The organism is Geodermatophilus sp. URMC 60, assembly GCF_053502585.1.
Genome location: NZ_CP199958.1, coordinates 4,845,404 through 4,959,836 on the forward strand (window position 1 = coordinate 4,845,404; position 114,433 = coordinate 4,959,836).

Here is a 114,433-nt window from a genome sequence, read left to right on the forward strand (position 1 = left end):
ATCAGCACCACCTGCTCCGGGGGCATGCTCGTCGCCTCGTCCAGGCTCACCATGAGCCCGGGCGCGACGCGGAGCAGCCCGAGGTCGCGGGCCACGCCCATGTTGCGGACCATCGAGCGGCCGACGAACGAGACCTTGCGGCCGTGCATCTCCGCGGCGTCGAGCACCTGCTGGATGCGGTGCACGTGGCTGGCGAAGCTGGAGACGATCAGCCGCTGGGTGGCCCGCCGGAACACGTCCTCGAGCACCGGGCCGATCGACCGCTCCGGCGTGACGAAGCCGGGGATCTCCGCGTTGGTGGAGTCGGCCAGCAGCAGGTCGATGCCCTCGAGGCCCAGCCGGGCGAAGGCCCCCAGGTCGGTGAGGACGCCGTCCAGCGGGAGCTGGTCCATCTTGAAGTCGCCGGTGTGCACCAGGACCCCCGCCGACGTGTGGACGGCGACGGCCAGCGCGTCGGGGATCGAGTGGTTGACCGAGATGAACTCGCAGTGGAACGGGCCTGCGATGTGGTCGTCGCCGGCCGCCACCTCGACCAGCACCGGGTCCAGGCGGTGCTCCCGCAGCTTGGCCTTGACCAGCGCGAGGGTGAACCGGGAGCCGACCAGCGGGATGTCGCCCCGCATGCGGAGCAGGTAGGGGATCGCGCCGATGTGGTCCTCGTGCCCGTGGGTGAGGACGACGGCGACGACGTCGTCGAGCCGGTGCTCGATGACCCCGAAGTCGGGCAGGATCAGGTCGACGCCGGGCTGCTCGGCCTCGGGGAAGAGCACGCCGCAGTCGATGACCAGCAGCTTGCCGTCGAACTCGAGGACGGCCATGTTGCGGCCGATCTCCCCGAGCCCGCCGAGCGCCATGACGCGCAGGCCGCCGGCCGGCAGCGGCGGGGGTGCCTGCAGGTCCAGGTGGGGCTGGGTGGTCGAGGTGGTCACGGGGTCGCGCTCACAGGTGGATGCCTCCGTCGGCGAGGTCGGCGCGCAGCTGCGCGAGTTGTTCGGGGGTGGCGTCGACCAGCGGCGGGCGCACCGGGCCGGCCGGGAGGCCCAGCTCGCCCAGCGCCGCCTTGGTCAGGATGACGCCCTGGGTGCGGAAGACGCCGGTGTAGAGCGGCAGCAGGCTCTCGTTGACCGCCCGGGCCTTGACCAGGTCGCCGGACTCGACGGCCGTGATCAGCTCGGCCATCCGCGGGCCGGCGAGGTGCCCGACCACGCTCACGACGCCCACGGCGCCGACCGCCAGCAGCGGCAGGTTGAGCATGTCCTCGCCGCTGTAGTAGGCGAGGTCGGTGCGGGCGAGGGTCTGCATCACCGCGCCGAGGTCGCCCTTGGCGTCCTTGACCGCGACGATGCGCGGGTGCTCGGCGAGCCGGGCGAGCGTGTCGACCTCGATGGGTACGACCGAGCGCGGCGGGATGTCGTAGAGCATCACCGGCAGGTCGGTGGCGTCGGCGACGGCGGTGAAGTGCCGCAGCAGACCGGCCTGCGGGGGCTTGTTGTAGTACGGCGTCACGACGAGCAGGCCGTGCGCGCCCAGCCGCTCGGCCCGGCGCGCGTTCTCGATGGTGTGCGCGGTGTCGTTGGTGCCGACGCCCGCGACCACGGTGGCGCGGTCGCCCACGGCGTCGAGCACCGCCTCGAGGACGGCGTGCTGCTCACCGTCGCTCAAGGTGGGCGCCTCACCGGTGGTGCCGAGCACGACCAGGCCGTCGTGCGCCTGTCGGTCGACCAGGTGGGCGGCGAGTTCCTGGGCGCCCGCGAGGTCGATCGAGCCGTCCTCGGCGAAGGGGGTCACCATCGCGGTGAGCACACGCCCGAAGGGCCGGGCGGGGTCACTGGTCATGCCCAGAATCTACCGACCCGTCCTGGGCGACACGTCGGCCTCGGTGGCTGCGCGCGCGTACTCGGACACCGCGTACCGCAGCCCGGTGGTCGACGTCGCCCAGCCGGTCCCCGGGGTGCGCGACACCCGCACCCACTCCTCGCCGAGTGCGGGCGCCCACGTGTCGCCGTCGACGTCGGTGTCGACGTCGGTGACGACCGCCCGGTCGGCGTGCGGGAGGAAGGCGGCGTAGACCCGGCCGCCGCCGATCACCCACAGGTCGCCGGCGTCGTCGCGGGCCAGCACCTGCGCCACGTCGCCGGCCCGCTCGGCGCCGTCGGCGGCCCACGTGGGGTCGGTGGTGAGGACGACGTTGCGCCGTCCGGGCAGGGGGCGGAACCGCTCGGGCAGGGACTCCCAGGTGCGCCGGCCCATGACCACGGCCGAGCCGGTCGTGAGCTGCCGGAACAGGCGGAGGTCCTCGGGCAGGTGCCACGGCAGCCGGCCGTCGGTGCCGATCACCCCGCCCCGGGCCTGGGCCCAGACCAGCCCGACGGCCCCGCCCCCGACCACCCGAGCCTCAGACCGCCACCGCGGCGCGGATCGCCGGGTGGTGCCGGTAGTCGCGCAGGGTGAAGTGCTCGTAGGTGTAGTCGAACAGCGACGGCGCCGGGGCCAGGTCGAGGGTCGGGAAGGGCAGGACCTCGCGGGAGAGCTGCTCGCGGACCTGCTCGACGTGGTTGCTGTAGACGTGGCAGTCGCCGCCGACCCAGATGAAGTCGCCGGGGGCCAGGCCGACCTGGGCGGCGACCATGCGGGTGAGCAGCGCGTAGCTGGCGATGTTGAACGGCACGCCGAGGAACATGTCGGCGCTGCGCTGGTAGAGCTGGCAGGACAGCCGCCCGTCGGCGACGTGGAACTGGAACAGCGCGTGGCAGGGCGCGAGCGCCATCTCCGGCAGCGCGGCGACGTTCCAGGCGGAGACGACCATGCGCCGGGAGTCCGGGTCGGTGCGCAGCGTGTCGAGGACGCCGGCGATCTGGTCGACCTGCTCGCCGCCGGGTGTGGGCCAGGACCGCCACTGCACGCCGTAGACCGGGCCGAGCTCGCCCTCCGGCGAGGCCCACTCGTCCCAGATGCTGACCCTGTTCTCCTGCAACCAGCGCACGTTGCCCTCGCCGCGGAGGAACCACAGCAGCTCGTAGGCGATGGAGCGGAAGTGCACCGACTTGGTGGTGACCAGCGGGAACCGCTCGGAGAGGTCGTAGCGCAGCCGCTCGCCGAACAGGCTCACCGTGCCGGTGCCCGTCCGGTCGGACTTGGGCGTGCCCTCCTCGAGCACCCTGTGCAGCAGGTCCTCGTACTGGGTGTCGATCGGGCCCTCGGTCGCACTCGCCACGACCCGAGCCTACGGGCGGGAGCCGACACCGGAGCGCGACTCCGGTCACCTGCCGGTCGCTCCCGTCCCACCGGTCAGACTCGTCACCGTGGACTGGTGGGGCGTGCCTGCAGCGGCGGTCGGCGGGCTGCTCCTGCTGTGGGGCGTCCTGCTGCTGCTGCTGTGGTGGGCGCGGCCGCCGGACCTCACCGTCCGGGAGGCGCTGCGGCTGCTGCCCGACCTGGTCCGGCTGGTGCGCCGGCTCGCCGCGGACCGCTCCCTGCCGCGCGGCGTGCGGGTGCGGCTGTGGCTGCTGCTGGCCTACCTGCTCTCGCCGGTGGACCTGGTGCCCGACGTCGTCCCGGTCCTCGGCTACGCCGACGACGTCGTCGTGGTGGCACTGGCACTGCGGTCGGTGGTGCGCGCGGCCGGTGCGCCCGCCGTGCAGCGCGCCTGGCCCGGCGGACGCGCGGGTCTCGCCGTCGTGTCGCGGCTGGCCGGCCTGCCCGACTAGGGGACCCCCCGGGCCACGGCCGCGGCCAGCTCCGCGGCCAGGTCGCCGCGCTCCCCCACGACGACCGCGTCGAGCAGCATCCACCCCGCCATGAGCGCCAGCTCCTCCGCGAGTGCGGCGGCCACCTCGGTCCGGTCCACGCCGTCCTCGGCGAACGCCGCCTGGACCCGCAGCACGCCGGCCTGCCGGTCGGCCTTGAGGTCGACCCGGGCGACCAGTCGGTCCCCGAGGAGGAACGGCAGCACGTAGTACCCGTGCACCCGCTGGGCGGCCGGCGTGTAGATCTCCAGCCGGTACCGGAAGCCGAAGAGTCGTTCCACGCGCGGCCGCTCCCAGACCAGCGAGTCGAACGGGCTCAGCAGGGCCCGCGCCCGCACCCAGCGGGGACGGCGCGCCTCCGGGTCCAGCCACGCGGGAGCGCTCCAGCCGGCCACCTCGACGGGGACCAGCTCGCCGGTGTCGACCAGCTCGGCGATCGCCGCCCGCGCCGCCGGGGGACGGAGCCGGAAGTAGTCGCGGAGGTCCCGCTCGGTGGCCACGCCGAGGGCGCGCGCGGCGGTGCGCACGAGCTCGCGGACGGCGTCGGCCGGCTCCGGGGTGGGGACCTGCAGGACGGTGGCCGGCAGCACCCGCTCGGTGAGGTCGTAGACGCGCTCGAAGCCCGCCGTCCGGCCCCGGGTGGTGATCACGCCGGTGTAGAAGAGCCACTCGAGAGCGACCTTGCCGGCGTGCCAGTTCCACATGCTGCCGGGCCGGTCCGGTCGCGGCTCGGCCAGGTCGCTGGCCTTGAGCGGGCCGGCCGCCCGCACCCGCTCGAGCACCTCGCTGACGTAACCCGGCCGCTCCCGCTGGATCCGGACCATCGAGCCCCAGGCGTGCTCCTCCGCGGCGGCCATCCGCCAGCGCAGGTACGGGTGCAACCGGACCGGCAGCAGCGAGGCCTCGTGCGCCCAGTACTCGAACAGCTCCCTCCGGCGCCCGGCGAGGTCGTCGAGCGCCTGGCGCGGGTAGGGCCCCAGCCGGCTGAAGGCGGGCAGGTAGTGGGCGCGGGAGAGCACGTTCACCGAGTCGATCTGGAGCACCGCCAACCGGGACGTCATCCGGCGCAGCTGCCGGCCGTCGACGACACCCTGGGGCCGCGGGTCGGCGAATCCCTGCGCAGCCAGGGCGATGCGACGGGCCAGGGCGGCCGGCAGCCGGTCGGTGACGGGTGCTCCCACGGCCGACGATCCTGCCCGGCGCCGCTGACAGGGCGGAGAGCCACCCCGCCGGGCCTACGCTGCCTGGCGTGCAGCCGACCTCGCCGTTCCCCCGTCGGTCGGGCATCGCCGAGGTGTCGGTCCGCCCGGCCCGCCCCGGCGATGCCCCGGCGGTCGCCCGCGTGCAGGCGGTCACCTGGCGGACGGCGTACCGCGCCGTCCTCCCGGCGGAGGTGCTCGACGGCTGGGACGAGGCAGCGGCCGCGGACGCGTGGCGGGCGGCGATCGCCGCACCGCCCACCCCCGGGCACGGTGTCCTCGTGGCCGTGGAACGGGACCTGGTGGTCGGCTTCGCCGCCCACGGCCCGGCGGAGCTCACCGGGGAGGAGCGCCCCCACCCCGCAGGACCCAGCGGGGAGGTCACCACCCTGCTCGTCGAGCCCCGGTGGGGACGGCGGGGGCACGGCAGCCGGTTGCTGGCCGCGGTCACGGACCTCGCCCGGGGGGGCGGGACGGCGCGGCTGCAGGTGTGGCTGCCGGAACAGGACGCGGTGTCAGCGGACTTCTTCGAGTCCGCGGGCTGGGCCCGCGACGGCTGGGTGCGCACGCTGGACACCGGCGGGACGCCGCTGCGCGAGGTCCGCTGGCACACGTTGCTCGAGGAGGCGGACGGGAGCCGATGACGTTCCAGGGGTTCCCCGACGAGGGACTGGTCTTCTACGAGGGGCTGGAGGCCGACAACAGCAGGACCTACTGGACCCGCAACCGCCACGTCTACGACGCCTGCGTGCGGGCGCCGATGCAGGCGCTGCTCGACGAACTGGCCGACGAGTTCGGCACGCCGAAGCTCTTCCGCCCCTATCGGGACGTGCGCTTCAGCAACGACAAGACGCCCTACAAGACGCACCAGGGCGCGGTCGTGAACCCCGACGGCCGCGGGGCCGGTGCCTGGTACGTGCAGGTGTCCGCCGACGGCCTGATGGTCGCCGGCGGGTGCTGGCTGCTGGAGTCCGACCAGGTGGCCCGCTACCGCCGGGCCGTGGCCGACGACGTCCAGGGACCGCGCCTGCAGGCCGAGGTGGACCGGCTGGCGGCGGGCGGGTGGTCGATCGCCGGTGAGCGACTGGTGCGGGTGCCCTCCGGCTTCGACCGGGACGGTGACCGGGCGGACCTGCTCCGGCACAAGTCGCTGCACGCCGCGAGGCACTGGGAGCCCACCGACTGGTTGCACGAGCGCCGGGCGCTCGAGGAGGTCCGGACGTCGTGGCGGGACGCCAACGCCCTGAACGCGTGGCTGGCGGACAACGTCGGCGCGACGACGAAGGAGCCGCGCGCCCGCCGGTGAGCCGGCGGATCGCGCCGGCCCCGGACACGTGGACCCGCAAATGCCTGACGGGCCCTCACCGTGGTGGTGAGGGCCCGTCAGCGAAATGGTTGTCCGGCGGCGTCCTACTCTCCCACCCCGTCTCCAGGGCAGTACCATCGGCGCTGAGAGGCTTAGCTTCCGGGTTCGGAATGGAACCGGGCGTTTCCCTCTCGCCATGGCCGCCGTAACACTGCGAACTTCCCGACCCCGGGGCGCCCCGCGGATGCGGGGTGGGGTTGGTGCGTTCAGAACCGCACAGTGGACGCGTGACATCTGCTTCTGGGCACGACCGGCCCCCGAACAGCGGTGGGGGGTGGTGTAGTCGTGTGGTCAAGCCCTCGGCCTGTTAGTACCGGTCAGCTCCACACCTTGCGGTGCTTCCACTTCCGGCCTATCAACCCGCTGGTCTGGGCGGGGGCCTTACCCGGTTGATCCGGTGAGAGACCTCATCTTGAAGCGAGCTTCCCGCTTAGATGCTTTCAGCGGTTATCCCTGCCGAACGTAGCCAACCAGCAGTGCACCTGGCGGTACAACTGGCACACCAGAGGTTCGTCCGTCCCGGTCCTCTCGTACTAGGGACAGCTCTTCGCAAGTCTCTTACGCGCACGGCGGATAGGGACCGAACTGTCTCACGACGTTCTAAACCCAGCTCGCGTACCGCTTTAATGGGCGAACAGCCCAACCCTTGGGACCTACTCCAGCCCCAGGATGCGACGAGCCGACATCGAGGTGCCAAACCATCCCGTCGATATGGACTCTTGGGGAAGATCAGCCTGTTATCCCCGGGGTACCTTTTATCCGTTGAGCGACACCGCTTCCACATGCCGGTGCCGGGTCACTAGTCCCAGCTTTCGCTCCTGCTCGACCCGTCGGTCTCACAGTCAAGCTCCCTTGTGCACTTGCACTCGACACCTGATTGCCAACCAGGCTGAGGGAACCTTTGGGCGCCTCCGTTACATTTTGGGAGGCAACCGCCCCAGTTAAACTACCCACCTGACACTGTTCCTGATCCGGATCACGGACCGAGGTTAGACATCCAATTCGACCAGAGTGGTATTTCAACGGCGACTCCATCCACACTGGCGTGCGGACTTCACAGTCTCCCACCTATCCTACACAAGCCGAACCGAACACCAATATCAAGCTGTAGTGAAGGTCCCGGGGTCTTTCCGTCCTGCCGCGCGTAACGAGCATCTTTACTCGTAGTGCAATTTCGCCGAGCCTGTGGTTGAGACAGCTGAGAAGTCGTTACGCCATTCGTGCAGGTCGGAACTTACCCGACAAGGAATTTCGCTACCTTAGGATGGTTATAGTTACCACCGCCGTTTACTGGCGCTTGAGTTCTGAGCTTCGCACACGAACGTGCACTAACCCGTCCCCTTAACGTTCCAGCACCGGGCAGGCGTCAGTCCGTATACATCGTCTTACGACTTCGCACGGACCTGTGTTTTTAGTAAACAGTCGCTTCTCACTGGTCTCTGCGGCCGCCCACCGCTGCCGCACGCTAGGTGCTTGACGGTCAACGGCCCCCCTTCTCCCGAAGTTACGGGGGCATTTTGCCGAGTTCCTTAACCACAGTTCGCTCGATCGCCTCGGTATTCTCTACCTGACCACCTGAGTTGGTTTGGGGTACGGGCCGCTCGGAACTCGCTAGAGGCTTTTCTCGGCAGCATAGGATCATCCCATTCACCGCAATCGGCTATGCGTCAGGCCTCACCCACGTGTGGAACGGATTTACCTGCTCCACGGGCCACACCCTTGCACCGGTACTACCACTCACCGGTAGGACTACCTTCCTGCGTCACCCCATCGCTTGCCTACTACCAGTCCGGGCCCCCAGCTCCACCGCCGGGCCCACAAGTGGGCCCACCGGCTTCGGTGGGTTAGCATCGCTGGGTTCGGCATGGGCGTTCCTTCGCGGGTACGGGAATATCAACCCGTTGTCCATCGACTACGCCTGTCGGCCTCGCCTTAGGTCCCGACTCACCCTGGGCGGATTAGCCTGGCCCAGGAACCCTTGGTCTTCCGGCGGGGGAGGTTCTCACTCCCCTCTCGCTACTCATGCCTGCATTCTCACTCGCGTGGCGTCCACGGCTGGATTCCTCCGCCGCTTCACCCGCCACACGACGCTCCCCTACCCACCCCGCCACCTGGCCGGCACCCGAGGGTGCCGACGGGCGAACGGCGGAGTGCCACGGCTTCGGCGGTGTGCTTGAGCCCCGCTACATTGTCGGCGCGGAACCACTTGACCAGTGAGCTATTACGCACTCTTTCAAGGATGGCTGCTTCTAAGCCAACCTCCTGGTTGTCTCTGCGATCCCACATCCTTTTCCACTTAGCACACGCTTAGGGGCCTTAGCCGATGATCTGGGCTGTTTCCCTCTCGACTACGAACCTTATCGCCCGCAGTCTCACTGCCGCGCTCTCACTTACCGGCATTCGGAGTTTGGTTGACGTCAGTAACCTTGTGGGGCCCATCGGCCATCCAGTGCTCTACCTCCGGCAAGAAACACGCGACGCTGCACCTAAATGCATTTCGGGGAGAACCAGCTATCACCGAGTTTGATTGGCCTTTCACCCCTACCCACAGCTCATCCCCCAGGTTTTCAACCCTGGTGGGTTCGGTCCTCCACGCGGTCTTACCCGCGCTTCAACCTGGCCATGGGTAGATCACTCGGCTTCGGGTCTAGAGCACGCGACTCACACGCCCTGTTCGGACTCGCTTTCGCTACGGCTACCCCTCACGGGTTAACCTCGCCACGTACCACTAACTCGCAGGCTCATTCTTCAAAAGGCACGCAATCACCGCCGCACCCCGAAGGTGCGCTTGCACGGCTCTCACGGCTTGTAGGCACACGGTTTCAGGTACTATTTCACTCCCCTCCCGGGGTACTTTTCACCTTTCCCTCACGGTACTCGTCCGCTATCGGTCACCAGGGAGTATTCAGGCTTAGCGGGTGGTCCCGCCGGATTCACACCGAATTTCACGGGCTCGGTGCTACTTGGGAAACACGTTCGGGAGGTGCAGCGTTTTCGTGTACGGGGCTCTCACCCTCTACGGCGACCCCTTCCAGAGGCCTTCCACTAACGACAGCACTTTCTCACTCCCTCGCCAGCCGGCAGACTGGCGCGAACGGTCCCACGACCCCGCTTCCACAACCCCTGCCGGGTATCACATGGAAACGGTTTAGCCTCATCCGCTTTCGCTCGCCACTACTCACGGAATCACGGTTGTTTTCTCTTCCTGTGGGTACTGAGATGTTTCACTTCCCCACGTTCCCTCCACACGCCCTATGTGTTCAGGCGCGGGTCACACCACATGACTGGTGCGGGGTTCCCCCATTCGGACATCCTCGGATCAACGCTCGGTTGGCAGCTCCCCGAGGCTTATCGCAGCCTCCTACGTCCTTCATCGGCTCCTGGTGCCCAGGCATCCACCGTGTGCCCTTAACAACTTGGCCACACCACTACAACACACCCCACGCACACCCCGACCCCCACCGGCCGCTCCACTCCTCCACGCGGGAAGAACGAAACGACCACGGCAGAAGACCTGCGGATGTCACGCGGGCCTGCAATCAAAGAAGATGCTCGCGTCCACTGTGCAGTTCTCAACGACCAACCGGCCACCACCCGGTGCTGCGCCCCGCCGAACCCCACCCCACCCCCGCGAACAACGCAGGAGCGACGGCGAGTGGTACGAGGACCCGGGCGGCCCCGACCGAGACAACACACCCCCACCCGGCGCACCGCGCCGGCCTCCGGGGGTCCGCTCCCTCAGGACCCAACAGCGTGCCTACGACCCCGCACCCGCCACCGACCCCGTTCCCCGCACACCCCACCAGGAGGCATGCCGTACTAGGAGCCGGCAACAAGCCGGCGGCCGAACTGGTCAGCGTTCCACCCTCGAGCACCACCCCAGCAACCCGCGACCGCTCCGACCGGAGCGACCATCCCGTGCTGAGCGCGGCTCTGCACCACCGGCCCCGATCCGGGACCCGGCGGCGAGATGCTCCTTAGAAAGGAGGTGATCCAGCCGCACCTTCCGGTACGGCTACCTTGTTACGACTTCGTCCCAATCGCCGATCCCGCCTTCGACGGCTCCCTCCCACCAGGGGTTGGGCCACCGGCTTCGGGCGTTACCGACTTTCGTGACGTGACGGGCGGTGTGTACAAGGCCCGGGAACGTATTCACCGCAGCGTTGCTGATCTGCGATTACTAGCGACTCCAACTTCATGGGGTCGAGTTGCAGACCCCAATCCGAACTGAGACCGGCTTTTTGGGATTCGCTCCACCTCGCGGTATCGCAGCCCTTTGTACCGGCCATTGTAGCATGTTTGCAGCCCTAGACATAAGGGGCATGATGATTTGACGTCATCCCCACCTTCCTCCGAGTTGACCCCGGCAGTCTCCCATGAGTCCCCACCACTACGTGCTGGCAACATGGAACGAGGGTTGCGCTCGTTGCGGGACTTAACCCAACATCTCACGACACGAGCTGACGACAACCATGCACCACCTGTGCACGACGCCAAAGGCACCCCGCATCTCTGCGAGATTTCCGTGCATGTCAAGCCTAGGTAAGGTTCTTCGCGTTGCATCGAATTAAGCAACATGCTCCGCCGCTTGTGCGGGCCCCCGTCAATTCCTTTGAGTTTTAGCCTTGCGGCCGTACTCCCCAGGCGGGGCGCTTAATGCGTTAGCTGCGGCACGGAGACCGTGGAATGGCCCCCACACCTAGCGCCCAACGTTTACGGCGTGGACTACCAGGGTATCTAATCCTGTTCGCTCCCCACGCTTTCGCTCCTCAGCGTCAGTTGTTGCCCAGAGACCCGCCTTCGCCACCGGTGTTCCTCCTGATATCTGCGCATTTCACCGCTACACCAGGAATTCCAGTCTCCCCTGCAACACTCAAGTCTGCCCGTATCGACTGCAGGCCCGGAGTTGAGCTCCGGGTTTTCACAGCCGACGCGACAAACCGCCTACGAGCTCTTTACGCCCAATAATTCCGGACAACGCTTGCACCCTACGTATTACCGCGGCTGCTGGCACGTAGTTGGCCGGTGCTTCTTCTGCAGGTACCGTCACCTCACGGCTTCGTCCCTGCTGAAAGAGGTTTACAACCCGAAGGCCGTCATCCCCCACGCGGCGTCGCTGCGTCAGGCTTCCGCCCATTGCGCAATATTCCCCACTGCTGCCTCCCGTAGGAGTCTGGGCCGTGTCTCAGTCCCAGTGTGGCCGGTCACCCTCTCAGGCCGGCTACCCGTCGTCGCCTTGGTAGGCCACTACCCCACCAACAAGCTGATAGGCCGCGGGCCCATCCCCAGCCGGAAACCCTTTCCACCACCAGACCATGCGGTCAGCGGTCATATCCGGTATTAGCCCCAATTTCTTGGAGTTATCCCAGAGCCGGAGGCAGGTTGCCCACGTGTTACTCACCCGTTCGCCACTGATCCCCATCCGAAGACGGTTCACCGTTCGACTTGCATGTGTTAAGCACGCCGCCAGCGTTCGTCCTGAGCCAGGATCAAACTCTCCGTAGATGCTTGACATCCCGGCCTGACAGACCAAGAGCTGACACTCTCGTACATCCATCAACCCAAAGAAACCCACAAAAAAGGGGTTGTTACTTGGCACTGACTTTCGGCACGCTGTTGAGTTCTCAAGGAGCGGACGCGCAGTGACTCGACCCTCTCGGGCTTCGTCTCTGGCGGCTTGTCCTACTGTACGCCGTCTTCGGAGTCCTGCACCCGGGGGTGCTCTCCGCGGCCCTCCCGGGCCCGTCCGGCGCGTAGAGAACCATACACGACGCTCGGCGGGGGTGCGCAAGTCGGCGCAGGGCGTCCCACGTCACAGGTGGCCCCGCACAGCGCTGGCGGAGGGTGCGGAGGACGGGTCCTCGCTCAGAGGCCGAGGAAGGTCTCGATGCCGACGGTCAGGCCGGGGTGCCGGCCCACCTCGCGGACGGCGAGGAGGACGCCGGGCATGAAGGACGCCCGGTCGTAGGAGTCGTGCCGCAGCGTCAGGGTCTCGCCCGAGGCCCCCATGAGCACCTCCTGGTGCGCGACCAGACCGGTCAGCCGGACGGCGTGCACGGGGATGCCCTCGACGTCGGCGCCCCGGGCCCCCGGGAGGGAGTCGGTCGTTGCGTCCGGCGAGGCCGGCATGCGGGCCGCCCGTCGGGCGGCTGCCACCAGGCGGGCGGTCCGCACCGCCGTCCCCGACGGTGCGTCGACCTTGTTGGGGTGGTGCAGCTCGACGATCTCCGTGGACGGGAAGAAGCGCGCCGCCTCCTGGGCGAACCTCATGAGGAGCACGGCGCCGATGCCGAAGTTCGGGGCGATGACCACACCGACGTCGGGCTTGGGCTCGAGCCACCCGGCGACGGTGGCGAGCTTGGCCTCGTCGAAGCCGGTCGTGCCGACGACGCAGTGGATGTTGTTGTCGATGCAGAAGCGGATGTTGTCCATGACGACGTCGGGCCGGGTGAAATCCACGACAACCTGCGCGCCGGCGTTGGCCACGTCGAAGAGCCAGTCCCCCGCGTCGACCATGGCGACGAGCTCGAGGTCCTCGGCAGCGTTGACCGCCTTGACGACCTCGGTGCCCATCCGTCCGCGGGCGCCCAGGACACCGACGGGGACGAGGGGGCTCTCGCCGGCTGGGGCGGTGGAACCGTGCTGGTCGGGGGCGGCGGAGCTCGTGGTCACCGGGTCAGGCTTCCCGTCACCGGCGCACGATGCAAGGCAGCCCCGGTGGTCACTGGCGGGTGCGCCGTCCGGCCCAGGCCCAGGCCAGCAGGCCGACGAGGACGCCGACGACGTCGGCGACCCAGTCGGCCACCGACGCCGACCGTTCCAGCGCCGACATCCCCTGGACGACCTCGCTGATCGCGGCGTACCCCACCAGGAGCGTGCCGAGGACGCCGGCCCGGGCTCCGGCCCACCTGCCGCTGCTCGCCAGGGCGGCGAAGAGCAGCAGGTGCACCAGCTTGTCCACGCCCGGCGGGGACGAGGGGACGTCGTCCGCCGGGGCGAACAGCACGGCGAGCGACACCAGGACGACGACGGCGAACACGCCACGCGACAGTGCGCCGTGGACGGCGAGGGCCGGGTGCGGGCGCGACATCAGAGCCGGTCGAGCTCCGACTCGCGGTAGGGCCCCACCACGGCCAGGCAGGTGTCACGGGTGAGCAGCTCGGCGGCGACGGTGCGGACCTGGTCCTCGTCGACGCCGTCCAGCCGATCGAGCACCTCCCGCACGGGCAGGTACTCCCCGTAGGACAGCTCGCTCTTCCCCAGCCGGCTCATCCGCGAGCCGGTGTCCTCCAGGCCGAGGACCAGTCCGCCCTTGAGCTGACCGCGCCCGCGGACGACCTCCTCGGCGGTCAGCCCGTCGGCCGCCACGCGCGCGAGCTCCTGGCGGACCAGCCGCAGCACCTCGGGCACCCGCTTGGGCGAGCAGCCCGCGTAGACGGAGAACGAGCCGGTGCCGGCGTAGTGCGACAGCGACGAGCCGACGCTGTACACCAGTCCACGCTTCTCCCGGATCTCCTGGAACAGCCGCGAGCTCATGCCCCCGCCGACCGCGGTCTCCATGACCGCCGCCGCGTAGCGCCGCTCGTCGAGCCGGCCCAGGCCGACCGAGCCGAGCAGCAGGTGGGTCTGCTCCGTGCGCCGCCGGACGAGCCCCGTCGGGCGGGCAGGGGTGGTCGCCGCCCCCTCCTCGCCCGACCGCAGCGGTGCCGGACGCGCCGTGCCCGACAGCCGGGAGCCGAAGGCGGCGGTGACCAGGTCCAGCACCTGCTGGTGCTCGACCCTGCCGGCGGCGGTGACCACGATGGAAGGGACGGTGTAGCGCCGGCGGTACCAGCCGTCGACGTCGTCCCGGGTCAAGGCCTCGATGGACTCGACCGTGCCGAGCACCGACCGGCCCAGCGCGGTACCGCCGAACAGGGTCTCGGCGAAGAGGTCGTGCACCAGGTCGGAGGGCTCGTCGTCGCGCATGGCGATCTCCTCGAGCACCACCGTCCGCTCGCTCTCCAGGTCCGCCGCCGTGTTGAGCGCGTCGGTGACCAGGTCGCCGAGCAGGGTGACGGCCAGCGGGAGGTCGCTGGCGAGCACGTTCGCGTAATAGCAGGTGTGCTCCTTGGCGGTGAAGGCGTTCATCTCACCGCCGACGGCGTCCATGGCCGTCGCGATCTCCAGCGCGCTGCGGCTGCCGGTCCCCTTGAACAGCAGGTGCTCGAGGAAGTGCGAGGAGCCGGCGACCGCGTCGGTCTCGTCCCGCGAGCCGACGCCGACCCAGATGCCGACGGTCGCCGACAGCACCCCGGGCATCGTCTCGGTGAGCACCCGCAGGCCACCGGGGAGTTCGGTGCGCTCGACCCGGCCGCCGACCTCGTCGACGTCCAGGACCACGGTCTCCCCGACACCGGCCGGGGCCGGGACGGGCGCGGTGGCGCCCGTCCCGGCCCCGGTCAGAGCCCGCGTCCGGTCCGTGGTCACGTGTCCTCCTCGCCGACGCTCGTCGGACACGTGCCCCGTGGTGCTCTGCCCTCGCACGACCTCGCGAGCTCGGTCATGCCTCCGCGGGCGCGGCGTCGACAGCCGGCGCGGCCTCGGCAGCGCCGTCCTCCTCGGCCGCGACCGGCACGAGGCTGATCTTGCCGCGGGCGTCGATGTCGGTGATCTCGACCTGCAGCTTGTCGCCGACGTTGACGACGTCCTCGACCTTGCCGATCCGCTTGCCGCCGCCGAGCTTGCTGATGTGCACCAGGCCGTCCTTGCCGGGGAGCAGGGAGACGAAGGCGCCGAACGGCGTGGTCTTGACAACGGTGCCGAGGAAGCGCTCGCCGACCTTGGGCATCTGCGGGTTGGCGATGGCGTTGATCCGGTCCACCGCGGCCTGGGCCGAGGGGCCGTCGGAGGCGCCGACGTAGATGGTGCCGTCGTCCTCGATGGTGATGTCCGCGCCGGTCTCGTCCTGGATGGCGTTGATCATCTGGCCCTTGGGGCCGATGACCGCGCCGATCTTGTCGACCGGGATGCGCACCGTGGTGACCCGCGGGGCGTACGGGCTCATCTCGTCGGGGCCGTCGATGGCCTCGTTCATCACGTCGAGGATGTGCAGCCGGGCGGCGCGGGCCTGGGTCAGCGCCTGGGCCAGCACGTCGGACGGGATGCCGTCGAGCTTGGTGTCCAGCTGCAGCGCGGTGACGAAGTCCCGGGTGCCGGCGACCTTGAAGTCCATGTCCCCGAAGGCGTCCTCGGCACCGAGGATGTCGGTCAGGGCGACGTACTCGGTCTTGCCGTCGACCTCGTCGGAGACCAGGCCCATGGCGATGCCGGCGACCGGGGCGCGCAGCGGCACACCGGCGTTCAGCAGCGCCAGGGTCGAGGCGCAGACCGAGCCCATGGACGTCGAGCCGTTGGAGCCCAGCGCCTCGGACACCTGCCGGATCGCGTAGGGGAACTCCTCGCGGTCGGGCAGCACCGGCAGCAGCGCACGCTCGGCGAGCGCGCCGTGGCCGATCTCCCGGCGCTTGGGCGAACCGACCCGGCCGGTCTCACCCGTCGAGTACGGCGGGAAGTTGTAGTTGTGCATGTAGCGCTTGCGGTTCACCGGCGAGAGGGTGTCCAGCTGCTGCTCCATGCGGAGCATGTTCAGCGTGGTGACGCCGAGGATCTGGGTCTCGCCGCGCTCGAACAGCGCCGAGCCGTGCACCCGCGGGATGACCTCGACCTCGGCCGAGAGCGGGCGGATGTCGGTGAGGCCACGGCCGTCGATGCGGACCTTGTCCCGCAGGATGCGCTGGCGGACGACCTTCTTGGTCAGCGCGCGGAAGGCCGCGGAGATCTCCTTCTCCCGGCCCTCGAACTGGCCCGCGAGCGCGGCGACCGTCTCGTCCTTGAGCTCGTCGGTGGCGTCGTTGCGCTCCTGCTTGGCCGCGATCGCCTGGACCTCGGCCAGCCGCGCGCCCGCGTGCGCCTCGACGGCGGCGTAGACGTCGTCCTGGTGGTCGAGGAAGCGCGGGAAGTCCGCGACCGGCTTGGCGGCCTTCTCGGCCAGCGCCGACTGGGCGTCGCACAGCGCCTTGATGAAGGGCTTCGCGGCCTCGAGGCCCTGGGCGACGACCTCCTCGGTCGGCGCGGTGGCGCCACCGGCGACGAGCTCGATGGTCTTCTCGGTCGCCTCCGCCTCGACCATCATGATCGCGACGTCGCCGTCCGGGAGGACGCGGCCGGCCACGACCATGTCGAAGACGGCGTCCTCGAGCTCCGTGTGGGTCGGGAAGCCCACCCACTGGCCGTTGACCAGGGCGACGCGGGTGCCGCCGACCGGGCCGGAGAACGGCAGGCCCGAGAGCTGGGTCGACGCCGAGGCGCCGTTGATGGCCAGCACGTCGTAGAGGTGGCCGGGGTCCAGCGACAGGACGGTGATGACCACCTGGACCTCGTTGCGCAGGCCCTTGGCGAAGGTCGGGCGCAGCGGGCGGTCGATGAGCCGGCAGGTGAGGATCGCGTCCTCGGAGGGACGGCCCTCGCGGCGGAAGAACGAGCCGGGGATGCGCCCGGCGGCGTACATGCGCTCCTCGACGTCCACCGTCAGCGGGAAGAAGTCGAAGTGGTCCTTGGGCTGCTTGCTGGCCGTGGTGGCCGACAGCAGCATCGTGTCGCCCATGCTGACGACGACGGAGCCGGCGGCCTGCTTGGCCAGCCGGCCGGTCTCGAAGGTGATGCTGCGGCTGCCGAAGCTGCCGTTGTCGATGACCGCGGTGGCGGTGGTCACCCCGTCCTCGGGGTCGAACTCCGCAGCGGTGCTGTTCTGGGTGGTGGGTGCGGACACGGTGTCCTCTTCCTACGTCGCATGCGGCGACGTCCTCTTGTGGCGTCTGCGCCGAACTGCGCCCGGGTGACCGGTCTTCGATCGAAGCCCACGGGAGACGTTCCCCCTCACCGGGAGGGGCATGCCCGGGGGCCACTACCGAGGACCGACCAGCGTCGGGTCTCCGGCGCGCGGCCTGGACCCGTGCGGCGGGTGCCGCACGAGAGAGGGGACCGTCCCGGCCGGGACGGTCCCCTCTGGTTCACCGGCGCAGGCCGAGCCGCTCGATGAGCGACCGGTACCGGTTGATGTCGGTCTTGGCCAGGTAGTTCAGCAGCCGGCGACGACGACCGACCAGCAGGAGCAGCCCCCGCCGGCTGTGGTGGTCGTGCTTGTGCTGCTTGAGGTGCTCGGTCAGGTCGCTGATCCGGCGGGTCAGCATCGCGACCTGCACCTCGGGCGAGCCGGTGTCCCTCTCGACCGTGGCGTAGTCGGTCATGATCTGCTGCTTCGTCGCGCTGTCGAGCGCCATGGATCGCCTCCGGAGGCAGGTCACGTGTGGCCCCCGGTCTCTGTCACGAGGGCAGGCTGCACACAGGTCGGGTCGACCGACCACCCACGAAGATACCAGCGCGGGTGTGCCACCCCGCCGCGACGGCTCGACGCCGACGGGACCCGGGACGTTCCACTGCCTCGCCGGGGACGGCACCTGGCCGGGCGTCTCCGTCCCGGGGCCCGCGGGGTCTCCGGGACCGGGACACGGGAAGCGGCTCAGCCCGGCTCGGGGACGGCACCTGGCCGCGGTGCCGGCCGATACGCCGACGACGTGATCTCACGGGTCCGGGCGACGTCGCGGTCCATCTGGGCGATCAACTCCTCGACGCCGGCGAACGCGGTCATCGGGCGCAGCCGCTGCACGAACTCCACGCCGACGTGCTCGCCGTAGAGGTCGCCGTCGAAGTCGAGCAGGTGCGCCTCGACCGTGCGCCGGGTGCCCTGGAACGTGGGGTTCGTGCCGACCGAGATCGCCGCCGGTGAGGTGCTCACGCTGGCCCCGGTGCGTGGGTCGAGGATGACCAGCCCGCCGGCGTAGACGCCGTCGGCGGGGATGGCGGTGAACGGCGGGGACTCCACGTTGGCCGTCGGGTAGCCCAGCTCGCGGCCGCGCCGTTCCCCGCGGACGACGACGCCCTCGATGCGGTGCGGCCGCCCCAGCGCCCGCGCGGCCGACACCATGTCCCCGGCCGCGACGCAGGCCCGGATGTAGGTCGAGGAGATGGTGATCTCACCGTCGGCCGAGGACTCACCGGCCAGCGGCACGGGCTCCACGGTGAAGCCGAACCGCCGTCCCTCCTGGGCGAGGGTGGCGACCGTGCCGGCCGCGCGGTGCCCGTAGGTGAAGTTCTCCCCCACCACCACCGAGGCGGCGTGCAGGTGCTGCACCAGCACGGTGTGGGTGAACGTCTCCGGCGAGAGCCGCATGAACTCGGGGGTGAACGGCAGGACGCACATCTCGTCCACGCCGAGCCCGGCGACGAGCTCGGCCTTGCGGTCCAGCGAGGTGAGGATCGCCGGGTGCGACCCCGGCCGCACCACCTCGGAGGGGTGCGGGTCGAAGGTGAGCAGCAGGCAGGGCCGGCCCAGCGCGCGGGCGCGCGCCACGGCCGTGCCGATCAGCTGCTGGTGGCCGCGGTGGACGCCGTCGTACATGCCGACGGTGACCACCGTGCGTCCCAGGTCCCCGGGCGTGGCCTCCAGCCCCCGCCACTGGCGCACGTCGATGCGTCCGGCCCGCTCAGGCGACCCGGTGCAGCCAGCCGTGGGTGTCGGGCACCCGGCCGTGCTGGATGTCGAGCAGGTGCTCGCGCAGCCGCATGGTCAGCGGCCCGGGCTCGCCGTCGCCGACGGTGAAGTCGCCGGTGCGCGCCTTGACCTCGCCGACCGGGGTGATGACCGCCGCGGTGCCGCAGGCGAAGGTCTCGGTGACCGTGCCGTCGGCGACGCCCGAGCGCCACTCCTCCACGCTGAACCTCCGCTCGGTGACCCGGTGGCCCATCTCGCGGGCGACGGTGATCAGCGAGTCGCGGGTGATGCCGGGCAGCAGGGTGCCGGTGAGCTCGGGGGTGACCAGCTCGGCGTCGTCCCCGGAGCCGAGGACGAAGAACAGGTTCATCCCGCCCATCTCCTCGACGTAACGCTTCTCCACCGCGTCGAGCCACACGACCTGGTCGCAGCCGGCGTCGATCGCCTGCTCCTGGGCCAGCAGGCTGGCGGCGTAGTTGCCGGCGCACTTGACGTCGCCGGTGCCGCCGGGCGCGGCCCGGATGTAGTCCTCCGACAGGTACACCGAGACCGGGTGGACGCCGCGGGGGAAGTAGGCGCCGGCCGGGCTGGCGATCACCAGGAACAGGTACTCGTGCGCCGGGCGGACGCCGAGGAACGGCTCGGTCGCCAGCTGGTAGGGGCGCAGGTACAGCGTCTGGTCGGGGCCGGTGGGCACCCAGTCGCGGTCGGCCTCGACGAGGCTGTCGACGGCGGCGAGGAAGGCCTCCTCGGGCACCGGCGGCATGGCCAGCCGCTTGGCGCCGCGGACGAAGCGGGCGGCGTTGGCCTCGGGGCGGAAGGTGGCGACGCTGCCGTCGGGCTGGGCGTAGGCCTTGAGCCCCTCGAAGATCGACTGCGCGTAGTGCAGCGCGGCGGTGGCCGGGTCGACCTGGAGCGGCGCGTAGGAGGTCAGCCGGGCGTCGTACCAGCCCTCGCCGGCGCGGTACCGCGCGACGAACATCGAGTCGGTGAAGTAGCGGCCGAAGCCGGGGTCGGCGAGCAGGGCGTCGCGCTCCGCGGTGGGACGACGCTGCACGTCCTCCACGACCACCGGCACGCCCTCGGTGAACACCCGGGAAGAGGTACGGCTGTCGGCGAGCGTGTCGGTCATGGCTCCCACCTGCGGCGTGCGCGGATCCGAGGGGCGGTCCGGCGGCTGCCGGACCGCCCGCCCACCCTAGCTCCGCCGCCGACCGCTCCGGCGGCGACCGCCGCGGGCGGTCACGGCCGGTCGGGCGCCGCGCTCTCGATCACCTCGTAGGACCACAGGTGGGAGGAGTTGCTGGCGGCCGGGGCCAGCTCGGACCCACCGCCCTCGTGGGCGCGGGCGAAGTCCTGACCGGACTCCCACGCCCGGTAGGCGTCCTCGCTCTCCCACCGGGTGTAGACGAGGTACTGGTCGGTGCCCTCCAGCGGGCGCAGCAACTCGAACCACTCGAAGCCCGGGGTGCTCTCGACGGCACCGGCGCGGCCCTTGAAGCGCTCCTCGAAGCGCTCCTGCTTGTCCTTGGGCACGGTGATCGCGTTGATCTTGACGACGCTCATGGACGCCCCCTTCCCGGCGGGGCCACCGGTCAATCCCGTGATCCTGCGGGCCACGTGGGCGCGGCGACGATGGCGCGATGACCGCTGCCGCACCGGCACCGCGGCCCGGCGTCCTCCTCGACGTCGACGGCACGCTGCTGGACACCAACTACTTCCAGGTCCTCGCCTGGTGGCGCGCCTTCCGCGACACCGGGCACCCGGAGGTCTCGATGGCCGACTGCCACCGCGCGATCGGCATCGCCAGCGCCGAGCTCGTCCCCCGCCTGCTCGGGGACGACGCTGCAGACACCGCGGACGTCGTCGAGGCGAAGGGCCGGCGCTACGAGCCGCTGCGCGAGCTCGTCGTCGCCTTCCCCCGCGTGGACGAGCTCCTGGAGGCGTGCCGGGAACGGGGGCTGGCCGCAGTGCTGGCGACCAGCGGCGAGGAGTCCGACCTGGAGTGGATGGTGCCGGCTATCGGCGGCGAGGACGTCGTCGACGGCGCCACCACGTCGGGCGACGTCGAGGCGGCCAAGCCCGCGCCCGACCTGCTGCAGACCGCCGTCGCCGACCACGGGCTGGACACCGGGCGCACCGTGGCGGTCGGCGACACGATCCGGGACGTGCAGTCGGCGCGGGACGCCGGGCTGCCCTGCATCGCCCTGACCTGCGGCGGCATCTCCCGGGCCGAGCTCGTGGACGCCGGCGCGGACGAGGTCTACGACGACCCCGCCGACCTGCTGGCCCACCTCGACGACTCGCTCATCGGCCGGGTCGCGCGGCCGGTGACGGCTGCGACGGCCCCGCGTCCGGGGCCGTCCCGAGCCTGCGAGGGACACGGAGGACGCGGGGTCCTCCTCAGGCGGGCGGGAAGCCCACCGCGACACGGGCGGTGGCGCCGGCGTCCTCGACCAGCGCGACCAACCGGTCCGCGCCGTCCACCGCGGCGTGCAGGCCGGGGGCGCCGGTGGCCGGGATCCGCTGCCCGTACCCGAGGGCGCGGGCCTCCTCGTCGGTCAGCGTGCGCACCGGGAAGACCGCACGTGCGGCCTCGGTGAGGCCGAGCACCCCGGCTCCCCCGCCGGCGGCCAGCGCCTGTCCCGCCTCCTCGACCGGCGCGGCCCCGCCCACCGCGAAGGGGCCGGAGGCGGTGCGGCGAAGGGCGGTGAGGTGCCCGCCGACGCCGAGCGCGGCGCCGGCATCCCGCGCGATGGCCCGGATGTAGGTGCCGGCCGTACAGGTGACGGTCGCGTCGACGTCGACCAGGTCCGGCGTGGGCCGGGTGACCCGGTGGACGTCGAGCCGGTGGACGGTGACCGGCCGCGGCTCCAGCACCACCTCCTCGCCGGCGCGCACCCGGTCGTAGGAGCGGCGGCCGGCGACCTTGACCGCGCTCACCGACGAGGGCACCTGCAGCAGCGGGCCGGTCTGCGCTGCGAGGGCGGCGGCGACCGCGTCGTCGTCCAGGTGCGCGGCCGAGGTGGTGGCGACGACGTCGCCCTCGCGGTCGTCGGTCACGGTGGACTGCCCGAGCCGGATCGTCGCCTCGTAGGTCTTGTCGTGGCCGCCGACGTACCCGAGCAGCCTGGTCGCCGTCCCGACGCCGAGGACCAGCAGGCCGGTGGCCATCGGGTCGAGGGTGCCGGCGTGGCCGACCCTGCGGACCGACAGCACCCGCCGGGCGCGCGCCACGACGTCGTGGGAGGTCATCCCGCCGGGCTTGTCGACCAGCAGGAGGCCCGGGGGGACGTCGGCGTCGGGACGGCGTCTACCCATCGGCTCGGCTCCGCCCTCGATCGGCGCGTCGGTCGCCGGCGCTCCCTGCGGTGCTCGCCCGGGCGTCGCCTCCGCGTCTGCTCACGCCGTCACGGTGTCAGGCGCGGCCAGCCACCTCTCACCCGCCACCCGGACGAGGACGGCGACCAGCCGGAGCGCGATGAAGAGGGTCAGGCCGGTCCACACACCGGCCAGCCCCCACCCGAGCGGGACGGCGAGCAGCGACAGCGGGACGAAGCCGACCAGCGCCGCGCCGATGGTCACCGTGCGCAGGTAGCCGACGTCCCCGGCGCCCATCAGCACGCCGTCCAGGGCGAAGACGACGCCGGCCAGCGGCTGCATCCCGGCGAGGAACCACCAGGCGACGGTCGCCTGCGCCACCACCTCGGGGTCGTCGGTGAACAGCGGCAGGGCCACCGGCCGCAGCGCCAGCAGCGCGGCCGCGACCACCACGCCGGTGCCCAGGCCCCAGAGGGTGACCCGGCGGGCGGTGTCGCGGGCGGCGTCCGGGCGGGTCGCACCGAGGGCCTGGCCGACCAGGGTCTGCGCCGCGATGGCGTAGGCGTCGAGCACCAGGGCGAGGAAGAAGAACAGCTGGATGGCGATCTGGTGCGCGCCGAGCTCGGCGGTGCCCGCGCGGGCGGCCACGCCGGTCGCGACGAGGAAGGACACCTGCAGGACGGCGGCCCGCAACAGCAGGTCGCGGCCGATGACCAGCTGGGCGAGCAGCGCGGCGGGTCGGGGCTGCCAGGCGACGTCCTCGCGCAGCAGCGACCGGACGAAGAGCGCGGCGGTGAGCGCCTGCCCGGCGACGTTGGCGATCGCCGAGCCGACCAGGCCGAGCCCGGCCGGGTGCACCAGCAGCGGGCAGAGCACCAGACTCGCCAGGCTCCCCACCAGGACGTAACGCATGGGGCGGCGCAGCTCCTGCACGCCACGCAGCCAGCCGTTGCCGGCCAGGGAGACCAGCAGCAGCGGCGCCCCGAGGGAGGCCACGCGCAGCCAGCCCTCCCCCGCCGCGGCGACCGGGCCGTCGCTGCCGGCGAGCAGCCGGGTGAGCGGGCCGGCGAGCACCTGGAAGAGCACGAGCACGGCCAGACCGAGGGCCAGCGCCAGCCAGGTGGCCTGCACGCCCTCGGCCACCGCGCCCGCCCGGTCGCCGGCACCGGCGCGGCGGGCGGCGCGGGCGGTGGTGCCGTAGGCGAGGAAGTTCAGCAGCGCGGCGGCCCACGCCAGGAGCCCGCCGCCGACGGCGAGCCCGCCCAGCGCGACGGTGCCCAGGTTCCCGACGACCGCGGTGTCCACCAGCAGGTAGAGCGGCTCGGCGGCCAGCACGACCAGGGCCGGCGCCGCCAGTGACAGGACCGAGGGGCTGCGGCTCACTCCGCGGTGAGCTCCGCCCGGATGCTGCGCACGGTGGCCTCGCGGTCGTCGTGCGAGGTGAACCCGGCGGCGGCGCGGTGGCCCCCACCGCCGAGCGCCATGGCGACGCGGGCGACGTCGGTGGCACCGCGGGAGCGCAGCGACACCGACCACGAGCCGTCGTCCTGGCCCTTGAGCACGCAGGCGACGTCGGCCTCCTGGGTGGCGCGGACGACGTCCACCAGCGCCTCGAGCTGCTCGCCGGGCAGGCCGTGCTCGGCGGCCTCGGCCGTGCTCGACCAGGTCCACACCAGGCCCGCGCCGACCTCGGCCTCCAGCACGGCGCGGCCGGCGACGACCGAGAGCAGCCCCAGCCAGGCGAACGGCGCGGTGTCGAACAGCCGCTGGCTGATGGCGGCGTGGTCGATGCCGGTCGCCAGCAGCCGGGCAGCGAGGTCGTGGGTGTCCGGGCGGGTGTTGCCGAACCGGAAGGACCCGGTGTCGGCGGCCAGCCCGGCGTACAGGCAGGTGGCCAGCCGCTCGTCGAGGGCGATGCCGAGCCCGTCGAGCAGGTCGGCGACGAGGACGACGGTCGCCGGCGCGGTCGGGTCGACGACGCGGACGTCGCCGAAGCCCGGGTTGCTCGCGTGGTGGTCGACGACCACGGAGGTGGCCGCGCCGTCCAGCAGCCCGGCCAGCTCCCCGAGCCGACCCGGCGAGGCGGCGTCGAGGCTGACGAACAGCTCGGGGGACGCGGGCACCGCCGACGAGGGCACCATCCCCTCGGCCCCGGGCAGCCACGCCAGCGACGCGGGCAGGGTGAAGGGGTCGGGGAACGTGGTCAGCACCCTGGCGCCGCGGCGCCGCAGGCCCTCGGCGAGGGCCAGCGTGCTGCCGAGGGCGTCGGCGTCGGGCTGCACGTGCCCGGAGAGGACGACGGTGGCCCTGGCCGCGGCCGCCTCGGCGAGCACGGCAGCGGCCCGGCCGGTCAGGTCCGTGCCGCGCGGGAGCGAGATCGTCACGAGTCCGGGCCGGGATCGGCGACCGGGGACGCGTTCTCCTCCTCGGTCACCGACCCGCCGCCGACCGGGTACCCCTCGCCGTCGCTGGGCTCGTCGGAGGCGATGCTCGGCGCGTCGCCGATCTCACCCCGCTTGCCGCCGAGGGTGGGATCGCCGGCGTCGGGCTCGGGGCGGCCGCCCAGCTCCGAGCGGCCCTGCCCCTCGTCGGGCAGGTTCGGGTCGGGGTCGTTCTCGCTCATCAGAGACTCCTGCTCCGGGTGGGCACGTCGCTGCTGTCCTCGGCAGCCCCGTCGTCCGGACGCTCCTCGGCGGAGTCGTCCTCGTCGTCGTCCTCGGCGGGACGGCGGTAGGGGTCGGCGTCACCGGCGTACTGGGCGCCGGCGCGGATGCGGGCCAGCTCGGCGTCGGCGTGCCGGACCCGCTCCAGCGCGGCGTCGAGCTCGCGGGCGGTGTCGGGCACGTGGTCGGCGACGAAGGTGAGCGTCGGCACGAACTTGATGCCCGTCTGCCTGCCGACGGTCGAGCGCAGCACACCGGTGGCCGAGGTCAGCGCCTTGGCGGAGTCCTCGACCTGGGTGGCGTCGCCGTACACGGTGTAGAAGACCGTCGCCTCGCGCAGGTCGCTGGTCACCTTGGCGTCGGTGACGGTCACCATGCCCAGGCGTGGGTCCTTGACCTGGGTCTCGATCGCGGCGGAGACGATCTGGCGGATGCGCACCGCGAGCTTGCGGGCGCGGGCCGGGTCGGCCATCGGACCTCCTGGTGGTGGGCGCCCCTGCGGGCGCGGGTGGTACGGACCCCGGGCGCCCCCGGGTGGCCCCCTGCGGGGTCCCGCCGCGAGCCTGCGAGCGGTGGGGGCAGGGGTCCTCAGTCGGTGTCGCTGAACAGCTGCCGGTGCGTCGAGAGCAGCGTCACCTCCGGCCGCTCGGCCAGCAACCGCTCGCAGGCGTCGAGGACGTCGGCCACCTGGCCGGCGTCCCCGGCCACCGTGGCCACCCCCACCTGCACGCGGCGGTGCAGGTCCTGGTCCCCGACCTCGGCGGCGGCCACGGCGTAGCGGCGCCGCAGCTCGGCCACGATCGGCCGGACGACGGCGCGTTTGCCCTTGAGCGAGTGGACGTCGCCCAGCAGCAGGTCGGCGGTGAGCGTGCCGGTGAACACGCTCACCGCCTCCCTACCTACTGCAACGTGCTGGAACGGCCCCGCTGCAGGGACCCGAGCCGAGCGTGCGAGGCGCGGGGGCAGCGGGGCCCTTTCTCAGGCGCGCGGCTTCTCGCGCATCTCGAAGGTCTCGATGACGTCCTCGACCTTGATGTCGTTGAACGACCCGAGACCGATACCGCACTCGTAGCCCTCGCGGACCTCGGTCACGTCGTCCTTGAAGCGACGCAGCGACTCGACGGTGAGACCGTCGGCCACGACGACGCCGTCGCGGACCAGCCGGGCCCGGGAGTTCCGGGTGATCGTCCCGCTGCGGACGATGGAGCCCGCGACGTTGCCGATCCGCGGCACGCGGAAGACCTCGCGGACCTCCGCCGAACCGAGCCCGACCTCCTCGTACTCCGGCTTGAGCATGCCCTTGAGGGCCGCCTCGATCTCCTCGATCGCCTGGTAGATGACCGAGTAGTACCGGACGTCGACACCCTCGCGGTTGGCGAGCTCGGTGGCCTGCCCCTCGGCCCGGACGTTGAAGCCCAGGACGATGACGTCGTCGGCCAGCGCGAGGTCGATGTCGCTCTTGGTGATGCCACCGACGCCGCGGTGGATGACCCGCAGCGAGATGTCGTCGCTCACCTCGATCTTCATCAGGGCCTCTTCGAGCGCCTCGACGGTGCCCGAGTTGTCGCCCTTGATGATCAGGTTGAGCTGACGGTTCTCCTTGAGCGCCGCGTCGAGGTCCTCGAGGCTGATCCGCTTGCGCATGGAGGCGTTCTGCGCGTTGCGGATGCGGGCCTGGCGGCGGTCGGCGATCTGCCGCGCCACCCGGTCCTCCTCGACGACGAGGAAGGTGTCACCGGCACGGGGCACCGAGGTGAGACCCACGACCTGCACGGGGCGGGCCGGCAGGGCCTCCTTCAGCTTGTTGCCGTGCTCGTCGAGCAGCGACCGGACGCGACCGTAGGCGTCGCCGGCCACGATCGAGTCGCCCTGGCGCAGCGTGCCGCGCTGGACGAGCACCGTGGCGACGGGGCCGCGGCCCTTGTCCAGCTTGCCCTCGATCACCACGCCCTGCGGGTCCTGCTCGGTGTTCGCGCGCAGGTCCAGCGAGGCGTCGGCGGTCAGCAGGATCGCCGTGAGCAACTCGTCGATGCCCTGGCGGGTGGTCGCGGAGACGTCGACGAACATCGTGTCGCCGCCGTACTCCTCGGCCACCAGCCCGTACTCGGTGAGCTGCTGACGGATCTTGGCGGGGTTGGCCCCCTCCTTGTCGATCTTGTTGACCGCGACCACGATCGGCACCTCGGCGGCCTGGGCGTGGTTGAGCGCCTCGACCGTCTGTGGCATGACGCCGTCGTCGGCCGCCACGACCAGGACGACGATGTCGGTGACCTTCGCGCCTCGGGCACGCATGGCGGTGAACGACTCGTGACCCGGGGTGTCGATGAAGGTGATCGGCCGCTCGTCGTCCTCCAGCTCGGTGGTGATCTGGTAGGCGCCGATGTGCTGGGTGATGCCGCCGGCCTCCCGCGCCACCACGTTGGTGTTGCGGATGGCGTCGAGCAGCTTGGTCTTGCCGTGGTCGACGTGACCCATGACGGTCACCACCGGCGGACGGGCTTCCCAGTCCTCCTGGTCACCCTCGTCGCCGAAGGTGAGGTCGAAGGTCTCGAGCAGCTCGCGGTCCTCGTCCTCGGGGCTGACCACCTGGATGTCCCAGTCGATCTCGGCACCGAGCAGCTGCAGCGTCTCGTCGTTGACCGACTGGGTCGCGGTGACCATCTCGCCCAGGTGGAACAGGGCGGTGACCAGCGCGGCCGGCTGGGCGCCGATCTTCTCGGCGAGATCGGTCAGCGAGGCACCGCGCGGCAGCCGGACGGTCTGCCCGTTGCCCCGCGGCAGGCTGACGCCGCCCATGCTGGGCGCCGCCATGGAGTCGAACTCCTGGCGCCGCTGCTTCTTGCTCTTGCGCCCGCGGACCGGGCCACGCCCGCCGGGACGACCGAAGGCACCCGCGGTACCGGCACCGGAGCCACCACGGCCCCGGCCGCGGCCACCGCCGCCGCCACCGGCACGGAAGCCACCGCCGGCGGGTGCACCGCCGCCACCGGGGCCACCACCGCCACCGGGACGGAAGCCGCCGCCACCGCCGGGGCCACCGCCGGGACGACCACGGCCGGCGGGCGCACCGGGACGGCCGGCGCCGGCCGGCCGGGGCGGCATCATGCCGGGCGAGGGACGCTGCGGCATCATCCCCGGGTTCGGGCGCGGACCGCCGGGACCGGCCGCCGGGCGCGGACCGCCCGCACCGGGACCCGGACGCTGGCCACCGGCCGCCGGGCGCGGACCGCCGGCGCCGGGACCCGGACGCGGGCCACCCGGGCCGGCAGGGCCGGGACGCGGACCACCGGCGCCGGGACCCGGGCGCGGGCCACCGGCGGGGCCGGGACGCGGCGCGCCGCCGGCCGGAGCCGGACGGGGAGCGCTGCTGAAGGGGTTGTTGCCCGGACGCGGAGCCGGGCGCGGGCCCGGTCGCGGACCGGCACCCGGAGCGGCCGGGCGCGGACCCGGGGTGGGACCGCCGGCCGGACCGGGGCGCGGGGCACCTCCCGGACGCGGGCCGCTGGGCGCCGCGGGCTGCTGGGTCGGCGCGCTCGCCGCCGGGGCCTGCGGCTCCGGAGCGGTCGGCCGCGGGCCGGGCACGGGCGCGCCGGGACGGGCCGCACCCGGACGCGGGCCCGGAGTGGGCGCGCCGGGGACACCGGTCACCGGCGACTGCGGAGCGGGAGCCGGAGCGGACGGCGCCACGGGCGCGGGCGCCGCAGGGGCGGACGGCGCGGCCGGAGCCGCGGCGGCCGGGGCCTGCGAGGGGCGCGGACCGGGACGCGGAGCGGGCCTCGGGGCGGCCTGACCCCCGCCGTTGCCGCCGCCGTTGGAACCGGACGCGACGAAGGCCTCCCGGAGCCGCCGGGCCACGGGGGCCTCGACGGTGGAGGAGGCGGACTTCACGAACTCGCCCTGCTCCTTGAGCTTGGCGAGCACGGTCTTGCTGTCGACACCGAACTCCTTGGCGAGTTCGTGTACGCGGGCTTTGCCTGGCACGGATCTCCTCTTGTGAGGCCGGCGGCTTGCCCGCGCGACCTCGTCGTCAGTACTGCATGGTCTGGCTTGTCATCGTGGGGACTTCACGGCTTGCTCATCCGACGACGTCCTGCTCTCGACGTGCGGACCCGCCGGGTGCGGGTCCGTCTGTGTTGGTGCGGTTGTCGTTCGTGCGTGCTCGCCCGTCCGGGACCCCGCTGCCCGCGGGCGCCGCAGGCGCGCCGAGGACGTGGTCCCGGAGCGGACCGGCCTCCACCGGGGAGCCGCCGCCTCCGGGGAGGCGCAGCGCCCGGGGGAAGGCCCGGCGTCGCTCCGCTGCGTGCAGGCACTCCGGGGTGGGGTGCAGCGAGGCGCCCCGGCCGGGGAGCCTCCGTCGCGAGTCGGGGACGAGTGCCCCGTCCCGCGCGACGACGCGCAGTAGCTCGGTGACCGGAGCGCGCTTCCGGCAGCCCACACAGGTGCGCACCGGGATCGACGTTTCGGCCACCCTGCACTCTAGCGCGCTGAGGGCCCCGGGTGTTCCGGACTCCGGCCACCGGGCACCCGACCGGGGCGTGCGCCCGCACCCGGACCGCCGGGGCGGCCGGTGCGCGTGGCCGGCGCACCCGACCGCAGCGGGGCGCGCCCCACCCCGGGCGAGGGGGTGGCGTCGTCGGGCTGGGCGTCGCTGCGGATGTCGATCCGGCAGCCGGTCAGCCGGGCGGCCAGGCGGGCGTTCTGCCCCTCCTTGCCGATCGCCAGAGACAGCTGGTAGTCGGGGACGACGACCCGCACCGCCTTGGCCTGGCGGTCGACCAGCTGGGCGCTGGTGACCCGCGCCGGGCTCAGCGCCGAGGCCACGAAGGTCGCCGGGTCGTCGGACCAGTCCACGATGTCGATCTTCTCGCCGTGCAGCTCGCTCATGACGTTGCGCACCCGCTGCCCCATCGGGCCGATGCAGGCGCCCTTGGCGTTGAGCCCCGGCACCGAGGTGCGGACGGCGATCTTCGAGCGGTGACCGGCCTCGCGCGCGACCGCGACGATCTCCACGCTGCCGTCGGCGATCTCGGGCACCTCGAGGGCGAAGAGCTTGCGGACCAGGTTGGGGTGGGTGCGCGAGACGGTGACCTGCGGGCCGCGGAAGGTGCGGGCGACCGACACCACGTAGGCCTTCAGCCGGCTGCCGTGGGGGTAGGTCTCCCCCGGCACCTGCTCGGCCGCGGGCAGCACCGCCTCGACCTTGCCGATGTCGACGAGCACCGTGCCGCTGGCGTTGCGCCGCTGGTCGGCCTGCACGATGCCGCTGACGATGTCGCCCTCCTTGCCCGCGTACTCGCCGAAGGTCTGCTCGTGCTCGGCGTCGCGCAGGCGCTGGACGATGACCTGCTTGGCGGTGCTGGCCGCGATGCGGCCGAAGTCCTGCGGGGTGTCGTCCCACTCGCGGACGACCTCGCCGTCGGGCCCGAGCTCCTGGGCGAGCACCGCGACCTCGCCGGTCTTGCGGTCCACGTGCACCCGCACGTGCTTGCGCGCCCCGTCGGCGTGCCGGTACGCGGTGACCAGGGCCGTCTCGATGGCCTCGATGACCGTGTCGGCCGGGATGCCCTTCTCCCGCTCGACCGCCTTGAGGGCGGTCACGTCGATGTTCACTGTCCTCCTCCGTCGTCGTCCGCGGGATCCGGCTGCTCGTCCGCGTCGGGCTCGTGCCGGCCGAACTCCACCTGCACCCGCCCGGCGCCCAGCTCCTGCCACGGCACCTGCCGCCGGGTGGGCGGCCGCTTCCTCGCCCCGGGCTTGCCCTTCGCCTCCACCGCGAGGGTCACCCCGTCGCCGTCGACCTCCAGCACCCGCGCGGTCACCTGCTCGACCGAGCCCGCGGAGCCCACGGCGACGGTGACCAGCCGCCCGGTGTTGCGCCGCCAGTGCCGCGGCTCGGTGAGCGGCCGGTCGACCCCGGGGCTGGTGACCTCGAGCACGTAGGGGGCGCTGCCGAACTCCCCGTCGTGCTCGTCGAGGGCCGTGGAGACCGCGCGGCTGACCTCGGCGACGTCGTCGAGGGTCACGCCGGCGTCCCGGTCCACCACGACCCGGACGATGCTGCGCCGGCCGGCCGGGGTGACGGCCAACTCCTCGAGGTCGTACCCGGCGGCCTCGACGACCGGGGCGACCAGCCCGGCGAGGCGGGTCGCGACGGGGTCGGTGCGGGGGGCGGCGGACACGGCTCCCTCCCTCTCCTGGCTCGGTCGGCGGCAGGCACGGGTGGTCCGGCGCCCTGTGTCGCGGCCCGGGAGGGGTCGGTGGACACGCCGTCGGCCCGGTACCGGGCGGAGGGTCAGGCTACCGCTACGCCGGCGACCCCGAGACCGGGCGGCCGGGGAGGGACCCGCCCGCAGTGTGCTCCCGGCCGGGCGCGGGCGGGGCTGAGAGGATGGCGGTGATGGTCCCCCTGCCTCCTCCCGCCTCGGCGGGCTGCTCCCGGCGCGCCTTCCTCGTGGCCTCGGCCGGCCTCGCGCTGCTCGCCGCCGGCTGCACCGCGGGCTCCTCGGGTGCCCCGACCGTGAGCACCGAGGAGGCCGACCGGCTGGCCGAGCAGGTGGCCGTCCAGGAGGCGGTGGTCGCGGCCTACGCCGCGGCGACGACCGCCGACCCCGCGCTGGCCCTGAGCGACCTGGCCGCGCAGGCCTCCGAGCAGCTCGACCGGCTGCGCGCTGCGGCGCCGTCCGCGACGGCGTCGCCGGCCGCGTCCTCGTCCGCGGCACCGGCCTCGTCCGCGGCACCGGCCTCGTCCGCGGCACCGGCCTCGTCCGCGGCACCGGCCGTTCCGCCGGGCGGGGACGTGCGCACCTGGCTGCGGGAGCAGGTGGCCGGCGCGGCCGCCGCGCACGCCGCGGCCTGCGCCCGCCAGACGGGCGCGCGGGCGGCGCTGCTCGGGTCGGTCGCCGCGGGGCTGCGCGGGCACGAGGCGGCACTGGCGTGAGCGGAGGGCAGGCACGTGGCTGACGACGGCGTCCTCGACGGGGGCACCGAGACCGCGGCGCTGCGCGAGGTGGTGGCCGCCGAGCACGCCGCCGTGTGGGGGTACGGCGCGCTGGGCGCGGCGCTGCCGGAGGACGCCCGTGGACCGGCGGTCGCCGGTGACGTCGCGCACCGGGACGCCCGCGACCGGCTGGCGGCGCTGCTGGAGTCGCGCGGCGCCGACCCGGTCCCCCGCGCGGCGGGATACACCCTGCCCTTCCCCGTCCTGTCCGCCGTGGACGCCGCGGCCCTGGGCGTCGTCCTCGAGGAGGGCGTGTCCGCGGCCTGGGTGCGGCTGCTCGACCAGGCGACGGAGCCCGACGTGCGCGGGCTGGCCGTCGGGGAGCTCTGCGCCGCCGAGGTCCGCGCCGTCGGGTGGCGCGCCGCCGCCGGCCGGACGCCGGTCACCGACGCGTTCCCGGGCCTGTAGGAGGAGCCCGTCCTCCCCACCCCTCGCACGCTCGGGGCGGGGCCCCGGACGAAGCCGGCGGCACCCGGGACGGGGCCGCCTCAGGCCCGGGGCAGCCCGCCGAGGAAGACGTCGGTCACGTCGACGGCCACGCTGCTGGACTGACCGGTCTCCACCAGGACGGCGAACGCCAGGTCGCCCTGCGGCCCGCCGAGCTGGTAGCCCATGAACCAGCCGTGGGCGTCGGGCGGGGTGTCGGTGCCGAACTCGGCGGTGCCCGTCTTGCCGTAGACCTCGCCGCGGTCGACCAGCGCGTTCGCCGTCCCGGAGCGCACCACCTCGCGCATCATCGGCCGCAGCGCCTCGAGCACGGCGGGGTCGGGGCCGGCGGCCACCTGCCCGGCCGGCTCGGCGCCGACGACCTCGACCGGCACCGCCGGGGTGCCGCCGGCGACGCCGGCGGCCACCAGGGCCAGCTGGGCGGGGCTCATGAGCACCTGGCCCTGACCGATGGCGTTGGCCGCCTTCGTCGTCCCGGTGCTGTCGGCCGGCACCTCGCCGCTGAACACGTCGACCGGCAGCTGCCAGTCGGTGCCCACGCCGTAGGAGGCGGCGGCCGCCGCGAGCGCGTCGTCGGGCAGCTCCAGGCCCTGCTGCATGAAGGTCGTGTTGCAGGACTCGGCGAAGGCCTCGGTGAAGGGGACCGTGCCCAGGTCGAACTGGTCGGCGTTCTCGAACTCGCGCCCGTCGACGACGAAGGTGCCGGGGCAGGCGACCGGTGTCTGCGGGGTCAGCGTGCCGGTGGCCAGCAGCGCGGTGGCGCTGATCGTCTTCATGCTGGAGCCGGGCGGGTACTGGCCGGTGAGGGCGTTGCCCGCCGCGGCGGCCTCGTTGGAGGACACCGCCAGGATCTCCCCCGTGCCGGGCCGGACGACGACCAGGTGGGTCGGCAGCTGCTGGGTGGCGACGGCAGCGTCCGCGGCAGTCTGCACCGCGCGCACCAGCGGCGTCTGCGCCGGCCGGCCCGGGACCGGCTCGACAGCGTCGACCTCCCGGCCGGGATCCCCGGTCGCCTCGTCGGTGCTGACGACGGAGACCGTGAAGCCGGGCGTGCCGGTCAACTGCTCCTGGAGGGCGCGCTGCAGCCCGGAGAGGCCGAGCTGGTCACCGGCGGCGTACGCCGGGACGCCGTCCCCGACGGTCTCCTCGAGCACCTCCGCGGTCGCCGGGCCGACCCGGCCCAGCAGGGCCGAGGCGAAGCGGGGGCTGGGTGCGAGCAGCCTGGTGTCGGTGGGGAAGACGGCGCCGGGCAGGTCGAAGACCTGCGCGCGGACGGCCTCGAAGTCCGGACGGCGCAGCGTGATGACCGGCACGAACTGGCCTGCGGGCGCGGCCTGGACGTCGGCGACGATCTGCTCCGCGGCGATCCCGGTGGCTGACGACAGCGCCGCGGCCAGCGCCGGCAGGTCGGTGACCTGAGCGGGGTCGACCCCGACGTTGACGACCTCGGTCGGGGCGAACAGCGGCTGCCCCGCGGCGTCGGTGATCGCCGCCCGCTCGGGGAGCTCGCGCTCCAGCTGCAGGCGCTGGCCCTCCCCCAGCTCCGGGTGGACGAGGGTGGGCTCGGCGACGACGTCCCAGCCCTCCTCGGCCTCCTGCAGCCGCAGGGTGGCCGGGTAGCTCCACTCGGGGGTGGCGGCGAGGTCCCAGGTGGCGGTCCAGTCGACGGTCGCGGTGCCGTCCTCGACGGTCACCTGCCCGACCTCGGGGGTCAGCGCGGCCCCGGGCAGGTCGGTGGCGGCCTGCTCGAGCAGGGCGGTCGCGACCCCCGGGTCGGTGGTCGCGCCGGCGGCGGCCGCGGTGTCCCCGGCGGCCCAGTCGGCGAGGAAGGCCTCGGCGGCGGACCGGACGTCGGCCTCGGCGTTGCCGGAGCAGGCCGCCAGCACCGGCACCGCGAGCAGTGTGAACGTGGACCCCAGGACCGTCGCCCGACGTGTACGCACGGCGAGACAGCGTTCCAGACGAGGGCGTCGATCCCCGGGAGGCTGGCCCCCTCCCGGGCACTGCCCCCTGCGGGGCCCCGCCGCGAGCCCGGTGACGGGCTGGAACGGCCTCCCTGCAGCGGCCCGTCGCGAGCCCGGTGACGGGCTGGAACGGCCTCCCTGCAGGGGCCCGGCCCGTCGCGAGCCTGCGAGTGACGGGGGCAGGGAGGTCCTTCTTCAGAACAGGACGCTGGCGAACCGCCCGACCTCGCGGAACCCGACCCGGGCGTAGGCGGCCCGGGCCGGGCCGTTGAAGTCGTTGACGTAGAGGCTGACCACCGGCGCGATGGCCGCGCGGGCGTACTCGACGACGGCCGCGGTGCCGGCGGCACCGATGCCCCGGCCGCGGTGGGCGGGGGCGACCCACACGCCCTGCACCTGGCAGGCACTGCGGGAGACCGCGCCGATCTCGGCCTTGAACAGCACCTCGCCGCCCTCGATCCAGGCGAGCGACTGGCCGGCGCGGATCAGGTCGGCGACCCGGGCGCGGTAGCCGGCGCCGCCGTCCACCCGCAGCGGGCTGACCCCGACCTCCTCGGTGAACATCGCCACCGCGGCCGGCAGCAGGACGTCGAGCTCGGTGAGGCGCACGGGGCGCACCCGCGACTCCGGGGCGATGGCCGGTGGACCCTCGATCGCCAGCAGCGGCTGGCGGGGCCGGTGGTCGCGGGCCGGGCCCCAGGAGGGCTCCAGCAGCGCCCACAGCGGGTCCACGGACGCGGCCGGACCGACGATGGTCGAGCAGCGCCGCCCGGCGCGCCGGGCGCGCTCGGCGAAGGCCTCGGCCGCGGGCCGCTCCGCCCCCGGCAGGGCGAACGGGATCAGGTTGGCCCCGGCCAGGCAGACCGCGTCCAGCGAGGGCCCGCGGCCCAGCCCCCACAGCGGGGCGCCGAGGGCCGCGGCGGAGGTGCCTGCGGCCTCGACCCGCCCGGCGATGACGCAGGCCGCCACCGGGTCGCCGGCGAGCAGGGCGCGGACGGCGGGCTCGTCGGTCTCGTCGAGGACCCGCGCCGTCGGGGTGGCGGGGTGGGCGGCAGACACTGGCGTGCGCAGCACCGGACCGGTCAGCCGACGGTGACGACGGGCCGTCCGGGCGGGACGCCGTCGTCGGCCTGCTCGCCGGAGGGGCGCATCTCCCCGGCGAGTCGCAACGCCTCCTCGATGAGCGTCTCGACGATCTGCGACTCGGGGACGGTCTTGACGACCTCGCCCTTGACGAAGATCTGGCCCTTGCCGTTGCCCGAGGCCACCCCGAGGTCGGCCTCGCGGGCCTCGCCCGGGCCGTTGACGACGCAGCCCATGACCGCCACCCGCAGCGGCACCTCGAGCCCGTCGAGGCCGGCGGTGACCTCGTCGGCCAGCGTGTAGACGTCGACCTGGGCGCGCCCGCAGGAGGGGCAGCTGACGATCTCCAGGCCGCGCTGGCGCAGGTTGAGCGACTCGAGGATCTGGGTGCCGACCTTGACCTCCTCGGCCGGCGGGGCCGAGAGGGAGACGCGGATGGTGTCGCCGATGCCCTGGGACAGCAGCGCGCCGAAGGCGACGGCGGACTTGATCGTGCCCTGGAAGGCGGGGCCGGCCTCGGTGACGCCCAGGTGCAGCGGGTAGTCGCACTGCGCGGCCAGCAGCTCGTAGGCGCGCACCATGACCACGGGGTCGTTGTGCTTGACCGAGATCTTGATGTCGCGGAAGTCGTGCTCCTCGAACAGCGAGCACTCCCACAGCGCCGACTCGACCAGCGCCTCGGGCGTGGCCTTGCCGTACTTGGCCAGCAGCCGCTTGTCCAGCGACCCGGCGTTGACGCCGATCCGGATCGGGATGCCGGCGCCCTTGGCCGCCCTGGCGATCTCGCCGACCTTGTCGTCGAACTTCTTGATGTTGCCGGGGTTGACCCGGACGGCGGCGCAGCCGGCGTCGATCGCGGCGAAGACGTAGCGCGGCTGGAAGTGGATGTCGGCGATGACCGGGATCTGCGACTTCTTCGCGATGATCGGCAGCGCCTCGGCGTCGTCGGTGTCCGGGACGGCGACCCGCACGATCTGGCAGCCCGAGGCGGTGAGCTCGGCGATCTGCTGCAGCGTGGCGTTGATGTCGGCGGTCTTGGTCGTCGTCATCGACTGCACGCTGACCGGGTGGTCGCTGCCGACGCCGACGCCGCCGACCATGAGCTGGCGGGTCTTGCGCCGGGGAGCGAGGACGGGCGGGGGCACAGCGGGCATGCCGAGACCGACGGGGATGGCCATGGCAACCAGTATCGCCGGTTCCGGCAGGTCGGTGCCGGTGACGTGGGGTGGAACACCCGGTGCGGACTACTGCAGGGTGATCGGGTTGACGATGTCGGCGATCAGCAGCAGGCCCGAGAGGACGACGAACAGGCCTGCGACGACGTAGGCGACGGGCATCAGCCGGGCGATGTCGAACGGGCCGGGGTCGGGCCGGCCGCTCAGCCGGGCGACGACCGAGCGCGCCTTCTCGTAGAGCGCACCGGCGACGTGGCCGCCGTCGAGCGGGTAGATCGGCAGCAGGTTGAACAGGAACAGCACCAGGTTGATGCTCGCCAGCAGTTGCAGGAACGTGCTGACCTTCTCGAGGGTGGTCAGCTGCGGGATGGAGAAGACCTCACCGGAGATGCGGCCCACGCCGACGACGCCGATCGGGCCGTTGGGGTCGCGCTCCTCGCCCAGGAACGCCGCGCGGAACAGCTGCGGGATGCGCTCGGGGATCTCGACGAGCCGCTCGACGGCGTTGGTGACGACGGTGCCGAAGTAGGCGGGGACGTCCGAGAGGTCCTGCCGGGCGAGCTGGCCGCTGGGCGAGATGCCGAGGTAGCCGGCGGTCGTCGTCCCCTCGGTGGGGTCGGTCGGGTCGGCGTAGACGGTGTTGGCGATCGGCGTGACGGGAACCTGCTGCCGCGCGCCGTCCCGCTCGATGGTGAGGTCCAGCCGCTGCCCGGGGCTGGTGCGGATGGCCTCCTGCACCGTCGTCCAGCTGTCGTACGCGGTGGGGTCCAAGGGCTGCCCGTCGATGGCGACGATCGTGTCGCCGGGGCGCAGCCCGGCGGCCGCCGCGGGGCTCTGCTGGGGCAGCGCGCAGCCCGGCGTCCCCGCCTCGCAGGCCTGCCCCTGCGGCGTGGTCGGCGCCGAGCAGGGGTCCTCCCGGGCCGCCGTGACCGCGCCGGCCGGGAGCACGCACTCCGGGACGTCGCGCACCGTCGTGGTCAGCACGCTGGTGCCGATGACGGTCAGCAGCACGGTGAACAGCAACACGGCGAGCACGAGGTTGTGGAAGGGGCCGGCGAACATGACGATGACCCGCTGCCACCAGGGCTTGGCCCAGAAGACCCGGCCCTCGTCACCGGGGCGGACGTCGTCGAGCGCCGCGCCGCGCACCTCGGCGATGAACGAGCGCATGCGGGTCGCCCGCTTGCTCTCGTTCTCCTCGGCCGGCGGGATCATCCCGATGATGCGGATGTAGCCGCCGAGCGGGACGGCCTTGACGCCGTACTCGGTCTCCCCGCGCGTGCGGGAGAAGATCGTCGGGCCGAAGCCGACCATGAACTGCGGCACCCGCATGCCGAACTTCCGGGCCCAGAAGAAGTGCCCGTACTCGTGGAAGGCGATCGAGAAGAGCAGGCCGGCCGCGAAGGCGACGATCCCGAGGACGGTCAGCAGCAACCCGCTCAGCTCAGCCTCCGGCGATCACGCTCCCGGCGTGCTGCCGGGCCCACCCCTCCGCCGCCAGGACGTCCTCGACGCAGGTGGGGGCGCCGAGGTCCGGCGCGTCGTCGAGGGTACGCGCGACCAGGTCGACGATGCCCCGGAACGGCAGCCGACCCGCCAGGAACGCCGCGACCGCCTCCTCGTTCGCGGCGTTGTAGACGGCCGGGGCCACCCCGCCGGCCTCCCCGGCGGAGCGGGCCAGCGCGACGGCGGGGAACGCCTCGTCGTCCAGCGGGGCGAACTCCCAGCTGCTCGCCGTCGACCAGTCCAGCGCCGGCTGCACGTGCGGCAGTCGGTCGGGCCAGGCCAGGGCCAGGGCGATCGGCAGCCGCATGTCCGGCGGGCTGGCCTGGGCGATGGTCGCGCCGTCGGCGAAGGTCACCATCGAGTGCACGATCGACTGCGGGTGCACCACGACGTCGATGTCGGCGAAGGGGACGTCGAAGAGCAGGTGTGCCTCGATGAGCTCCAGGCCCTTGTTGACCAGGGTCGCGGAGTTGATCGTCACGACCGGGCCCATCGCCCACGTCGGGTGCGCCAGTGCCTGCTCGACGGTGACGTCGGCCAGCTCGGCGGCGCTGCGGCCGCGGAAGGGCCCGCCGCTGGCGGTGAGCACCAGCCGGGCCACCTCGCTCATGCGCCCGCCGCGCAGGCACTGCGCCAGCGCGGAGTGCTCGGAGTCGACCGGCACCAGCTGCCCGGGGGCGGCCGCGGCGGTGACCAGTTCCCCGCCGGCCACCAGCGACTCCTTGTTGGCCAGCGCGACGGTGCGGCCGGCCCGCAGCGCCGAGAGCGTGGGCCGCAGCCCGATCGAGCCGGTGATGCCGTTGAGGACGACGTCGGCCGGGCGGGCGGCGAGCTCCTCGGCCGCCCTCGGGCCGGCGAGGATCTCCGGCAGCGCGAACTCGCCCCTCGACCAGCCGCGCTTGGAGGCGGCGGCGTAGAAGGCCAGCTGGAGGTCCTGGGCGGCGGTCGCCCGCGCCACGGCGACGGTGCGGACGCCGAGGGACAGCGCCTGCTCGGCCAGCCGGGCCACGTCCCCGCCGCCGGCGGCCAGACCGGTGATCCGCAGCCGGTCCGGGTTCTGCTCGGCCACCGTGATCGCCTGCCGGCCGATCGACCCGGTGGAGCCCAGCACCGTCACCTCGCGCACGCCGTCCACGGGCGCATCCTCCCCGACCGCGGCGCGCCGCCGGTCCCTCGGGGAGTGGGGCGGCGGCGGGCCTGGCAGGATGACGGCGTGAGCGAGCAGACCCACCGCGAGCGGATCTCCGTGGACAACCCCGCTACCGGGCGGGTCAACCAGCCCGGGCGTGAGGAGGGCATCGTCCGGGCCGGCGCCCAGCCGGTCGAGCACGAGCGCCCCGAGGACTGGGGCTGGCACGGCGAGACCGGCAGGTGGGGCCGCGTGGGCGGGGTCATCGCGACGCTGTTCATGCTCGCCTACCTCTACGGCAACCACGAGGGCCGCGTCGAGGACCTCTGGGTCGTGGCCATCGCCGCCCTGATGATCCTGGTCCTGGTGCTCGACTGGCGGCGCCGCCGCAACGCCTGGCGCGCCAAGTAGTCGCGAGCCCCCCGAGAGGCCCGTCCCCTGCCGTTGGGGCGGGCCTCTCGTCGTCCGCGCCGGCAACGGTGGATCCCGCCCCGCCGGGCTGCCCTACCGGTGGGGGTCAGCTGACGCCGACGCCGATCGCCAGCCCGATCGCGTAGGTGACCCCGGCGGCGACCGCGCCGAAGAGCAGCTGCCGCAGGGCGGCGTACCACCAGGGCCGCGGCGTGAAGCGGGAGGACAGCGCGCCCGCCGCGGCCAGGCCCACGGCGCCGCAGACCAGGGCGGCGGCGAGCACGGAGAAGCCGAGCAGGTAGGGCACCAGCGGGATCACCGCGCCCGTGGCGAAGGTGAGGAACGAGGAGACCGCCGCGGTCCACGGCGAGGGCTTGTCGGCCGGGTTGAGTCCCAGCTCGGCGACCACGTGCAGCCGGAGCGCGGTGTCGGGGTCGCGGTGCAGCTGGACGGCGACCTGCTGCGCGAGGTCGGCGTCCACGCCGCGGGATCGCAGCAGCTGAACCAGCTCGGCGAGCTCGCCGCGCGGGTTGCGCTCGAGCTCGCGGCGCTCCTTCTCCACCTCGAGGTCGAGCTGCTCGTTCTGCGTCCGTACCGAGGTGTACTCGCCCAGCGCCATGGAGATGGCGCCGGCGACCAGGCTGGCCACGCCGGAGAGCACGATCGCGCGGGAGGACGCTCCCCCGCCGCCGACGCCGGCGACCAGCGCGGTGTTGGTGACCAGCCCGTCCATCGCGCCGAACACCGCGGGCCGCAGCCAGCCGCCGGAGACGTCGGCGTGGCTGTGCTCGTGCGCCTCGGCCGCCGGGGCCTCCGAGGTCACGCGTCGGCCTCAGCGCCCAGCGCGACCGGCGGCTCGAGGGACGGCGTCGGCAGCGCGACGCTGGGGACGCCCAGCAGGACCCCGTCCTCCTCACCCCTCGCGAGCTCGGGGTGAGCCTCGGGACGGGGACTCCGGTCGGCCGCGGCCAGCTGCCCGCAGGCGCCGTCGATGTCCTGGCCGCGGGTGTCGCGGACCGTCGTCGGCACGCCGTGCGCCCGCAGCCGCGCCACGAACTCACGCTGCGCGGGCAGCGGGCTGGCGTCCCAGCGGCTGCCCGGCGTCGGGTTGAGCGGGATGAGGTTGACGTGTGCCCGCCGGTCGGCGAGCAGCCGGCCGAGCAGGTCGGCGCGCTCGGGCTGGTCGTTCACGTCGCGGATCAGCGCGTACTCCACGGAGTACCGGCGGCCGGTGCGCGCGGCGTAGGCGTCGGCCGCGTCGACGACCTCCTGCACCTTCCAGCGCGTGTTGATCGGCACCAGGGTGTCGCGCAGCTCGTCGTCGGGCGCGTGCAGGCTGACCGCGAGGGTGACGTGCAGCCCCTCCTCGGTGAGCCGCCGGATCGCCGGGACGACGCCGACGGTGGAGACGGTGACCGAGCGCTGGGACAGGCCCAGCCCGTGCGGCGCCGGCGTCACCAGCGCGTCGAGGGTCTTGCGGACGCGGGCGTAGTTCGCCAGCGGCTCACCCATGCCCATGAAGACCACGTTCGACAGCCGACCGGGCCCGCCGGGGACCTCGCCGTCGGCCATCACCGCGGCCGCGGCGACCGCCTGGCCGATGATCTCCGCGGCCGAGAGGTTGCGGGTCAGCCCGTTCTGCCCGGTGGCGCAGAAGGGGCAGGCCATGCCGCAGCCGGCCTGGCTGGAGATGCAGACGGTGGCGCGGTCCGGGTAGCGCATGAGCACGCTCTCGACCAGCGCGCCGTCGTGCAGCCGCCACAGCGTCTTGCGGGTGCGGCCGCCGTCGGCGCTCAGCGTCCGCACCGGTGTGAGCAGGCCGGGCAGCAGCGCGCCGGTGAGCTCCTCGCGCACCGCGGCCGGCAGGTCGGTCATCTGCGCCGGGTCGGTGACGCCCCGGTAGAAGTGCCGGGCGAGCTGGTCGGCGCGGAAGGCCGGCTGGCCCAGCTCGGCGACCGCGGCGCGGGCCTCCTCGCGGGTGAGGTCGGCGAGGTGGCGCGGCGGCTTGCCCCGGCGCGGGGCGTCGAACACGAGAGGGAGGGCAGTCATGGCGTCGTCCATGGTCCCACCCCTTCGCGGTGCGTGCGCCGCGCCGCAGGTGAGGTCGCTCGCTCAGACCGCCGGTTCCCCGGGGTCCTGACCGGGGGTCTCGGGCGTCCCGGGGGTCTGCGCGCCCGGTCCGTCGGCGTCCGTCGGCTTCGCCGTCGGGGTCGGCGTGGGCGTCGGGGTGGGCGTCGGGGTGGGCGTCGGGGTGGTGGGCGCCGAGGTGGTGGGCGTCGGCTTCGCCGTCGGGGTCGGCGTGGGCGTCGGGGTGGTGGGGGCCGGCTTCGCCGTCGACGTCCGGGTAGTGGGGGTCGGCTCAGCCGTCGGGGACGGGGACGTCCGCGGACGTCCCGGCTCGTCGCTCCGGACCCGGGCCGCAGCGGACCCGGCAGGCCGGTCCGTCGACGCCGCAGCCGGCGACCCGGGCCGCGCCGGAGGGACGACCACGGACGGAGCCGCCTCCGGGGTCGGGACGGTCGCCGGGGAGGGAGCCGGGGGCCGGGCGGCGCGGACCGGGACAGGAGCCCGGTCCGGAGGCGCCTCCTGCACCGGGGTGGCCGGCACCGTGGCGCTGGCCGTCGGTGCGGCCGGGACGGTGTCCGCGACATCAGGGGGCCGGGTCGTGGGGGCGACCCGGGTGGATGTGGCGACCGGACCCGGTGACGACTGCACGTCCGCGGTCGGGACGGGGCCGGAGGAGGACCCGGCCAGCAGGGTCGCGCCCGCGATGCCGCCGGCGGTGAGCAGGGCGACCACCACGGCGACCGCCGCACGACGCCGGGGGCGCACGCGCGGGCGGACGACGACCCGCGGCCGCACGGTCGCGACCACTGCGGGGTGGAGGACCCCGACGGCCGGGTCCGGCCCGTCGACCCCTGGGACCCCGCCCCGCGCGACGGCGGCCTCCTCGGGCGCGGCACGCCCGGGGCCACCGTCCTCGGGGGCGCCGCACGGACCGCCGTCCCCGTGGTCGCCGCCCCCGGAGGGGTCTGCCACCCGGTCCTCGACGTCCGGCTCCGCTGCGGTCACCCACCCGGGCAGCCAGCCGTGCTCCCAGTCGTCGGTCCGGGGCACGAGGCCCTCCGCCACCGGTTCCTGGTCCACCGGGGGTGCGACGGCGGCCGGCGGGGTGCCGGCCGGCCCGGAGTCACCTGCTCCCCCGTCGTCCTGCCGTGCCGTCATCCCACCTCCAGCCACTCAACGTCATCGATGTCTCACGGAACGGAGTGGAGCCATGCTGCCCGACGGGTCCGGGCGGTTCCCGGAGGCGCGGCCGGGATCCGGCGCGAGGACGCGCACACCGGCCGGGTCGTCCTGCCGTCCGCTGCTGCCGCGGTCCCGAGCCGGAGGGGCCGGCGAGCTAGCGTCGGCCGGGTGACCGAGGCGGAGAGGGACCCCGTCCCGCTGGACACCGTCGGGGTCGGCCCGTGGGAGGGGCCGTGGCCCGAGGACCCCCGTTACGACCCCGAGCTGCTGGCCGCCGGCGACCGCCGCAACGTCGTCGACCGCTACCGCTACTGGACCGTCGAGGCGATCGTCGCCGACCTCGATCCCCGCCGGCACCCCTTCCACGTCGCCATCGAAAACTGGCGGCACGACCTCAACATCGGCACGGTGGTCCGGACCGCCAACGCCTTCCTGGCCGCGGAGGTGCACGTCGTGGGACGGCGTCGCTGGAACCGCCGGGGTGCCATGGTCACCGACCGCTACCAGCACGTGCGCCACCACCCCGACGTCGCGGCGCTGGTGGCGTGGGCGCGGTCCGAGGGGCTGCCGCTGCTGGCCGTCGACAACCTGCCCGGCGCCCGCCCGCTGGAGAGCGAGCCGCTCCCCCGCGCCTGCGTGCTGCTGTTCGGCCAGGAGGGCACCGGCCTCTCGGAGGAGGCGCGCGACGCCGCGGACGGCGTCCTGTCGATCGCCCAGTTCGGCTCCACCCGCTCGATCAACGCCGGGGTGGCGGCAGGCATCGCCATGCACGCGTGGATCCGGCTGCACGCGCGATGACCTCCATGCGCGATGACCTCCATGCGCGATGACCTCATCCGCGATGACGTCGTCCTCCCTGGCGCCACCGCGGGGCACGCGACGTACCCGTCGGGCCGAGCCGCTGCCTCCGTCCTGGCGGGCGGCCTCCAGCCCGCACCGGGCCGCGCTCCGGGTGACAGTGGGGAGGAGGTCCGCCAGGCTCCCGGGCATGAGCCGTCTCGACGACGTCGACCTGTCCGCACGGCTGTCCAAGAAGGAGGCCAAGGAGCAGCTGGCCGCTGTCCAGGAGAGGCTCGTGCACCTGCGCCTGTTCCTCGGCGGCCAGATCGGCCCCGGCGAGCTGGGCCCGCCCCTGTGCGTGCTCTTCGAGGGCTGGGACGCCTCCGGCAAGGGCGGGGCGATCAAGCGGCTGGTCGAGCAGCTCGACCCCCGGCACGTGCGGGTCGCCCAGTTCGCCGCCCCCACGTTCGACGAGAAGCGGCACCACTTCCTCTGGCGGTTCTGGCCGGTCCTGCCCGGCTGGGGCGGCATGGCCGTGCTCGACCGCACCTGGTACGGCCGGGTGCTCGTCGAGCGGGTCGAGGGCTTCGCGACCGAGGAGCAGTGGCAGCGGGCCTACGGCGAGATCGTCGACATGGAGACGACGCTGGCGGCCGAGGGCACGATCCTGGTCAAGTTCTGGCTGCACGTCTCCCCCGAGGAGCAGCTGCGCCGCTTCGAGTCCCGCCGCGACGACCCCTACCGCGCCTGGAAGCTCACCGACGAGGACTGGCGCAACCGCGAGAAGCGGTCCGCCTACGAGGCCGCCGTCGAGGAGATGCTCGTGCGCACCGACACCCCCGCCGGGCGGTGGCACGTCGTGGCCGGCGACGACAAGCGGTCGGCGCGGGTGTCCATCGTGCGGACCGTGTGCGAGACGGTCGAGGAGGCACTGCGCGCCCGTAGCATCGACCCCGACCCGCCGCTGCCCGGCGCCGCCGCGTGACCCTGCTGGTCCACCTGGTCGAGCCCGCGGACTGGCGTGCGGCGCTCGACACCGGGGCGCTGTGCCCGCCCTCCCTGCCCGACCAGGGGTTCGTGCACCTCTCCACGCCGGAGCAGGTGCACCTGCCGGCCGGGCGCCTGTTCCCCGGGCGGCGGGACCTCGTGCTGCTCGTCGTCGACCCCACGCGGCTCACCGACCGGGTGCGCTGGGCCGCCGGCGTGCCCGGCGACCCGCCCGGCATGCGCTTCCCGCACCTGCAGGGCCCGCTGCCCACGAGCGCCGTCGTCGCCGTCGTCCCGTACCGACCGCCCGCCGGACCGGTCCTCCCCCGGCCGGAGGACGCGCTGGGCCGGGCGCTGGCGCTGTCGGTGTCGCTGCGCACCCGGCGGGCCGCCGAGGTGCGCGACGTCCCCGGCGGGATCGCGGTACTGGATCCGCGCTTCCCGTACTCCCGGGACGACAACCGGCTGGTGCTCACCGACCCGGTGGACGCCGGCACGGTCGCGCGGGCGGCGGCCTCGGTCACCAGGGACGCGGGCTGGCCGCACCTCGCCGCCACGCTGACCTGGCCGGGTGCGGGCGACGTGGCGCGCGAGCTCGCCAGCCGCGGCTGGCGGGCGGAGGAGCTGCTGGTGATGGCCCGCCCCGCCACGCCGGCCCTCGCGGGACGTCGCGCCGAGGCGGTCGACCAGTCCGAGGTGCACGACCTCTGGGAGCGCTCGTGGCGGCGCGACCTGCCGCCGTCCGGGGCCGACCTGGACGAGGTGGTGGCCCAGCTCATCGGCCGGGAGCACCGCAACGACCGGGTCGTCGCCGTCGTCGACCTCGCCGTCCGGGAGGAGGGCCGGGTCGTCTCGGCCGGGCAGCTGCGCGTCGACGGTGCCACCGCCGCCTTCGAGTCGATGAACACCGACCCCGCAGCGCGCGGCCGCGGGCACGGGGACGCCGTCCTGGCCGCGGCGCTGGACCGCGCGGCCGACCGCGGCTGTGACCTCGTGGTGCTGGAGGCCGACGCCGCCGACTGGCCGCGGCACTGGTACGCCCGCCGCGGGTTCGTCCCCGTGGGCTCGACCTGGGAGGTCTCCGCTCAGGCGGGCGCGACCACCGAGAGCAGCAGGTAGGCGACCGCGGCCGAGGGCAGCAGCGAGTCGAGGCGGTCCATGATGCCGCCGTGGCCGGGCAGCAGCTGCCCCATGTCCTTGATGCCGAGGTCGCGTTTGATCAGCGACTCCCCGAGGTCGCCGGCCGTCGCGCTGACGGCCAGGGCGACGCCGAACAGCACCCCGCCCCACCACGGCCCGCCGAGGGCGAGGGTGACGATCGGGGTGGCGATCAGCACGCAGGCGACGATCGAGCCGGCCATCCCCTCCCACGACTTCTTGGGGCTGACCGAGGGCGCCATCGGGTGCTTGCCGAAGAGCACGCCCGCGGCGAAGCCGCCGACGTCGTTGCCGACGACGGTGGCGATGAAGGCCAGCACCCGCGCCGCGCCGTCGTCGGGGACGAGCAGCAGGACGGCGAAGCCCGCCAGCAGCGGCACGTACAGCGCCACCAGGACGCCGGCCGAGGCGTCCCGCAGATAGCCGACGGGGCCCTCGCCCAGCCGCCACAGCAGGACGGCGAGGACGGTGAGCAGGAACGCCACCACCAGCCCGGACGCCCCGCGGGTCCAGGCCAGCGCGATCATCGCGACCGTGCCGACGAGGAGGGGCACCAGCGGAGCGCGCGCGTTCCCCGCTCGCAGCGCCCGGGTCAGCTCGACGACGCCGGTGAGGATCGCGGCACCGAGCACGAGCAGGAACGCCGGCCGGTAGACCAGCAGCGAGACCAGGATGACCGCGCCGAGACCCAGGCCGACGCCGATGGCCGCGACCATGTCGCGACCGGCGCGGCCGGGCTTCTTCGTCGGCGTCGGGACCAGGTCGGGGCCGATGGACTCGGTCGTCGACGTGGGGGGCTCGATCGCCGTCGTCCCCGGCTCATGCCCGGACGGCCCGGCGTTCGCCGGCTCGTGCACGGGCAGCGGTGCCGTCCGCAGCTCGGTGACCGCCCGCGGCGGCGGGGGCGGTGCCGGACGCCGGCCACCGATGGGGATCGGCCCGGTGTCGGGGTCGGGGGTCATGGGCGGGGTTCCGGGCGGGTCAGACCTCGAGCAGCTCGGACTCCTTGTTCTTGACCGCGTCGTCGATGCCGTGCACGTGCTTGGCGGTGAGGTCGTCGAGTTCCTTCTCCGCCCGGCGCACCTCGTCCTCGCCGGCCTCGCCGTCCTTGGCGATGCGGTCGAGCTCCTCCTTGGCCCGGCGGCGCACGTTGCGGATGGCGACCTTGGCGTCCTCGCCCTTGGCGCGGGCCTGCTTGACCAGGTCGCGGCGGCGCTCCTCGGTCAGCTGGGGGAACACCACGCGGATGATCTGGCCGTCGTTGGTCGGGTTCACGCCGAGGTCGCTGTCGCGGATGGCCTTCTCGATGGCCGACAGCTGGCCGGTGTCGTAGGGCTTGATCACCGCCATGCGCGCCTCGGGCACGGTGATCGACGACATCTGCGGGACCGGCGTCGGGGCGCCGTAGTAGTCGACCAGGACCTTGTTGAACATCGACGGGGCGGCGCGCCCGGTGCGCACCGAGCCGAGGTCCTCCCGCGCGACCGACAGGGCCTTGTCCATCCGCTCCTCGGCGTCGAGCAGGGTGTCGTCGATCACGGGTCTCTCCTCCTGGTGCGGCGGAGCGGTCCGCCGCGGATACGGGTCTGCGGGCTGCCGGCGGCGGCGCTCAGGCCGGGTCGCTGATCAGCGTCCCGATCCTCTCACCTGCCACGGCCCGGGCGATGTTCCCGGGCTCCAGCAGGTTGAACACGACGATCGGCATGCTGTTGTCCATGCACAGGCTGATGGCGGTCGCGTCGGCGACCTTCAGCTGCTTGGCCAGCACGGTGCCGTAGTCGAGGTCCTCGTACAGAACGGCGTCCGGGTTGTTGCGGGGGTCGTCGTCGTAGACGCCGTCCACCCCGTTCTTGGCCATGAGCAGCACCTGGCAGCCGATCTCCAGGGCGCGCTGGGCGGCCACCGTGTCGGTGGAGAAGTAGGGCATGCCGGCGCCGGCGCCGAAGATGACCAGCCGGCCCTTCTCCAGGTGCCGCACCGCCTTGCGGGGGATGTAGGGCTCGGCGACCTGGCCCATCTCGATCGCCGTCTGCACACGCGTCTGCAGTCCCACCTGCTCGCAGAAGGCCTGCAAGGCCAGGCAGTTCATCACCGTGCCGAGCATGCCCATGTAGTCGGCGTGCCGGCGGTCCATGCCGGCCTGGGACAGCTCGGCGCCGCGGAAGAAGTTGCCCCCGCCGACCACCACTGCCACCTGGGTGCCGCCGCGGACGACGTCGGCCAGCTGGGTGGCGATGTCCTGCACGATGCCGGAGTCGACGCCCACCTTGCCGCCGCCGAAGGCCTCTCCGGAGAGCTTGAGGAGGACCCGCTTGTAGCCCGCGCCGTCGGCGGGTTCGAAGGCGGTGGGTGCGGACAGGGGCGCGGTGTGCTGCGGCGCGGCGGTGTCGGTCAACGGTTCTTCCCTCGCTCGACGTCGTTCCCCTGATCCTGCCGCACGGGGCGTGCGGCAGCTCGCGGGCAGGGGTCTCCCGCATCGCCGCCCGGACACGCCACCGGCCCCGTCCCGGGAAGGGACGGGGCCGGTGAGCAGGAGGACCCTGCTGCCCCCACCGCTCGCACGCTCGCGGCGGGACCCTGCAGCAGGGCCGTCAGTACTAGGCCTGGCCGACCTCGAAGCGGGCGAACCGCTCCACGGTCAGGCCGGCCTCGTCGACGATCTGCTTGACCGTGCGCTTGGGCTCCGTGATCGACGGCTGCTCGAGGAGGACGAAGTCCTTGTAGTAGGCGTTCACCCGACCCTCGACGATCTTGGTGATCGCCTGCTCGGGCTTGCCCTCCTCCTTGGCGGTCTGCTCGGCGACGCGGCGCTCGGTCTCGACCGCCTCGGCCGGGACCTCCTCGCGGGACAGGTAGCGGGGGCGGGCCGCGGCGATGTGCATCGCCAGGCTGCGCGCGGCGTCCTCGCTGCCGCCGCTGTACTGCACCGCGACACCGATCGCCGGGGGCAGGTCGGTGGCCCGCTTGTGCAGGTACGTGGCGGTCTGGCCGTCGAAGACCACGAAACGGCTGAGCACCAGCTTCTCGCCGATGCGGGCCGACTCGCTCTCGACCAGCGCGGCGACGGTCTGGCCGTCGACGTCGGTGGCGAGCAGCGCGTCGACGTCGGCCGGCTTCTGCGCCAGGACGACGTCGAGCAGGCGCTCGGCCAGCTTGACGAAGTCCGCGTTCTTGGCGACGAAGTCGGTCTCGCAGTCGAGCTCGAGCAGCGCGCCGTCCCTGCTGACGACGACGCCGTTGGTCGTCGAGCGCTCGAGGCGCTTGCCGACGTCCTTCGCGCCCTTGATGCGCAGCAGCTCGACGGCCTTGTCGTAGTCGCCCTCGGCCTCGGTGAGCGCCTTCTTGCAGTCCATCATGCCGGCGCCGGTGGCGTCGCGGAGACGCTTGACGTCGGCCGCGGTGAAGTCAGCCATGCCTCTTCCTTTGGATGTCAGTTCGGCCCCGCTGCGGGGTCCCGCCGCGAGCCTGCGAGCGGTGGGGGCAGCGGGGTCCTCTTTCAGCCGTTCTGGGCGCCCTGGGTGCCGGTGGTCGTGTCGCCGGTGGCGGGCACGCCCTCGACGGGGGCGACCTCGGCCGCGGTCACGGCGGGGGGCTCGGCCGGGGTCTCCGGCAGCGGGGTGGCGGCGTCAGCAGCCGCGTCGCCCTGCTGACCGGTGAGCAGCTCGCGCTCCCAGTCGGCCAGCGGCTCGTCGCCACCGATGGCCGGCTGGCCGCCGTCCTCACGGCCGGCGTTGGCCTGCGAGGCCGAGCGGGCCATGAGGCCGTCGGCCACGGCGTCGGCGATCACGCGGGTCAGCAGCGCGGCGCTGCGGATGGCGTCGTCGTTGCCCGGGATCTTGTAGTCGACCTCGTCGGGGTCGCAGTTCGTGTCGAGGATCGCGACGACCGGGATGTTGAGCTTGCGGGCCTCGCCGACGGCGATGTGCTCCTTCTTGGTGTCCACGATCCAGACGGCGCTGGGCACCTTCTGCATGTCGCGGATACCGCCGAGGCTGCGCTCCAGCTTGGCCTTCTCGCGGGTGAGGCCCAGCTGCTCCTTCTTGGACAGGCTGACCAGGACACCGGTCTGCTCCATGTCCTCGAGCTCCTTGAGGCGCTGCAGCCGCTTGTGCACGGTCGAGAAGTTGGTGAGCATGCCGCCCAGCCAGCGCTGGTTGACGTAGGGCATGCCGACGCGCTGCGCCTGCTCGGCGATGACCTCCTGCGCCTGGCGCTTGGTGCCGACGAACAGGATCGTGCCGCCGTGCGCGACCGTCTGCTTGACGAACTCGTAGGCGTTGTCGATGTACCCGAGCGTCTGCTGCAGGTCGATGATGTAGATGCCGTTGCGCTCGGTGAAGATGAAGCGCTTCATCTTCGGGTTCCAGCGACGGGTCTGGTGCCCGAAGTGGACGCCGCTGTCGAGCAGCTGCTTCATGCTGACGACTGCCATGGCCGCAGCCTCTCTGGTCTCTGCGCGCGGCCACGCCGGGCCGCGCTCCTCGGTTGTCGCGGGCACCGGGTGGCGCTCCGCCCTGGCGTCCGGGCCGCCACGACCCCGCGGGCGACCGCGGGGACCGGGGTGGCGACCGTCCCGCTGCTGCCAGCGGGGTCAGGACGCGCGAAGTCGACCCGCCACAGACGGGTCGCGTTCCTCAGCATACGCCCGCCGCCGGCGGCCCTCCCCAGCGGCCGGGGCCGTCCACAGACCGCGGCCGGGCGCCGCGTCCGGCGTCCCGCGGGCGCACGCTGCCACGGTGCGTCGCCCGCTGCTCGCCGCCCTCCTCCTGGTCCCGCTGCTGCTGCCGGCCGGAGGGGCAGCGGTCGCCGCGCCCGCCGCGCCGGACGACGTCCCGGCCGGCCTCTGGGCGCGACCTGTGGACGGCGCGGTGACCCGCCCGTTCGACCCGCCGCCGGACCGGTACGGGGCCGGCCACCGCGGCGCGGACCTCGCCGGAGCGGCGGGGTCGCCCGTGCTCGCCGCGGGGGACGGCGTCGTCGTCTTCGCCGGGATGGTGGCCGGGCGGCCGGTGGTCAGCGTCGACCACGCCGGGGGTCTGCGGACGACGTACGAGCCGGTCGACGCCGTCGTCGGCGCCGGGCAACCGGTCGCCCGCGGCGCGCTGCTCGGCTCGCTGGCCGGAGGTCACGCCGGCTGCCCGGTCGCGGCCTGCCTGCACTGGGGGCTGCGGCGCGGGGAGGTCTACCTCGACCCGCTGTCGCTGCTGGAGCCGCCGGAGGTCCGGCTCCTGCCGATGGGGTGACCGCGGGCCGTCGGGGCTGGACGGCGGTGGCGGTGAGCACCTCCCGGAAGTGCGCGACGGTGGGGAACGGGTCGTCGAACGCGTGCCGCAGCTCGCGCCACCGCTGGAAGCCTTCCTCCGCAGTCGCTCCGCTCCTCGCTCGCTGCGATGCTCACCCCGGTCGGCCGCCGCCCTGCGATGCCCCCCGCAGGAACGCCGTCGTCACGCGATGTCGGCGAGCTTGGTGCGCAGCTGCAGCACCGCCTTGGTGTGCAGCTGGCAGATGCGGCTCTCGGTCACGCCGAGGACGCGGCCGATGTCGGCCAGGGTCAGGCCCTCGAAGTAGTAGAGGCTGACGACGACCTTCTCCCGCTCGGGCAGCTGCTCGACCGCGCGCGCCAGCAGCTGCCGGGCCTCGCTGTGCTCGGCCATGGCCTGCGGGTCCAGCGCGCTGGTGTCCTGCAGGGTGTCGACCAGGCGGGGGGCGCCGCCCTCGTCGTCGGAGAGCAACTCGTCGAGCGCGACGACGTTGACCAGGGAGAGCTGACCGAGGAACTTGCGGACCTCCTCGACGTCCATGTCCATCTCGGCGGCCACCTCCTCCTCGGTGGGGCTGCGCTGGAGCCGGCTCTCGAGGGCGGCCACCGTGCGCTCGAACTGCCGGGCCTTCATCCGCACCGACCGCGGAATCCAGTCGGTGCTGCGCAGCTCGTCGATGATCGCGCCACGTATGCGGGCCATCGCGTAGCTCTCGAACTTGACCTCGCGCGAGGGCTGGTAGCGGGTGATCGCGTCGATGAGGCCGAAGGTGCCGTAGGAGACCAGGTCGGCCTGCTCGACGTGCGCGGGCAGGCCGCTGCCGACGCGGCCGGCGACGAACTTCACCAGCGGCGCGTAGTGCAGGATCAAGCGGTCGCGCAGCTCGGGCGCCCGGTCGGCGACGTAGGCGGCCCACAGCTCGGCCAGCGCGGCGTCGGCGTCGTCCGGGGTCTCGTCGAGCCGGTGGATGGCGGCCTCGGTCACGGTCTGCGCTCCCGACTGTCGGAGGCTCCTGACGGGAGACCTCAGGGTGGGCACGGGGGTGGTACGCGATCCGGTGGCGCGCACGCCAACTGTCTCATCCACGGGCAGCGGTCCTCTCAGGCGCGCGGGTGCGCCTGCGCATGGACGGCGCGCAGCCGCTCGACGGTGACGTGCGTGTAGATCTGGGTGGTGGCGAGGCTGGCGTGGCCGAGCAGTTCCTGCACCGAGCGCAGGTCGGCCCCGCCCTCCAGCACGTGGGTGGCCGCGGAGTGCCGCAGCCCGTGCGGGCCGATGTCGGGGGCGCCCGGCGCGGCGGCCACCGCGGCGTGGACGGTGCGCCGGACCTCGCGGGCGTCGAGCCGGCCACCGCGCAGACCGAGTAGCAGCGCCGGGCCCGAGCGCTCGGTCGCCAGGGCGGGCCGGCCACGGGTGAGCCAGGCGTCGAGGGCCCGCTCGGCGGGTGCGCCGTAGGGGACGCTGCGTTCCTTGCGGCCCTTGCCGAGCACCCGCAGCAGGCGGCGGCCACGGTCGACGTCGTCGACGTCGAGCCCGACCAGCTCGCTGACCCGCACGCCGCTCGCGTACAGCAGCTCGAGCACCACCGCGTCGCGCAGCCCGACCGGCTCCTCGGCGCCGGCGGCGGACTCGACGACCACCCGGGCCTGGTCGGGCGCCAGCACGTCGGGGAGGGTGCGCTGCGCCTTGGGGCTGAGCAGCCGCAGGCCGACGTCCTCGGGGGTGAGGCCGGCCCGGCGCAGCCAGGCGGTGAACGACCGGGCGGCCGCGGCGCGGCGGGCGGTGGTGGCCCGGCCGGCCCCTCGGGTGCGGCCCTGGGCCAGCCAGCTGCGCAGCGTCGCCAGGTCCAGGTCGTCGACGCGCGTGCCGCCGCGACGGACCAGGTGGTCCAGCAGCCAGACGGCGTCGCCGACGTAACCGCGCACGGTGTGCTCGGAGAGGTCGCGCTGCGTGCGCAGGTGCTCCTCGTAGCCGGCCAGCGCCTCCGCCAGCACCGGCGGCAGCGCCGCGCGCGCGTCGGCGGTGCGGGCAGTCACCCGGAAACGGTCGGTCGGCCCCGACCGGGGGTCAAGCCGAAGCGCCGACGACGCGGAGGCTCATGCCGCCTCCTCCCCTGCCGTCACCCCCGTCCCTCCCCGGTTCGCCGCGCCCGGACCAGGCGCCATCCGGCGTCGGTCACCTCGACCAGATCCGCGAGCTCCAGCACGGGCAGCACCCGCAGCACGTCGAGGACGTCGCAGCCGGCGACCCTCGCCAGCCGCTCGGGGCTGACGCCGTTGCGCACGGGGCAGGCGTCGAGCACGCGCACGGCGAGGTCGGAGAGCCCGTCGCGGGGGCCGACGGGGCGCTCCGGCGGGTCGGCGAGGTCCTCCCCCAGCCGGCCGACCTCCTCGACGACCTGGGCGGCGTCCGTGACCAGGACCGCCCCGAGCTCGGCCTCGCGCAGCAGCTCGTGGCAGCCCACGCTCATGGCCGAGGTGACCGGGCCGGGGACGACCATCACCTGCCGGCCCAGCTTGTGCGCCCGCCGCGCGGTGGCCTGCGCACCGGACCGGGCCGCCGCCTCGACGACCACGGTGCCCCGGGTCAGCGCGGCGATCAGCCGGTTGCGGACGAGGAAGCGGTGCCTGTGCGGAGCGGCCCCGGGCGGCCACTCGCTGACCACGAGCCCGGACTCCGCGATGCGGTGGAACAGCGCCCCGTGCGCGGCGGGGTAGGGCCGGTCGACGCCGCAGGCCAGCACCGCCACGGTGGGGGCGTCCGCGGCCAGCGCGCCCCGGTGGGCGGCCGCGTCGATGCCGAAGGCCCCGCCGGAGACGACCGTCCACCCCCGCTCCCCCAGCTGGTGGCCCAGCTCGCCGGCGACGTGCTCGCCGTACGCGGTCGACGCCCGGGCACCGACGATCGCCACCGACCGGTCGGCCAGCTCGTCGAGCCGGGCGGCCCCCCGGACCCACAGCGCCAGCGGCGGCACCGGTGCGGTCGTGCGCGGTGAGTGGTGCCGCGGGTCGTCGGGCTCCCCGCTCGTGGCCAGCGTGAGGCAGTGCAGCAGGTGCGCCGGCCACTCGGCGTCCTCGGGGACCACGAGCCGCGCGCCGCAGCGCTCGGCCTGCAGCAGGTCCTCCGGCGAGGCATCCTGCCCGGCGCGGGCACCGGCCAGCGCCCGGACGCCGTCCGGCGCCCGCCCCGACCGCAGCCGGCGTACCGCCTCCACCGGGCCGACGTCCTCGACGAAGCGCCAGAACGCGACGCTGCCGGGCTCAGCGGCCCGGCTCAGCCAAGCCCGGGCGCGCCGCACCGCGGGGCCGGCGAGCCCGTCGACCGTCGGTACCTCGGTCAGCCCCTGCTCCATGTCCTCGTCGAGGCTGGGCACCGCGGTCATGCCGCGGCCCGCTGCAGCCGCAGCCCGAGGGCCTCGGCGACGTCGTCGGCCCCCGGCACGCTGCGCCCGCCGAGGTCTGCCAGGGTCCAGGCCACCCGCAGCACACGGTCGTAGCCGCGCACCGACAGCGCCCCGCGCTCCAGGGCCCGTTCGACCAGGCGGAGCGCGGACCGCGGCGGCGACCACCGCTCGCGCAGCAGCCTGCCGGGCATCTGGCTGTTCACCCGCAGACCCGTACCGGCCAGCCGCGCCGCCGCGGCCGCCCGGGCCCGGGCGACGCGGCCGGCGACGACGGCGGTCGGCTCGGGCGCTGCCCCGGCCTCCAGCCAGGCGGCCCGGGTGACCGCCGGGAGGTCGACCCTCAGGTCGATGCGGTCGAGCAGCGGCCCGGAGAGCCGGGCCTGGTAGCGCCGCCGCTCCAGCGGGCTGCAGGTGCAGGCGGCGTCGCCGGCGGCACCGGCGCAGGGGCAGGGGTTGGCCGCGAGGACCAGTTGCGCCCGGCACGGGAAGGTGGCCGCGCCGCTGGCCCGGGAGATGGTCACCGAGCCGCGCTCGAGCGGCTGGCGCAGCGTGTCGAGGACCGCCCGCGGGAACTCCGGCGCCTCGTCGAGGAAGAGCACGCCGCGGTGGGCCCGGCACAGCGCGCCGGGGCGGATCAGGCCCGAGCCGCCGCCGACGAGGGCGGCCATCGTGGCCGAGTGGTGCGGCGCCTCGAAGGTCGGGCGGGTCACGAGCGGGGCGTCCGGCGGCAGCGTCCCGGCGACGGAGTGGATGGCGGTGACCTCGAGCGCCTCCTGCTCGTCCAGCGGCGGCAGCAGACCGGGCAGGCGCTCGGCGAGCATCGTCTTGCCCGCACCCGGCGGCCCGCTGAGGAACAGGTGGTGCCCGCCGGCGGCCGCCACCTCCACAGCCCGGCGGCCGATCGGCTGACCTACGACGTCACCCAGGTCGGGCCCGGGCGGTGCCGGCGGCAGGATCCGGCGGGTGTGCCGGGGCAGCGGCGTCCGGCCCTGCAGGTGGGCGGCCACCTCGGCGAGCGTGCCGGCGGCCAGCACCTGGACCCCCTCGACCAGTGCGGCCTCCTCCGCGTTGCCCGTGGGGACCACCACCGTCGGGTGGCCGGCGCGGGCGGCGGCGAGGACGGCCGGCAGCACCCCGCGGACGGCGCGTACCGAGCCGTCGAGCCCGAGCTCCCCGAGGAGCACGAGGCGGCCCACGGACTCGGCCGGGACCGCGCCGTCGGCCGCCAGGACCGCCGTGGCCAGCGCCAGGTCGAAGCCACTGCCCTGCTTGGGCATCGACGCCGGCGACAGCCCGATGGTGATCCGGCGCAGCGGCCACTTCCCCCCGGCGTTGACCACCGCCGCCCGCACCCGGTCGACCGACTGGCGGACGACGGCGTCGGGCAGCCCGACGAGCACCACACCGGGCACCCCGGCCGACAGGTCCACCTCGACGTCGACCATCGCGCCGTGCACCCCGGCCAGGCCGACCGACCAGGTGCGCGCGAGCGTCACGAGAACGCCGCCCGCAGGTGGGTGACCTGCGCCGGCCGGCCCGGCCGCACCAGCACGCCGACGACGTCGAAGCGCAGCTCCGGCGCGTGCTCCTCGTGGGCGGCCAGCCAGCGCTGCGCCAGCGTGCGCAGCCGGCGCTGCTTGACGTGCCCGACCGCCTCGACGGGGTGGCCGAACCCGACCGCACGGCGGGTCTTGACCTCGCAGAAGACCAGCGCGTTCCCGTCGCGGGCGACGATGTCGAGCTCGCCGTCGCGGCAGCGCCAGTTCCGGTCGAGGACGCGCAGGCCGCTGTCGGTCAGGTAGGCGGCGGCGATGCGCTCGCCGTGGGCGCCGAGGTCCGATGTCGTTCGCACCCGGCCGACCGTCGTCCGCCCGCACGGGCCGGGACAGTCGGCGAGCCGATCTGTGGACGGGGACGGCGCCTGTGGACGCGGGGTCCCGGACCGTCGGCGGGCGGGGTCAGCCTCCGGCCCGTGACACGCGGATCAGGTCAGCCGGGGGCCGTCGGGCAGCTCCAGGTCGGGCTTGTCCAGCTCCTCGACGTTGACGTCCTTGAACGTCAGCACCCGGACGTTGCGCACGAAACGGGCCGGCCGGTACATGTCCCAGACCCAGGCGTCGGAGAGCTTGAGCTCGAAGTAGACCTCGCCGCCGGCCTCCCGGACCTGCAGGTCGACGGAGTTCGCCAGGTAGAAGCGCCGCTCGGTCTCCACCACGTAGGTGAACTGCCGGACGATGTCCCGGTACTCGCGATAGAGCTGCAGCTCCATCTCGGTCTCGTACTTCTCCAGGTCCTCGGTGCTCATCGCGGCTCTCCGGACACAGGGCGCATGACCCCATCATCGACCATCGCGCCGGAGCCGGTCAGCTGGACTCCCCGGCCGGCGTGCGCGTCGCGGGCCCGGACCACGTTGACGAAGCGCTTCCGGTGCTCCGGGCAGGGCCCGTACCGCTGCAGGGCGGCATCGTGAGCGGCGGTGCTGTACCCCTTGTGGACGGCGAAGTCGTACTCCGGCCAGCACTCGTGCAGGTCCAGCATGATCCGGTCCCGCGTGACCTTGGCCAGCACCGATGCCGCCGCCACGCACGCCGCCACCCGGTCGCCCTTCCACACCGCGAGGGTCGGGCAGGCCAGCCCCGGGACGGGGAAGCCGTCGGTCAGCACGTAGTCGGCGCCGGGGTCGAGGGCCCACACCGCGCGGCGCAGCGCCTCGATGTTGGTCACGTGCATGCCCCGGGCGTCGAGGTCGGCGACCGGCAGGACGACCACGGACCACGCCTCGGCGCGCTCGACGACCTCCTCGTAGACCCGCTCGCGGGTCGCGGCGGTCAGCAGCTTGGAGTCCGCGAGGCCGGGGACCCTCCCCCGGCGGCCGGCCGGCAGCACGCAGGCGGCGGCGACGAGCGGACCGGCGCAGGCCCCGCGACCGGCCTCGTCGGCGCCGGCGACCGCGGAGAACCCGCGGCGGCGCAGGGAGCGCTCCATGTCCCAGAGGGCGTCGGGCCGGTCGTCGGCGGACGTGGCCGCGCGGCCGGGGTGCCGCGGCCCGGGAGGAGCGGGGGTGGTACGGACAGCCATCGCGGTCCGACACTACGACGCCCGCGGGCGACCGCGGGCGGCCCGTCGCCGGGCAGGGAGGCCAGGGGCCGGCCCCCGGGGTCAGAGGGGGCCGGCCCGTGGACGGTCGGCCGCCGGAGCGGCCGGGGATGCCGGGCGGACCGCCGAGGAGGCGGACGGTCCGCCAGGCCACCCTGCTGGGCCCGGGCCCCGTCCCGGGTCCCGCCCCGAGCACGCGAGGGGTGGGGAGGACGGGGCCCTCTGTCAGGCCTCGGCCGGAGCCAGGGCGTGAGCGCCGCAGGTGCAGGCCGCGGGGGTGCGGGAGGACAGCACCAGGGAGACCGCGTGCGCCCGGTCGCGGGCACCCAGCTTGCGCAGGATGGCCTTGACGTGGGACTTGACGGTGTCCTCGCTGATGAACAGGTTGCGGCCGATCTGCCGGTTCGACTGACCCTGGATCAGCTCGTCGAGGACGTCGGACTCGCGGCGGGTCAGCGGCACCTCGGGGGTGAACGGCTTGGCGGCGGGCGCCGCCGACGGCTCCACCCGGCGGATCTGCGGGTCGACGACGGTGCGGCCGGCGCGGGCGGCCAGGATGGCCCAGCCGAGCAGCGTCGGCGAGGTGTTGATCATCAGGTAGCCGCGGACGCCGGCGGCCAGCGCCTCGTTGACCACAGCGGGGTCCTCGGAGGTGCCCAGGGCCACGATCGTCACCCGGGGGTACCGGCGGCGCAGGTCCCGGCAGGCGTTGAGGGTCGCGGCGCGGCCCGAGCCCAGCTCCACGACCACCGCGTCGGGGCGGGCGGTCTCGACCAGCGTGAGGGCGCGGCGCAGTTCGCCCGGAGTCCCGACCGACTGCATGCCGGCGGTCTCGTTGACCATGCTCACCAGCCCACGGCGCAGGACGGGGGCGTCGGCGAGGATGAGCACGCGGGTGACGCCGCGGGCGGCGCTCGCCATGGGTGCGGACACAATCGGCTCCGTTTCACACGTTCGGGGAACTTCTCACGATCTCCATCGGACGGGTGAGACGAGTGCTTGAACGCTTTTCCAACATTTTCCGGAAGAATTTCGGAACGCCCTCCGGAGTGGTGTCGGGTCACACGGGAAACGCGGAAATGGCGACCCGTCGCATTCATGTCGACATGGCGACGCCATTCCGCGGGAGGGACCCGGGAAAGGACTCGACCCGCACGCCCCGGGGAACCGGGAGGTGCGGGTCGAGGAGGAGCGCCCGTCGGTCAGCCGCTGCGGGACCGGCGTCGGCGCCGTCTCCAGGCGGTGAGCGGCACGGCGCCGACGAGGCCCATGGCGTACGGCGTGGCGACCGCCGCGGCACCGGAGACCGGCACGCCGGCCGCCTCGGTGCCCTGGATGTCCGGTGACCCGAGCGTGCCGAATCGGTCGATCGGCCAGACGATCAGCGCGGCCCTGCCGACGACGTCGTCCACGGCGACCGTGCCCGACCACTCGTCGCCGATGTGCGCCTTGGAGTCGGCCGACGCCGAACGGTGGTCGCCCATGACCCACAGCCGGCCCTCGGGGACGGTGACCGGCCCGAACGCCCGGCTCTCCAGGGGGGTGTTCTCGAAGACGTAGGGCTCGTCGAGCGGTTGGCCGTCCACGGTGACCAGGCCATCGGCGTCGCAGCACTGCACCGTCTGGCCACCGGTGGCGATGACCCGCTTGACGAAGTCGTCCTCGCTCGGCGGTGCCACCCCGATGGCGCGACCGAGCCACAGCAGGCCGCTGGAGAGCCAGTTGCCCGGCTCGGCGACGTCCACCTCGGGCGACCAGCTCTCCGGTCCCTCGAACACGACGATGTCGCCGGGCTCGGGCGCACCGAACCAGTAGGGCACCTTGTTGACCAGGACGCGGTCGCCGGTGCAGCCGGGGCAGCCGTGCAGGGTCCGCTCCATCGAGCCCGACGGGATGAAGAACGCCTGCACGAGGAAGGTCTTGACCAGCAGTGCGAGGACGAAGGCGATCAGCAGGAGCACCGGCAGCTCCCGCAGCAGCGAGCCCTTCTTCGCCTCCGTCTCGCGGCGGCGCTCGCGGCGGCCCGGAGCGGAGCCCAGGGACCCGGTGTCGGCGGTGGACCCGGTCGCCCGGGGGTCCTCCCCCTCCGGAACGACGTCGGCGGGCCTCCCGGGCCGGTCACTGCTCATCGGAGCCAGCGTACGGCCGCGGGGGACCCGCCGCGGTCAGGCCGGAGCGGCCTGCGTCGTGTCAGCGTGCAGCGTCAGCGCGAGACGGTCTCGCGCTTCTCCTTGATCTTGGCGGCCTTGCCGCGCAGCTCGCGCAGGTAGTACAGCTTGGCGCGACGCACGTCACCGCGGGTGAGCACCTCGATCTTCTCGACGACCGGGGTGTGCACCGGGAAGGTGCGCTCGACACCGACGCCGAAGCTGACCTTGCGGACGGTGAAGGTCTCGCGGATGCCCCCGCCCTGACGGCGGATGACCACACCCTGGAAGACCTGGATGCGGGACCGGTTGCCCTCGATGACGCGCACGTGCACCTTCACGGTGTCACCCGGGCGGAACTCGGGGATGTCGTCGCGCAGCGAGTCGGCGTCGAGTACGTCCAGGGTGTTCATCGCGGCAGTCCTGTCCTAGCGGTCGTGTCGTTGCGGTGCGGACAGCAGGCTCCCCCGGCTGTCAGATCCGGGGAGCTGCGCTCCGGGAGGAGCTCGGCGTCGACGGGGCGATGCGTCCGCAGCAGCTCTCTACTGTGCCACATCTTCAGCCGACGAAGCGCGGCGGCCCTGTCCACGGGCCCGCGGACAGCTCCGCCAGCAGGTGGGCGAGCTCGCGCGGCGCGAAGGTCTCGGCGCTGGCGGCGACCTCCTCGGCGCTCCACCACCGGTGCGGCTCGGCGCCGAGCAGCTCCAGCTCCGTGCGTCCGCTCGCGTCCACCTCGTGCACCACGTCCCGCAGCACGAAGAAGGTCTCCCGGGAGTCGATCTGCACGCCGGCGAACGGGCCGACGTGCCGGCGCAACCACACCGGTCCCTCGAGCCGCCCGGGGTCCACGACCAGGCCGATCTCCTCGGCGAGCTCCCGGGCGGCGGCCTCCCGCACGCCCTCCCCCGGCTCCACGCCGCCGCCGGGCGTGTACCAGAACAGCACGTCGCCGGGCGGTACGGCGGGGTCGGTGAGCCGTGCGCCGAGCAGCAGCACCCGCCCGGACGGGTCCAGGACGACGACCCGCGCGGTCGGCCGCACGACCGGTCGCCCGGCCACCCCGTGGGCGGTCACTCGCCGAACAGGGCGCGGTCGGCGTCGGTGAGCGCGCCCTCGGGCAATGCCGCCAGCAGGTCCGGACGCCGGGCCGCCGTCCGCCGCAGGGACTCCGCGCGCCGCCACCGGGCGATCGCGGCGTGGTCGCCGGAGAGCAGCACCGCCGGGACGTCGTGGCCCCGCCAGGACGCCGGGCGGGTGTAGGAGGGTCCCTCGAGCAGGCCGTCGGCGTGCGAGTCGTACTCGACGGACTCCCGGTTGCCCACGACGCCGGGCACCAGCCGGGTCACGGCCTCGACCATGACCAGCACCGCGGACTCGCCGCCGGCCAGCACGTAGTCCCCGATCGAGACCTCCGACACCGGTCCGGCCGCCGCGGCCCAGTCGGCGACCCGCTGGTCGATCCCCTCGTAGCGACCGCAGGCGAACACCAGGCCGGGCTCGGTGGCCCACTCGGCGGCCAGGGCCTGGGTGAAGGGGCGGCCGGCGGGGGTCGGCACGACCAGGCGGGTACCCGGCGGGCGGACGGCCTCGAGTGCCCGGGCCCACGGCTCGGGCTTCATCACCATGCCCGGGCCGCCGCCGTAGGGGGCGTCGTCGACGGTGCGGTGGACGTCGTCGGTCCACTGCCGCAGGTCGTGCACGCCGACGCTGACCAGGCCGCGCTCGGCGGCCTTGCCCAGCAGCGACTGCCGCAGGGGCGCGAGGTACTCGGGGAAGATCGTGACCACGTCCACCCGGAACGGGGTGCTCGGCACTCCCGGTCCGCTCCCGCCCGACGGAGCCGGCTCGGTCACAGAGCCGCTCACAGGTCGAGCAGCCCCTCGGGCGGGTCGATCACGAGGAACCCGCCGGCGAGGTCGACGGTCGGGACGATCGCCGTCACGAAGGGGACGAGCAGCTGTCCGCCCTCGACCCGGCGGACGACGAGCAGGTCGGCGCCCTCATGGCGGACGGCGTCCACCGTGCCCAGCTCGGTGCCGTCGGGCAGGCGGGCGGTCAGGCCCACCAGCTGGTGGTCGTAGAAGACGTCGGGGTCGTCGAGCGCCGGCAGCTCGGCGACGGGCACGTGCAGCTCGGTGTTGCGCAGCGCCTCGGCCGCCTCGCGGCTCTCGACGCCCTCGATCGCCAGCAGGAGGACCTCGCGGTGCCAGCGGAGGCCGGCGATCGTGAGCGGCCCGCGCTCGGCGGGGTCGGTGCGCAGGACCGCGCCGGGGGCGAACCGGAGGTCGGGGTCGTCGGTGCGGACCTCGACGGTCACCTCACCACGGACACCGTGGGGCCGGCCGATGCGGCCGACCACCACGGTGTCGGTGGGGTCGTGCGGTTCTGCGCTCACGGGGTGGTGCTCAGGAGGAGGCGCTCAGCGCCCGTCGGTGTCGACGACGTCGACCCGCAGGCCGCGGCCTCCGACACCGGTCATCACCGTGCGCAGCGCCTTGGCGGTGCGGCCCCCGCGACCGATGACCTTGCCGAGGTCGTCGGGGTGCACCCGGACCTCGAGGGTCTTGCCGCGTCGGTTGGTGAGCAGGTCGACCGTGACGTCGTCGGGGTGGTCGACGATGCCCTTGACCAGGTGCTCGAGCGCCTCTTCCAGCACGTGTCTACTCGGCGGGCGTCTCGGCGGGGGCGTCGCTCGCCGCCGCGTCGTCGGCCTTGGGAGCGGCCTTCTTCCTCGGGGTGGTGGCGCCGGCGGCCGGCTCCTCACCGGAGGCGCGGACGGCCTCCTCGTAGAGGGCCTTCTTGTCCGGCTTCGGGGCGGCGACCTTCATGGGCGGCGGAGCGGCCTCGCCCTTGAACTTCTGCCAGTCACCGGTGACCCGGAAGATGGCCGCGACCGGCTCGGTCGGCTGCGCGCCGACGCCCAGCCAGTACTGCGCCCGCTCGGAGTCGACCTCGATGAAGGAGGGCTCCTCCTTCGGGTGGTACTTGCCGATCGTCTCGATGACGCGGCCCTCGCGCTTGGTGCGGGAGTCGGCGACGACGATGCGGTAGTACGGCGCGCGCATCTTGCCCAGGCGCATGAGCTTGATCTTGGTGGCCACGGTGTGTGGTGTTCTCCTCGAACGCAGGTCGTGTGCCCGCCCGGAGCGACGCGTGGGGGTACGCCGGGGGCGGTGCGGCTGGACACGGCCGGCAACGGTGAGAGGGCCGCCCACCGCCGTGTTCGACCGACCATTGTGCCAGAAGGCGCGTCGGCGCCGTCCGGCCGTCCGGTGGCCCCGGTGAGGACCTCGTCCCTGCCACCGCTCGCACGCTCGGGGTGAGCCTCTGGACGGGGCCGTGGACGGAGGCTTCAGCTGCGGACGGCGGCGAGCACGCGGGCGGCGACCTCGCCGACGGGCACCTCCTCGCGCTCCCCCGTCGCCCGGTCGCGCACCTCGATCACGCCCTCGGCCAGCCCGCGGCCCACGGTGACGATCGTCGGCATCCCGAGCAGCTCGGCGTCCTTGAACTTGACCCCCGGCGAGACCTTGGGCCGGTCGTCGTAGAGCACGGTGAGCCCGGCGGCGACCAGCTCCTGGGCCAGGGACTCGGCGGCCTCGAAGATCGCGGCGTCCTTGCCGGTGGCGACGACGTGCACGTCGGCCGGGGCGACCTCCCGCGGCCAGACCAGGCCCAGCTCGTCGTGGGTGGACTCGGCGATCGCGGCCACGGCCCGGGAGACGCCGATGCCGTAGGAGCCCATGGTCACCGTGACGAGCTTGCCGTTCTCGTCGAGCACCTTGAGGTCGAGCGCCTCGGCGTACTTGCGGCCCAGCTGGAAGATGTGGCCCATCTCCACGCCGCGGGCCAGCTCCAGCGGGCCGGAGCCGTCGGGCGCCGGGTCACCGGGCAGCACCTCGGCGGCCTCGATGACGCCGTCCCAGGTGAAGTCCCGGCCGGCGACCAGGTCGAAGACGTGCTTGCCCGGCTCGTTGGCCCCGGTGATCCAGCGGGTGCCGGGGACCACCCGCGGGTCGACGAGGTAGCGGATGCCCGACCCGCTGTCCGCACCCAGCACCTGCGGGCCGATGTAGCCCTTGACCAGCTCCGGGTGCCGCTCGAAGTCGGTGAACGGCTCCACCTCGGCGGGCGAGACCTGGGCCTCGAGCCGCTTGGTGTCGACCTCGCGGTCGCCGGGGATGCCGACGACCAGCGGCTCGCGGGTGCCGTCGGGGTGGGCCAGCGTGACGACGACGTTCTTCAGCGTCGAGGCGGCCGTGTACCCCTCACCGGGGAACAGCTGCTGCGCGGCCGCGACCAGCGTCTCGATGGTGGGGGTGTCGGGGGTGTCCTCGACGTGGGCCGCTGGCAGCCCCTCGATCGGGACCTCGTCGGGGACGACGGTGGTCACCGCCTCGACGTTCGCCGCGTACCCACCGGCCGAGCGGACGAAGGTGTCCTCGCCGATCGGGGTCGGGTGCAGGAACTCCTCGCTCCTGGACCCGCCCATGGCCCCCGACATCGCCGAGACGATGACGTACTCCAGGCCCAGCCGGTCGAAGATCCGGATGTAGGCGTCGCGGTGGGCGGCGTAGCTCTTGTCCAGCCCGGCGTCGTCGACGTCGAAGGAGTAGCTGTCCTTCATCGTGAACTCGCGGCCGCGGAACAGCCCGGCCCGGGGACGCGCCTCGTCCCGGTACTTGGTCTGGATCTGGTACAGCGAGAGCGGCAGGTCCTTGTAGGAGCCGTAGAGGTCCTTCACCAGGAGCGTGAACATCTCCTCGTGGGTGGGACCGAGCAGGTAGTCACCGCCCCGCCGGTCCTTCAGCCGGAAGAGGTTGTCGCCGTACTCGGTCCAGCGGTTGGTGGCCTCGTAGGGCTCGCGCGGCAGCAACGCCGGGAAGTGCACCTCCTGCGCGCCCATCCGGTCCATCTCCTCGCGGACGACGCGCTCGACGTTGCGGAAGACGCGGTACCCCAGCGGCAGCCAGGTGAAGCCGCCCGGCGCGGCCCGCCGGATGTACCCGGCCCGCACCAGCAGGCGGTGGCTGGGGACCTCGGCGTCGGCCGGGTCGTCGCGCAGGGTGCGCAGGAACAGGGTGGACATCCGCAGGAGCACGGGACTGATCCTCGCAGGCAGTCGGTGTCGGCTGCGCGGGAGTTCCCGGCGTCCTGGCTCACCTCCGCGGCTCCGGGGTCACGCCCGGTGGTGAGCCTGGCCCGGCGATGACCAGCTCAGCTGATCATCGGCGGGCCCTCAACCCACCACCCGGCCGCGCAGGACGACGTGCCGGGGGCTGGCCAGGGTGTCGAGGTCGGCGCGCGGGTCGGCGTCGTAGACGACGACGTCGGCCGGCGCCCCTTCCTCGATGCACGGCAGCCCGAGCCACGAGCGGGCCGACCACGAGGCGGCGGCCAGCGCCGCCTCGGCCGGGACTCCGGCCGCGTGCAGCGCGCGGACCTCGTCGGCGATCCGGCCGTGGTCGATGCCGCCCCCGGCGTCGGTGCCGGCGAACACCGGCACCCCGGCCTCGAACGCCGCCCGGACGACGGCGCCCGAGGACGCGTGCAGCCGCCGCATGGTGCTCGCGTAGGAGGGGAACTTCTTCTCCCCCGCGGCCGCGAAACCGGGGAAGTTCTCCACGTTCACCAGGGTCGGGACGACGGCGGTGCCCCGGCCGGCCATCTGCCCGATGAGCTCCTCGGTCAGGCCGGTGCCGTGCTCGATGCAGTCGATGCCCGCGCCGATGAGGTCGGGCAGCGCGTCGGTGCCGAAGGTGTGGGCGGTGACCCGGGCGCCCTCCTCGTGGGCGGCGGTGATCGCGGCGGCGACGACGTCGGCCGGCCACTCGGGCGCGAGGTCGCCCACGCCGCGGTCGATCCAGTCCCCCACCAGCTTCACCCAGCCGTCGCCGCGGCGGGCCTGCGCGCGCACCTCCGCGACGAGGGCGTCCGGCTCGATCTCGGTGGCCAGGCCGGGGATGTAGCGGCGGGGGCGGGCGATGTGCCGGCCGGCGCGGACGATCGTCGGCAGGTCCGGCTCGTCGTCCAGGGCGCGGGTGTCGACCGGTGAACCGCAGTCGCGCAGCGCCAGGACACCCGCGTCGCGCTCGGCGAGGGCCTGCGAGCGCAGGCCCTCGAGGTCCTCGACGTGCACGCCGCCGCGGCCGATGCCCACGTGGCAGTGCGCGTCGACCAGGCCGGGCACCAGCCAGCCGCCGCGGCTGACCGTCTCGGCGCCGGGCACCGGCTCGAACGTGACGCGGCCGTCCCGGACCCACAGGTCGCGGTGCTCCCCCTCCGGCAGCACGACACCGGAGAGGTGCAGGGACGGCCCGCTCACCGGGAGCCGCGAGCCGACGCCGTCGGGAGCACTGCGGTGAGCACCGCCGACCGAGGAGCGGACCGAGGGCGGCGGCGAGCCCGTGTCACCGCCGCTCGTCCCCGGGCCGGTTGAAGTCCAGCTTGGTGAGGTCGGGGAGCCCCTGCCCCGGCGGCAGCCCGGGCATGCCCCCGGGCAGTCCGCCGCCCGGGAACCCGGCGCCGCCGAAGGGGTTGCCCGCCCCCGGCGGCAGGGCCGGTGCGCCCATGGGCCGGCGGGCGGGGCCGCCGCCCTTCTTGGCGGCGCCGCCCTTCCCCTTGCCCTTCCCCTTCCCCTTCTTTGACTGGGCCTGCATCTGCCGCCCGCGGGCCTTCTTCGACATGGGACCCATGCCGGGCAGACCCATGCTGCCGGCCATCTGCCCCATCATCTTCTGCGCCTGGGCGAAGCGCTCCAGCAGCTGGTTGACCTCGGTGACGGTGACGCCCGAGCCGTTCGCGATGCGCACCCGCCGCGACGAGTTGATGATCTTGGAGTTGACCCGCTCCTCGGGCGTCATCGAGCGGATGATCGCCGCGGTGCGGTCCAGGTCGCGGTCGTCGACCTGCTTGAGCTGCTCCTTCATCGCCCCGGCGCCGGGCAGCATCCCGAGCAGGTTGGCGATCGGGCCCATCTTGCGGATGGCCATCATCTGCTCGAGGAAGTCCTCGAGCGTGAAGCCCTCGCGGCTGACGAGCTTGCCGGCCATCTTCTCGGCCTGGTCGGCGTCGAAGGCCTGCTCGGCCTGCTCGATGAGGGTGAGCACGTCGCCCATCCCGAGGATGCGCGAGGCCATGCGCTCGGGGTGGAAGACGTCGAAGTCGGTGAGCTTCTCGCCGGTGGAGGCGAACATGATCGGCTGCCCGGTCACGTAGCGGACCGAGAGCGCCGCACCACCGCGCGCGTCACCGTCGAGCTTGGTGAGGACGACGCCGGTGAAGCCCACGCCGTCGCGGAAGGCCTCGGCGGTCGTGACGGCGTCCTGACCGATCATCGCGTCGACGACGAACAGCGTCTCGTCGGGCTCGACGACGTCGCGGATGCCCGCGGCCTGCGCCATCAGCTCGGCGTCGATGCCCAGCCGGCCGGCGGTGTCGACCACGACGACGTCGTGCATCGTGCGCCGGGCGTGGTCGATGGAGTCGGCGGCGACGCGGATGGGGTCGCCGACGCCGTTGCCGGGCTCGGGCGCGTAGACGTCGACCCCCGCCTGCCCGGCGACGATCGAGAGCTGGTTGACCGCGTTCGGGCGCTGCAGGTCGGCGGCCACCAGCAGCGGGGTGTGGCCCTGCGCCTTGAGCCAGCGGCCCAGCTTGCCGGCCAGGGTCGTCTTACCGGCACCCTGCAGACCGGCGAGCATGATCACGGTGGGCGACTGCTTGGCGTAGCGCAGCCGCCGGGTCTCCCCGCCGAGGATCTCGACGAGCTCCTCGTTGACGATCTTGATGACCTGCTGCGCGGGGTTGAGCGCCTGGGACACCTCGGCCCCGCGCGCCCGCTCCTTGACGGCGTTGATGAAGGTCCGCACCACCGGCAGCGCGACGTCGGCCTCGAGCAGCGCGATGCGGATCTCGCGCGCGGTCGCGTCGATGTCGGCGTCGGTGAGCCGGCCCTTGCCGCGCAGGCCGCTGAAGACCTTGTCCAGGCGGTCGGAGAGGGTCTCGAACACAGCACGTCCTCGCAGAAGTCGCGGGCGCGGCCGGCCGGTCGCTCCGACCGGCTGCTCGGCCTCCGGCGTCCGGGTAACCCGGGGCCGTCGCGCCACCTCCCGACCAGCCTAACGAGCCGGCGGCCGATGCCGGTCCCCTGCAGGGTCCGCCGTGACCCTGGTGACGTGCCGGAGCGGCCACCCTCCAGGGTCCCGCCGGCCCCGTCCCGGGCCCGGCGAAGGGTGGAGAGGACGGGGTCCCGCCACGAGGCGCGGAGGGAGGGGTGGTCCCGTGTCAGGCCGCGCGGCGTGCGGGCGTGGTCACGACGGCCGCCGGTGCGGCCGTGAACACCGCCGTCCCGCAGTCGGCGCAGGCCCACTCGGGGCACTCGCCGCCGTCGTCGGTGTGCCCGTCCACGCACGGCGGCTGGAGGAACTCGCGGTCCCCGTCGCACGAGGGGCAGGCCCAGACCCTGCCCTCGGCTGCGGCGACCTCGAAGGACGTGCCGGTCATGCGGGTTGCCTCCCTGCGGTCGTCGACGGGACCGTTCCGTCCCGCTCCCTCGACGGTGGCACGGGGGTACGACAGGACCGCGGACCTCAGCCCGGCGTGTCCCCCGGGCCGGCCACCGCATCGGGCACCGCACCGCGGACGGCGGCGGCCAGCGCGGCCTCCACCCGGGCCCGCTGCTCGGTGCCGATCGGCTCCCCGGAGGGGTTGGCGACGTAGAAGTGGTCGGCGGCGTCGGCGCCCAGGGTCTCGATCCGCGCCGAGGTGACGTCGAGGCCCTCGGTCACCAGTGCCGCGGTCAGCCGGTAGAGCAGCCCGGCCCGGTCCCCCGCGCGCACCTCGACGATGCCGGTCGCGTCGCCGGTCACCTCGCCGTTGTGCCAGGCCACCCGCGGCGGCGTCCCCCGGGCGGCGTCCTGGCGGTAGTCGGCCTCCCGCTGCCGCAGTCGCTCGGCCAGCGGCAGGGTGCCCTCGAGGGCCGCCCGCACGGCGTCGGCCAGGATCGAGGCCACCGGCGCCCGCCCGAACCGCGGCCGGACGGCGAAGACGGCGGTGGCCCGCTCGCCGACGACGTTCACCTTGGCGGCGCGCACGTCGAGCTGGTTGAGCGCCAGGACCCCCGCGAGCTGGCTGAACAGGCCGTGCCGGTCGGGGGCGACGATCGTCACCTGCTGGCCGTCGGCGACGTCCTCCACCCCGACGGAGATGCCGGTGGCGGCGTCGGTGCTCGCCTGCGGCTCCCCCGGGTGCAGCACCGGCTCCGGCTCGGGGACCGGGGTGCCGCCCAGCCGCGCCTGCACGCGGGCGACGAGCGCGGCGACCAGGTGGGCCTTCCACGGCGACCACGCCGAGGAGCTGGTCGCGGCGCCGTCGGCCTGGGCCAGGGCGTGCAGCAGCTGCAGCAGCGCGGGGTCGTGCCCGATGGTCGCGGCGACCCGGCCGACGGTGGCGGGGTCGTCGATGTCGCGCCGGGTCGCGGTGTCGGGGAGCAGCAGGTGGTGACGCACCATCGCGGCCAGCGTGGCGACGTCGACCTCGGAGAAGCCCATCCGGGTGGCGATGCGCGCCGCGATCGGCTCGCCGACCTCGCTGTGGTCGCCGGGCCAGCCCTTGCCGATGTCGTGCAGCAGAGCGCCGACCAGCAGCAGGTCGGGCCGGTCCACGTCCCGGGTCAGCTCCGCGGCGGCCGCGGCCGCCTCCACCAGGTGCCGGTCGACGGTGAAGCGGTGCCAGGGGTGGCGCTGCGGCAGCGAGCGGATCCGGTCCCACTCCGGCAGCAGCCGGGACAGCAGCCCCTCCTGGTCCAGCTGCTCGAGGACCCCGACCGCGGAGCGTCCGCTGGCCAGCAGCCGGAGGAACGACCAGCGCACCTCCGCCGGCCACGGCTCGGGCACCGGCGGGGCGTGCACCGCGAGCACCTTGAGGGTGTACGGCGACAGCAGCAGGTCCGCGCGCGCGGCGGCGGCCGCGCCGCGCAGCACCAGGCCGGGATCGGCGGCCGGGTGGGCGTCGCGGGCGAGCACCACCTCGTCGCCCTGCCGGACGACGCCCTCGGCCAGCGGCTCGCGGCGCACCCGCCGGTACCGGCCGCGGGGACGGCGGACGAGCGCGGCCTCCACCCGCCGCCAGGTCTCGTCGGCGACGAACGCCAGCCTGCGCCCGGCCAGGCTCACCTCGCGCAGCAGGGCGTCCTCGTCGGGCAGGCCGAGCGCCACGGCCACCGGACGCTGCTCCTGCCGGACCAGCACGTCGCTCGGCCGGCCCGTGCGCCGGCGCAGCTCGTCGCGGACGTCGAGCAGGAACGCGTAGGCCTCCTCGACCTCGGCGGTGGGCTCGTCGGCCAGCTGGGCGGCGGCGACCGCGCGCAGCACCTGCCCCTCCCGCAGCCCGCCGTAGGCCTCCTTGAGGTCGGGCTCGAGGAGGAAGGCCAGCTCCCCGACCTGCCGGGCGCGGCCACGGCGCAGGTCGCGCAGCTGCGGCAGCAGCCGGGACGACGACTGCCGCCAGCTGCTGAGGGTGGCGGCGCGCAGCGTGGCGGCGAGTCCGGCGTCCCCGGCGACGAAGCGGACGTCGAGCAGCCCGAGCCCGGCCTTGACGTCGGTGGAGGCCACGCCGACGGCTTCGGCGACCGTCCGCACCGAGTGGTCCAGGCGCAGCCCGGCGTCCCAGATCGGGTACCACACCGCGTCGGCGAGGGCGGCGATCTCCGGGCGCCCCTCGTGCACGAGGACGAGGTCGAGGTCCCCCTGCGGCGGGAGCTCCCGGCGGCCCAGGCTGCCGACGGCCAGCAGCGCGACGCCGTCCGTCCCGGTGCGTGGGGGCGGCCCGCCGCGACGCGGCCGGGGCGGCGGGGTGCCCGCGACCGCCTCGTCGAGCAAGCCGGTGAGCCAGGCGTCGAGCACCTCGATGCGCTCGGCCCGCGGCAGTGCGGGCAGCGACCCGGTGTCCAGCACGTCTCCCCCTCGCCTCTCCTGCGCTGTCCCTGGAACGGCGTCGGCCGGGGTGGCAGGCAACCCCACCACCCCGGCCGACGGTGTCGCGTCCGGCCCTAGAGCGCGTCGGCGCCGCGTTCACCGGTGCGGACGCGCACGATCTCGTCGATCGTCGTCACCCACACCTTGCCGTCGCCGATCTGACCGGTGGAGGCCGCCTCGACGATCGCGTCGACCACGCGGGCGGCGTCGATCTCCCCGACGACGACCTCGATGCGCACCTTCGGCACGAAGTCCACCTGGTACTCCGCCCCGCGGTAGACCTCGGTGTGGCCCCGCTGCCGGCCGAAGCCCTGGACCTCGCTGACGGTGAGCCCGGCGATGCCGATCAGCTCGAGGGCGTTCTTGACGTCGTCGAGCTTGAACGGCTTGACGATGGCGGTGACGAGCTTCACGCCCGGCTCCCTTCGGTGGTCACGGTCATGCCCCGGGCCTCGGCGTGCGCCTGGCCGCCCAGGGTCGCGCTGCCGCCCCCGCCCCCGAGGGAGGCGAAGTCGTACCCCGTCTCAGCGTGCACGACGCCGTCGATCCCGCTGACCTCGTGCTCCTCGGAGACCCGGAAGCGCATGGTCTTGGCGATGACGACACCGATCCCCAGGGTGACGACGAACGAGTAGACCAGCACGACGCCGGCACCCAGCGCCTGCCGCCACAGCTGGTCGACGCCGCCGCCGTAGAGGAGTCCGTCGACGCCGGCCGTGGTGGACGCCGAGGCGAACAGGCCCACGGCCAGGGTGCCCCACAGGCCGCCGACGAGGTGGACGCCGACGACGTCGAGGGAGTCGTCGTAGCCGAGCCTGTACTTCAGGCCGACCGCCAGGGCGCAGACCACGCCGGCGACCAGGCCGATGATGATCGCCCCGATCGGCGTCACCGACGAGCAGGCCGGGGTGATGGCGACCAGGCCGGCGACCACGCCGGAGGCGCCGCCCAGCGAGGTGGCGTGGCCGTCACGCACCTTCTCGATCAGCAGCCAGCCCAGCGCCGCGGCGCCCGTGGCGACCAGCGTGGTCACGAAGACCTCGGCGGCCTGCCCGTTGGCGGCCAGCGCGGAGCCGGCGTTGAAGCCGAACCAGCCGAACCACAGGATGCCCGCGCCGATCATCACCAGCGGCAGGTTGTGCGGCCGCATCGGGTCGCGCCCGAAGCCGCGCCGCCTGCCCAGCACCAGGGCCAGCGCCAAGCCCGCCGCACCGGCGTTGATGTGCACCGCGGTGCCGCCGGCGAAGTCGATGGCCAGCAGGTCGTTGGCGATCCAGCCACCGGTCTCGGACTCCGCGCCGTCGAAGGCGAAGACCCAGTGCGCGACCGGGAAGTACACCAGCGTCGCCCAGACGCCGGCGAAGACCATCCACGGGCCGAAGCGGGCCCGGTCGGCGATGGCGCCGGAGATGAGCGCGACGGTGAGGATGGCGAACATCGCCTGGAAGGCGACGAAGGCCATCGAGGGCACCGTGAAGACCAGGCTCTCGGGCTGGAAGCCGCCTTCCAGGCCACTGGTGCCCAGCAGCGAGGAGAGCCCGAAGAACTCCAGCGGGTTCCCGAGCAGGCCGCCGCCGATGTCGTCGCCGAAGGCCATCGAGTAGCCGTAGAGCACCCAGAGCACGCTGATCAGGGCGAGCGCGCCGAAGCTCATCATCATCATGTTGAGGACGCTCTTGGCGCGGACCATGCCGCCGTAGAAGAGCGCCAGACCGGGGGTCATGAACAGCACCAGCGCGGCGCTGGCCAGGACCCAAGCGGTGTCGCCGGTGTCCACGGCAACCTCCTGACGGATCGGTGCGGCCGGCGTCGCGCGCAGGCCGCAGGGGGCGGGGCCGGGACGTCGGGGACGTCCGGGCCGAGGGGCTGACCGGCGCCCCTCGGGAGAGGGGCGACGTGGCGTTCACCGTGCCGTCGGCACGTTTCGGCGACCGGCGCGCCGCTGTTTCCGTGCGGTGAACTCCGGCCCGCGTGTCCGCCCGTCGTGTTCCGGTCGTGTTGCACGGCCCGCCTCCGGCCCCCGTCGCGCCTTGTTGCGAGAGATGTGCAACTGCGACCGGTGTGCAATAAGGTCCCGGTCAGTCGCCCCCCACACACGGTGAGGGCGAGCTCCGAGGAGGCAGCGTGCACGTACCCGACGGGTTCCTCGACGCCCCGACGTCCACGGCCACGGCGGCCGTCGCCGCCGGCGGGGTCGCCCTGGCCCTCCGCGGCGCCCGGCGCGAGCTCGACGAGCGCACCGCTCCCCTGGCCGGTCTCACCGCGGCCTTCGTCTTCGCCGTGCAGATGGTCAACTTCCCCGTCGGCGCGGGCACCAGCGGCCACCTGATGGGCGGGGTGCTCGCCGCCGTCCTGGTCGGGCCGTGGACGGCGGTCCTGTGCATGACCGTCGTCCTCGTCGTGCAGGCGCTGTTGTTCGCCGACGGCGGGCTCACCGCGCTGGGCACCAACGTGACCCTGCTGGGCCTGGTCGCCGTCGCGGTGGGCTGGGGGGCCTTCCGCCTGCTGGCGCGGCTGCTGCCGACGACGCGCGGCGGCGTGCTGACCGCCGCCGGCGTGGGCGCCTTCCTCTCGGTGCCGGTGGCCGCGCTGGTGTTCGTCGGGCTGTTCACGGTCGGCGGCGTCGCCGACGTGCCCGTGGGCACGGTGGCCGCGGCCATGGGCGGCGTGCACGTGCTCATCGGGCTCGGGGAGGCGGCGATCACGGTGGCGGTCGTCGGCGCGGTCCTCGCCGTCCGCCCCGACCTGGTGTACGGCGCCCGGGCGCTGCGCCGGGCCACGCTGCTGGCCGAGCGGCCCGCGTCGGTGCCGGCGGGTGCCCGATGAGCCGCAGGGGCCGCCTGCTGTGGGTGGTGGGCCTGGCCGTCGCCCTCCTCGTGGCCGGCGTGGTCAGCTGGTACGCCAGCGCCTCCCCCGACGGGCTGGAGTGGGCCGCCGAGCGGTCCGGCTTCCTGCACACCGCCGAGGACAGCGCGGCGGCGAGCTCGCCGCTGGCCGACTACGGCGTCTCCGGCGTCGACTCCGAGCGGCTCTCCGGCGGGCTGGCCGGCGTCATCGGCGTCCTGGTGACCCTCGTGCTCGCCGGGGGACTCACCCTCCTGCTGCGCCGCCGCGGCCGGACCGCCGCCACCGCGGGGGACTGACGTGACGGCGGTGCACGGCGGTGTCCTGGGCGCGGCCTACCTCGCCGGGACCAGCCCGGTGCACCGCCTCGAGCCGCACCTCAAGCTCGTCGCCGTCCTCGGCTTCGCGCTGGTCGTCGTGGCCACCCCCGTGCACGCCACCTGGGCCTGGGCGGCCTACGGCGGGTACCTGGCGCTGGTCCTCCTCGCTGCCGCCGTCGCGGGCGTGGGACCGGCCCGGCTCGCCCGGGGGCTGGCGATCGAGGTGCCGTTCGTGCTGTTCGCCGTGCTGCTGCCCTTCGTGGCGCAGGGGCCGCGCGTCGAGGTCGCCGGCGTCGCGCTCTCGGAGAGCGGCCTGGTCGCCGCCGGTGGGCTCCTGGCCAAGGCCACGCTGTCGGTCCTCGCCGCCGTGGTCCTCTCGGCGACCACCGAGCCCCGGGCGCTGCTGGCCGGTCTGGAGCGGCTGCGGCTGCCGTCACTGCTCGTGCAGATCCTGATGTTCATGATCCGGTACGCCGACGTGGTGGGCGGCGAGCTGCACCGGATGCGGGTGGCCCGGGAGTCCCGCGGCTTCGTGGGCCGCAACGTCGGCGCGCTGCGGGTCCTGGGTCCGGCTGCGGGCTCGCTGTTCGTCCGCTCCTACGAGCGCGGCGAGCGGGTGCACCTGGCGATGCTGTCGCGCGGCTACACCGGCCGGATGCCCGGCGCACCGGCCGCCGCGGTGCCCGCCCGGGCGTGGCTGGCCGCCCTCGCCCTGCCGCTGGGTGCGGCCGCCGTCCTGGTGTCCGGTCTGCTGCTCGGGTGACCACCCCCGCGCCGTCGCCGTCGGGCTCCTCGCGTCCGGAGCCCTCCTTGCTCGTCGAGGACCTCGCCTTCGCCTACCCCGACGGGCACCAGGCGCTCTACGGCGTCGACCTGCGCGTCGAGCGCGGCGAGCGGGTGGCCCTGCTAGGGCCCAACGGCGCCGGCAAGACCACGCTGGTGCTGCACCTCAACGGCATCCTCAGCGGTGGACGCGGCAACGTGCACGTGGCCGGGCTGCCGGTCGACCGGCGGAACCTCCAAGAGGTCCGGCGGCGGGTGGGCATCGTCTTCCAGGACCCCGACGACCAGCTGTTCATGCCGACGGTCGGCGAGGACGTCGCCTTCGGCCCGCGCAACCTCGGCCTGCCCGAGCCCGAGGTGCAGGCGCGGGTGGCCGCCGCGCTGGCGCAGGTCGGCATGACCGGGGCCGCCGGCCGGCCGCCGCACCACCTCTCCTTCGGCCAGCGGCGGCGGGTCGCCGTCGCCACCGTGCTGTCGATGCACCCCGAGATCCTGGTGCTCGACGAGCCGTCGTCCAACCTCGACCCGGCCGGACGGCGGGAGCTGGCCGAGGTGCTCGAGTCGCTGCCGGTGACGGTGCTGATGGTCACCCACGACCTGCCCTACGCCCTGCAGCTGTGCCCGCGCTCGGTCGTCCTCGACGGCGGCGTCGTGGTGGCCGACGGGCCGACCCGCGAGCTGCTCGCCGACCCCGACCTGCTGGCGCGCCACCGGCTGGAGCTGCCCTACGGGTTCGACCCCCGCAGCGTGCCCTGACCACCAACCCGTGTGAACCGGGCCGAGCGGGTAGTGCCGAGGCGACCACATCCGTCCGGGGGGAGGACCACGTGGTGGCCGCGGGACAGCAGCGCCGGGGGAACGACGTCGACACGGGGCGACGGGCGCCCGAGGAGCTGCCGGCGCCCGACTTCGCGCGGGTCTTCGACGAGGCGCCGGCCCCCTTCCTGCTGCTGACCCCCGACCTGGTGATCGTGCACGCCAACCGGGCCCGGCTGGAGGCCACCGCCACCACGCTCGACGACACCGTCGGTAGGCACCTGTTCGACGTCTTCCCGCTCAACCCCGACGACCCCGGGGCCGACGGGGTCCGCAACCTGGCCGAGACCCTGGCCCGCGTCCGCGACACCCGCCGGCCGGTGACCATGGCGATCCAGAAGTACGACATCCCGCTCCCCGACGGCACGTGGGAGGAACGCTTCTGGAGCCCGCGCAACGTGCCGATCCTCGACGACGAGGGCCGCGTCGTCCTGCTGCTGCACCGCTCCGACGACATCACCGACTACGTCCGCGCCCGCGACGAGGCCCAGCAGGAGGCCGCCCGCGGGCAGCACCGGGTCGAACGGGTGGAGGCCGACCTCTTCGCCCGCACGCGCGAGCTCGAGCGGCTCAACGCCGAGCTGCGCGAGAGCAGCGAGCGCGAGCGACGCACCGCCGCCTCGCTCGCCGGGCTGGCCGCCACCGTCTCCGCCCTCGCCGCCGCCGAGACCATCACCGAGCTGCTCGGGCTGCTGTTCGACCACGGTCGCTCCGCGCTGCAGAGCGACGCCGCCGCGGTCGCCCTCGCCGGGCCCGACGGCCTCACGCTCACCGAGGACCGGGACGGGCGGCTGGTCTCGGCCGACCTGGACCCCACCTCGCCGCTGCCGATGGCCGTCGCCGCCACCGGGGAGACCGTGCTGGTCCGCGACGCCTGCGCCCGGCCGGACACCGAGGAGGGCCGGCTGGCCCAGGCGCTCGGGCTCCGGTCCTGGGCAGCGCTGCCGCTGCGCGCCGGCGGCCGCCTGCTCGGCTCGTGGACCGTCGGCTGGACCTCTGCGCGGGCCTTCGAGGAGCACGACGTCCGGGTGCTGGAGGCCCACGCCGCGCAGTGCGCCCAGGCCGTGGACCGGGTCAGCCGGCTGGAGGACGAGCGGCGGCGGGCCCGCGAGACCCGCAGCCTGGCCGAGACGCTGCAGCGGTCGATGCTCACCGACCCACCGGAGGCCGACAGCCTGCGCATCGCCGTCCGCTACCGCCCCGCGGCCCGGGAGGCCCAGGTCGGCGGGGACTGGTACGACGCCTTCCTCTCCCCCGACGGCGCCACCACGCTGGTGGTCGGCGACGTCACCGGGCACGACCGGATCGCCGCCGCGGTCATGGGCCAGTTGCGCAACGTGCTGCGCGGCGTGATCCACGCGCTGGACGCCCCGCCGGCCCGTGCGCTGGCGACCCTCGACGGGGCGCTGCCCGACCTGGGGGTGACCACGCTGGTCACCGCGCTGCTCGCCCGCGTGGAGCAGACCCCGGAGGAGGCGGCCTCGGGACGGCGGACGCTGCGCTGGTCCAACGCCGGCCACCTGCCGCCGCTGCTCATCCCGGCCGACGGCACGGCGCAGCTGCTGCAGCGGCGGCCGGAGCTGCTGCTCGGGGTCGATCCGGGGACGCGCCGCACCGACGCCACGGTCCCGCTGCACCCCGGCGACACCGTCGTCCTCTACACCGACGGGCTGGTCGAGCGCCGGGACGCCACCCTCGACGAGGGCCTGGCCCGGCTGGTGGAGGCGGGCACGGAGCTGTCCGGCGTCCCGGTCGAGCAGTTGTGCGAGGCGCTGCTGGCGAGGATGGCCCCGGAGTACGCCGACGACGTCGCGCTGGTCGCACTGCACGTGCACCGGGGAGGTCCGCCGGCCGCGGGGTGAGCACCGGCGGCCCCGGCGACGTGCTGGAACGCCCCCTTGCAGGGCCCCGCCCTGGGCCGGCGAGGGGTGGGAGGACGAGGTCCTCTCTCAGTCGGCCCCGCCGACGAGCGCCTCGGCGAACGCCTCGGGCTCGAAGGGCGCCAGGTCGTCGGCGCCCTCCCCCAGCCCCACGAGCTTGACCGGGATGCCGAGCTCGCGCTGCACCGAGACGACGATGCCGCCCTTGGCGGTGCCGTCGAGCTTGGTGAGGACGACACCGGTCACGGTCACGGCCTCGGTGAACACGCGGGCCTGGACGACGCCGTTCTGGCCGGTGGTGGCGTCGAGGACGAGCAGCACCTCGGTCACCGGTGCCACCTTCTCGACGACCCGCTTGATCTTGCCGAGCTCGTCCATCAGGCCGCCCTTGGTGTGCAGCCGGCCGGCGGTGTCGACGACGACGGTGTCCACCTCACCCTCGACCCCGGTGCGTGCCGCCTCGAAGGCGACCGACGCCGGGTCGGCTCCCTCGCGGCCGCGCACGGTGAGGACGCCGACCCGCTCGCCCCACGTCTCGAGCTGGTCGGCGGCGGCGGCGCGGAAGGTGTCCGCGGCCCCCAGGACGACGCTCTTGCCGTCGCCGACGAGGACGCGGGCGATCTTGCCGACCGTCGTCGTCTTGCCCGCGCCGTTGACGCCGACGACCAGGACGATCCCCGGCCGGCCGTCGTGCCGGTCCACGCCCAGCGAGCGGTCGAGGTCGGGGCCGAGGACGGCTGTGAGCTCCCGGACCAGCAGCCGGCGCAGGTCCGGGCCGGACGCGGTGGCCAGGACCATCGACTGCGTGCGCAGCCGGTCGACGATCTGCTGGGTGGCGGCCACGCCGACGTCGGCCGCGAGCAGGGTCTCCTCGACCTCCTCCCAGTCGTCCTCGGTGAGCCGCTCGCGGGCGAGCACGGTGAGCAGGCCGCGCCCCAGGTTCGACTGGGAGCGGGCCAGCCGCGACCGCAGCCGTACCAGCCGGCCGGCCGAGGGCGGCGGGGTCTCGAAGACCAGGCCCGGTTCGGGGACGGCCGGGGGCAGCTCGACCTCGGGGGGCGCCTCGGGCGAGACGGCGTCCGGCTGGGCCGTCGTCCCCATCCCGCTCGCCGTCGCGCCCGACGGCCGGGGCGGGGCCTCCGTCGTCGGGGTGGGCGGGCGCGGCCGGGTCAGCGTGGTGCCGGCGGCGGCGTCGTCGTCCAGGCGCGTGGTCCGCCGGCCGCGGCCGACGAGCAGGCTCACCCCCAGGATCAGACCGACGAGCAGGATCGCGATCGCGATCAGCACGAACTCCATGGCCCTCAGTCTCCCAGCACCCGTGGTCGGGGTCGGTGCGGAACCCGCGCCGGTGGGCCACCCTGGGCGGCATGCCGCTCCCCGGCCGGGACGACCCGGTCCTCCTCCTCGGTCCCCTGCTGCGGCACGTCGACCCGGTGTCGGCCACCGTGTGGGTGGAGACCGACCGGCCCTGCGAGGTCGAGGTGCTCGGCCGTCGCACCCGCACCTTCACCGTCAGCGGCCACTGCTACGCCCTCGTCGTCGTCGAGGGGCTCGAGCCGGGCAGCGTGACGCCCTACGAGGTGCACCTGGACGGCGAGCGGGTGTGGCCGGAGCCCTCCTCCACGTTCCCGCCCAGCCGGATCCGGACACCGGGCCGGCCTGGGCCGTTCACCGTCGCCTTCGGCTCCTGCCGCTATGCCACCCCGAGCACCGTCGACGTCGCCGAGGGCATCCCGCCCGACGCGCTGGACACCTACGCCGCGCGGCTGACCGGACAGCCCGAGGACACCTGGCCCGACGCGCTGGTGCTGCTCGGCGACCAGGTCTACGCCGACGAGCTGACGCACGCGACCCGCAACTGGCTCGCCCTGCGCCGGCAGCGGCCGGCCCCGCCGGACGCCCAGGTCGACGACTTCGAGGAGTACACCCGGCTCTACGCCGAGTCCTGGAGCGACCCCCAGGTGCGCTGGCTGTTGTCGACCGTGCCGTCGTCGATGATCTTCGACGACCACGAGATGATCGACGACTGGAACACCTCCGCCGCCTGGCGCCGCAAGGTGACCGGGCAGGACTGGTGGACCCGCCGGATCTGCGGCGGCCTGGCCAGCTACTGGGTGTACCAGCACCTGGGCAACCTCAGCCCGCAGGAGCTGGCCGCCGACGCGACCTGGCAGGCGGTCCAGGAGCGCCGGGACGACGCCGAGCCGGTGCTGCAGGCGATGGCCGAGACCGCCGATCGCGATCCGCGCTCGGTCCGCTGGAGCTACGTGCGGCACTGGGGCGAGGCGCGGATGATCGTCATCGACAGCCGGGCCGGCCGCGTCCTCGACGAGGACGCCCGCGGGATGCTCGACGAGGACGAGTTCGCCTGGGTCGAGGCCGCCATGCGCCGCGCCGTCGACGAGGGCGTCGAGCACCTGGTGCTGGGCACCTCGCTGCCGTGGCTGCTGCCGCACGCCATCCACGAGGTCGAGCGCTGGAACGAGACGCTCGTCCGGCGGCACCTGGGCCGTCCCCTCGGTTGGCTGTCCGAGCAGCTGCGGCAGGCCGCCGACCTCGAGCACTGGTCGGCGTTCGGCGACTCCTTCGAGCGGCTGGGCCGGGCGCTGATCGCCCTCGCCCGTGGCGAGCAGGGCCGGGCGCCGGCGACCGCGCTGGTGCTCTCCGGCGACGTCCACCACGCCTACGCCGCCGAGCTGGTCCAGCCCGACGGTCTCACCACCCGTGTGCACCAGCTGACCGTCTCCCCGCTGCACAACCAGGCGCCGCACCCGATCCGCGTGGGCTTCCGGATCGGGTGGAGCCGCTGGGCCCGCCGGCTGACCACGGGGCTGTCCCGGCTGGCGCGGGTCCGCCCGTCGGAGCTGGACTGGGTCAAGCAGGCCGGCCCGTACTTCGGCAACCAGCTCGGCGAGCTGGTCCTGCACGACCGGGACGCCTCGTTCCGGCTGTTCGTCACCGACTGGGACGACGTGGGCCGGGATCGGCTGCAGCTGGTCGCCGACCTGCCGCTGTCCGACCCCGTCCCGGCGGAGGTGACAGGCTGACGCAGGTGAGCGACCCCCTGGGCGCGAGGCCCGCTCCCGGCCCGGACCAGCCGCCGATCCCCGTGCGACTGGTCACCTTCAACACCCACCACGGCGTCGGCGTCGACGGCCGGCACGACCTGCCGCGGCTGGCCACGGTGCTCGCCGCGGCCGACGCCGACCTCATCTGCCTGCAGGAGGTGGACCGCCACTACGGCGGGCGCAGCGAGGACGTCGACCAGGCGCTGCTGCTCTCCCGGGCGCTGGACATGCAGCTGGCGTGGGGTCCGGCGATCGACGAGCCGCGCCGGGACGCGGGGGTGCGCCGCCAGTACGGCAATGCGCTGCTGTCCCGGCTGCCGATCCTGATCAGCGACGTCCACCCGCTGCCCGGCGACGGCGAGCCCCGCAGCGCGCTGCGGACGATGGTCGAGCTCGACGGCGCCGCACTGTGGGTGACGACGACCCACCTGTCCACCCGCTCGCCGGAAGAGCGCAGCCGGCAGATCGCCGCGATCGCGCAGCTGCACACCGAGCCGATGGAGACCGGCGTCCTGGTCGGGGACTTCAACGCCGACCCCGGGGCCCCCGAGCTCGCCACCCTGACCGGACGGTTCACCGACGCCTGGGACCTCGCCCCCGACCGCGAGGACCGGGCCGGCTGGCGGTTCTGGCACGCGCGGCACGGCGGGACGCACCCGGCCCGGCGCCCGCACCGCCGCATCGACCAGGTGTGGGTCTCCCCCGGCGTCGGCGTCGCCCGCGCCCACGTGCTCGACGGCGCCGGCGCCTCGGACCACCTGCCGCTCGTCGTCGACCTGCAGGTGCAGTCGGGGGTCTAGCGTCCTGTCGCGGTGGAGCGCACGCGGTTCGTCGAGGGAGCGGCAGTGGCCGGCGGGTCGGTCGAGGATCTCCGCGGCGCTCCCGTCCCAGGGGACGCCGGGGCCGACCGCGGGGAGCGCCGTCCCCGTGGGTAGGGCCCGCACCCTCGCTGAGGTGTACCGACACTTCGGTCAGGTCGACGCCGCCGGGACGTCGCCGCTGTACGAGCGCGTCGCCGTCGCCCTGAGCGAGTCCGACGAGGCGCTGCGGGCCATCGAGGCGGCGCCGGCGCGCAAGCGGCACCCGAGGGTGATCCTCGCCGCGCTGCACGACCTCGCCCTCGCCGGACGCGCCCCGGCGCTCGCCGCGGCCTGTGCCGCTGCGGACGGCGACGCTGCCGCCGGCGCGGCGATCGACACGCTGCTGCGGATGACCGACTCGGTCGTGGCCATAGCCGTGCGCCGGCAGGTCCGGGCCGACCAGACCGGACGCTGCGCCGTGCTGTACCCGGCCATCGCCGAGGCGGCGCGCCGGGTGGGCGCGGATGCGCTGGGGTTGATCGACGTGGGTCGTCCGGCCGGGCTCAATCTCAACGTGGATCGCGTCGGCATCACGTACGGCGACGGAGGAGCGCTGGGCGACCCGTCATCCCCCGTGCAGCTGTCGTCCTCGATCGTGGGAGACCGGCCCATCCCGACGCGGGCGGTGCCCGAGGTCGTCGCCCGGGTCGTCGTCGACCTCGATCCGCTCGACGTGACCGACGCGGACGACGCCCGGTGGTTGCGCGCCTGCCTGGCGCCGGACCAACCGGCGCGGACCGCGAGGCTCGACGCGGAGATGGCGTTGGCGGCGACGGCTCCTCCGCTGCTGCTGCGAGGGAACGCAGCCGAGGTGGTGCCCGACGCCGTCGCCCGTGTGCCCGCGGACGCCCTGCCCGTCGTCACCACGACGTGGGCGCTGTCGCGCTTCCCGCTCGAGAGCCGCCGGCGCTTCCTGCACCGCCTCGAGGAAGCGGCGGCCGGCCGGGCGGTGGCGTGGGTGTCAGCGGAGGGGGTCGGGGTCGCGCCGACGATCCCGACGCTCGGCGATCGCCGCGCCTCTGGCCACAGCATCATCGGCCTGGCGGTGTTCGACCGGTCGGCTCTGCGCGCCGAGGCCATCGGCCGCTGCTGGTCGCAGGGCCGCGTGCTGGCGTGGCTGGCGGACCCCTGGTGTCCGCGGCCCCGTCCCGGGTCCGCTCCGAGCTCGCAGAGGACGGGGAGGACGGGTCCCCTCCCCTAGGCGGGTTCGGCCTCGCGCAGGCGCTGGCTGATGACGCCGGTGATGCCGTCGCCGCGCATGCTCACGCCGTAGAGCGCGTCGGCGATCTCCATCGTGCGCTTCTGGTGCGTGATGACGATCAGCTGCGAGGTCGCGCGGAGCTGCTCGACGAGGATCAGCAGCCGCCCGAGGTTGACGTCGTCGAGGGCGGCCTCGACCTCGTCGAGCACGTAGAACGGCGAGGGCCGGGCCCGGAAGATCGCCACGAGCAGCGCGACGGCGGTCAGCGAGCGCTCGCCGCCGGAGAGCAGCGACAGCCGCTTGACCTTCTTGCCCGGTGGCCGGGCCTCCACCTCGACGCCCGTGGTCAGCATGTCCTCGGGGTCGGTCAGGTGCAGCCGGCCGTGCCCGCCCGGGAACAGGACGGCGAAGACCTGCTCGAACTCCCGCTGCACGTCGGCGAAGGCCGAGGCGAAGACGTCGTGGATGCGGCCGTCGACCTCGCGGACGACGGTGAGCAGGTCCCGCCGGGTGGCCTTGAGGTCCTCGAGCTGCGTGGCCAGGAAGCCGTGCCGCTCCTCCAGCGCCGCGAACTCCTCCAGCGCCAGCGGGTTCACCTTGCCCAGCGTGGCCAGGTCACGCTCCGCTCTGGCCGCGCGGCGCTCCTGCGCGGCCCGGTCGTAGGGCACCGGAGCGGGCTCGGGGTCGCCGGCGTCCTGCGCGGCAGCGACCTGCGCCGGGGTGGGCGGCACCGGCGCGGCCGGGCCGTACTCGGCCAGCAGGGTGGGCAGGTCGACGCCGTACTCCTCGGCGGCCCGGTCCTCCAGCGCCTCGATGCGGTAGCGCTGCTCGGCGCGGGCCACCTCGTCGCGGTGCACCTCGTCGGTCAGCCGCTCCAGCTCGGCGGTGGCCGCGCGCACGGCGACCCGCACCTCGAGCAGCTCGGCCTCGCGGGCGGTGCGCACGCGGGCCAGCTGGTCGCGTTCGGCGGCCGCCCGCTCCAGGGACGACGCCAGCGCGGTCAGCGCCGTCTCCGCGCCGGACCGCACCCGGGCGGCGACCTGCGCACCGCGCTCGCGGGCGACACGGGCCGCGGCGGCGCGCTCGCGGGCGGCCCGCTCCTGGCGGGCCTGCCGACGCAGCGACTCCGCCCGCCCGGACAGCGCCCGCGCCCGTTCCTCGGCGGTGCGGACGGCCAGCCGCGCCTCGGTCTCGGCCTGCCGCGCCGCGGCCGCCTCCAGCCGCAGCCGGTCCCGCTCGGCGGGGTCGGGCTCCTCCTCGACCGGCGCGGCCTCGGCCTGGGCCAGCCGGTCCTCCAGCCCTGCCAGCGCGGTCCGCACCTGCTCCAGCGCGGCCTCGGCGCGGACCCGGGCGGCCGCGGAGCGCTCGGCCTCGGCAGTGGCCGAGCGGGCGGCCGCGCCGAGCTCGGCCAGCTGCGCGGCGACGGCCGAGCGGCTGCGGTCGGCGGCCTGGCGGGCGGCGAGGGCCTCGTCGACGTCGGCGGAGCGGGTGCGGGCGGTCTCCCGCGCCGCGGCCAGCCGGTCGGCGAGCTCGGCGGCGCGCGTGGCGGCGGCGGTCAGCTCGCGTTCGGCGTCGTCCACCCGGGCGCGGACCTCGAGGCCGGAGGGCGCGTCGGCCTGTCCGCCGACCGACCAGTCCGAGCCGACCAGGTCGCCGTCCGCGGTCACCGCCCGCACCCGCGGGTGACGGACGACGAGGGTGACGGCGGCGTCGAGGGAGGGCACGACGGCGACGCGGTCCAGCGCCCGGTCGAGGGCGGGGTGCAGCTCCTCGGGGGCCTCGACCAGGTCGCGGGCCCAGCGCAGGCCCTCGGGCAGCCGCGGCCAGCCCTCGCGGGGCAGCGCGGGCAGCCCGCCGGTGACCAGCAGCCCGGCCCGGCCGCCGTCGACGTCCTTGAGGTGGGCGAGCGCGGCGGCGGCGCCGGCGACGGAGTCGACGACGAGCGCGTCGGCCATGCCGGCCAGGGCAGCGGAGAGAGCGATCTCCGCGCCGGGCGCGACGGTGACCCGCTCGGTGACCGCGCCCAGCACGCCCGGCAACCCGGCGGCGAGCACCGCGGCGGCGCCGTCGGCCGGGGCCAGGCCCTGGGCGAGCGTGTCGCGCCGGGCCTGCGCGGAGGCGCGGTCGCGCTCCGCTGCCCGTTCGGCGGCGGCCAGCTCGGTGACCGTCCGGGCCGCCGCGGCGTGCGCGGCGACGGCGTCGGAGTGGGCGGTGACGAGTGCGACGTCGCCGTCCTCCTGCTCGGCGACCGCCTCCCGGCGCTCGGCCAGCCGCTCGGCGGCGACCTCGGCCCGGTCGGCGGCCTCGCCGGCGGCCAGCGCCAGGCGCTCGATCTCCGACTCCCCCGCGGCGACGCGCGAGCGGGCGGCGGCGACCTGCCCGGAGAGCCGGGCCAGGCCCTCGCGGCGGTCGGCGAGCGCGCGGGCGGCGGCGACCCAGGCCCGCTCGGCCTCGGCGAGCGCGGCCTCCACGTCGGTGCGGGCGGCGACGGCCGTGGCCAGCCGGCCCCGCTCGGCCGCCAGACCGTCGGCGAGCTGGACCTCGGTGGCGGCGACGCGGTCGGCCTCGGCCTCGAGCTGGTCGGGGTCCCGGCCGGCGGCGGCCGCGGGCGGTGCGGCGGAGAGGTGGCGGTGCCGTTCGGCAGCCAGCTGCGCGATGCCGCGGAAACGCTCGGTGAGGGCGGAGAGCCGGTACCAGGTGTCCTGGGCGGCGGCCAGCACCGGGGCGTTCACGGCGAGCTCCGTCTCGAGCGCCGACTCGCGCGCCGACGTCCGCGCCAGCTCGGCCTCGACGACGGCGCGGCGCTGCCGGGCGGCGGTCTCGTCGGCGACGTCCTCGTCCAGCGCGTCGCGCAGCTGCACCAGGTCGTCGGCGAGCAGCCGCAGCCGCGCGTCACGCAGGTCGGCCTGCACGCCGGCCGCGCGGCGGGCGACCTCGGCCTGCCGGCCCAGGGGCTTGAGCTGGCGGCGCAGCTCGGCGGTGAGGTCGGCCAGCCGGTCGAGGTTGGCCTGCATCGCGTCGAGCTTGCGGAGCGCCTTCTCCTTGCGCTTGCGGTGCTTGAGGACGCCGGCGGCCTCCTCGATGAAGGCGCGGCGGTCCTCGGGGCGCCCGGAGAGCACGGCGTCGAGCTGCCCCTGGCCGACGATGACGTGCATCTCGCGGCCGATGCCGGAGTCGCTGAGCAGCTCCTGGACGTCGAGCAGCCGGACCTTGTCCCCGTTGATCTCGTACTCGCTCTCCCCGGAGCGGTACATCCGCCGGGTGATCGAGACCTCGGTGTAGTCGATCGGCAGCGCGCCGTCGGCGTTGTCGATGGTGAGCGTCACCTCGGCCCGGCCGAGAGCGGGGCGGCCGGCGGTGCCGGCGAAGATGACGTCCTCCATCTTGCCGCCGCGCAGGCTCTTGGCGCCCTGCTCGCCCAGGACCCAGGCGATGGCGTCGACGACGTTGGACTTCCCGGAGCCGTTGGGGCCCACGACGGCGGTGATCCCCGGCTCGAGGCGCAGGGTCGTCGCGGACGCGAAGGACTTGAAGCCCTTCAGCGTCAGGCTCGAGAGATGCACGGGATCAGGTACTCAGCCGTGGCCCCGTCCTCAGCTCCCGGGGGGAGAGGACGTGGCCCTCCTGCAGGGTCCCGCCGCGAGCTCGCGGGTGGCGGGGGGCAGAAGGGTCCTTCTTCAGGCGAGAGCCGGCTCGGCGTTGTCGCCGGCCATGCTCAGCAGCTCGTGGGCGATCGCGGCGTCGCGCTGCGCGCGCAGCTCCTCCAGTTCCTGCTCCAGCCGGCGCACCCTGGCCCGCAGGACGGCGTTCTCCTCGAATACTCGGAGCTCCGCGGGGGTGACGACGTGACCGAACAGGGCCTTGGCCATGGCGACAACGGCCTTTCGACTTCGTGAGGGGATGACCTGCGCCCCGTACGACGGTCGGCGCGGTCCGTGTGTTCCCAGGGTGACAGGCCCTGACACGCAGGTCAACGGGCACACTCCAACCCTCCCGTGTCAGGTGGGTGTCACGTTGGTCACGCCGTCGTGAACCCCGTGCTCCCCCGGACCGGCTCGTTCCGGACGTCGACCGCCGTCACCGCACCGGGCGCCTCCGGGCCCTGCAGATCGGCCAGGACGGCGGCCACCGCGGCGTCGGGGCCCTCGAGCACCACCTCGACGCGCCCGTCGGGCAGGTTGGTCGCCGAGCCCGCCAGCCCGGCCGCCGCAGCCCGTCCGCGGACGTACCAGCGGTAGCCGACGCCCTGCACCGAGCCCGATACCAGGGCCACGAGCCGACGCCGCCCGTCCTCCCCGCTCACCATCCCCATGGTCCGCTCCAGCGGAGCGCTCCGCTCCCCGCTCGTCGTTCGCTGACGGGATCCCGCCTGCGTCCGCTCACGGTCGGCGGGCTCTCGGGCGCGGCTGGCACCGCGGGCAGCTGTAGCTGGAGCGGTTCATGAACGGCTCGCGCACGATCGGCGTCCCGCAGCGCGGGCAGGGCCGGTCGGCCTGGCCGTAGACGGCGAGGAAGCGGGAGAAGTAGCCGCTCTGCCCGTTGACGTCGACGTAGAGGGAGTCGAAGGAGGTGCCGCCCTGTGCCAGCGCCTCGCCGAGGACGTCGCGGACGCCGTCGAGCAGGTCGGTGACCTGGGTCCGGGTGAGTCGGTCGGTGGGCCGGTTGCCGTGCAGCCGCGCCCGCCACAGCGACTCGTCGGCGTAGATGTTGCCCACCCCGCCGATCAGCGTCTGGTCCAGCAGCGCCCGCTTGACCTCGGTGTGCCGACGGCGCAGCGCCGCGCTGAACCCGTCGGCGTCGAAGCTCTCGTCGAGCGGGTCGATGGCGATGTGCGCCAGCCGGCTCGGGATCCGGTCCGCGACGGCTCCGCCCGCCCCACCGTCCCCGGCGCACTCCTCCACCGCCAGTCCGCCGAACGTGCGCTGGTCGACGAAGCGCAGCTCCCGGCCGCCGTCGGTGAAGGTGAACCGGGCGCGCAGGTGCGTCTCGTCGGGCTGGGCCGGCTTCTCGACCAGCAGCTGGCCGCTCATCCCGAGGTGCGCGACGAGCGCCTGCCCGGCAGGGGTGCCGTCGACCTCGGCCAGCGGCAGCCACAGGTACTTGCCGCGGCGGTGGGCGGCGGTGAGGGTGCGCCCGGTCAGCGCGGCGGTGAAGTGCTCGACGCCCTCGAGGTGGCGGCGGACGGCGCGCGGGTGGTGCACCTCGACGGTGGCGACGGTGCGCCCGGCGACCCAGCGCTCCAGACCGCGCCGGACCACCTCGACCTCGGGCAGCTCGGGCACGGCGGCTCAGCTCGCGGAGGACTCGACCGGCAGGGCTGCGATGGCCGACGCCCCGCCGTTCGACGCCCGGCCGTTCGACGCCCCGACGTCAGGCGCCCCGACGTCCGGCGTCCCGCCGTCCGGGTCCACGCCGTCCGGGTCCACGCCGTCCGACAGGGCACGCCAGGCGGCCTCGGCGGCCTCCTGCTCGGCGGCCTTCTTGGTGCGCCCGGCACCACGGCCGTGGACCGTGCCCGAGAGGACGACGGCGGCGGTGAAGGTCTTGGCGTGGTCGGGACCGGTGTCCTCGACCACGTAGGTCGGCGCGCCCAGCCCGAGCCGCGCACCCAGCTCCTGGAGGCTGGTCTTCCAGTCCAGGCCGGCCCCGCGGGTGGCGGCCTGGTCGAGCAGCGGGTCGAACAGCCGGTGCACGATCGTCCCCGCGACGTCCAGGCCCAGCCCGACGTGGACGGCGCCGATGAGGGCCTCGACCGCGTCGGCGAGGATCGAGTCCTTCTCCCGGCCGCCGGTGGTCTCCTCGCCGCGGCCCAGCAGCAGGTGCGGCCCCAGGCCACCGTCGCCCAGGCGGCGGGCGACGCCGGCCAGCGAGGTCATGTTGACCACCGAGGCGCGCAGCTTGGCCAGCCGGCCCTCGGGGAGTTCGGGGTGGCGCCGGTAGAGCTCGTCGGTGACGACCAGGCCGAGCACCGAGTCCCCGAGGAACTCCAGCCGCTCGTTGGTCGGCAGGCCGCCGTGCTCGTAGGCGTAGGAGCGGTGGGTCAGCGCCAACGCCAGCAGGCCGCCGGGCAGCTCGACACCGAGGGCGTCGAGGAGCCAGGCGGCCGCGCGGTCGGCGTGTGCCGCACCCGTCGGGGAGCGGCCGGCAGCCCCGCCCGGAGCGGGCTGGGTACCGGTGGCCGTCGTCCCCACGGCTGCTCCTGCCGGGGTCAGACCGAGAGGACCTGACGGCCCGCGTACTGCCCGCAGTTCGGGCAGGCCTGGTGCGGCGGCTTGAGCTGGCCGCAGGCCCGGTTCGGGCACGGCGTCAGGGTCGGCGCGGAGGCCTTCCACTGCGAACGCCGGGCACGGGTGTTGGCGCGGGACATCTTCCGCTTCGGGACGGCCACGTCAGTTCTCCTCTGGGTTGTCCGCGCCGGGGGTGCCCGGTGCGGAAGCGAAACGGTCGGCTTGCGAGGCACCGAAGCGTTGAGCCAGCCCGGCCCAGCGCGGGTCGAGCTGCTCGTGCGTGTGGTCGGCGGGCAGGTCGTCGAGCCGCTGCCCGCAGTCGACGCACAGGCCGGCGCAGTCCTCGGTGCAGGTCGGCGCCAGCGGGAGGCTCAGGACGACGAGGTCGCGGACCATCGGCTCGAGGTCGAGGTGCTCGCCCTCGACGCGGCGGACCTCGTCCTCCTCGCTGGTGGCCTCGGTGGTGCTGCCCTCGTAGGCGAACAGCTCCTGGACGTCGAGCTCGAGGCTGTCCTCGATCGGCTCCAGGCACCGCGCGCACGAGCCGACCACGGGGACGTCGACCTCGCCGGAGACCAGCACGCCCTCCATCACCGACTCCAGCCGGAGCTGCAGGTGGACCTCCGCGCCTTCCGGGACGCCGATGAGCTCGACCCGCCAGTCCGCGGGCGCCGGCAGCGTGCGCTCGATCTCATGCATCGAGCCGGCGCGGCGGCCGAGCTCGCGCAGGTCCACGAACCAGGGGTTGGCGGCGGGACGCCGGGCGTCCTTGGACGCGGCGCCTGGGCGGGGCGGCGGTGCGGCAGGCATGTCGGTACTCGCGGTAGGCAACGGGGAGGTGGCCGGCCGGGGCGCGTGGACCTCCGGCGGTCGGACCAGGGACCCAGACTACCCGATGGGCGGGCCGGCCCGTCCGGCCCGGAGTGGCCCCCTCCCGGGGACCCGCCGGCCCCGTCCCGGATCCCGTCCCGAGCGCGGTGACGGTCTGGAACGGCCCCGCGTCAGGGCCCCGTCCCGAGCGCGGTGACGGTCTGGAACGGCCCCGCGTCAGGGCCCCGTCCCGAGCGCGGTGACGGTCTGGAACGGCCCCGCGTCAGGGCCCCGTCCCGAGCGTGCGAGGGATGGGGGGACGCGGGGTCCTTCTACTGCTCGCGGAGGCTGGCCCGTGCCTTCTCCACCGAGCGCAGCATCCGCTCCAGCGTGCCGCCGAAGTCGGCCAGGCGGGTGTCGACGTACTCGTCGACCTCGGTGCGCATCCGGGCGACGTCGGCCGCGGTCTGCGCGCCGAGCTCGTCGGCGCGGTCGACCGCTCCCCGGTAGACCTCCGTCTCGCTGACCAGGCGCTCCTGCTCGGCCTGCGCGGCCGCCAGGATCTCCGCCGCCTGGGCCTGCGCGTCGGCGATCAGCGCCTCGTGGTGCCGGCGGGCCTCCTCGACGATCTGCTCGGCCTCCTCCTCGGCCCGGGCGAGCAGGTCCTCGGCCTCGGACTGGGCGCGGGCGAGCAGGTCGTCGCGCTGCCGGCGGGCCGTGCCGAGGATCTCCTCACGCTGCCGGCGGGCCGCGCCGACCACCTGCTCGGTCTCGCTGCGGGTGCGGCCGGTCAGCCGCTCGGCCTCGGCCTGCGCCTGCTGGAGGATCTCGGTGCGCTGCTCGACGATCGCGCCGGCCTTGTGCACCTCGGCGGGCAGGTTCTCCCGGAGGTCGTCGAGCAGGTCGAGCACGACGTCGCGGGGCACCATGCAGGAGCCACCGGACATCGGCACGCTGCGGGCGTTCTCGATGACGCTGCTCAGCTCGTCGACGGTCTCGTAGAGCCGGTAGACGACCTCCGTCACAGCCCCTCCTCGCCGGCGCTCGTCGGAGTCGCGCCCGGTGATGCCGTGTCCCTGCGGCTCGCGAGCTCGGTCACGTCCCCTGCTCCCGGTGCACGGTGAGCCGCTCGTGCACGGCCTTGGGGACCAGTCCGGAGACGTCGCCGCCGAAGGTGGCGATCTGCTTGACCAGGCTCGAGGACAGGTGGCCGACCTGGGGGGCGGTGGGCACGAAGAGCGTCTCCACCCCGGCCAGCTCGCGGTTCATCTGCGCCATCTGCAGCTCGTACTCGAAGTCGCTGACCGCGCGCAGCCCCTTGACGATCACCGGGATGTCGTTGGTGCGGCAGTAGTCGACGAGCAGGCCCTGGAAGCTGTCGACGGTCACGTTCGGGACGTCGGCGACCGCGTCGCGCAGAAGCGCGATGCGCTCGTCGACGCTGAACAGCCCGGCCTTGCCGGGGTTGACCAGGACGGCGACGACCAGTTCGTCGTAGAGGGCCGCGGCCCGGGTGATGACGTCGACATGGCCGTTCGTCACGGGGTCGAACGACCCGGGGCAGACCGCTCGCCTCACGGACAGCGACCGTACCGGAGCACGGCCTCGCCGTAGCGGCGGTCGCGCAGTCCGCGCAGGGGTGTCGGCCACTCGAAGGGTGCCTCGCGGCTGGAGCGCTCGACCACGACGACGGCGTCCTCGGCCAGCCACTTCCCCGCGACCAGCGCCTCGAGCACCCCGAGGACCTCCCGCAGCGGCGTGGCGTACGGCGGGTCGGCGAGCACGAGGTCGAAGCGGGCCGGCGGCGGCCCGGCGACGACGGTGGGCACCGAGCCGGACACCACGCGTGCGCCGGGGAGGCCGACCGCGTCGATGTTGGCGCGCAGCACCGGCAGCACCCGCGGGCCGTTCTCGACGAACACGACCTGGGCCGCGCCGCGGCTGAGCGCCTCCAGGCCCAGGGCGCCCGAGCCGGCGTAGAGGTCCAGGACGGTCGCGCCCTCGAGGTCGGTCAGCGTGGAGAGGCTGTTGAACAACCCCTCCCGGGCGCGGTCGCCGGTGGGCCGCACGCCCGAGGGCGGGACCTTGAGCCGCCGTCCGCCGGCGCTGCCTGCGACCAGCCGCGTCACGTCAGGCCTTCTCCAGGTACTCGGCCCGCTCGTCGGTGGCCAGCGCGGCCACCTCCATGGCCAGGCCCGGGAAACCGGCCAGACCGCGGTCGGTGTCCAGCAGGGCCGTGGCCTCGGCGCGGGCCTCGGCGATGAGCTGCTCGTCCTCCAGCAGCGACAGCAGCTTGATGCCCGAGCGGCGTCCGGACTGCGCGGCGCCGAGCACGTCGCCCTCGCGGCGGGTCTCCAGGTCCAGCCGGGCCAGCTCGAAGCCGTCGGAGGTGCCGGCGACGGCGGCCAGCCGCTGTCCGGTGGCCGAGGTGGTGGGCGCCTCGGAGACCAGCAGGCACAGCCCCTGGTGCTTGCCCCGGGCGACCCGGCCGCGGAGCTGGTGCAGCTGGCTGACCCCGAAGCGGTCGGCGTCCATGACGACCATCACGGTGGCGTTGGGCACGTCGACGCCGACCTCGACGACGGTGGTGGCGACCAGGACGTCGACCTCGCCCGCCGCGAAGGCGCGCATCCGCGCCTCCTTGTCCTCCGGGGTCATCCGGCCGTGCAGGACCTCCAGGCGCAGCCCGGCCAGCGGCCCGGCGCGCAGCTCCTCGGCGACGTCGAGGACGGCCAGCGGCGGACGGCGTCCCGAGCCCTCCTCCGCCGGCACGCCGTCGGCGTCGTCGGGCTCCTCCTCGGTGGCCGCGTCCTCGCCGATGCGCGGGCAGACGACGTAGGCCTGGCGGCCGGCGCCGACCTCCTCGCGCAGCCGCTCCCAGGCGCGGTCGAGCCAGGCCGGCTTGTCCCGGACCGGGACCACCGAGCTGGCCACGCCGCCGCGCCCGCCGGGCAGCTGGCGCAGCGTGGAGGTCTCCAGGTCGCCGTAGACGGTCATCGCCACCGTGCGCGGGATCGGCGTGGCGGTCATGACCAGCACGTGCGGAGGCCGGTTGCCCTTGGCCCGGAGCGCGTCGCGCTGCTCGACGCCGAAGCGGTGCTGCTCGTCGACGACGACCAGGCCGAGGTCGGCGAAGTCCACACCCGCCTGCAGCAGCGCGTGCGTGCCGACGACGATCCCGGCGCTGCCGTCGGCCACCGCGGCGCGCCCCTCCCGCCGCGCGGCGGCCTTCTGCGAGCCGGTGAGCAGCACGACGCGGGTGCCGGCCGGGTCGCCGTCCAGCTCGCCGGCGCGGCCCAGCGGCCCCAGCATCGCGTCGATGCTGCGCGCGTGCTGGGCGGCGAGCACCTCGGTGGGCGCCAACAGCGCGGCCTGCCCGCCGGCGTCGACGACCTGGGCCATCGCCCGCAGCGCGACGACGGTCTTGCCCGCACCGACCTCGCCCTGCAGCAGCCGGTGCATGGGCTGCTCGCGGGCCAGCTCGGCGGCCAGCTCCTCCCCCACCTCGCGCTGGCCCTCGGTGAGCGCGAAGGGCAGCGCGGCGTCGACGGCGTCCAGCAGGCCGCCGGGCCGCCGGGGCCGGGCGACGCCGGGCTCCAGCGCGGCGGCGCGGCGGCGGGCGGCGAGGGTCAGCTGGAGGGTGAGCGCCTCGTCCCACTTGAGCCGGTACGCGGCGTGCTCGACGTCGTCGTCGGAGGTCGGCCGGTGGATGTCGAGCAGCGCGGCCGGGAGGCTCGGCAGCCCGTGCCGGGCGCGCAGTTCCCCGGGCAGCGGGTCCTCGACGAAGCCGAAGCCGCCGGAGGTGTCGAGCAGCAGCTTCACCGAGCGCTGGATCACCCAGCTGGAGACCTCCTTGGTGGCCGGGTAGATCGGGATGAGCGCCCGCGCCCAGTCCTCGTCCTCGTCGTCCCCGGTCATGAGGTGGCAGTCGGGGTGGGCGAACTGCAGCCGGCTGCGGTACTCGCTGACCGTCCCGGCGAACAGGCCCCAGGCGCCGGGTACCAGCCGCGTGTGCCGGTGGTTGAAGAAGACCAGCTTCATCGTCCCGGCGCCGTCGCCGACGGTGACCTCGGTGAGGGTGCCGCGCCGCTGCCGCATGGGGCGGCTGTCGACCGACCGGACCTGGGCCAGCACGGTCACCCGGTCGCCGACCTGCAGGTCGTCGAGGCGGGTCATCTCGCCCCGCTTGGCGTAGCGGTGCGGGTAGTGCCGCAGCAGGTCGCGCACGGTGTGGAGACCCAGCGACTCCGCCATCGCCTTGGCGGTCCGGGCGCCGAGCACCCGGTCCAGCCGGGTCGTCATCCCCACGGCCATCACTCCACCCCCACCTGCAGCGGGACCCCCTCGGGCGCGCCCTCGTAGCGGCAGACCTCGACCGTCGGGTGCCTACCCGCGAGGTGCGCGCACACGGCGTCGGCGAGGGCGGCGTCCGGGCCCACGACCAGGGTGACCAGCTCCCCGCCGGCCGACAGCATGCGGTCGAGCAGCTCGCAGGCGACGGCGACCGGCTCCCCGCCGATCAGCAGGACGTCGCCCTCCGCCGAGCCGAGCACGTCGCCCGGCGCGCAGCGGCCCGCGCTCGTCAGCGCCTCCTGGTCGGCGACGGTGACCTCGGCCCAGCGGGTGGCCGCGGCCGCCTCGGCCATGGTGATGACGTCGTCGCCGAAGCGCCGGGACGGTTCGGCGACGGCCAGGGCGGCCAGGCCCTGCACCGGCGCCCGGGTGGGGACGACGGCGACGTCGCGGCCCTCCTCGCGAGCCCGCTCGGCGGCGCGGGAGGCCAGCGCGGTCAGCATCGGGTCGTTGGGCAGGACGACGACGCCGGCAGCGCCGGAGGCCACGACCGCGGCGAGCACGTCGTCCTCGGTCACGCTCTCCGGCCCGGAGGCGACGACGGTGGCGCCCTCGTCGCGGAACAGCTCGGCGAGCCCGCCGGCGGGGACGATCGCCACGACCGCCCGCGCGTCGGGCGCCGGCGCCGGTGGGCGCACCGGGGCCAGCGGGGTGACCGAGATGCGGTACGGGCGGCCGGCCTCGATGCCGGCCTCGATCGCGGCGCCGACGTCGGCGACGTGCACGTGCACGTTCCACTCGCGCCCGCCCGGGGTGTCGACGCCGACGAGGACCAGGCTGTCGCCGAGAGCGGCCAGCCGCTCGTGCAGCCGGGCAACGGCGGCCTCGTCGCTGTCGGCAAGCAGGTACTGGACCTCGCTGCCCGGCCCGGCGGGCGGCTGGTGCGGCAGGTCGCCGTGGTCGTGGGCGTGGTGGTGACCGCGCTCGGGCCGGCGGGCCAGCGACGGGCGGTCGGGCTCGACGCCGGTCACCGTGGTCACCAGCGCGTCGAGGACGAGACACAGGCCCGCTCCCCCGGCGTCCACCACGCCGGCGTCGCGGAGCACTGCCAGCTGCCCCGGCGTCGCCTCGAGGGCCGCGCGGGCGCCGTCGGCCGCGACCCGCACGACCTCGCCCAGGGCGGTGCGCCCGGAGGCGACCGCGGCGACCGCCGCCTCGGCACCGGCACGGGCGACCGTGAGGAACGTCCCCTCCTCGGGGTCGGCGACGGCGCCGTAGGCGGTGTCGGCGGCCTTCTGCAGGGCCATGGCGAGGGTCGGGCCGTCGGCCGGGGGTTGGCCGGCGAGCTGGTCGGCCAACCCGCGCCACAGCTGGGCGAGGATGGTGCCGGAGTTGCCGCGGGCGCCCAGCACCGCACCGCGGGCCAGCAGCGCCCACGCGGGCTCGGTGCGGTCCTCCCCCGCCTCGTCGAGCGCGGCGAGGGCGGCCTCGGCGGTGGCCAGCAGGTTCGTGCCGGTGTCCCCGTCGGGGACGGGGAAGACGTTGAGGTCGTCGATGCGGCCGCGGGCAGCGGACAGGGCGGCGACCGCGGCCCGGCACCACTGGCCGACCGCGGCGTCGTCGAGCGCCGGCAGCACGGCCGGAGGGTACCCACGCGGACCGACGACGCCGGGTGCGCGACCGGCCGCGGGCGGGGTCCCGGCGACCTCCGCGACGTCCCGGCCGGAGAGCGGTTAGACTCTCGGTTGGTCTGTGTGCGGGCGCGTCGGCGTGCCGCCGTCCGTGAACGAATCTCCTGGGAGTGATCCACCGTGGCTGCCGTGTGCGATGTCTGTGGCAAGGGGCCCGGTTTCGGTATGTCGGTGTCGCACTCGCACCGCCGCACGCCGCGCCGTTGGAACCCGAACATCCAGTCCGTGCGGGCGCTCGTCGCCCCGGGCAACCGTCGTCGCATCAACGCCTGCACCTCGTGCATCCGCGCGGGCAAGGTCGTCCGCGCCTGAGAGAGGACCCCGTCCTCCCCACCCTTCGCACGCTCGGGGTGGGACCCTGAACGCGACGGAGCCCGGAGGTCCTCGGACCCCCGGGCTCCGTCGCGTTCAGGGTCGGGGAAGTCAGCCGATACCGCGGGCGCGGGCGGCGTCCACCACGAGGTCGACCACCGTCTGCAGTGGCAGTGCCGTGCTGTCGATGACCAGGTGGTAGCTGCGCGGGGACGCCGGGTCGACGCGGTAGGACCGCCGCACGTACCCCTCCCGCGCCGTGTCGTTGGCCCGCAGCTCGCGCCGCACCTCCTCGCGCGGGCGTCCGGTGCGCGCCACCACGGCGTCGAGCCGCCGCTGCTGGGGTCCGTCGAGGCGGACGTGCAGCGCGTCGGACCGGTCGCCCAGCACCACGGCGGCGGCCCGGCCGAGGACCACGCCGCCCGGTCCGTCGGCGATCTCGCGCACCACCCGCTCGGTCTGCAGCCGGAACGTCCGCTCGTCGAGCTGCTCGGTCACCGGGACGACGCCGCCCATCGGGTCGGGCATGGTGCCCAGCGAGGCGACGATCCGCCACAGCCCGCGGGCGACGTTCTCGTCGTTGGCCTCCGCCTCGGCCACCGGGACGCCGAGCCGGCCGGCCACCTGGGCGGGGATGGCACGGTCGTGGAAGACCAGGTCCAGCCGCGCGGCGACGGCCGGACCGACCAGGTCACCGCCCGCGCCGTAGGAGGCCGAGATCGTCACCACGCCCGAGCCTGTCACTGCTCCTCCTCCAGCCGCTTGCCCAGGAACACCGCGCCGGGCGCGTCGGCGTACACGCCGTACCCCGGGGCAGAGGTGTAGCCGAGTGCGGCGTACAGCGCCAGCGCCTCGGGCTGCCGCCAGCCGGAGTTGAGCACCACCGTGCGGGCGCCGGCCGCCGCCGCGCTCCCCTCGAGCGCCGCCATGAGCAGTTGCGCCAGCCCCTGCCGACGGAACGCCGGCTCCACGTAGACCCGCTTGACCTCGGCCACGCCGGGCTCGTGCACCCGCCAGGCGCCGCACCCGGCGGGGACGCCGTCGACCTCGGCGACGAGGAACAGCCCTCCCGGCGGCTCGAACTCGGCCGGGTCGACCACGGCCTCGTCGGGACCCCCGTAGCGGGTCACGTACTCCTGCTGCACGCGGCCGACGAGCTCGCGGGCCAGCGGGTCCTCGTAGGGCACCGCCCGCAGGACCACCGGGCGGCCGTCGGCCAGCCGCACCTCAGCGGAAGTGTGCATGCCCGGTCCCCTCCGCCCCGACGGCCGCGGCGACCGCCTCTGCCGGCTCGCCGTCCACGCGCACCCCGGGCTGCCCCTCGCGCACCGTGCCGATCCGCGCCCAGCCCTCCGGCAGGTCCGCGGCCGCGGGGAAGGTGGCCAGCAGTGCGTGGTCCTCCCCGCCGGTGAGCACCCAGGCCATCGGGTCGCCACCGAGGGCGGCCGCGACCTGCTGCAGCGGGCCGGGCAGTTCGAGGGTCGCCCGGACCAGCGCGGCCCGGTCCACGTCGACGAGCACGCCGCTGTCCTCCGCGAGGTGCCCGGCGTCGGCGAGCAGCCCGTCGCTGACGTCGCACATCGACGTCGCCCCGGCCTCGGCAGCGGCCGGGCCGGCCGCGTACGGCGGCGTCGGACGGCGGTGCGCGGCCACCGCGGCGGCCGGGCTGGTGAACCCGCGCCGCAGCACGGCCAGCCCGCACGCCGACCAGCCCAGCCGGCCGACCAGGGCCAGCACGTCGCCGGGCCGGGCGCCCGAGCGCAGCACCGGCGCCCGTCCGCCCAGGTCGCCCAGTGCGGTCACCGACAGGACGACGGCACCGCTGTCGGGGGCCGCCGACACCGTGTCGCCGCCGACGACGGCCGCCCCCAGCGGCGCACACTCCGCGGCCAGCCCGGCGGCCACCCCCTCCAGCCACGTCGTCGGGGTGTCCGGCGGACAGGCCAGGCCGACCAGCAGCGCGGTCGTCACCCCGCCCATCGCGGCCACGTCGGCGAGGTTGGCCGCCGCCGCCTTGTGCCCGACGTCCTCGGCCGACGACCAGTCGCGCCGGAAGTGCCGGCCCTCGACGAGGACGTCGGTGGTGGCCACCACGCGCCCGTCGGGCGCCCGCAGCACGGCGGCGTCGTCGCCGGGCCCGACGTCCGCGACGCGCGCGGCGCCGGACCGCGCGAGCACCCGCGCGATCACGCCGAACTCGCCGACGACGCGCACGCTGTCGGCAGGATCGTCGCGCGGAACGAGCGGACGGGGACGAGTCACCGGTCCCCCTCCGTCGCTGGGGTAGGTTGCCCAACTGTCCGCCCACCGGTGCGGACGCCGCTCCCGCAGCGCCACCCGAGGAAAGGTCTCCCGTGGTCCACGCCTACATCCTCATCCAGACCGAAGTCGGCAAGGCCGCCCAGGTGGCGACGACCATCAGCGAGATCGCGGGTGTCACCAGGGCCGAGGACGTCACAGGCCCCTACGACGTGATCGTGCGGGCCGAGGCCGAGACCGTCGACGAGCTCGGCCGGCTGGTCGTGGCCCGCGTGCAGTCGGTCGACGGCATCACCCGCACGCTGACCTGCCCCGTCGTCAACATCTGAGCGCCCTGACCGAGAACCCTCCGCCCGACCCCGGCGAGCCGCGGCCGTCCCGGCCGGACGACCCGCTGCGGCGCGTGGCGCTCGTCGTCACCGCCGTCGTCCTCCCGCTGGTGGTCGTGCTGCTGGTCCTCACCCGCGTGCTCGGCGGGGACGACGACGTCGCCGGCGGGTCCGGCGACACGGTCGCCGACGTCGACGGCACACCGGCGCCCGGGCGGGCCGAGCTGCCGCCGCTGCCGGTGGAGGTGCCGCCGGTGACCCCGGAGGCCGACGCGAACTGCCCGGCGCTCATGGGCGCGCTCCCGCTGGAGCTGGCCGGCGAGCCGTCGCGTCCGGTGCAGTCCGACTCCCCCTACGCCTACGCCTGGGGTGAGCCGCCGGTGGTCCTGGTCTGCGGTGTCGACCGGCCGGCCGCACTGGAGCCGACGTCCCCGCTCATCCAGGTCAACGCGGTGAACTGGCTGGTCGACACCAGCGACCCGGACAGCATCGTCTGGACCGCCGTCGACCGGCCCGTCTACGTGCAGGTCACGGTCTCCGCCGACACCGACAGCGCGCCGGTCACCGCGCTCGGCCCGGTCATCAACGACACGCTCCCGGCCCAGCCGGTCGACACCGGCGGCTGAGTGAAGGACCACCCTTCCCCCCACGCCTCGCACGCTCGGCGCGGGACCCTGAAGGGTGGCCGCCCTCCCCTCGCCGCCCGGCCCCTCCAGAGGCTCACCGTCAAGACGGGGGCAGCCGCTCCAGCTGGGCCGCCACGACGGCCCGCACCTCCTCGGTCGCCGACTCCACCGACCCGGAGACGGCGGTGACCGCCAGGCTGAACGCCCCCCGCGCGCACCACGCGAAGGCGGCCGGTGCGGCCACCTTCGCCTCGGGGGCGCCCTCTTCGAGCTGCAGCAGCCGGCACCCGGCGGGCAGGTCCGGCGGGTCCTCGCGCAGCAGGCCGCCGTAGACCTCCGCCTCGTGCGCGGCCAGGTCCGCGGTGAACGCCGCGGCGCCGGCCGTCGTCTCGAACTGGTGGGCGGCGACGGTGGTCAGCGGGCCCGGCATGGAGCCCCAGTAGCGCTCCCAGCCGAAGCGGTACCCGTAGTCGTCGAGCACCTCGCGCTCGCGGACGGCGTCCTCGGCGTAGCGGGCGACGTCCTCGACCCACTTCTCCCCCGCCGGCGGCCAGAGGGCGTCGTCGGGCACGCGCGGCAGGCCCGAGGGCACGTCGGGGACGACGAGGGCCTCGAGCTCCCGGGGCGTGGCGGGCGTCGCCGCGGCCGGTGGCGCGGCCGTGCCGCCGTCGGTCGGGGTGGCGCAGCCGGGCAGCAGGGCCAGCAACAGCGCCAGCCCGCCGTGCCGGACCCCCGCCGCCGGGCTCACGCCCGGGTGCCGTCCAGCGTCGGGTCGGAGCCGGTCGGCGCCTCGGCCAGGGCCACCTCGACGAGCCGGTCCACGAGCGTGGCGAAGTCGACCCCGGAGGCCGCCCACATCCGCGGGTACATCGAGATCGGCGTGAACCCCGGCATGGTGTTCACCTCGTTGACCACCAACCGGTCCGCCCCGTCGGGGCCGGTGCCGAGGAAGAAGTCGACCCGCGCCAGGCCGCGGCAGTCCATCGCGAGGTACGCGCGGCAGGCCGCCTCCTGCACCGCCCGGGTCTGGTCGGGGGTGAGGTCGGCGGGGACGTCGAAGTCCGCGGCGTCGTCGAGGTACTTGGCGGCGAAGTCGTACCAGTCGGTGCCCGGGTGCAGCCGGATCTCGGCCGGCAGGCTGGCCTGCGGCAGCCCACCGCCGGGCGCGGCCAGGACGCCGCACTCGACCTCCCGGCCCGGGACCGCGGCCTCCACGACCACCTTGGCGTCGACCGCAGCGGCGGTCGCGACGGCCTCCGGGAACTGCCCCCAGTCGGTGACCTTGGTGATCCCGATGCTGGAGCCGGCACGCGAGGGCTTGACGAACACCGGCAGGCCGAGCCGCTCCCGGGTCGCGGGATCGAGCACCCGGGGGTCGGCCGACAGCGCCCCGGACGCATCGCGCAGCACCACGTGGTCGCCCTGGGGCAGTCCGGCGGCGGCGAGCAGCTTCTTGGTGAACTCCTTGTCCATCGACGCCGCGCTGGCGAAGACGCCCGAGCCCACGTACGGGATGCCGCTCATCTCCAGCAGCCCCTGGATGGTGCCGTCCTCGCCGTAGGCGCCGTGCAGCACGGGGAAGACGACGTCCAGGCCGATCCGCTCCCCCGTGCCGTCCAGGCGCTGCAGGCCGCGCCCGCTCGGGTCGCCGACCAGCGTCACGGGCGTCCCGCCGGTGACCTCCGGCAGCTCGCCGTCGGCGATCCCCAGCCGCAGCCCCGGGTCGGGCAGCACCCAGCCGCCGTCGCGGGTGATGCCCACGGGGACGACGTCGTACCGGTCGCGGTCCAGGGCCGCCAGGACGGCCCCGGCGGAGACGCAGGAGATGGGGTGTTCCGCGCTGCGGCCCCCGAAGACGACCGCGATCCGCAGCTTGCCCGCCTGTCCGCTCATCGCGGCCGACCCTAGTGGAGACCCCTCGGCGCGCCCGGACGACGGGCGGGGCGCAGCCGCCGCGACCGGCGTGTGGCAGCCTCGTCCCGATGGGCGAGAACGCGGTCGGGCCGGCGGTCTATCCGCGTCGTCTGCGGATGGCCGGCGCGGCGGTCCACCTCTACACCGCCAGCGGCTCGGTACTGGGGCTGCTGATCGTGCTGGCGGCCTTCGACGGCGACGCGGTGGCCGCCCTGTGGCTCGGCCTGGTCGCCCTGGTGGTCGACGGCACCGACGGGATGCTGGCCCGCCGTCTGCGGGTCAAGGAGACGATCCCCTGGTTCGACGGCGCCCGGCTCGACGACATCGTCGACTACCTGACCTACGCCTTCGCCCCGGTCGTGCTGCTGTGGACCACGGGGTCGCTGCCCGGCGGCGCCGCGGGGTGGGTGGTGGCCGCGCTGCCGCTGCTGGCCTCCAGCTACCAGTTCTGCCGGGTGGACGCGAAGACCGAGGACCACGCCTTCCTCGGGTTCCCGAGCTACTGGAACGTGGTCGCCTTCTACGCCGTCGTCCTGGACCTGGCCCCGGCGGTGGTCGCCACGGTGCTCGTCGTGTGCTCGGTGCTGGTGTTCGTGCCCGTGCGCTACCTCTACCCGTCGCGGACGACGGCCCTGCGCGGCCTGAGCCTGGTCCTGACGGCCGTCTGGCTGGTCACCTACGCCGTCCTGCTCGTGCAGGTGCCCGACCCGCACCCGGTCGTGGTGGCGCTGTCGCTGGCCTACCTCGTGTACTACGTCGCGGTGAGCCTGTGGCTGACCGCGCGGGCGGCCCGCCGCCGGCGCGGCGAGCCCACCACGACGACCTGAGCGCGCCTCAGACCGCGTCGAGGGCGGCGGAGAGGTCTGCCACCAGGTCGGCGGTGTCCTCGATGCCGCAGGAGAGCCGCACGAACCCCTCGGGGACGGCGTCCCCGCCCCACTGGGCCCGCCGGTCGACGGTGCTGTGCACCCCGCCGAAGCTGGTGGCCGCCGTCCAGAGCCGGCCGGCGCCCAGCACCCGGGCGACCGCCGCGGCGTCGGGCAGCTCGGCGGAGACGACACCGTTGGGGCGCAGCATCTGGCGGGTGGCCAGCGCGTGGGACGGGTCACCGGGCCGCCACGGCCAGCGGACGGCGCTCACCGAGGGGTGCCCGGCGAGCAGGTCGGCGACCGCGGCCGCGGTGGCCGCCTGGCGGGCCAGGCGCAGGTCGAGCGTGCTCATCGAGCGGTGCCCGAGCCACGCCTCGAACGGGCCGGGTGTGCCGCCGGTGCGGTCGCGGAAGGACTTCAGCCGGGCGTACAGCTCGTCGTCGGTCGTGCTGACGTGGCCGAGCAGAAGGTCGCTGTGCCCGGTCAGCGCCTTGGTGTCGCTGCCGACGGTGAGGTCGGCGCCGAGCTCCAGCGGTCGCTGGCCCAGCGGGGTGGCCGTGGTGTTGTCGACGGCGAGCACCGCCCCGGCGGCGCGGGTGGCGCGGGCGACGGCGGCGACGTCGCAGACGTCCAGCTGGGGATTGCTGGGCGTCTCCAGCACCACCAGCGCGGCGCCCTCGAGGTCACCACGGGCGGCCACCGCCCCGATCTCCGGGGTGGGCACGTAGTCCACGCGCACGCCGAAGCGCTCGAGCTCGTCGCGGGCCAGCATCCGGGTCGTGTAGTAGCCGTCCGAGGGCAGCACCACGCGGTCACCGGCGCGGGCCACGGCGAGCACCGCGGCGCTGATCGCCGCCATGCCGGTGGCGAAGGACAGGGACCGGCCGCCGTCCAGCTCGCCGACCGCCGCCTCGAAGACCCGCAGCGTGGGGTGCTCGGTGCGCGCGTAGGCGTCGGCGCCGTCCGCGCGGGGCGGGCGGTCGCCGAGGTGGTACGGGGCGGCGAAGACCGGCGACGGCCGCAGCGGCGCGCCCGGCACGGGCGGGTCCTCGCCGGCGCGGACCGAACGGGTGCCGTCCCCCCAGCGCTCGCTCACTCCGGCTTGGCCTCTCTGGACATGATCTCCTTGATCACCTGCGTCACCGGGACGCCGTCGTGGCACACGCGGACGACGGCCTCGGTGAGCGGCATGTCGACCCCGTGCGCCGAGGCCAGGTCCAGCACCGGCCGGCAGCTCTTCACCCCCTCGGCGACCTGGCGGGTGGTCCGCTGCACCTCCTCCACCGACATGCCGCGCCCCAGCCGCTCGCCGAAGGTCCGGTTGCGCGACAGCGGGGAGCTGCAGGTGGCCACCAGGTCGCCCAGCCCGGCCAGCCCCGCGAACGTCGCCGGCTCGGCGCCCAGGGCCGTGCCCAGCCGGGTGGTCTCGGCCAGCCCGCGGGTGATCAGCGAGGCGCGGGTGTTGTCACCGAAGCCCATGCCCTCGGTGATGCCGCAGGCCAGCGCGATGACGTTCTTGACCGCGCCGCCGAGCTCGCAGCCCACCAGGTCCTGATTGGTGTACGGGCGGAAGTAGGGGGTGTGGCAGGCAGCCTGCACCTGCGCGGCGCGGTCGTGGTCCTCGCAGGCCACCACGGTCGCGGCCGGCTGCTCCTCGGCGATCTCGCGCGCCAGGTTCGGGCCCGAGAGGGCGGCGACCCGATCGGGCCCGGCGCCGGTGACCTCTTCGATCACCTGGCTCATCCGCTTGGTGGTGCCCAGCTCCACGCCCTTCATCAGCGAGAGCAGGACCGCGTCAGGGGGCAGCAGCGGCGCCCACTCGGTGAGGTTGTCCCGCAGCGACTGGGAGGGCACGGCGAGCACCACGATCTCGGCGTCGGCCAGGGCCTCGGCGGCGTCGGCCGTGGCGCGCAGCCGATCGGGCAGCCGGATGCCGGGCAGGTAGTCGGAGTTCTCCCGGGTCTCGCCGATCGCGTGCGCGAGCTCGGGGCGGCGGGCGTGCAGCACCACCGAGCAGCCGGCGTCGGCCAGCACCTTCGCGAAGGTGGTCCCCCAGGAGCCGGCCCCCAGGACGGCGGCCCGCGTGCCGGGACCGCGGCTCACGCGGCGCTCCCCGGCAGGTCGCCGGGCAGCGTGCGCCGGGGATGGGGGGTGGTCCCGGTGGGCGCCGGCTCCCCGCGGAGCTCGGTCAGTTGGTCGCGCACGGAGGCCATCATCCGGTCGGTCACCTCGCGCAGCAGCTCCCCGGTCATCGGCCGGCCCCCGCGCACCTGCGCGCGCAGGTCGGCGAGGTCCACCGGCTCCCCGACCAGGTGGTCGGCGGGCGTGCGCAGCCGGAGGTGCAGCTTCTTGGCGTGGTAGTCGTGCAGCCGCTGCGGCCCCCACTGGGCGACCGGCACGACGACGGCGTCGGTGGTCAACGCCAGCCGCGCGACGCCGGTGCGGGCCTCCATGGGCCACCAGTCGGGGTCGCGGGTGACCGACCCCTCGGGGTAGATGACCACGACGTTGCCGGCGGCGAGGTCGGCCTCGGCGGCCGCCAGCGAGTTGCGCGCGTCGGCCCGGCCGCGGGCCACCGGGATCTGCCCGGCGGCGCGCAGGATCCTCCCGGCCGGCCCGGCGAAGACCGCCTCCTTGGCCAGGAAGTGCGGCACGCGGCCGCAGTCCCAGACCAGCCGGGCGCAGGCCAGCGGGTCGAGGATCGACACGTGGTTGGCCACCACGAGCACCGGGCCGGTGCGGGGGAAGCGCTCGGCGTGCCGGTAGCGCATCCGGAACAGCAGCTGGGTGACCGGATAGATGACCGCGACGCAGAACAGCAGCGCCGGCGGCAGCGGCCGGCGGGTGCGCCACCGCGACGGCTGGGCTCCGGTGCGGCGTGACACCCCGGTCTCCGGGGACCCGTCCTGCGTCACCGGTTCCTCCCCTCCTGTGCGCCCGGCTCGATCCGGCCGGGACGTCCTGAGAACCCATGATCGGGCCTGGACCGATCGGGGGCGCGCACCGGGTCCGGTCGGTGCCGGTCGACGCTCCGCGCCGGTGTGCTCACATTGTCGCCGTGCGTGCGTGGTCGGTCGTCGTCCCGGCGAAGCGGCTGCCCCTGGCCAAGACGCGCCTCGCGCCGCTGCCCGCGGGGCTGGGCGGCCCGCCGGCGACCGCCCACGACCGGCTGGTCCTGGCGCTGCTGGCCGACACCCTCGCCGCGGCGTTGGCCTCGCCTGCCGTCGCCGACGTCCTCGTCGTCACCGACGACCCCGCCGCAGCCGCGGCGGCGACCCGGCTGGGTGCCCGCACGGTGCCCGACGAGCCCGACCGCGGTCTCAACCCGGCGCTGGTCCACGGCGCCCGTGCCACCGGGGCCGCCGCGGTGGCCGCACTCTCCTCCGACCTGCCGGCCCTGCGCCCCGACGAGCTCACCGCCGCTCTCGCCGCCGCGGAGGAGCGCGTGGGCGGAGGGACCGCTCGCTGCTTCGTCGCCGACGTGCAGGGCACCGGGACGACGCTGCTCACCGCCGTCGGCACCGACCTCTCCCCCGCCTTCGGGGCCGGGTCGGCGCAGCGGCACGCGGCCGGCGGCGCCGTTGCGCTGAGCGGCGGCTGGCCGGGCCTGGAGCGGGACGTCGACACGCCCGACGACCTGCGTGCCGCACTCGCGCTCGGCGTGGGCCCGCACACCGCGGCGCTGCTCGGCGGGGTCGCCCGACGGCCCCGCTGAACCCCTGCTGGTCGCCCGCCGACAACCGGACTGGGGCACGATGAGCCCGTGCCCTCGACCAGACCCGGCGCCCCCGCCGACCGGTACATCAACCGCGAGCTGTCGTGGCTGGACTTCAACGCCCGTGTGCTCGAGCTGGCGGAGGACGACACCCTGCCGCTCCTGGAGCGGGTGAAGTTCCTGGCGATCTTCGCGGGCAACCTCGACGAGTTCTACATGGTCCGCATCGCCGGCCTGAAGCGCCGGCAGAGCACCGGGCTGACCGTGCGCTCCCCCGACGGGCTGACCATCCGCGAGCAGCTGGCGCGGGTCGGCGAGCGGACCCGCGACCTGGTGCACCGGCACGCCGACGTCTTCACCAAGGACATCACCCCGCGCCTCGAGGAGGCCGGGATCCGCATCGTGCACTGGCACGACCTGGCCGAGGACGAGACCAAGCGGTTGCGGGAGTACTTCCGCGACCAGGTGTTCCCGGTGCTGACCCCGCTGGCGGTCGACCCGGCGCACCCCTTCCCCTACATCAGCGGCCTCTCGCTCAACCTCGCCGTCCAGGTGCGCGACCCCGACACCGGCGCCCCGCGCTTCGCCCGGCTCAAGGTGCCCAACAACGTGCCCCGCTTCGTGCCGGTGGGTCCGGTGGACTCGGGCGCGACGTTCCTGCCGCTCGAGGACCTCATCGCCGCGCACCTGCAGGCGCTGTTCCCCGGCCTCGACGTGATGGCCCACCACCTGTTCCGGGTCACCCGCAACGCCGACCTGGAGGTGGAGGAGGACCGCGACGAGGACCTGCTGCAGGCACTGGAGCGGGAGCTGGCGCGCCGTCGCTTCGGTCCGGCGGTGCGGCTCGAGGTCGCCGAGCCGATGGACCCGACGATCCTCGGCGTCCTGATCAGCGAGCTCGAGGTGGACAAGAACGACGTCGTCCACGTGCCCGGGCTGCTCGACCTGGCCGCGCTGTGGGAGCTCTACGGGCTCGACCGACCGGAGCTCAAGGACGAGCCGTTCGTGCCGGCCACCCACCCACGGCTGTCGGAGGGCGAGACGCCGAAGAGCGTATTCGCGACACTGCGGGAGGGCGACGTGCTCGTCCACCACCCGTACCACTCGTTCGCGACCAGCGTGCAGCGCTTCATCGAGCAGGCCGCCTCCGACCCGAACGTGCTGGCGATCAAGCAGACGCTGTACCGCACCTCCGGTGACTCCCCGATCGTCAACGCGCTCATCGAGGCGGCCCACGCCGGCAAGCAGGTCGTCGTCCTGGTGGAGATCAAGGCACGCTTCGACGAGGAGGCCAACATCAGCTGGGCGCGCTCGCTGGAGCGCGCCGGCTGCCACGTCGTCTACGGGCTGGTGGGGCTCAAGACCCACTGCAAGACGGCGCTGGTGGTGCGCCGGGAGGGCGGCGTGATCCGCCGCTACTGCCACATCGGCACGGGGAACTACAACCCGAAGACCGCGCGGCTCTACGAGGACCTCGGCATCCTCACCGCGGACCCGCGCGTCGGTGCCGACCTCACCGACCTGTTCAACACCCTCACCGGCTACTCCCGGCAGACCACCTACCGGCGGCTCATGGTGGCGCCCCACGGGATCCGTCCCGGGCTGATGGAGAAGATCCGGCGGGAGGCGCGGCACGCGCGCGAGGGCCGCCCGGCGGGGATCCGCATCAAGGTGAACTCGCTGGTCGACGAACAGGTGATCGACGCGCTCTACGAGGCGTCGGCGGCCGGCGTCCCGGTGGAGCTGCTCGTCCGCGGCATCTGCTCGCTGCGCCCGGGCGTCCCCGGGTTGTCGGAGAACGTGCGGGCGCGCTCGATCGTCGGCCGGTTCCTCGAGCACTCCCGGGTGATGTGGTTCGCCGCGGGCGGGGAGGGTGAGTGGTGGCTCGGCAGCTCCGACCTCATGCACCGCAACCTCGACCGCCGCATCGAGGTGCTGCTGCGGGTGTGCGACGACACCGCCGAGCGGGAGCTGCAGGAGATGTTCGACGCGGCGATGGCCGACGGCGTGCGCTGCTGGGAACTGGGCAGCGACGGCTCCTGGAACCGCATCGGCGAGCGCGACCACCAGGCCGGGCTGATGGCGGCGGCGGTGGACCATGCCGGCTGAGGGCGGCCGCCTCGTCCGCGCTGCCGGCGGTGCCCTGTGGCGCCCCGCCGACGGCGGCGGGATCGAGACCGCGTTGGTGCACCGCCCGAAGTACGACGACTGGTCGCTGCCCAAGGGCAAGCCCGAGGAGGGCGAGCACCTGCTGGAGACGGCGGTGCGCGAGGTGGCCGAGGAGACCGGCCTGGACGTCGTCGTCGGACGGCGCAGCGTGCGCACCGAGTACCGGGTGCCGGAGGGCCCCAAGCGGGTCGACTACTGGCTGATGCGGGTCGTCGGCGGGACGTTCAAGCCCAACGACGAGGTCGACGAGCTGCGCTGGCTGCCGGTCGAGACGGCCTGCGCGCTGGTCAGCCACGCGCACGACCGGGCCGTGCTGGCCGACCTCGCGCGCACCGACGTCCCCCGGCAGCCAGCGCTCCTGCTGGTCCGGCACGGCAAGGCCGGCAGCAAGGCCGACTGGGACGGCCCCGACGAGCTGCGGCCGCTGGACGGCAAGGGGCGCCGGCAGGCGGCGCGGCTGGCACAGGTGCTGCCGCTGTTCTCCCCTGTCGAGCTGCTGACCGCCGAGCGGGTCCGCTGCCGGCAGACCCTCGAGCCGCTGGCCGAGCGGACCGGCCTCGCCGTCCACCCGCTGCCCGAGCTCGGCGAGGAGGAGTTCGCCGCCGACCCGCACGCCGCCCTCGCCGCGGTCGAGCGGCTGCTGGGGAGGGCGGACGCCGACGGGACGCCGGGGGTGGCCGTGGTCTGCAGCCAGGGCGGGGCCATCCCGTCGGTGCTGGCGACTCTCGGCGTCCGCTTCGCCGGAGTTCCCGGCGCGCTGCACCCGCCCTCGGCGAAGGGCAGCACCTGGGTGCTGGGCGGACGGCCGGGTGTGCTCTCGGCCGACTACTACCACGACTTCCGGGCCGAGACCGCCGAGGAACCCGCCTTCACCGGCCTGCGCTGAAGGAACGGCCACCCTTCCCCCCCACGCCTCGCAGGCTCGGCGCGGGACCCTGGAGGGTGGCCGTTCCAGTACGTCACCTGGCCGGCAGTGCCTTCGGCAGCCAGGCCGGACGACGGGCCTCGAAGGACTCGATGTCGTCCAGGTGCCGCTCGGTGAGCCCGACGTCGTCGAGGCCCTCCAGCAGCCGCCAGCGGGTGTAGTCGTCGATCTCGAACGGCACACCGTGCCCGCCGTAGGAGACCCGTCGCTCCTGCAGGTCGACGGTCACCTGCGTGGTGGGGTCGGCCTCCACCGCCGCCCACAGCGCCTCGACCTCGGCCTGCGGCAGCACGACGGTGAGCAGCCCGGACTTGGTCGAGTTGTTCTTGAAGATGTCGGCGAACCGCGAGCTGATGACCACGCGGAACCCGCCGTCGAGCAGCGCCCAGACGGCGTGCTCGCGGGAGGAGCCGGTGCCGAAGTCGGGGCCGGCCACGAGGACCGAGGCGTCGGCGTACTCGGGCTTGTTGAGCACGAAGTCCGGCTCGTTGGTGCGCCAGGCGACGAACAGGCCGTCTTCGAACCCGCTGCGGGTGATCCGCTTCAGGTACTCCGCCGGGATGATCTGGTCGGTGTCGACGGCGCTGCGGCGCAGCGGGGCGGCCGTGCCGGTGTGCGTGGTGAAGGGCTGCATCGCTCGGACTCCTGCGGGGCGGCGGGTCGGGTGGTCAGACGGTCGCGGGGACGTCGGACAGGTCGGCGGGGGCGGTGAGCCGCCCGGTCAGCGCGGTGGCCGCGGCGACCGACGGGGACACCAGGTGGGTGCGCCCGCCCTTGCCCTGCCGGCCCTGGAAGTTGCGGTTGCTGGTCGAGGCCGACCGCTCCCCCGGCTTGAGCTGGTCGGGGTTCATGCCCAGGCACATCGAGCAGCCCGCCCCCCGCCACTCGGCGCCGGCCTCGGTGAACACCTGGTCCAGGCCCTCGGCCTCGGCCTGCAGCTTGACGCCGACCGACCCGGGAACGACGAGCATGCGGGTGTCGGCGTCGATCTTCTTGCCGCGCAGCAGCTCCGCGGCGATCCGCAGGTCCTCGATGCGGCCGTTGGTGCAGGAGCCGAGGAAGACGGTGTCGACCTCGATCTCGCGCAGGGGCGTGCCGGGGGTCAGGCCCATGTAGGCCAGCGCCTGCTCGGCGGCGCGGCGATCGTCCTCGTCCGCGATGGACGCGGGGTCCGGGACCGACTCCGCGATCGGCAGGCCCTGCCCGGGGTTGGTGCCCCAGGTGACGAACGGCGTGAGCTCGGCGGCGTCGAGGACGACCTCGGCGTCGAAGACGGCGCCCTCGTCGGTGCGCAGGGTCTTCCAGTACTCGACGGCGGCGTCCCAGTCGGCGCCCTGCGGGGCGTGCGGGCGGCCCTCGAGGAAGTCGAAAGTGGTCTGGTCGGGGGCGATCAGGCCGGCGCGGGCGCCGGCCTCGATCGACATGTTGCAGATCGTCATCCGGGCCTCCATCGACAGCGCCTGGATCGCACTGCCGCGGTACTCGATGACGTGGCCCGCGGCGCCGTTGGTGCCGATCTGGGCGATGACGGCCAGGATGACGTCCTTCGACGAGACCCCCTCCGGCAGCTCGCCGTCGACCGTCACGGCCATCTGCTTGGGCCGGTACTGCGGCAGGGTCTGGGTGGCGAGCACGTGCTCGACCTCGCTGGTGCCGATGCCGAAGGCCAGCGCGCCGAACGCGCCGTGCGTGGAGGTGTGGCTGTCCCCGCAGACGATGGTCATGCCCGGCTGGGTCAGCCCCAGCTGCGGGCCGATGACGTGCACGATGCCCTGGTCGCGGTCGCCCATGGGAGCCAGCCGGATGCCGAACTCGGCGGCGTTCTGCCGCAGCGCCTCCACCTGCGCGCGGCTGACCGGGTCGGCGATCGGCTTGAGGATCTCCAGCGTCGGGACGTTGTGGTCCTCGGTCGCCATCGTGAGCTCCGGGTGGCGCACCGTGCGGCCGGCGGCGCGGAGGCCGTCGAAGGCCTGCGGGCTCGTCACCTCGTGCACGAGGTGCAGGTCGATGTAGAGCAGGTCCGGCTCGCCCGCGGCGCTGCGCACCACGTGGGCGTCGTAGACCTTCTCCGCCAGGGTCTTCGGCACGGCTGGTCCCTCCGGGGGTCTGGGGCTCGCCGCCCTCGGTATGACCGGACTGGTCATCTCACGGTGTGGGATGCGAGTATTGCTGTGTGGGACAGCCTAACCCCGTCGCCGTCTTGGACAAAGCGGTGTCCATCCTCCGCGCCGTCGCCGCCGAGCCCGCGACCCTCGCCGAGCTCGTCGAGCGCACCGGGCTGCCCCGGGCGACCGCGCACCGGCTGGCCGTGGCCCTCGAGGGGCACCGCCTGGTCCGGCGCACGCCGGCCGGCGCGTGGGCGCCCGGCCCGGCGCTGGCCGAGCTCGGCCGCGGGGTCGCCGACCTCGCCGAGCTGGCCGGCCGGCACCTGGTGGCGCTGCGGGACACCAGCGGGGAGAGCGCCCAGTTCTACGTCCGGGACGGCGCCAGCCGGGTGTGCGTGGCCGCCGCCGAGCGGGCGCACGGGCTGCGCGACACGGTGCCGGTGGGGGCGCGGTTGCCGATGACGGCGGGCTCGGCCGCGCACGCGCTGCTCGCCTTCGCCCCCGCCGACGAGGTGACCCCGCTGCTGCCCAGCGCCAGCTTCACCGCCCGCACGCTCCTCGACGTCCGCCGCCGGGGCTGGGCGCACAGCATCGCCGAGCGCGAGCCGGGGGTGGCGTCGCTGTCGGCGCCGGTGCGCGACGCAGCGGGCGGGGTGCTGGGCGCGGTCTCCATCTCCGGGCCGGTGGAGCGGCTGGGCCGCCGTCCCGCCCCCGAGGTGGTGGGCGCGGTGCTCGAGGCTGCCGGCGCCATCTCCCGCGCCGCCCGCTGAGCGGGGCCTCGGTTCTCTGGCACGCTCGGCGACGCCGAGGAGGAGCCGCCGTCGTGATCATGGGCCTGGTGCAGGCCCCCCGCGGCGCGCCTGCGCGTGTCGCCTGCCAGAAGCCCATGATCGACGCGGTCGTGGGGACGGCGCAGGCGTGCGGCGGCGGGGAGGCCGCGGTCGATCCGCGCGGGTAGCAGTCGGGGTCCGCCGCGCAGCCGCCTGACCGACCGGGCGGTTCCTTCCTCGCGTCCCCCGGTCGACACTGGGCGCATGACCGCCACCGAGCCCACGTACCGCGGCCGCGCCCGGATCGCCGAGCCCGGGGAGGGCATCGGCCTCGACGAGCTGGCGCTGGCCACCCGCAACCACGGGATGCCGCTGGAGGCGCTGCGCTACGACGTGACGCCGCCGGGTCTGCACTACGTGCTCACCCACTACGACATCCCTGCCGTCGACCCGGCGACCTGGTCGCTGGAGGTCGGTGGCGCCGTCGCCCGCCCGCTGCAGCCGACCCTCGACGAGCTCCGCAGCCGCCCGTCGGTCACCTCCCGGGTGCTGCTCGAGTGCGCCGGCAACGGCCGCGCCCGCTACGAGCCGCGGCCGGTGAGCCAGCCGTGGCTGCTGGAGGCCGTCGGCACCGCCGAGTGGACCGGCACCCCGCTGGCCCCGCTGCTCGAGGAGGCCGGCGTCGCCGACGGCGCGGTCGACGTCGTCTTCACCGGCGCCGACCACGGCGTAGAGCGCGGCATCGAGCAGGACTACGCGCGCGGCCTGCCGCTGGCCGAGGCGATGCGCCCGGAGGTGCTGCTGGTGTGGGCGATGAACGGCGCCCCGCTGCCGCCCCAGCACGGCGCTCCCCTGCGGCTGCTCGTGCCCGGCTGGTACGGCATGGCGCACGTCAAGTGGCTGACCCGCGTCGAGGTGCTCGACCGCCCCTTCGACGGCTACCAGAACGCGGCCGCCTACCGCATCAAGGTCGATGCCCACGACGCCGGCGAGCCGGTCACCCGGATCGCGCCCCGCGCCCTGCTCGCCCCGCCCGGCTGGCCGGACTTCATGACCCGTGAGCGCTTCCTGCGCCCCGGACCGGTTCCGCTGACCGGGCGGGCCTGGTCGGGCCGGGCACCGGTCACCGGCGTCGAGGTGAGCACCGACGGCGGGGCCACCTGGTCGGCCGCCGAGCTCGCCCCGGCCGACCCGGTGCACCCCTTCGCCTGGCGGGCGTGGTCCTACCCGTGGACGGCGGAGCCGGGCAGCTGGGAGCTGCTCACCCGAGCGACCGACGCCGAGGGCAGCCAGCCCACCGAGCAGGTCTGGAACCGGCAGGGCATGGCCAACAACCTGGTGCAGCGGGTGCCGGTGACCGTCCTCGAGTGACCGGGTCCGCTCCCGGACGCGGCCCCGTCCCGGGCAGGCCCGGCCAGAGGCCCGCCGCGAGCCCGGTGCCGTTGCGGAACGGCCACCCCCCAGGTCCTGCCGGCCCCGCCCCGAGCCCGCGAGGGGTGTGCAGGAAATGGTCCTGCTACCAGGCGTGGTGGGATACGAGGCGTGGTGGGAGAGGTGGTCCTCCTTCAGTGGCCGGCGGGCCGGTCGTCGTCCCCGCTTCCCTCGGCACCCGGGTCGACGACGACCGGACGCAGCCGCGACCACAGCGCGAACGCCGCGGCGAACACCAGCATGGCGAGGCCGACCCACAGGTTGGCGTTGAAGCCGTCCGTCTTGGCCCGGTCGTCGGCCGAGTTGCCGAACAGGCCCATGAGGACCAGCACGACGCCGTAGAAGCCGATCAGGCCGGCGATGACGTTGCGGACGTCGAAGGCCCCGGCCCGGTGGACCCGGGGCTGCTCTCCGCTGTTGCTCACGTGCGGCTCCTCTGCGGTGCGGCGGTCATCGGAAGATGACGTTGAGGATGATCACCATGACCAGGGAGATCCCGGCCAGCTTGGTCGGCGACTGGTACCAGGGCAGCCGGTGCGCGTCGGGGTCGGTGCGCTGCTCGCGGGGCGTCTCGGAGTAGACCAGCCCGGCGAGCTCGGCCACCGGCTTCGGGCGGGTCACCAGGGAGACCGCGACGCTGACGACGATGTCGACGACGAACGCGGCGCTCGCGGCGACGAAGCTCGCGCCCTGACCACTGAGCGGGATCACGCCCACCGACGCCGTGCCGAACGCGTCCTCGCTGAGGAAGGCGACGAGGACGGCGGCGAGCGTGCCGGACACCAGGCCGGCCCACCCCGCGGTCGCCGTCATCCGCTTCCAGAACATGCCGAGGATGAACGTGGCGAACAGCGGCGCGTTGAAGAAGCCGAACAGCGTCTGCAGGTAGTCCATCAGGTTGCTGTAACCGGAGGCGATGAGCGCCGTCCCGATGGCGACGACCGTCGCGCCGACCGTGGCCCAGCGGCCGACCTGCAGGTAGTAGTGGTCCGGCTTGTCCTTCTTCACGTACGTCTGCCACAGGTCGTAGCTGAAGACCGTGTTGAAGGCCGAGATGTTGGCGGCCATGCCGGCCATGAACGCAGCCAGCATGCCGGCGATGGCGACACCGAGCAGGCCGTTGGGGAGCACGTCGCGGATCAGCGCGAGCATCGCGTCGTTGTACTGGAGCTCGCTGCTCTGCCCGGCCTTGAGCTGCTGGATCTCCGGCACCAGGACGCCGGCGATGATGCCCGGGATCACCACGATGAACGGCACGAACATCTTCGGGAACGAGCCGATGATCGGCGTGCTCCGGGCCGCGGACATCGACTTGGTCGCCATCGCGCGCTGGACCTCGACGAAGTTCGTCGTCCAGTAGCCGAACGAGAGCACGAAGCCCAGGCCGAAGACGATCCCGATGACCGACCACACCGGGCTCTCGAAGGTGGACAGCTCGGTGCCGGGCCAGGACCGCAGCTGCTCCGCGTTGCCGGCCTCGGTGACCCGGTCGACGAGCCCGCCGATCCCGCCGACCCGGTGCAGGGCGATCAGGGTGAGCGGCAGCAGCGCCGCGACGAT

Annotated in this window: 109 protein-coding genes, 3 rRNA genes and 2 pseudogenes (2 of these 114 cut by a window edge); 28 read left to right on the forward strand and 86 right to left on the reverse strand. The window is 74.4% G+C overall.

All coding sequences use genetic code 11. The features are described from left to right. The 4 genes in view from ACWIX3_RS22790 to ACWIX3_RS22805 are tightly spaced (at most 10 nt apart) and all read right to left on the reverse strand, a layout consistent with a single transcriptional unit that may run on beyond the window. Positions 1–929: the 5' portion of a ribonuclease J gene (locus ACWIX3_RS22790; protein ID WP_448609631.1), read on the reverse strand. The gene continues 772 nt to the left of window position 1, outside the view; 929 of the gene's 1,701 nt are visible here — the first part of the coding sequence; its start codon is at positions 927–929; the stop codon falls past the left edge of the window. 10 nt (positions 930–939) lie between these two features. Further along, entirely contained in the window at positions 940–1,836 is an 897-nt protein-coding gene (gene dapA, locus ACWIX3_RS22795) for a 4-hydroxy-tetrahydrodipicolinate synthase (protein WP_448609632.1), read from the reverse strand. Between the two features lie 9 nt (positions 1,837–1,845). Then, positions 1,846–2,388 carry a dihydrofolate reductase gene (locus ACWIX3_RS22800; protein WP_448609633.1) on the reverse strand — a complete coding sequence of 181 codons (543 nt, stop codon included), beginning with the start codon at positions 2,386–2,388 and terminating at the stop codon, positions 1,846–1,848. A gap of 7 nt (positions 2,389–2,395) precedes the next feature. Then, positions 2,396–3,214 carry a thymidylate synthase gene (locus tag ACWIX3_RS22805; RefSeq protein ID WP_448609634.1) on the reverse strand — a complete coding sequence of 273 codons (819 nt, stop codon included), beginning with the start codon at positions 3,212–3,214 and terminating at the stop codon, positions 2,396–2,398. An 88-nt stretch (positions 3,215–3,302) separates the two neighbouring features. Between ACWIX3_RS22805 and ACWIX3_RS22810 the strand changes: the two genes are divergently transcribed. Continuing rightward, positions 3,303–3,707, forward strand: a complete 405-nt coding sequence (locus tag ACWIX3_RS22810) for a DUF1232 domain-containing protein (protein WP_448609635.1) — start codon at positions 3,303–3,305, stop codon at positions 3,705–3,707. Here the strand turns inward: ACWIX3_RS22810 and ACWIX3_RS22815 are convergent. After that, complete coding sequence (locus ACWIX3_RS22815; protein ID WP_448609636.1) at positions 3,704–4,927, reverse strand: winged helix-turn-helix domain-containing protein; 1,224 nt, start codon at positions 4,925–4,927, stop codon at positions 3,704–3,706. The two genes, ACWIX3_RS22810 and ACWIX3_RS22815, sit on opposite strands and share 4 nt — an antisense overlap. A gap of 68 nt (positions 4,928–4,995) precedes the next feature. On the opposite strand from ACWIX3_RS22815, the gene ACWIX3_RS22820 reads away from it, so the two are divergent. Together ACWIX3_RS22820 and ACWIX3_RS22825 are read left to right on the forward strand one after the other, a co-directional pair. Next, entirely contained in the window at positions 4,996–5,589 is a 594-nt protein-coding gene (locus tag ACWIX3_RS22820) for an N-acetyltransferase family protein (protein WP_448609637.1), read from the forward strand. Next, the gene (locus tag ACWIX3_RS22825; RefSeq protein WP_448609638.1) at positions 5,586–6,251 is read left to right on the forward strand and encodes a DUF2461 domain-containing protein; all 666 of its coding nucleotides are present in this window, start codon (positions 5,586–5,588) and stop codon (positions 6,249–6,251) included. Before ACWIX3_RS22820 ends, ACWIX3_RS22825 begins: the two co-directional genes overlap by 4 nt. 91 nt (positions 6,252–6,342) lie before the next feature. Here ACWIX3_RS22825 and rrf read toward each other — a convergent pair. From rrf to ACWIX3_RS22880, 11 genes are all read right to left on the reverse strand, one after another. Beyond that, positions 6,343–6,459, reverse strand: a 5S ribosomal RNA gene (rrf, locus tag ACWIX3_RS22830). 139 nt (positions 6,460–6,598) lie between these two features. Further along, positions 6,599–9,733, reverse strand: a 23S ribosomal RNA gene (locus ACWIX3_RS22835). A 559-nt stretch (positions 9,734–10,292) separates the two neighbouring features. Then, positions 10,293–11,816, reverse strand: a 16S ribosomal RNA gene (locus ACWIX3_RS22840). Together the 16S, 23S and 5S rRNA genes form the textbook arrangement of a ribosomal RNA operon. 360 nt (positions 11,817–12,176) lie before the next feature. Beyond that, on the reverse strand, positions 12,177–12,983 hold the full coding sequence (gene dapB / locus ACWIX3_RS22845; protein ID WP_448609639.1) for a 4-hydroxy-tetrahydrodipicolinate reductase: 807 nt from the start codon (positions 12,981–12,983) through the stop codon (positions 12,177–12,179). Between the two features lie 49 nt (positions 12,984–13,032). Beyond that, the gene (locus tag ACWIX3_RS22850; protein ID WP_448609640.1) at positions 13,033–13,401 is read right to left on the reverse strand and encodes a VanZ family protein; all 369 of its coding nucleotides are present in this window, start codon (positions 13,399–13,401) and stop codon (positions 13,033–13,035) included. Continuing rightward, complete coding sequence (locus tag ACWIX3_RS22855; protein ID WP_448609641.1) at positions 13,401–14,780, reverse strand: M16 family metallopeptidase; 1,380 nt, start codon at positions 14,778–14,780, stop codon at positions 13,401–13,403. Before ACWIX3_RS22855 ends, ACWIX3_RS22850 begins: the two co-directional genes overlap by 1 nt. A gap of 73 nt (positions 14,781–14,853) precedes the next feature. After that, entirely contained in the window at positions 14,854–17,121 is a 2,268-nt protein-coding gene (locus tag ACWIX3_RS22860) for a polyribonucleotide nucleotidyltransferase (protein ID WP_448609642.1), read from the reverse strand. Between the two features lie 241 nt (positions 17,122–17,362). Continuing rightward, complete coding sequence (rpsO, locus tag ACWIX3_RS22865; protein WP_091382653.1) at positions 17,363–17,632, reverse strand: 30S ribosomal protein S15; 270 nt, start codon at positions 17,630–17,632, stop codon at positions 17,363–17,365. 239 nt (positions 17,633–17,871) lie between these two features. Next, positions 17,872–18,876, reverse strand: coding sequence for a bifunctional riboflavin kinase/FAD synthetase (locus ACWIX3_RS22870; RefSeq protein WP_448609643.1), 1,005 nt, complete (start codon positions 18,874–18,876; stop codon positions 17,872–17,874). A 19-nt stretch (positions 18,877–18,895) separates the two neighbouring features. After that, positions 18,896–20,035 (reverse strand): branched-chain amino acid aminotransferase, encoded by a 1,140-nt coding sequence (locus ACWIX3_RS22875; RefSeq protein ID WP_448609644.1) that lies wholly within the window; start codon positions 20,033–20,035, stop codon positions 18,896–18,898. A gap of 110 nt (positions 20,036–20,145) precedes the next feature. After that, positions 20,146–20,469 (reverse strand): antibiotic biosynthesis monooxygenase family protein, encoded by a 324-nt coding sequence (locus tag ACWIX3_RS22880; protein WP_448609645.1) that lies wholly within the window; start codon positions 20,467–20,469, stop codon positions 20,146–20,148. A 77-nt stretch (positions 20,470–20,546) separates the two neighbouring features. On the opposite strand from ACWIX3_RS22880, the pseudogene ACWIX3_RS22885 reads away from it, so the two are divergent. Further along, positions 20,547–21,167, forward strand: a pseudogene (locus ACWIX3_RS22885) (HAD family hydrolase); the annotation flags it as partial. Between the two features lie 139 nt (positions 21,168–21,306). Here ACWIX3_RS22885 and truB read toward each other — a convergent pair. The 11 genes and pseudogenes from truB to rimP form a co-directional block, all read right to left on the reverse strand. After that, positions 21,307–22,224, reverse strand: coding sequence for a tRNA pseudouridine(55) synthase TruB (gene truB, locus ACWIX3_RS22890; protein WP_448609646.1), 918 nt, complete (start codon positions 22,222–22,224; stop codon positions 21,307–21,309). A gap of 81 nt (positions 22,225–22,305) precedes the next feature. Continuing rightward, on the reverse strand, positions 22,306–23,607 hold the full coding sequence (locus ACWIX3_RS22895; RefSeq protein WP_448609647.1) for an MATE family efflux transporter: 1,302 nt from the start codon (positions 23,605–23,607) through the stop codon (positions 22,306–22,308). Continuing rightward, a complete protein-coding gene (locus tag ACWIX3_RS22900; protein ID WP_448609648.1) occupies positions 23,604–24,608 on the reverse strand; it encodes a DHH family phosphoesterase in 1,005 nt (334 codons plus the stop codon). Before ACWIX3_RS22900 ends, ACWIX3_RS22895 begins: the two co-directional genes overlap by 4 nt. After that, the gene (locus ACWIX3_RS22905) at positions 24,605–24,847 is read right to left on the reverse strand and encodes a hypothetical protein (RefSeq protein WP_448609649.1); all 243 of its coding nucleotides are present in this window, start codon (positions 24,845–24,847) and stop codon (positions 24,605–24,607) included. The genes ACWIX3_RS22900 and ACWIX3_RS22905 overlap by 4 nt, the downstream gene beginning before the upstream one ends. Further along, the gene (rbfA, locus tag ACWIX3_RS22910) at positions 24,847–25,359 is read right to left on the reverse strand and encodes a 30S ribosome-binding factor RbfA (protein ID WP_448609650.1); all 513 of its coding nucleotides are present in this window, start codon (positions 25,357–25,359) and stop codon (positions 24,847–24,849) included. The genes ACWIX3_RS22905 and rbfA overlap by 1 nt, the downstream gene beginning before the upstream one ends. Positions 25,360–25,475: 116 nt before the next feature. Further along, a complete protein-coding gene (locus tag ACWIX3_RS22915) occupies positions 25,476–25,775 on the reverse strand; it encodes a DUF503 domain-containing protein (protein WP_448609651.1) in 300 nt (99 codons plus the stop codon). Positions 25,776–25,865: 90 nt separating this feature from the next. After that, complete coding sequence (gene infB, locus ACWIX3_RS22920) at positions 25,866–27,698, reverse strand: translation initiation factor IF-2 (RefSeq protein WP_448612498.1); 1,833 nt, start codon at positions 27,696–27,698, stop codon at positions 25,866–25,868. A 1,029-nt stretch (positions 27,699–28,727) separates the two neighbouring features. Then, positions 28,728–28,868: pseudogene (locus ACWIX3_RS22925) on the reverse strand (translation initiation factor IF-2 N-terminal domain-containing protein); the annotation flags it as partial. A 94-nt stretch (positions 28,869–28,962) separates the two neighbouring features. Next, a complete protein-coding gene (locus ACWIX3_RS22930; protein ID WP_448609652.1) occupies positions 28,963–29,355 on the reverse strand; it encodes a YlxR family protein in 393 nt (130 codons plus the stop codon). 8 nt (positions 29,356–29,363) lie between these two features. Next, positions 29,364–30,497: a transcription termination factor NusA gene (nusA, locus tag ACWIX3_RS22935; RefSeq protein ID WP_448609653.1), complete on the reverse strand. Its 1,134-nt coding sequence runs from the start codon at positions 30,495–30,497 to the stop codon at positions 29,364–29,366. After that, the gene (gene rimP / locus ACWIX3_RS22940; RefSeq protein ID WP_448609654.1) at positions 30,494–31,066 is read right to left on the reverse strand and encodes a ribosome maturation factor RimP; all 573 of its coding nucleotides are present in this window, start codon (positions 31,064–31,066) and stop codon (positions 30,494–30,496) included. The genes nusA and rimP overlap by 4 nt, the downstream gene beginning before the upstream one ends. A 218-nt stretch (positions 31,067–31,284) precedes the next feature. Here rimP and ACWIX3_RS22945 point away from each other — a divergent pair, with 218 nt between their 5' ends. Beyond that, positions 31,285–31,824, forward strand: a complete 540-nt coding sequence (locus tag ACWIX3_RS22945; protein WP_448609655.1) for a hypothetical protein — start codon at positions 31,285–31,287, stop codon at positions 31,822–31,824. A gap of 15 nt (positions 31,825–31,839) precedes the next feature. Next, complete coding sequence (locus tag ACWIX3_RS22950) at positions 31,840–32,292, forward strand: ferritin-like domain-containing protein (protein ID WP_448609656.1); 453 nt, start codon at positions 31,840–31,842, stop codon at positions 32,290–32,292. Between the two features lie 80 nt (positions 32,293–32,372). Here ACWIX3_RS22950 and ACWIX3_RS22955 read toward each other — a convergent pair whose 3' ends face one another. The 5 genes from ACWIX3_RS22955 to dxr all read right to left on the reverse strand — a co-directional run bounded on the left by ACWIX3_RS22955 (position 32,373) and on the right by dxr (position 39,194). Continuing rightward, positions 32,373–34,223 (reverse strand): penicillin-binding transpeptidase domain-containing protein, encoded by a 1,851-nt coding sequence (locus ACWIX3_RS22955; protein ID WP_448609657.1) that lies wholly within the window; start codon positions 34,221–34,223, stop codon positions 32,373–32,375. A 267-nt stretch (positions 34,224–34,490) separates the two neighbouring features. After that, a complete protein-coding gene (locus tag ACWIX3_RS22960) occupies positions 34,491–35,369 on the reverse strand; it encodes a GNAT family N-acetyltransferase (RefSeq protein WP_448609658.1) in 879 nt (292 codons plus the stop codon). Positions 35,370–35,377: 8 nt separating this feature from the next. Then, complete coding sequence (gene ispG, locus ACWIX3_RS22965; RefSeq protein ID WP_448609659.1) at positions 35,378–36,556, reverse strand: flavodoxin-dependent (E)-4-hydroxy-3-methylbut-2-enyl-diphosphate synthase; 1,179 nt, start codon at positions 36,554–36,556, stop codon at positions 35,378–35,380. A 66-nt stretch (positions 36,557–36,622) separates the two neighbouring features. Next, positions 36,623–37,987, reverse strand: a complete 1,365-nt coding sequence (locus tag ACWIX3_RS22970) for a M50 family metallopeptidase (RefSeq protein ID WP_448609660.1) — start codon at positions 37,985–37,987, stop codon at positions 36,623–36,625. 10 nt (positions 37,988–37,997) lie between these two features. After that, positions 37,998–39,194 (reverse strand): 1-deoxy-D-xylulose-5-phosphate reductoisomerase, encoded by a 1,197-nt coding sequence (gene dxr / locus ACWIX3_RS22975; RefSeq protein WP_448609661.1) that lies wholly within the window; start codon positions 39,192–39,194, stop codon positions 37,998–38,000. A 78-nt stretch (positions 39,195–39,272) separates the two neighbouring features. Here dxr and ACWIX3_RS22980 point away from each other — a divergent pair, with 78 nt between their 5' ends. Continuing rightward, the gene (locus ACWIX3_RS22980; protein WP_448609662.1) at positions 39,273–39,599 is read left to right on the forward strand and encodes a DUF2631 domain-containing protein; all 327 of its coding nucleotides are present in this window, start codon (positions 39,273–39,275) and stop codon (positions 39,597–39,599) included. 106 nt (positions 39,600–39,705) lie between these two features. Here the strand turns inward: ACWIX3_RS22980 and ACWIX3_RS22985 are convergent, their stop codons facing one another. Beyond that, complete coding sequence (locus tag ACWIX3_RS22985) at positions 39,706–40,422, reverse strand: VIT1/CCC1 transporter family protein (protein ID WP_448609663.1); 717 nt, start codon at positions 40,420–40,422, stop codon at positions 39,706–39,708. Further along, on the reverse strand, positions 40,419–41,648 hold the full coding sequence (gene rlmN, locus ACWIX3_RS22990; protein ID WP_448609664.1) for a 23S rRNA (adenine(2503)-C(2))-methyltransferase RlmN: 1,230 nt from the start codon (positions 41,646–41,648) through the stop codon (positions 40,419–40,421). The genes ACWIX3_RS22985 and rlmN overlap by 4 nt, the downstream gene beginning before the upstream one ends. 1,368 nt (positions 41,649–43,016) lie before the next feature. Between rlmN and ACWIX3_RS22995 the strand changes: the two genes are divergently transcribed. The 3 genes from ACWIX3_RS22995 (at position 43,017) to ACWIX3_RS23005 (ending at position 45,734) form a co-directional block, all read left to right on the forward strand. Continuing rightward, complete coding sequence (locus tag ACWIX3_RS22995) at positions 43,017–43,646, forward strand: TrmH family RNA methyltransferase (protein ID WP_448609665.1); 630 nt, start codon at positions 43,017–43,019, stop codon at positions 43,644–43,646. A 190-nt stretch (positions 43,647–43,836) separates the two neighbouring features. Continuing rightward, on the forward strand, positions 43,837–44,613 hold the full coding sequence (locus tag ACWIX3_RS23000) for a polyphosphate kinase 2 family protein (protein ID WP_448609666.1): 777 nt from the start codon (positions 43,837–43,839) through the stop codon (positions 44,611–44,613). Next, positions 44,610–45,734, forward strand: a complete 1,125-nt coding sequence (locus tag ACWIX3_RS23005; RefSeq protein ID WP_448609667.1) for a GNAT family N-acetyltransferase — start codon at positions 44,610–44,612, stop codon at positions 45,732–45,734. Before ACWIX3_RS23000 ends, ACWIX3_RS23005 begins: the two co-directional genes overlap by 4 nt. On the opposite strand, the gene ACWIX3_RS23010 is transcribed toward ACWIX3_RS23005, so the two are convergent. The 5 genes from ACWIX3_RS23010 to rpsB all read right to left on the reverse strand — a co-directional run bounded on the left by ACWIX3_RS23010 (position 45,701) and on the right by rpsB (position 50,205). Beyond that, positions 45,701–46,735 (reverse strand): phosphatidate cytidylyltransferase, encoded by a 1,035-nt coding sequence (locus ACWIX3_RS23010; RefSeq protein WP_448609668.1) that lies wholly within the window; start codon positions 46,733–46,735, stop codon positions 45,701–45,703. The genes ACWIX3_RS23005 and ACWIX3_RS23010 overlap by 34 nt on opposite strands. Positions 46,736–46,754: 19 nt before the next feature. Beyond that, the gene (gene frr, locus ACWIX3_RS23015; RefSeq protein ID WP_448609669.1) at positions 46,755–47,312 is read right to left on the reverse strand and encodes a ribosome recycling factor; all 558 of its coding nucleotides are present in this window, start codon (positions 47,310–47,312) and stop codon (positions 46,755–46,757) included. Positions 47,313–47,382: 70 nt separating this feature from the next. Further along, positions 47,383–48,168, reverse strand: coding sequence for a UMP kinase (pyrH, locus tag ACWIX3_RS23020; RefSeq protein WP_448609670.1), 786 nt, complete (start codon positions 48,166–48,168; stop codon positions 47,383–47,385). Between the two features lie 202 nt (positions 48,169–48,370). Next, entirely contained in the window at positions 48,371–49,186 is an 816-nt protein-coding gene (gene tsf / locus ACWIX3_RS23025; RefSeq protein WP_448609671.1) for a translation elongation factor Ts, read from the reverse strand. A gap of 83 nt (positions 49,187–49,269) precedes the next feature. Next, the gene (gene rpsB, locus ACWIX3_RS23030) at positions 49,270–50,205 is read right to left on the reverse strand and encodes a 30S ribosomal protein S2 (RefSeq protein WP_448609672.1); all 936 of its coding nucleotides are present in this window, start codon (positions 50,203–50,205) and stop codon (positions 49,270–49,272) included. Positions 50,206–50,509: 304 nt separating this feature from the next. Between rpsB and ACWIX3_RS23035 the strand changes: the two genes are divergently transcribed. Beyond that, on the forward strand, positions 50,510–51,016 hold the full coding sequence (locus ACWIX3_RS23035) for a M23 family metallopeptidase (protein ID WP_448609673.1): 507 nt from the start codon (positions 50,510–50,512) through the stop codon (positions 51,014–51,016). Positions 51,017–51,217: 201 nt separating this feature from the next. Here ACWIX3_RS23035 and whiG read toward each other — a convergent pair whose 3' ends face one another. From whiG to ACWIX3_RS23145, 22 genes are all read right to left on the reverse strand, one after another. Beyond that, positions 51,218–52,018, reverse strand: coding sequence for an RNA polymerase sigma factor WhiG (gene whiG, locus ACWIX3_RS23040; protein WP_448609674.1), 801 nt, complete (start codon positions 52,016–52,018; stop codon positions 51,218–51,220). 116 nt (positions 52,019–52,134) lie between these two features. Then, positions 52,135–53,070, reverse strand: a complete 936-nt coding sequence (locus ACWIX3_RS23045) for a tyrosine recombinase XerC (protein WP_448609675.1) — start codon at positions 53,068–53,070, stop codon at positions 52,135–52,137. A gap of 83 nt (positions 53,071–53,153) precedes the next feature. Then, positions 53,154–54,416 carry a DNA-processing protein DprA gene (gene dprA / locus ACWIX3_RS23050; protein ID WP_448609676.1) on the reverse strand — a complete coding sequence of 421 codons (1,263 nt, stop codon included), beginning with the start codon at positions 54,414–54,416 and terminating at the stop codon, positions 53,154–53,156. Further along, complete coding sequence (locus tag ACWIX3_RS23055) at positions 54,413–55,933, reverse strand: YifB family Mg chelatase-like AAA ATPase (RefSeq protein ID WP_448609677.1); 1,521 nt, start codon at positions 55,931–55,933, stop codon at positions 54,413–54,415. The genes dprA and ACWIX3_RS23055 overlap by 4 nt, the downstream gene beginning before the upstream one ends. Continuing rightward, positions 55,930–56,289, reverse strand: coding sequence for a YraN family protein (locus ACWIX3_RS23060; protein ID WP_448609678.1), 360 nt, complete (start codon positions 56,287–56,289; stop codon positions 55,930–55,932). Before ACWIX3_RS23060 ends, ACWIX3_RS23055 begins: the two co-directional genes overlap by 4 nt. Positions 56,290–56,421: 132 nt before the next feature. Then, the gene (locus ACWIX3_RS23065) at positions 56,422–56,742 is read right to left on the reverse strand and encodes a DUF2469 domain-containing protein (RefSeq protein WP_012949990.1); all 321 of its coding nucleotides are present in this window, start codon (positions 56,740–56,742) and stop codon (positions 56,422–56,424) included. Continuing rightward, positions 56,739–57,515: a ribonuclease HII gene (locus tag ACWIX3_RS23070; protein ID WP_448609679.1), complete on the reverse strand. Its 777-nt coding sequence runs from the start codon at positions 57,513–57,515 to the stop codon at positions 56,739–56,741. The genes ACWIX3_RS23065 and ACWIX3_RS23070 overlap by 4 nt, the downstream gene beginning before the upstream one ends. 243 nt (positions 57,516–57,758) lie before the next feature. Beyond that, positions 57,759–58,466 (reverse strand): LuxR C-terminal-related transcriptional regulator, encoded by a 708-nt coding sequence (locus tag ACWIX3_RS23075; protein WP_448609680.1) that lies wholly within the window; start codon positions 58,464–58,466, stop codon positions 57,759–57,761. A 269-nt stretch (positions 58,467–58,735) separates the two neighbouring features. After that, complete coding sequence (gene lepB, locus ACWIX3_RS23080; RefSeq protein WP_448609681.1) at positions 58,736–59,662, reverse strand: signal peptidase I; 927 nt, start codon at positions 59,660–59,662, stop codon at positions 58,736–58,738. A gap of 74 nt (positions 59,663–59,736) precedes the next feature. Then, on the reverse strand, positions 59,737–60,093 hold the full coding sequence (rplS, locus tag ACWIX3_RS23085; protein WP_012949994.1) for a 50S ribosomal protein L19: 357 nt from the start codon (positions 60,091–60,093) through the stop codon (positions 59,737–59,739). 145 nt (positions 60,094–60,238) lie between these two features. Further along, a complete protein-coding gene (locus ACWIX3_RS23090; RefSeq protein WP_448609682.1) occupies positions 60,239–60,739 on the reverse strand; it encodes an NUDIX domain-containing protein in 501 nt (166 codons plus the stop codon). Between the two features lie 11 nt (positions 60,740–60,750). After that, a complete protein-coding gene (trmD, locus tag ACWIX3_RS23095; protein WP_448609683.1) occupies positions 60,751–61,494 on the reverse strand; it encodes a tRNA (guanosine(37)-N1)-methyltransferase TrmD in 744 nt (247 codons plus the stop codon). Between the two features lie 47 nt (positions 61,495–61,541). Beyond that, a complete protein-coding gene (gene rimM, locus ACWIX3_RS23100; protein WP_448609684.1) occupies positions 61,542–62,075 on the reverse strand; it encodes a ribosome maturation factor RimM in 534 nt (177 codons plus the stop codon). Between the two features lie 24 nt (positions 62,076–62,099). Further along, positions 62,100–62,336: an RNA-binding protein gene (locus ACWIX3_RS23105; protein WP_448609685.1), complete on the reverse strand. Its 237-nt coding sequence runs from the start codon at positions 62,334–62,336 to the stop codon at positions 62,100–62,102. Positions 62,337–62,340: 4 nt separating this feature from the next. Then, the gene (gene rpsP, locus ACWIX3_RS23110) at positions 62,341–62,781 is read right to left on the reverse strand and encodes a 30S ribosomal protein S16 (RefSeq protein WP_091212391.1); all 441 of its coding nucleotides are present in this window, start codon (positions 62,779–62,781) and stop codon (positions 62,341–62,343) included. 251 nt (positions 62,782–63,032) lie between these two features. Continuing rightward, a complete protein-coding gene (locus ACWIX3_RS23115; RefSeq protein ID WP_448609686.1) occupies positions 63,033–64,769 on the reverse strand; it encodes a proline--tRNA ligase in 1,737 nt (578 codons plus the stop codon). A 150-nt stretch (positions 64,770–64,919) separates the two neighbouring features. Further along, positions 64,920–66,005: an amidohydrolase family protein gene (locus ACWIX3_RS23120; RefSeq protein ID WP_448609687.1), complete on the reverse strand. Its 1,086-nt coding sequence runs from the start codon at positions 66,003–66,005 to the stop codon at positions 64,920–64,922. 85 nt (positions 66,006–66,090) lie between these two features. Then, positions 66,091–67,692 (reverse strand): signal recognition particle protein, encoded by a 1,602-nt coding sequence (ffh, locus tag ACWIX3_RS23125; protein ID WP_448609688.1) that lies wholly within the window; start codon positions 67,690–67,692, stop codon positions 66,091–66,093. Between the two features lie 274 nt (positions 67,693–67,966). Further along, a complete protein-coding gene (locus ACWIX3_RS23130; protein WP_448609689.1) occupies positions 67,967–68,185 on the reverse strand; it encodes a hypothetical protein in 219 nt (72 codons plus the stop codon). Positions 68,186–68,271: 86 nt separating this feature from the next. Continuing rightward, a complete protein-coding gene (locus tag ACWIX3_RS23135) occupies positions 68,272–70,635 on the reverse strand; it encodes a [protein-PII] uridylyltransferase (RefSeq protein WP_448609690.1) in 2,364 nt (787 codons plus the stop codon). Between the two features lie 95 nt (positions 70,636–70,730). After that, entirely contained in the window at positions 70,731–71,069 is a 339-nt protein-coding gene (locus tag ACWIX3_RS23140; protein WP_097208882.1) for a P-II family nitrogen regulator, read from the reverse strand. Further along, positions 71,066–72,433 carry an ammonium transporter gene (locus tag ACWIX3_RS23145; protein ID WP_448609691.1) on the reverse strand — a complete coding sequence of 456 codons (1,368 nt, stop codon included), beginning with the start codon at positions 72,431–72,433 and terminating at the stop codon, positions 71,066–71,068. The genes ACWIX3_RS23140 and ACWIX3_RS23145 overlap by 4 nt, the downstream gene beginning before the upstream one ends. A gap of 347 nt (positions 72,434–72,780) precedes the next feature. On the opposite strand from ACWIX3_RS23145, the gene ACWIX3_RS23150 reads away from it, so the two are divergent. The 5 genes from ACWIX3_RS23150 to ACWIX3_RS23170 all read left to right on the forward strand — a co-directional run bounded on the left by ACWIX3_RS23150 (position 72,781) and on the right by ACWIX3_RS23170 (position 77,281). Beyond that, positions 72,781–73,482, forward strand: a complete 702-nt coding sequence (locus ACWIX3_RS23150) for an energy-coupling factor ABC transporter permease (RefSeq protein WP_448609692.1) — start codon at positions 72,781–72,783, stop codon at positions 73,480–73,482. Next, the gene (locus ACWIX3_RS23155; RefSeq protein ID WP_448609693.1) at positions 73,479–73,799 is read left to right on the forward strand and encodes a PDGLE domain-containing protein; all 321 of its coding nucleotides are present in this window, start codon (positions 73,479–73,481) and stop codon (positions 73,797–73,799) included. Before ACWIX3_RS23150 ends, ACWIX3_RS23155 begins: the two co-directional genes overlap by 4 nt. Position 73,800: 1 nt before the next feature. Beyond that, positions 73,801–74,583 carry a cobalt ECF transporter T component CbiQ gene (gene cbiQ / locus ACWIX3_RS23160; RefSeq protein WP_448609694.1) on the forward strand — a complete coding sequence of 261 codons (783 nt, stop codon included), beginning with the start codon at positions 73,801–73,803 and terminating at the stop codon, positions 74,581–74,583. Further along, a complete protein-coding gene (locus ACWIX3_RS23165) occupies positions 74,580–75,359 on the forward strand; it encodes an energy-coupling factor ABC transporter ATP-binding protein (RefSeq protein ID WP_448609695.1) in 780 nt (259 codons plus the stop codon). The genes cbiQ and ACWIX3_RS23165 overlap by 4 nt, the downstream gene beginning before the upstream one ends. 71 nt (positions 75,360–75,430) lie before the next feature. Continuing rightward, positions 75,431–77,281: a SpoIIE family protein phosphatase gene (locus ACWIX3_RS23170; RefSeq protein WP_448609696.1), complete on the forward strand. Its 1,851-nt coding sequence runs from the start codon at positions 75,431–75,433 to the stop codon at positions 77,279–77,281. A gap of 87 nt (positions 77,282–77,368) precedes the next feature. Here ACWIX3_RS23170 and ftsY read toward each other — a convergent pair whose 3' ends face one another. Continuing rightward, positions 77,369–78,595, reverse strand: a complete 1,227-nt coding sequence (gene ftsY, locus ACWIX3_RS23175; protein WP_448609697.1) for a signal recognition particle-docking protein FtsY — start codon at positions 78,593–78,595, stop codon at positions 77,369–77,371. 71 nt (positions 78,596–78,666) lie between these two features. On the opposite strand from ftsY, the gene ACWIX3_RS23180 reads away from it, so the two are divergent. From ACWIX3_RS23180 to ACWIX3_RS23190, 3 genes are all read left to right on the forward strand, one after another. Further along, positions 78,667–80,346, forward strand: coding sequence for an alkaline phosphatase D family protein (locus ACWIX3_RS23180; RefSeq protein WP_448609698.1), 1,680 nt, complete (start codon positions 78,667–78,669; stop codon positions 80,344–80,346). A 5-nt stretch (positions 80,347–80,351) separates the two neighbouring features. Further along, entirely contained in the window at positions 80,352–81,167 is an 816-nt protein-coding gene (locus ACWIX3_RS23185) for an endonuclease/exonuclease/phosphatase family protein (protein WP_448609699.1), read from the forward strand. A gap of 154 nt (positions 81,168–81,321) precedes the next feature. After that, positions 81,322–82,428, forward strand: coding sequence for a DUF2332 domain-containing protein (locus ACWIX3_RS23190; RefSeq protein ID WP_448609700.1), 1,107 nt, complete (start codon positions 81,322–81,324; stop codon positions 82,426–82,428). On the opposite strand, the gene smc is transcribed toward ACWIX3_RS23190, so the two are convergent. The 12 genes from smc to ACWIX3_RS23250 form a co-directional block, all read right to left on the reverse strand. Beyond that, complete coding sequence (gene smc, locus ACWIX3_RS23195) at positions 82,425–85,991, reverse strand: chromosome segregation protein SMC (RefSeq protein WP_448609701.1); 3,567 nt, start codon at positions 85,989–85,991, stop codon at positions 82,425–82,427. The genes ACWIX3_RS23190 and smc overlap by 4 nt on opposite strands. A gap of 114 nt (positions 85,992–86,105) precedes the next feature. After that, on the reverse strand, positions 86,106–86,297 hold the full coding sequence (locus ACWIX3_RS23200; protein ID WP_448609702.1) for a hypothetical protein: 192 nt from the start codon (positions 86,295–86,297) through the stop codon (positions 86,106–86,108). A gap of 149 nt (positions 86,298–86,446) precedes the next feature. Then, positions 86,447–86,740, reverse strand: coding sequence for an acylphosphatase (locus ACWIX3_RS23205; protein WP_448609703.1), 294 nt, complete (start codon positions 86,738–86,740; stop codon positions 86,447–86,449). Between the two features lie 67 nt (positions 86,741–86,807). Next, on the reverse strand, positions 86,808–87,710 hold the full coding sequence (gene mutM, locus ACWIX3_RS23210) for a bifunctional DNA-formamidopyrimidine glycosylase/DNA-(apurinic or apyrimidinic site) lyase (protein WP_448609704.1): 903 nt from the start codon (positions 87,708–87,710) through the stop codon (positions 86,808–86,810). 6 nt (positions 87,711–87,716) lie between these two features. After that, positions 87,717–88,619, reverse strand: a complete 903-nt coding sequence (gene rnc / locus ACWIX3_RS23215; RefSeq protein WP_448609705.1) for a ribonuclease III — start codon at positions 88,617–88,619, stop codon at positions 87,717–87,719. A gap of 17 nt (positions 88,620–88,636) precedes the next feature. After that, positions 88,637–88,816, reverse strand: coding sequence for a 50S ribosomal protein L32 (gene rpmF, locus ACWIX3_RS23220; RefSeq protein WP_091212451.1), 180 nt, complete (start codon positions 88,814–88,816; stop codon positions 88,637–88,639). A 1-nt stretch (position 88,817) separates the two neighbouring features. Beyond that, positions 88,818–89,465, reverse strand: coding sequence for a YceD family protein (locus ACWIX3_RS23225; RefSeq protein ID WP_448609706.1), 648 nt, complete (start codon positions 89,463–89,465; stop codon positions 88,818–88,820). A gap of 332 nt (positions 89,466–89,797) precedes the next feature. After that, complete coding sequence (locus ACWIX3_RS23230; RefSeq protein ID WP_448609707.1) at positions 89,798–90,490, reverse strand: hypothetical protein; 693 nt, start codon at positions 90,488–90,490, stop codon at positions 89,798–89,800. Positions 90,491–90,560: 70 nt separating this feature from the next. Next, on the reverse strand, positions 90,561–91,043 hold the full coding sequence (gene coaD / locus ACWIX3_RS23235) for a pantetheine-phosphate adenylyltransferase (RefSeq protein ID WP_448609708.1): 483 nt from the start codon (positions 91,041–91,043) through the stop codon (positions 90,561–90,563). Next, a complete protein-coding gene (gene rsmD, locus ACWIX3_RS23240) occupies positions 91,040–91,594 on the reverse strand; it encodes a 16S rRNA (guanine(966)-N(2))-methyltransferase RsmD (RefSeq protein WP_448609709.1) in 555 nt (184 codons plus the stop codon). The genes coaD and rsmD overlap by 4 nt, the downstream gene beginning before the upstream one ends. Position 91,595: 1 nt before the next feature. Next, positions 91,596–93,779 (reverse strand): ATP-dependent DNA helicase RecG, encoded by a 2,184-nt coding sequence (gene recG, locus ACWIX3_RS23245; protein WP_448609710.1) that lies wholly within the window; start codon positions 93,777–93,779, stop codon positions 91,596–91,598. After that, the gene (locus ACWIX3_RS23250; RefSeq protein WP_448609711.1) at positions 93,779–95,395 is read right to left on the reverse strand and encodes a DAK2 domain-containing protein; all 1,617 of its coding nucleotides are present in this window, start codon (positions 95,393–95,395) and stop codon (positions 93,779–93,781) included. The genes recG and ACWIX3_RS23250 overlap by 1 nt, the downstream gene beginning before the upstream one ends. Positions 95,396–95,578: 183 nt before the next feature. On the opposite strand from ACWIX3_RS23250, the gene rpmB reads away from it, so the two are divergent. Continuing rightward, complete coding sequence (gene rpmB, locus ACWIX3_RS23255; protein ID WP_425283681.1) at positions 95,579–95,761, forward strand: 50S ribosomal protein L28; 183 nt, start codon at positions 95,579–95,581, stop codon at positions 95,759–95,761. A gap of 111 nt (positions 95,762–95,872) precedes the next feature. On the opposite strand, the gene ACWIX3_RS23260 is transcribed toward rpmB, so the two are convergent. Genes ACWIX3_RS23260 through ACWIX3_RS23270 form a run of 3 tightly spaced genes read right to left on the reverse strand, consistent with a single transcriptional unit; the run spans position 95,873 to position 97,975 of the window. Further along, on the reverse strand, positions 95,873–96,505 hold the full coding sequence (locus ACWIX3_RS23260; RefSeq protein WP_448609712.1) for a cytidylate kinase-like family protein: 633 nt from the start codon (positions 96,503–96,505) through the stop codon (positions 95,873–95,875). After that, positions 96,502–97,005 carry a GNAT family N-acetyltransferase gene (locus ACWIX3_RS23265; RefSeq protein WP_448609713.1) on the reverse strand — a complete coding sequence of 168 codons (504 nt, stop codon included), beginning with the start codon at positions 97,003–97,005 and terminating at the stop codon, positions 96,502–96,504. Before ACWIX3_RS23265 ends, ACWIX3_RS23260 begins: the two co-directional genes overlap by 4 nt. Next, positions 96,989–97,975 (reverse strand): thiamine-phosphate kinase, encoded by a 987-nt coding sequence (locus ACWIX3_RS23270; protein ID WP_448609714.1) that lies wholly within the window; start codon positions 97,973–97,975, stop codon positions 96,989–96,991. The genes ACWIX3_RS23265 and ACWIX3_RS23270 overlap by 17 nt, the downstream gene beginning before the upstream one ends. A 140-nt stretch (positions 97,976–98,115) precedes the next feature. Between ACWIX3_RS23270 and ACWIX3_RS23275 the strand changes: the two genes are divergently transcribed. Beyond that, positions 98,116–98,349: an Lrp/AsnC ligand binding domain-containing protein gene (locus tag ACWIX3_RS23275; protein ID WP_448609715.1), complete on the forward strand. Its 234-nt coding sequence runs from the start codon at positions 98,116–98,118 to the stop codon at positions 98,347–98,349. 74 nt (positions 98,350–98,423) lie between these two features. Further along, positions 98,424–98,975, forward strand: coding sequence for a DUF3515 domain-containing protein (locus ACWIX3_RS23280; protein ID WP_448609716.1), 552 nt, complete (start codon positions 98,424–98,426; stop codon positions 98,973–98,975). A gap of 100 nt (positions 98,976–99,075) precedes the next feature. Here ACWIX3_RS23280 and ACWIX3_RS23285 read toward each other — a convergent pair whose 3' ends face one another. Together ACWIX3_RS23285 and ACWIX3_RS23290 are read right to left on the reverse strand one after the other, a co-directional pair. Continuing rightward, the gene (locus ACWIX3_RS23285; protein ID WP_448609717.1) at positions 99,076–99,723 is read right to left on the reverse strand and encodes a hypothetical protein; all 648 of its coding nucleotides are present in this window, start codon (positions 99,721–99,723) and stop codon (positions 99,076–99,078) included. Next, positions 99,720–100,868 carry a D-alanine--D-alanine ligase family protein gene (locus ACWIX3_RS23290; protein WP_448609718.1) on the reverse strand — a complete coding sequence of 383 codons (1,149 nt, stop codon included), beginning with the start codon at positions 100,866–100,868 and terminating at the stop codon, positions 99,720–99,722. The genes ACWIX3_RS23285 and ACWIX3_RS23290 overlap by 4 nt, the downstream gene beginning before the upstream one ends. An 89-nt stretch (positions 100,869–100,957) precedes the next feature. On the opposite strand from ACWIX3_RS23290, the gene ACWIX3_RS23295 reads away from it, so the two are divergent. Continuing rightward, positions 100,958–101,716: a CDP-alcohol phosphatidyltransferase family protein gene (locus ACWIX3_RS23295; protein WP_448609719.1), complete on the forward strand. Its 759-nt coding sequence runs from the start codon at positions 100,958–100,960 to the stop codon at positions 101,714–101,716. Positions 101,717–101,723: 7 nt separating this feature from the next. Here ACWIX3_RS23295 and ACWIX3_RS23300 read toward each other — a convergent pair whose 3' ends face one another. From ACWIX3_RS23300 to ACWIX3_RS23310, 3 genes are read right to left on the reverse strand one after another with little or no spacing between them, the layout of a single operon-like run. Continuing rightward, on the reverse strand, positions 101,724–102,854 hold the full coding sequence (locus ACWIX3_RS23300) for a cystathionine gamma-lyase (protein WP_448609720.1): 1,131 nt from the start codon (positions 102,852–102,854) through the stop codon (positions 101,724–101,726). After that, positions 102,851–103,861 (reverse strand): NAD(P)H-dependent glycerol-3-phosphate dehydrogenase, encoded by a 1,011-nt coding sequence (locus ACWIX3_RS23305; RefSeq protein WP_448609721.1) that lies wholly within the window; start codon positions 103,859–103,861, stop codon positions 102,851–102,853. The genes ACWIX3_RS23300 and ACWIX3_RS23305 overlap by 4 nt, the downstream gene beginning before the upstream one ends. After that, positions 103,858–104,673: a lysophospholipid acyltransferase family protein gene (locus ACWIX3_RS23310; protein WP_448609722.1), complete on the reverse strand. Its 816-nt coding sequence runs from the start codon at positions 104,671–104,673 to the stop codon at positions 103,858–103,860. Before ACWIX3_RS23310 ends, ACWIX3_RS23305 begins: the two co-directional genes overlap by 4 nt. 143 nt (positions 104,674–104,816) lie before the next feature. On the opposite strand from ACWIX3_RS23310, the gene cofC reads away from it, so the two are divergent. The 3 genes from cofC to ACWIX3_RS23325 are packed head-to-tail and all read left to right on the forward strand — an operon-like array spanning position 104,817 to position 108,528. After that, positions 104,817–105,473 (forward strand): 2-phospho-L-lactate guanylyltransferase, encoded by a 657-nt coding sequence (gene cofC, locus ACWIX3_RS23315; RefSeq protein WP_448609723.1) that lies wholly within the window; start codon positions 104,817–104,819, stop codon positions 105,471–105,473. Positions 105,474–105,521: 48 nt separating this feature from the next. Then, positions 105,522–107,582, forward strand: coding sequence for an RNA degradosome polyphosphate kinase (locus tag ACWIX3_RS23320; RefSeq protein WP_448609724.1), 2,061 nt, complete (start codon positions 105,522–105,524; stop codon positions 107,580–107,582). Next, the gene (locus tag ACWIX3_RS23325) at positions 107,572–108,528 is read left to right on the forward strand and encodes an NUDIX hydrolase (protein WP_448609725.1); all 957 of its coding nucleotides are present in this window, start codon (positions 107,572–107,574) and stop codon (positions 108,526–108,528) included. The genes ACWIX3_RS23320 and ACWIX3_RS23325 overlap by 11 nt, the downstream gene beginning before the upstream one ends. Positions 108,529–108,601: 73 nt before the next feature. On the opposite strand, the gene leuD is transcribed toward ACWIX3_RS23325, so the two are convergent. Together leuD and leuC are read right to left on the reverse strand one after the other, a co-directional pair. Beyond that, positions 108,602–109,201 (reverse strand): 3-isopropylmalate dehydratase small subunit, encoded by a 600-nt coding sequence (gene leuD, locus ACWIX3_RS23330; RefSeq protein WP_448609726.1) that lies wholly within the window; start codon positions 109,199–109,201, stop codon positions 108,602–108,604. 34 nt (positions 109,202–109,235) lie between these two features. Beyond that, positions 109,236–110,654 (reverse strand): 3-isopropylmalate dehydratase large subunit, encoded by a 1,419-nt coding sequence (gene leuC, locus ACWIX3_RS23335; RefSeq protein WP_448609727.1) that lies wholly within the window; start codon positions 110,652–110,654, stop codon positions 109,236–109,238. Positions 110,655–110,779: 125 nt separating this feature from the next. Between leuC and ACWIX3_RS23340 the strand changes: the two genes are divergently transcribed. Next, positions 110,780–111,442 (forward strand): IclR family transcriptional regulator, encoded by a 663-nt coding sequence (locus ACWIX3_RS23340; RefSeq protein ID WP_448609728.1) that lies wholly within the window; start codon positions 110,780–110,782, stop codon positions 111,440–111,442. Positions 111,443–111,706: 264 nt separating this feature from the next. Continuing rightward, entirely contained in the window at positions 111,707–112,813 is a 1,107-nt protein-coding gene (locus tag ACWIX3_RS23345) for a sulfite oxidase (protein ID WP_448609729.1), read from the forward strand. Positions 112,814–113,007: 194 nt separating this feature from the next. Here ACWIX3_RS23345 and ACWIX3_RS23350 read toward each other — a convergent pair whose 3' ends face one another. Further along, entirely contained in the window at positions 113,008–113,298 is a 291-nt protein-coding gene (locus ACWIX3_RS23350; RefSeq protein ID WP_448609730.1) for a hypothetical protein, read from the reverse strand. Positions 113,299–113,323: 25 nt separating this feature from the next. Continuing rightward, positions 113,324–114,433: the 3' portion of a sodium:solute symporter family protein gene (locus ACWIX3_RS23355; protein WP_448609731.1), read on the reverse strand. The gene runs 573 nt beyond the window's last position; only the last 1,110 of its 1,683 coding nucleotides appear in the window; its start codon lies off the right edge, out of view — the gene reads right to left on this strand; its stop codon occupies positions 113,324–113,326.

Excerpts from the sequence above, each read along its gene's own strand:
- ACWIX3_RS23070 (WP_448609679.1), bottom strand. The coding sequence starts at position 57,515 with ATGGCTGTCCGTACCACCCCCGCTCCTCCCGGGCCGCGGCACCCCGGC.
- ispG (WP_448609659.1), bottom strand. The coding sequence starts at position 36,556 with ATGGCCATCCCCGTCGGTCTCGGCATGCCCGCTGTGCCCCCGCCCGTC.
- ACWIX3_RS22945 (WP_448609655.1), top strand. The coding sequence starts at position 31,285 with ATGGTCCCCCTGCCTCCTCCCGCCTCGGCGGGCTGCTCCCGGCGCGCC.
- dapA (WP_448609632.1), bottom strand. The coding sequence starts at position 1,836 with ATGACCAGTGACCCCGCCCGGCCCTTCGGGCGTGTGCTCACCGCGATG.
- ACWIX3_RS23265 (WP_448609713.1), bottom strand. The coding sequence starts at position 97,005 with ATGCACACTTCCGCTGAGGTGCGGCTGGCCGACGGCCGCCCGGTGGTC.
- ACWIX3_RS23200 (WP_448609702.1), bottom strand. The coding sequence starts at position 86,297 with ATGGCCAAGGCCCTGTTCGGTCACGTCGTCACCCCCGCGGAGCTCCGA.
- ACWIX3_RS23295 (WP_448609719.1), top strand. The coding sequence starts at position 100,958 with ATGGGCGAGAACGCGGTCGGGCCGGCGGTCTATCCGCGTCGTCTGCGG.
- ACWIX3_RS23130 (WP_448609689.1), bottom strand. The coding sequence starts at position 68,185 with ATGACCGGCACGTCCTTCGAGGTCGCCGCAGCCGAGGGCAGGGTCTGG.
- rbfA (WP_448609650.1), bottom strand. The coding sequence starts at position 25,359 with ATGGCCGACCCGGCCCGCGCCCGCAAGCTCGCGGTGCGCATCCGCCAG.
- rpsO (WP_091382653.1), bottom strand. The coding sequence starts at position 17,632 with ATGGCGCTCGACAGCGCGACGAAGCAGCAGATCATGACCGACTACGCC.
- rplS (WP_012949994.1), bottom strand. The coding sequence starts at position 60,093 with ATGAACACCCTGGACGTACTCGACGCCGACTCGCTGCGCGACGACATC.
- ACWIX3_RS23225 (WP_448609706.1), bottom strand. The coding sequence starts at position 89,465 with ATGCCTGCCGCACCGCCGCCCCGCCCAGGCGCCGCGTCCAAGGACGCC.
- recG (WP_448609710.1), bottom strand. The coding sequence starts at position 93,779 with ATGGCCGTGGGGATGACGACCCGGCTGGACCGGGTGCTCGGCGCCCGG.
- leuD (WP_448609726.1), bottom strand. The coding sequence starts at position 109,201 with ATGCAGCCCTTCACCACGCACACCGGCACGGCCGCCCCGCTGCGCCGC.
- dprA (WP_448609676.1), bottom strand. The coding sequence starts at position 54,416 with ATGACCGCGGTGCCCAGCCTCGACGAGGACATGGAGCAGGGGCTGACC.
- rlmN (WP_448609664.1), bottom strand. The coding sequence starts at position 41,648 with ATGACTGCCCTCCCTCTCGTGTTCGACGCCCCGCGCCGGGGCAAGCCG.
- lepB (WP_448609681.1), bottom strand. The coding sequence starts at position 59,662 with ATGAGCAGTGACCGGCCCGGGAGGCCCGCCGACGTCGTTCCGGAGGGG.
- ftsY (WP_448609697.1), bottom strand. The coding sequence starts at position 78,595 with ATGGAGTTCGTGCTGATCGCGATCGCGATCCTGCTCGTCGGTCTGATC.
- infB (WP_448612498.1), bottom strand. The coding sequence starts at position 27,698 with ATGGCGGCGCCCAGCATGGGCGGCGTCAGCCTGCCGCGGGGCAACGGG.
- ACWIX3_RS23345 (WP_448609729.1), top strand. The coding sequence starts at position 111,707 with ATGACCGCCACCGAGCCCACGTACCGCGGCCGCGCCCGGATCGCCGAG.
- ACWIX3_RS23180 (WP_448609698.1), top strand. The coding sequence starts at position 78,667 with ATGCCGCTCCCCGGCCGGGACGACCCGGTCCTCCTCCTCGGTCCCCTG.
- rpsB (WP_448609672.1), bottom strand. The coding sequence starts at position 50,205 with ATGGCAGTCGTCAGCATGAAGCAGCTGCTCGACAGCGGCGTCCACTTC.
- tsf (WP_448609671.1), bottom strand. The coding sequence starts at position 49,186 with ATGGCTGACTTCACCGCGGCCGACGTCAAGCGTCTCCGCGACGCCACC.
- ACWIX3_RS23290 (WP_448609718.1), bottom strand. The coding sequence starts at position 100,868 with ATGAGCGGACAGGCGGGCAAGCTGCGGATCGCGGTCGTCTTCGGGGGC.
- ACWIX3_RS23155 (WP_448609693.1), top strand. The coding sequence starts at position 73,479 with ATGAGCCGCAGGGGCCGCCTGCTGTGGGTGGTGGGCCTGGCCGTCGCC.
- ACWIX3_RS22875 (WP_448609644.1), bottom strand. The coding sequence starts at position 20,035 with ATGACCGACACGCTCGCCGACAGCCGTACCTCTTCCCGGGTGTTCACC.
- ACWIX3_RS23010 (WP_448609668.1), bottom strand. The coding sequence starts at position 46,735 with ATGACCCCCGACCCCGACACCGGGCCGATCCCCATCGGTGGCCGGCGT.
- ACWIX3_RS22905 (WP_448609649.1), bottom strand. The coding sequence starts at position 24,847 with ATGAGCGAGAACGACCCCGACCCGAACCTGCCCGACGAGGGGCAGGGC.
- truB (WP_448609646.1), bottom strand. The coding sequence starts at position 22,224 with ATGGGTAGACGCCGTCCCGACGCCGACGTCCCCCCGGGCCTCCTGCTG.
- ACWIX3_RS22880 (WP_448609645.1), bottom strand. The coding sequence starts at position 20,469 with ATGAGCGTCGTCAAGATCAACGCGATCACCGTGCCCAAGGACAAGCAG.
- ACWIX3_RS23065 (WP_012949990.1), bottom strand. The coding sequence starts at position 56,742 with ATGAGCACCGAGGACCTGGAGAAGTACGAGACCGAGATGGAGCTGCAG.
- ACWIX3_RS23115 (WP_448609686.1), bottom strand. The coding sequence starts at position 64,769 with ATGTCCACCCTGTTCCTGCGCACCCTGCGCGACGACCCGGCCGACGCC.
- ACWIX3_RS22850 (WP_448609640.1), bottom strand. The coding sequence starts at position 13,401 with ATGTCGCGCCCGCACCCGGCCCTCGCCGTCCACGGCGCACTGTCGCGT.
- ACWIX3_RS23325 (WP_448609725.1), top strand. The coding sequence starts at position 107,572 with ATGCCGGCTGAGGGCGGCCGCCTCGTCCGCGCTGCCGGCGGTGCCCTG.
- ACWIX3_RS22825 (WP_448609638.1), top strand. The coding sequence starts at position 5,586 with ATGACGTTCCAGGGGTTCCCCGACGAGGGACTGGTCTTCTACGAGGGG.
- ACWIX3_RS23000 (WP_448609666.1), top strand. The coding sequence starts at position 43,837 with ATGAGCCGTCTCGACGACGTCGACCTGTCCGCACGGCTGTCCAAGAAG.
- ACWIX3_RS23205 (WP_448609703.1), bottom strand. The coding sequence starts at position 86,740 with ATGGGGATGGTGAGCGGGGAGGACGGGCGGCGTCGGCTCGTGGCCCTG.